Raw genomic sequence first — 114,345 nt, 5'->3', positions numbered from 1 at the left:
ACGACCACTAGATAATCAAAGCGGCCAAGATCTCCGATCCGTTCATGTGGGGAAATCGCGACGCCGCAGCTCGACAGGATCGGCGACATATCGGGCGATATGATACGCCATTGGCAATGGATTGGGCGGCTTCGGTCCCCATCGTCGGCAGCAAGGCGCAGCACGTCTACAAAATTCGCGAAAGCGCCAAGGGTAAACCGATGGAGAAGGAGAAACCCGACGGATAACGGGGCAGCGTCGCGCCTTGGCCTTTTAGCCCGATTTTTGGTGAAGAAATCACCGTGTCGCATATGTACTGCCATGCTGACGCAATCGTCCTTTCGTGGATTTTCCCCTTCGATCAGATGAGGGCGCGGGCGGGTTATCCCTCGTCGCTAAGAGAACAGGGCGGAGAGTCTGACTATGGTCCACCACTGGTCCCAGAGCGCCTGGGCGTCTGTTCCTGCCATCGAGCCGATTACTGTCGCGCTCTACTTGGCGCCCGGGTTCGAACTTCTCGCCGTGTCGTCGGCCTTGGACGTCTTCCGCCTGACCAACAAAGCTGCCGGGCGTGAAGCCTTTCGCTGGCGTATTGTGTCCCACCTGGGTGGAGCCGTGAGGGCAAGCTGCGGCATCGCTGTCATGGCCGACGCCGACTTGGCCCAGGAGCGCAGGCACCTGATCCAGCCTCAACGCCCGGTGCTGGCTCTGGTCTTCGGCGATGAGGATGATGAAAGACGCGAAACCAAGGTGCTGAGCGCGTGGTTGCGGGAATGTCGGCAACGCCGCATTGGGACGGGCGCGTTTGGGTGCGGTGTCGCTGCTTTGGCCAAAGCCGGCCTGCTCAATGACCGCAAGTGCTCCGTCCATTGGGAGGCCCTGCCGGGGTTCAAGGAGCGCTTCATGCGCGTTGAGGCGGCTCCCACCGTCTACGAGGTCGACAGCAACATCTGGAGTTGCGCCGGGGGCACGGCAGCCTTCGATATGATGATCGAGCTTGTGAAACATCATTGCGGCGAACCTGTTGCGGTGAGTGTTGCGGAGTTGGCCGTCGCCGGCCGTGTCCGCACGGGCGATGAGCGCCAGCGGCTGCCGCTGCTGCGTCAGCATGGCAGGCTCAACCCAACGGTCGTGAAACTCATCGAATTGATGCAGAGGAATTTGGCCGCCCCGCTTACCATGGCGGACCTCGCGGCGGCTGCAGGGCTGTCGAGGCGGCAGGTGGAACGCCTGTTCCGCAATGAACTTGGCCGCTCCCCTTGCCGCTACTTTCGGGAATTGCGGTTGGAACACGCGAAGCTCCTGCTTGCCCAATCGGCGATGCCGGTTCTGGAAATTGCCGTATCCTGCGGTTTCGTGTCCGCCTCCCACTTTTCGAGGTGTTTCCGCGAGGCGCATCAAATAGCGCCTCACGAAGCCCGGAAGCTTCCGGTTGGAAGATTTCTCGGTGCGTCAACGCCACGGCCTGGCGCCCGCGACACCCCCTGACACGGATCTGCACCAAAATAAGGGCATGATGTTATGCCGGCAGGGTCAATAACCGGCTTCCCGGTTGAACAGCGGAAACACCTCAAGCCCGCGTTCAAGACGGCGCACGTTGTTGGCTATTACAGCGACGGCGCTGGACGCAAATGTGGCTCCCGACATGTGCGGCGTAACGAAGACTTGAGGGTGGGACCAATAGCGATGCTCGACCGGAAGCGGTTCTTGGGCGAATGCGTCTAATGCGGCGCCGGCGAGATGGCCGCGGTCGAGAGCGTCCAGCAGGGACTCGTCATTTACGACCGCGCCGCGGCTGATGTTGATAAAGAAGCTGCCCGGGGGCATAGCCGAGAATATCTTGCCGTCAAGGAAGTGCCGCGTCTTCGGAGAGAGCGGCAAGGCGTTGATTACCACATCGTTGCGGCTCAGGAACTCGGAGAGCGAATCTGTTCCGGAATAGCAGTCGATCCCCTCGATCTGGCACGTGCAGCGGTCCCACCCGCTGACCGCGTATCCAAAATCGCGGATGCGGCTGGCGACTTCCGTGCCGATGCGGCCCAAACCGAAGACGCCCGCGCAAAACTCCCGCGTCGGTACGATACTCTTGCGATGCCAGACACGGTCCTTCTGTTGCGAGCGGTAATCCCCGTAGCGCCTGTGGAAGGTAAGCACCCAGTACAGCGCATGGGCAGCCATGTCGCGAGCGACGGCCGGATCAGCGAGCAGGATCACGGGAACGTCGGGCAGGCTTGTGTCTGCTACGAAATGCTCCGCCCCGGCGCCGAGCGAAAAAATCGCCTTCAGGTTGGGATAGCGTTTGAGGTCGCCTGCCGGATGGTTCCAGACCATCGCATAGACGACCTCGTCAGGGTCGATGAATTCTCCAAACACTTTGACGGGCAATTCCGGGAGCTGGCGGTTGATTTCCTTGCGCCAGCTCTCGTTGTCGTAGCCGTGGTTGTTCAAAAGAATAGTCATGGGTCGGGGTGCCCCGTTAGAAGAGAATCATCTCGCACGGAAGGGGCGGCTGGTCGTTCGACCCCCTGCAAAGGTTTCCGCAGACGAAAGGGCGCTGGAAAGGCCGGCTAGCGTGGCCCGAGGTTTCCAGCTGTTGACTTAGTAGCGGTACGAAGGATCAACACGGTCGCACTGGCGCAACAGCGCCGGCCACTCATACTTTCCGAGCGGGAAATCGTCGTACTGCCGGTGCGCCAGCCGCCATATTTCCTCGCTGCTCTTATCGAGCTTCAGGCCCGTAGAGTAGGCATCGATCAACACGCGGCAGGCGCGGACCGTGTAATAAAGATTCATAAAGGCCTCACCGGCGGTCGCACCGACCGCGAGGAACCCATGGTTCTTCATGATCAGGCACTTTTTGCCTTCGATGTTTTTGGCAAGACGGTCCCGCTCCTCAAGCGTTAGAGACAGTCCTTCCCAGTCATGATAACCGATGTCGCCCCAAAGCATCGAGCCATCCTGGGTCAGGAACTCAAGGCCATCTTGCAGAGCCGTAATAGCGAGGCCTGCCGGTGCGTGGCTGTGGAACACGACCTTCATGTCGTGATGGGTGTTGTGAATTGCTGAATGGATGACGAAGCCTGCAGTATTGACGTCCGGCGGGCCGTACAGGACCTTTCCCTGCTCGTCGACCTTGATCAGGTTGGATGCGGTCACCTCGTTGTAAAGCAGTCCGAAGCGGTTCAGAAGAAACTGGTGATCGGTGCCGGGAACCCGCATCGTGATGTGGTTCCAGATCAGATCATCGTAGCCGTACATGTTGGCGAGGCGATAGAGGGCCGCAAGGTCCACTCGCGCTTCCCATTCTTCCTTGGAGATGTTCGCGTGGCCGCCCTGGACGCTGAAGTCCTCGGCTTTCATCTCATGTGCCATTGGTGGTCCTTTCGATCGGTTGTTGTCAGGTGGAGCGTAGGAATGTGCCATTTTGCTCCTCCAGGAGCTTCACGGCCATCAGGTGGTTTTGTTCGAAACCGTATTTGTCGACGGCTTTTTTGTAGATCGCCTCAACCTGCTCGCACATGGGCAGGGTTGCGCCGACAGATCCTGCCAGTTCCAGGGTCAGGGCCATGTCTTTGTGCGCGAGCCCCAGTGCGAAGCCGGGATCATAACTGCCGTCGAGAATAGCCGGACCGTAGCGGTCCGCGACGTAACTTGCGCCGGTGCTGCCCTGGATAATGCCCAGCATGATGTGAGCAGGAACCCCACCTTTTACCCCCAGCATCAAGGCCTCGCTAAGCGCCACCGAGTTGAGATAGCAGAGCACGACTTGTGCAATCTTGGCCACATAGCCCGCCCCGTGGGGGCCAAGGTGCATGACCCGGCTGCCTATCTTCTCCAGTATCGGCTTGCAGCGGGCAAACACCTGAGCGTCTCCGCCGACCATGATCATTAGCGTTCCGGCAGCTGCTCCTTCAATCCCGCCGGTAACCGGAGCGTCCAGGAAATCGACTTCGCGTTCTGCGGCGGCGGCGCGGATGCGGCTCTCGCATTCAAGATTGTTGGTTGAAAGATCTATCCAGACCGCGCCTCTCGGCAGCGCCCCCAGCATGCCCTCATCAGATAACGCGACGGCTTCGATGATCTTGGGGTTTGGTAGCGATGTGAACGCGATATTGGCACCGGAGGCCACCTCGGCAGCGGTTGCGGCCGACGAGATCGCCTGGTTGCCGGCCGCTGCTCCAGTCGCACGCACCGCATCAACCTTGTTTGTATCCAGGTCGAACAGTGCGAGCTCAAATCCGGCGCGCGCCAGGTTGCTGGCCATTGGCCCGCCCATGTTGCCCAACCCAATGAATGCAATCCGCATATATATCTCCGTTAAGTGGCCAGTCAGGCCGTTTCGGCGCTCCAGCTGTCGCGTCGGGACCGATCCTACGCCACTCTTTCTCAGCCGGATTGACGTGGCAAACGAATATAATTAGGGAGTCATATCGAAGAATTCGATTTGAAAGCAGGTTTATTGAACATCGAGCATATCAGGGCATTTTTGGAAGTCGGCTCGACCGGCAGCTTCCAGCACGCCGCCGACCAGCTTAACGTCACCCAGTCGACGATCAGCGCCCGGATAAAGGCGCTAGAACGTCGGCTTAACCGCCAGCTGTTTCACCGCAAGCGCAACGGAGTGGCCCTGACGACGGGCGGTCATCAGTTTCATTCGAGCGCGGTGAATATCGTGCGCGCCTGGGAGCGCGGTCAGCAGGTCGCCACGCTGCCGGAAGGCCTGAATGCTTTTGTCACTCTGGGGGTCGAGGATAATCACTGGCCTCGCGTCGTGCCGGGCTGGTTGGAACGCATGGCCAAGGCTTTACCGGATGGCGTCGCAAGCGCAATCAGCGAGCGCTCGGATATTCTTATGGAAAAGCTGCGAGCCGGACTGCTCGACATTGCTGTGCTTTATGACCCAAGGCATTGCGCGGAGGCTCGGATCGAGCCGCTCATCAGCGAAGAACTCGTAATGGTTTCGACTAAGCCACGTGCGGTTCAAAGCGGGGTTGTTCCTGGCTATGTCTTCGTGGATTGGGGGGAAACGTTCCGGGCGCAGCACAGCATGCATTTTCCGGGCGTCTTCAGCCACAAACTCACGATCCGCAGCGCCGCGGTGGCCCTGGATCACATCCTGGCTAGCGGTGGTTCGGGCTATTTCCTGGCCGAGTCCGTGGCACCGCACATCAAGTCCGGCCGCCTGCATGTGGTCGAGGGGGCGCCGCGCTTTCAACGCACAGTCTTCGTAGCCGTTCGTATTGACGTCATTGCACCGGAATTTATGGAAACCGCTGTGAAGGCATTGCGCGAGGCGATCGCCTGAACCTCAACCTGCACAAAGAAATCCCATGAAAATCACCGCATTAAAGACCCGGCTGACGGACGTGCCTTTTGCCAAGCCGATTGCCACAGCCATTCACAATATGCGTTCGGTCGGCTGCCTGCTTGTCTATCTGGAGACCGATGTCGGGCTCGTGGGTCAGAGTTATATCTTCACGTTAAATGCCGTCCGGCTCAAAGCCTTCGACGAGATGGTCCGCGGCTTTTCGCATCGCATTGTGGGCCAGGACCCCCACTATGTGACGGCGATCAATTCAGCCATCTGGTCTGAAATCAATCCAACTGGCTATGCCGGCGTCACGATCTCGGCCCTTTCCGCGCTCGACACGGCCTGTTGGGATCTGGTCGGCAAAAGCGCGGACCGGCCACTGCATCATCTTTTCGGGGCTTGCCGAGATCGCATCCGCACATACGCCAGCGGCGGCCTCTGGCTTTCCCAGAGCATCGACGAACTGGTTGATGAGGCGGCGACCTTTCTTAACCAAGGGTTCCGGGCGATGAAGGTGCGCGTCGGTAATAAAGACCCGCGAAAGGATCTCGAGCGCGTCAAGGCAGTCCGAGAGGCAGTCGGACCCTCCATCGAAATCCTGACGGACGCCAACCAGGCGCTCACCCCAAAGCAGGCGATCCGTCTTGGCAGGATGCTTGAGGAGCTCGACATCGGCTGGCTCGAGGAGCCGGTATCTGTCCATGACCTCGTGGGCCAGGCCGAAGTTCGTAATGCGCTCGACATGGCGATTGCTTCGGGTGAGACGGAGTGGACACGTTTCGGCATCCGCAACACGATCGAAGCCCGCGCCGCCGATGTGCTGATGCCGGACCTCCAGAGGATTGGTGGGCTTACCGAAATGCGTCGGGTGGCGGCTTTGGCGGAAGCGTACTGCCTGCCCATTTCCACCCATATTTTCACCGAACACAGCCTGTGCATCGCCGGATCTGCCTCCAATTGCATCTCCGTGGAACACATGCCGTGGTATGCCCCGCTTTTCCGTGAAGAGATGGAGATCGTGGATGGCGACATCCTCATACCCATCCGTCCGGGCACTGGTTTTACCTTTGATGAGGCTGCTGTGACGCGCCTGGCCATCGACTAACGAACCGCCCGAACATCGAAAAAGTCGATGTCAGGGTCGAATTATATTCGTTAGTTAAATGTTCGGTATTCCTATAATTCCTAACGTGGGGAACCGTCCCGGCAGCTCCGACTGCCGGGGACATCGCCTGGAATGGAATACCAACAGGAGAAAATAATGCTCTCACACACCCTTAAACTCACCGCCGCAGCCTTTATCGCTACCATCGCCGCGACCGCGGCCGAAGCCAAATGCGGTGACGTCACCATCACTGAGATGAACTGGGCCTCGGGCTCGATCGTCACCGCCGTCTCCAAGTTCCTGATGGAACAGGGCTACGGCTGTAAGGTCACGGTTGTTCCTTCGGCTACTGCTACTGCGGTGACATCGGTTGCAGAGACCGGCCGTCCCGACATCGTCACCGAACTCTGGCTTAACGGCGCGCCAGCTTATCCAGCACTGGTGGCCGCCGGCAAAGTTAAGACGTTGGGCCATGTCCTGACCCCCGGCGGCATTGATGCATGGTGGGTCCCACAATACCTCGTTGACGAACATCCGGAACTTGCGAAGATCGACGGCATTCTGGCCCATCCCGACTGGGTCGGGGGCAAATTTCATAATTGCCCCGAAGGCTGGGGTTGTAAGGTCACGAACGACCATTTGGCTGAGGCTTTCGATCTGAAAGGCCACGGCATCGAAGTTTTCAATCACGGCTCTGGAGAGACCCTGGCAGCGGCGATCGCCGCCGCCAACGAAAACAAGCAGCCTTGGTTCGGTTACTACTGGGGTCCAACATCCGTTCTTGGCAAGTACAAGATGGCCAAGGTCGACATTGGCCCGTATGTCCCCGAGATCCACGCCTGCAACGCCGTGGAAACGTGCAAGACACCCGGAAAGTCGGCCTATCCGCCGGCAGAGGTGGTGACGGCAGCGACAACGGATTTCGAGAAGCGCGAGCCCGAGATTGCAGCGCTCATGTCTAAGGTGACCTTCACAAATGAGCAGATGAGCGAGACGCTGGCCTGGCAGGATAGCAAGAAGGCTTCGGCTGACGAATCGGCGGTCCACTTCCTGACCACCTACAAGACGGTGTGGGCGGACTGGCTCAGCCCTGAAGCCAAGGAAAAGCTCGCGGCAGTCCTGAAGTGAGATCAACCAGCGCGGTCACCGGGCCCACCACCCAAGGAATGTGTGGGCCTAGTGGTTGACTTGGCAAAATGCTTGGCGGCACCTCAGCCCATCGACAAGCACCTCTCGGTCAATTCTGGTGGCCGCGCCTTGACGGGCGTGGCTTCCGGATCGCGGCGATTTAAGGCTCGAAATGTCAGCTTACGAAAAAGCTTTTGACTCGCTGGGACTACGGTCCTGGTGCGACGCCGGCGCCATCGGCGGTCCGATGTCGATGGACGATCTACTCGCCAAGGCGGGCGCGGCGGGGACCGACCAAACCGAATCTTTCCCGTTTCCGTCCCTTGACGTCCTTCACAAGGCCTGCGGCGCCTTCCCACGCACCCGCGATATGACGGCCGGATTGGAGCGTCTGTTCCTGGACGTGAAAGACCCCGTGAAAGTCGTTCTGGACCCGGTTACGCAGCCATTGAGTTGGGCGTTGCGCAACGCCATCGACCTGATGCAGTCACTTCCGTGGTGGGCCGCGATCCTGATCCTGGTCGCCATCGCTCATTTCGCCGGACGTCGCACGGGCGTGACGGTCTTCGTGCTTGTGGCGTTCCTGGGCTTGGCGTTGATCGACCATTTTGGTTACGCCATGCAGACCCTCGCCATCATCATCGTCTGCACATTCATCTGTGTCCTGTTCGGCGTGCCGATCGGCATCGCGATGTCACGTAGCAACCGGTTGGAGCGCTGGCTGACACCTTTTCTCGACCTGCTGCAGACGCTGCCCACCTTCGTTTACCTCATCCCGCTGATTTTCCTGTTCAGCGTCACGGAGCCAAAACTCTACGGCATCGCGATCATTCTCTATGCGATCGTGCCGTCGATCAGGCTCACGAATCTCGGCATCCGACTGGTGGACAAGGACGTTCTGGAGGCGGGGGAGGCCTTCGGCATGACTTCCTGGCAAAAGCTCTATCGCGTCCAGTTGCCGCTCGCCTTGCCGAACATCATGGCTGGTATCAACCAGACCATCATGCTGTCGTTATCCATGGTTGTCATCGCTTCGCTGGTGTCCGCACCCGGCCTTGGAACCCTTGTGCTGCGGGGTATCAACAAACTTGAACTGGGCGTAGGCCTTGTCGCAGGCCTCGGCATTGTCCTCCTAGCCATTGTTCTCGACCGGGTCAGCCGGGCTGCCCTCCAGCGCGTCAATAAGATGCATCAGTCGCGGACATGAGCATGACCGAGAGCTTCGTATCTATTCGCAACCTTTACAAGATCTTCGGCAACAACGCGCAGGCCATGGTGTCCTATGCGAAGGCCGGGATGCACAAAAAGGATATGCTGCAAGCCCATGGCCATGTGCTCGGGTTGCGCGACATCAATGTTGAAATCAAGAAAGGCGAGATCACGGTGATCATGGGGCTGTCAGGCTCCGGAAAATCAACCTTGATCCGTCACCTTAACCGCCTTGTCGACCCTACGGCCGGTGAGGTGATCGTCAATGGCACAGACATCATGAAGCTCGACCGGATCCGGCTTCAGCATCTGCGCCGGACCCAGATGTCCATGGTCTTTCAAAAGTTTGCACTGCTGCCGCATGAAACAGTCCTGCGTAACGCCGGCATGCCATGTTCGGTGCGCGGGGACGGGCGGGCCAAAACCGATGAGACGGCCCGCAAATGGCTCAGCAGAGTCGGCCTCGCGGGCTCGGAGGCGCTGTATCCTCACCAACTGTCGGGAGGCATGCAGCAGCGCGTCGGCCTTGCGCGGGCGCTAACTTCGAACTCCGAGCTCATGCTCATGGATGAAGCCTATTCGGCCCTTGACCCGCTTATCCGCTCAAGCATGCAGGAGCTCCTCCTGGAATTACAGAAGGATCTCCAGAAGACCGTCGTCTTCATCACTCATGACCTTGATGAGGCTCTCAAGCTCGCCGGCCATCTGGTGATCCTGAAGGACGGAGAGATCGTGCAGCAAGGGGAGCCGCAATACATCCTCCTCAACCCAGCCGACCCTTACATCGAAGACTTCGTCAGCGATATCAACCGCACCCGGGTGCTTCGCGTCCGATCGGTAATGGAAAAGACCATCGCCGGGGATGACAGCTATGAAGTTATAGACGGGGACGAGACCCTGGAGCGGGCGATCCTGCGATCCCATGGCGCTGCTGACAAGTCCTTTGCGGTGCACTCGGACGGGACCCGGGTGGGCACGCTCAGGATGACGGACGTTCTGAAAGCGCTTGTACCCACAGCCTCGACGGGGCGGAACCACAGCAACATGTAGGTTAGGACCACGACAATGGGATTCCCATGGCGCTCGTCAACCGAATGGACCTCACTGTTGCCGCGAAAATGCCGTACGCCTTGGCTGCGCACCCTTCTGCAGAGGCTTTTCAGGCGCCGCTCCGGAAGGTAAGTTTATGAATCCTCTTGTCGCTGCTTACTGCGCCCTCGCGTTGGGCATTGTATCGGAAGTCATTGGCTCATCCTTGTTGCCGAAGACGGAACAATTCACGAAGCTTGGGCCGACTGCCGCCGCCATCACCAGCTTCATCGTCGCGCTATTCTTCCTTTCTCATGCGCTCAAGCTCATTCCCCTTGGTATAACCTACGCGATCTGGTGCGGTGTCGGCATGGTGCTGACCGCAATGGTGAGCATTCACGTCTATAGGTCGCTGCTTGACCTGCCTGCGATATTAGGGATCATTCTGATTATTTGTGGCGTCGTAGTGATCAACGTTTTTTCCAAGACTGTTGGTCACTGATCGCAACTTTCGCTGGTCGCCTTGGCGGCCGGGCGCGCGAAGTTTGGAATCGGTCCAACTCGCGCGGTCACCGTGCGGATGCGTCGAAGAACGCGCGCTGATTGACCGGCAGCAGATACGGATCGCCAAGTTCAAGCGCCAGATCCACTGCCAACGGTTCGGAGCGTTGACCGCGGTAGATCGACCGGTTGGCGCTGACGTTCGAGAAGACGACGCCCACAGAAGACGGATTGTCAGCCGAAAGGGCCGCAGTCACAACGACGATGGCGCCCGGATTTACGCACAGCACGCTACCCGTGTTTTCCGCTGCCGAACCTGAGCGGTGCGTCGTCACCATATTTGCTTCAGCTCGAGAACCCGAACGACCTACTGCAACTCTCGCGCCCGCCCGGCGCCATTCCCAGTTTCCCAGATTGATTCGAAGTTGCGTAACATCACTTCCGAGACGCTGAAGGTTTGCTTTCCTTGCCGCGAAGTCAGGCGTGCGTCGATGTCGGGATAGATAAAGAAGGGAAGGGAAATTCGGTCAGTCGGACCGTTGTGCACGACCTGATGGGGCGTGCTCTTGAATCGGTCATCGCTCAAGGCCTGAAGCATGTCGCCCAGATTGACAACGAGACTGTCGGGCAAGCTCGGTGCCGGTGTCCAGCGCCCGCCGAGCCACACCTGCAAGGAGCGCGTGGGGAGTTCCTCCTGCAGCAGCAGCGTGAAGAACCCATTGTCGGTATGCTTTCCGGCCGTGCCGCCAGTAGATGGATACCGGATCACGCGCTGCAGGACCGTCGGCGGGTTGAAATGGCGTTGGAACCAGCCTTCTTCCATTTCGAGCAGGTCAGCCAGCGCCATTCCGAGCTTCGGCACAACCGCGTTGACCACGGTAGCCTGCAATGCAAGCAGGCTTCGAGCGAAACCAGGAGCCACCGCGTCATCCGGGAGGCGTGTGCTACCTGCAAACGGACGCCGGTCGCCTTCGTTCTCTATTCCGAGGTCGAACATTTCCTTCGGATCGGGGCCGGCCTCGGGATGTAGCACCTCGCCGTGCAACGGACTGTATCCACGGGCGGTAGCAGGGTACACGTCTTGGGCGGAGTGACCGAAATGCTCCTTTGTCGACTGTGGCAACGCGAAGAACCGCCGGGAAGCCTGTATCGCTTCTGCGATCTGTTCTTTCGGGATTCCGTGCTCAAGGTAGAAGAACCCGTACTCCTCGCAGGCCAGACGTAGGCGCTCGCGTTCTTCGTGTCGCGTTGCATCGGCGGCCAGTTTTGCTAGTGAGATTTGCGGTAGCGTGATCATAGCTGCTGCTCCGCTTCTGCACAGACCCTATCGGGCACTTTGAAAACCCAGTAATGCGCGCCCTCCTCCGCGATATATTTTCCGTCTTTTAGGCACTGTGCCGTCTCAAGCACGCCCGCATCCTGCAGACGCCGCACCTGATCTTCAAAGGATGTGGTCTCCGCATAGCTCTTGCGGGTGCTTATGATGACGAATCCATTGGGGCGCGTCACGCGCGCGAGTTCGCGCAGTGCGTCCGGTCGGATGTGCCCGAGCGTGAAGACACCGCAGCAGACCGTGATGTCATAGCTCCCACTGGCGTGGTCGGGGAGCGGCCCGTTAAGGTCGACATCGCCTTGGACATGGCGGTAGACGCGGGTTTGCCGGGCCTTTTCCACCATTTCCTGGGAGAGGTCGATCCCGTCGATCAACCGGAAGCCGAGGCGTTCCAGTTCCACGCCGACGAGGCCCGTTCCGCAGCCAGCGTCCAGGACTGCGATGGCAGTTCGCTCATTGGCCAGATACGCTGTTTGCACGGCGCCCGCCAGTTCCGCCATGATCGTCGGCCCGCAGTACTTGTCGTGCCCAACATCCAACTCGTAGGAACTGGCCCATCCGCGATAGAAGTGGGTCAAGCGGCCGACGTCGCCGTCAAGGGCATGGGAATCCTTGATGCGCTTTCGTGCGGCCTGCTCCAATGCCGTCTGCTGGTCGAGGGTGGTCATGACAGTTTCCTCCGTGTAGGGCAGATGAGATGGGGCAAGGTCGTCAGCGGCGGCGCAATGGCATGGACTAGATCTACAAGCTGCTCGTTGCCGTATTGCTGAGCATGGCTATCCGACCATGCGGAAGCGCCTACGCTCCACGTGATAACGTCATGGATCAGAGCATCCTTCAGGCCCATGCCGCGTCCGAGATCAAACGCCTCGTCAAGGATCAGGCGATTGACGTGGGTGAGTTCGCCGGACAGAGACTCGAGCAACTGCATCTGGATGCCGCTAAGCGGGACGTCCTCGAGCGGAAACACATGCTCGCGCTTCGGTTTGATCCGTCCGAGGGGATCGGCCAAGAATTCTTGGTCTGGCGGATACCCAGGGTCGGCGCCATACTTGGATGGCGCGCGATAGCCAGGCACTTGCAGTCGAACTCCGAAAACCACCTCCGCCAGCTCGACGACACGCAGATGGCTATCGTATCGGTCGAACTTCCGTCCCGCCTCGCTATATCGGTTTTCGACCGCGCGCCCGATCGGCAGTCCCACGCGCAGTTCGTCGGCCAGCTGGACGGTCAAGCCCATATCCTTGACCGTGATCTCCAGCGTGCAGGATCGATCGTAGCTCCCATCCAGGAGAAACGGAGCGAACTGCTCGATTGCAACGGAGTTCGCCGCAGAACCGATAAACTTGCACCAAGCCTGCTGTGCTGGAACGCCCTCGCGCACGCTTTGGCAGAGCGCATTGCCGCTCGCTACGGCTGCAGTGTAGAAAAGTAGGTTTGTCAATAGTTTGACTGACTGGCCTTGACCGATGTCTCCGACATGGAAGGAGATGGCTCCCATGGTTCGCAACACCGCTTCGCTCCGCACATAGGCCTTGGATGGCCCGCCGACGAAGAAGCTGACATTAGCAAAATCGACCCCCATGTGGGACAGGTTGCTTACGGGCGCTTCTAGCGAATCCACGCCAATTGCTGCGGCCCGGCGGGCGATCTCGAGCGTGTTGTGATAGTCGGTGGTGGACGTATCGATCCAGACGCTCCCCGAGGGCATTCCGGCCAAAGCGCCTTGCTCGCCCGTCATGTTGTCAAAGACGTCTTGTGGCAGCGGCAGGCAGGTGATGACAATGCCGCAATCGCGGGCCGCGTCGCGCGGTGCGTCATGCCAACGGGCTCCCTTTTCGACCACATCCTTCGCAGATGCGGGATCGATGTCGTAGACGTCCACCGGATAGCCGGCTTCAAGGAGCTTGGCGATCATCGGTCGCCCCATCCTGCCGGTACCAACGAATCCGATGCGTTCGACGTCGCGGAAATAAGCTGCGCTTACAGCGGCAGACACTAGCTTTCCTTTCATAACTACAGTCGCGACTTTCTCGTAGCCGCGCGTCCAGCGGTATCTTGCCAATAAAATAAAATGCCAATTTGCGGCAAAGGCAATAAAAGATACGTAAAAACAGTATACATTCTTATTTAAGTTTGTTTCACATGTTTAATATTTTGCGGACAGCGTTCACAATTGCGAACCATATAAGGCGGAGTTAGGACACTTTTCGCACCGACGAGCCTCACCGGGACATTGACGTAAAACGGGAGGACGCCCCTGGCCAAGCGTCGGCAAAAAAGAGACCCGTCGGAACGAACCGGCGGGCGAGACGGGAGGAAGCGGTTGTAACTGGAATTAGGCGGCGAGAGCGGCTTTCGGCTCGACCAGTTCGTAGCCCGAGCGCCTTGGCGACCGCGCGGTTGGTGATCTTGCCCTTGTGGACGTTGAGGCCGTTGCGCAAATGATGGTCGTCGACGCGCCTTCAGGCCCTTGTCGGCGAATTGCAGGCCGTAATGCATGGTCGCGTTGTTCAGCGCGTGGGCCGAGGTGACCGGGCATCGCGCCCAGCAACGCCTGCACCTTACGTGCCCACGCGTACTGGTCGCGGAACGCGCCTCGCATGGCCAGCCCACGGCATACTGTGGCTTTCTCTTACAATATCATCGGCGAAGCAAATCTTCGCAGGCTCAACCCATCGGCAAGCTGCCCGCAAATCGTTTCCGTCACCGGTCGCGCGTGCCGCCCGCGCTGCAACTGTTGGAGCGTCTTTCGTGCCGCCACGGGGCGTCATCGCGCCGAGCCCTGAATGGCGGGATCATCATTAAATCACCCGTAGCTGTCTGAGAGAGAATCTGCTGTCATACGCCTCAGTCCGACAGGGTCGTCTGTGGACTAAGCCCACCCGACATGATCCTTTTTTGAAGTTTCAGAAACAGATTGACCCAGAATCGGTATCCGGAGTGTCCGGGTTGCCAGACGCTTCGAAGGCGCAATAAGGGGTCGGAACAAGAACTGTTCCCGCAGACACGCTAAGGTCGAACGAAGCGCGAACACGCGAATAGATCTGTAGATGAAGCCACCTAACCAGAGTTTTGTATGGCGCGACAGTCTGGGAGAGAAGCGCGCGACAATCAGGATGAGAATCTGGTGTCGCGGCGGGTGCGATAATCGCGGCATGGATTGTCGTGCGCAAGAGGTTTGTCGCGGCGCGTCAATCAGGAAGCGACGTTCGCGGGTGTCGCATATGACGGCGGCCTGCCTGGCCCCCGCTTTCGCTCGATGGCCTCGCGCCGCCGATAGCTCTCGACATTCAGCTCGAAGATTGTTGCATGATGGACGAGGCGATCCACCGCGGCGAGCGTCATGGCGGGATCGGGGAAGACCCTCCCCCATTCGCCGAAGGGCTGATTGGCGGTGATCAGCATGGAACGCCGCTCGTAGCGGGCGCTGATGAGTTCGAACAGCACGCTGGTTTCGGCCTGGTCCTTGGTGACATAGGCGAGGTCGTCGAGGATCAGCAGGTGAAAGCGATCGAGCCGGTTGATGGCGGCTTCGAGGCCGAGTTCGCGGCGCGCGACCTGAAGCTTCTGGACGAGATCGGTGGTGCGGGTGAACATGACCCGCCATCCGGTTTCGATAAGGGCGAGTCCGATGGCCGAGGCGAGATGGCTCTTTCCGCCGCCGGGCGGGCCGAACAGGAGCAGATTGGCGCCTTTCTCCAGCCAAGTGTCGCCGGCGGTGATGGCCATCACCTGGGCCTTGGAGATCATCGGAACGGCTTCGAACTCGAATGTCTCGAGGGTCTTGCCCGGCAGGAGGCGCGCCTCGGCGAGATGGCGTTCGATACGTCGCCGGTCGCGCTCGGCCAGTTCATGTTCAGTGATCGCAGCCAGAAAGCGAGCGGCCGGCCAACCTTCCTTGTCGGCCTGTTCGGCAAACTGCGGCCACATAACCTGGATGGCCGGTAAGCGTAGTTCGTTGAGGAGCAAGCTTAGTTTGGCTGAATCGACAGCGGGGTTCGTCTTCATGCCGCATCTCCTGTCAGGTTGGCGCCAAGCAGGGCTTCATAGTCGTTGAGCGGAGCAAGGCGCACGACGACCCTCGGCAGTCGGGCGGGATCCGGCGCGAACCGTTCCTGCAAAGCAGCCATGTCAGGCAATCGCCGTGCCTGCAGCGCGGCAGTCAGTTGATCGGCCAGTTCGCTCTCGCAGCCGCGCTCGTGCGCCATGGCGAGAAGCTCGACCATGGTGCGGCAGGCCTGCCGCTCAGGCAGTCGCTCCATGAGCTTGTCGAAGGTTCGCCGGTAGGCCTCGCGCGGGAACAGCTGGTCCCGATAGACGAGGTTGAGCAGCGCCATCGGCTTGCGGCGCAGCGAATGGATGACATGCCTATAATTGACGACCTGGTTGTGCTTGCCGGTTGAAGAGGCGCGCCCGCGCGGCAGCGTCATGAGCTGCGTGCCGCCGATGAAGATATCCAGCCGATCATCGAAGAGCCGCACTCTGAGGCGGTGGCCGATAAGGCGTGAGGGCACGGTGTAGAACACCTTGCGCAGCGTGAACCCGCCCGATGACGTGATGCGCACGGTGACCTCCTCGTAGTCGGAAGTGCGCCGGACGGGCAGTTCCTGAAGTTCGGCCCGCTCGATGTCGATGCGCTTGGAGTTGCGAGCATTCACGCGGCTGACGATCTCGTCGACAAAGCGACGGTAGGCTGCCAGGTCGTCGAAATCGCTCGATCCTCTCATCAGCAGCGCGTCATTGATCGCCCGCTTGAGATGGCCGTGCGGCCCCTCGATAGACCCGTTCTCATGCGCGATGCTGCGATTGTTGCGGGAAGGCGTCATGCCGTAGTGGCCGCACAGTTCGTCGTAGCGGCGCGTCAGGTCCTCCCGGGCGTCCTTGTCCAGGTTGCGGAATGCCGCCGAGAGGCTGTCGCTGCGATGCTCGCGGGGAGCCCCGCCAAGCGACCACAGCGCGTTCTGCAAGCCTTCCGCCAGAGCGACAAAGCTCTCGCCGCCGAGCACGACATGCGCATGCTCGAAGCCCGAATAGGCGAGCCTGAAATGGTAGAGCCGGTGATCGAGCGTCTGGCCCGCGATCGTGACGCCGGCGGCGGCCATGTCGGTGAAATCCGACAATCCCATGCGTCCGGGTTCGTGGACCTGCCGGAAGATGACCTCCTGCTCCTCGCCATGGATGGCGCGCCAGGATCGAATACGGCGCTCGATCGTGCGACGAATGCCGATGCTCAGTTCGGGATGTCGCCTGATCATCTCGTCGAAGATGGCGACCGGCCGGATGCCAGGAGCCGCCCGCAGCAGCGGCACGATCTCGGCGTCGAAAATCTCCGCGAGCGGATCGGGCCGGCGCCTTTCCCGCGGAACCTTCTTTTGTGACGGCAGTCGCGAATCCTTCTCGATGCGATAGGCCGTGGCCGTGCTGATCGACGCCTTCGCCGCCGCGACGGCCGTCGTATTGGTCTTCCGGAACTTCATGAAAAGCCTCAATTGGTGATCGGTTACGTGGCGGCCGGGCACAAAGTGATTCCTCCCCAACAGGAAAAACCACCGCATACCCGGTCGACCGTGATCACCAGACGACGCCCCGGAAAAGGAACGCGCCGCCGGCGGGTTGAAACTCCAGTCGGGCTACGCCCTCCCTGCGTTCCAACCCGCCGGCATTCTCATCCTGATTGACGCTGCGCTCTCACGTTCATTGCCGCGCCGCAGTTTTGCGATCAAGAGCCGCCTTAGGCAGACCGGGCCAGTTCATCTTGCTTTACCAACGTCATCTAAGGTGCATAGTTGTGGGAGCCGGGGTTCACGCTTGTCGTTTTACTCATTATGCGCCATCAAAGGGCACTTTGCCGAGCGATGCCTTTTCGCGAGACACGACCAAGTTCTTTGTTGCAAACTCACTCACCAGCGGCGTTGGATGCGCTGAGTATGTCTTAGGGAGAGTGAGGACGCTTGCAGATCTTCGACAGGATCGACTTGCTGATTGACGCAGAAGATTTCGGGGGCCGCAATCGAAGAGACGCGCGCCCTGCTGCTTCAGCTTGAACAAAGGTCTGACGCGCTCACACAAGCATCTCGCTGCCGCAACCTTGGTGCATTGGCAGGAGATCCCGGAAGCGGTGCGCAGCGCGATTGTCGAGACAGCGACAAGCGGTGCATTCCCCGACTTGCCGCGCACCACCTCATTGCATGAACAAATCGCGCGGCTTGTCCACTACAGCGGGGAGAACAGGGACTAATGCCCACCCCGAAGCGCCGGATGCCTAATCCAGCGCTACAGCAAATGCGCTGTTCAATATGTTAGAGAAGGCACTTTTCTGCACCAGTTGTGGCCATGCCGTGCCGGTCAGGCTGAAGAGTCACACGCTGCCAAGAAGATTGCAGGGGCAAGATTGCGATTGGTGTGCGATCTCGTTAGGCGGTACTCACCAAAAGCGCAAGAATGACGGAAAATAAGGGCATCTAAGCATCGAATTGGCGAGCAAATGGCAGGGCAATTTACCTGATCCCGAGAGACGTTTCCGACGCCCTCGCGCGCAGGGATAAACCAACCAGCAAGACGGCTGCCGAGCGCTATTTCCGAGTCGATCAAGTTGAGAGTTGTTTGAAAAATATCGCAACAACTTCATCCTCAACCTGTGGGGCGAGACCTTGTGGCAGCGTAGTGCCGTAAGATGAGATACTTTCGACCAACCCCTCCGGGATTGCGGAGCGGCAAGGAGGAGTGCCCCGCCAGCGTGGTGATTGTGGCAGCCTTGAGGTGTGGTGCTGCTCTCGGAACGTCTGGAGTACGACTGAGCTCGCCGAGCAGAATCGGCGGCAAATTCCATCGTCCGGGGTTGCGGCGATGCCGCCCACGGCAGCACACCAGACGTCAAATTGAAGATAGGATAACGATCCTATCTCTTGCGCCTGCCAACAAAATAGAATATGACTATAGGTAGTCATAAGGAGACGTCGACATGAGAGAGATTCAGTTGAAGGACGCGAAGGCCACCTTGTCCGCGGTGGTCGACCAGGCCGTTGCCGGAGAGCCTTCCGTGATCACCCGCCACGGCAAGCCGGAGGCCGTGCTTGTGTCTTTCGAAGAATGGGAGAGGGTTTCCAAGGTGCCCAGCTTTGCTGACCTCCTGCTAGCCTTCCCGGGCGACGGCGACGACATTCCGGAACGGAGGCGCAAGCCCGCCCGCGCTTTGCGTGAGGGCCTCTAGCCCGTGTATCTGCTGGACACGAATATCGTGTCGGCCGACGCGCCGATGAAAAAGGAAGTCGGCTTGCAGCCGTTCGCCGACTGGCTGCGCAAGAACAATGACCATCTGTACATGTCGACGGTCACGGTCGCGGAGATCGAGGCGGGCATTGCCCGCGCCGTCAGGATCGGCGCGACGACGAAGACAGTACGGCTGCGCCGCTGGCTCGCCGCCGTCGAGCAGCTCTATGCTGGCCGCATCCTGCCGTTCGGCATCGACGAGGCCCGCCACGCCGGCGCCATCATTGACCGGGCGCGGGCGCATGATCCCGGCTTCGAAGACATCGCGATAGCCGCCACGGCGGCAGCGCGAGGCTACATGGTCCTGACGGCAAACGAGCGGCATTTTCAGCCGCTCGGGGTGCCGTGGGCGAACCCGCTCAAGGAACTCCCGGCTTAGTCCCCGCGCTCGAAACGAGCGACCGCGAAGCCGTTGGTCTCGAACCCGTATTGATCGCGGTCGTGGATGTAATCTGCCCCACTGATCGCGGTTGTTCGCCCGAGCCGAAATTCGCACCGAGGATACCTGTTTCTTGCGGCGCGCGGGTCGTTCCTTCCTCAAGTTGAGGTAGCCGAGATCGCCCGGCGTTGTAACTTGGCTCGTTTCGAACAACCTTCAGGTAACCGTTCAATGGCCAGAAAGCCCCTATAATCCCCTGATGACCCTGCCAGCTCGATGGAAATCAATCCATATTCCTGCCAGATACGAGAACGGCCGATATCCGAACCGAGCCTGGCTGCTCTGCGATTTCACCGCGATCGTCGCATGCGGTCAAATATCGTATGTCGCCCAAAACCATCCCGAATCCAGATTAATGCGACTCAAGCAGTGGCGGAGGAGCGGTAGCAGCTGGAACTTGGTTTGAAGGATGGGCCTAAGCCCGGTCCGGAAGCGTGGCTGACCAGTGCCTGCTCTCGATCAAAGTCCTTACGACCTTGGGGATCAGCTTGCGGACCATAGACACGGCTGGAGAGCGCTCATCTTTCGGGTTGACGGCAAGCACAACGGAACGGGTGATCACTGGATCAATGATCTTAACGGTGCGGACCTGGCCTTGAGACGCCTCTTTCTGAATGGCCGACGGGGTAAGGATGGAATACGCCTTTCCTTCCATGACCATATCGATGATCGTAGAAAGGGAGTCGACTTCGAATCTGACGTCCAGCACACAACCGTGCTGGGCAACGACATCCGCCACCGACCGCCGGACATTGTTGTTGCGCATGGGAACCGCCAGCGATAAAGGACAGCCAGGTTGAAACGGCCAGTATCTGACGCTGCTAAAGGCGCAGGGCCTTGAGCACTCATGCGGCCCACCGCCTTCCACCGGATGCCCGCCAGGGGGATCCTTCTTCGGCGCCTCGGCGATCATGGCTTCGGTGGTGACCAGCAGGCTGGCGACCGAGGTCGCATCCTGAAGACCCGTGCGCACAACCTTGACCAGGTCGACGATGTCCATGGCGATCATGTCGCCATGGGCGCCGGTCTGGGCGTTGTAGCCGAAGATCGCATCCTTGTTGTCGAGGATCTTGCCGGCAACGATCGATGCTTCCGCACTGACGTTGGCCGCGATCTGGCGGGCCGGAGCCTGCAGCGCACGACGGCGGCGCAATCCGTGATACACGGCGGCCATGGAGATTGCCTCAGAAGCGGCGCCCAATCGGAAACGTTAGCACCTCCGCGTTTTGACGTGGCTGCTTGAACTCTTCGTCGGCAACGCCTCAATTAACAGGTCCAAGACTTCGCGTCCCCTCCGGCTCATCGGGTCATCGCCACGAAGGTAGTCATACGCTCGATCTAAATGCACTCGGGCGGCGGAAAAATCGCTTGTCATAGAACCCTCTCAGTAGCCGCCCGCATTTACGCATTGGCGATGTACGAGGTGAGGGTCGCGCAATCGTCAATATCCACAGACGGATTTGATTTAAATCGGGGATGACTGGGGAGTAGCCAAGACGCCCCCCCCACGGTCACTGAACCGGCCGACATCAAGGCTGAGGTCTCGGCATTCCTCGCGCGCCTGGAGGCCGGAATCCCCTGAGATGATGCCGCCGTCGAGCCCGCGACGATCACTCGCTAGCGCTCGGTCGGATCATAAATGCCGAGCAACCCGTTCCGAGACCATCTCTTACCTCCGTCATTCGATGCAGACGCGGAACCGGCCCCGATCTTGCGGCGTAGAGCCAGAATGCGGCCGCCAGGCCCCAGGTTGGTTAGCTCCAATCACGCCAGGACGATGATGGGCCACACCGGTGCCGTAGGCGACCTCATCGGCGACACGCTGGCACTTTCATGGCAGCGGAGCGAGGAAACAGGATGCCGCGAAGTCCGGCGGTGATGACCAGATCCGCAAGGTTCCAGGATGACGGAACGTTCTTATCGATGCGGACAATCTGGTCCCAGAAACAATCCCATTCCGTCCAGGCGTCTGGATCGAATCCCTGCGAGAGGTCTGCATGCGTGTTTCAGAAATTCGTGGACACCCATTCCGCTAATTCGCGGTTCCGACGAAAGCCGAACAGTGTTCGTTCCACATGCGCCTCGTCAATCTCGTCGGGAATGGATCGGCCATGCTTGCCTATGGCCAGGCCAACGAAATCGGGACCTTCTGAGTCGATGTGCGAGGCTGTGGCGTGCTTTGATCAGACCGGGTCGGGACCTTCCGATGCGAGCAGCAGTGCAACTTCGACGCGGTTTCGGCCTTTGTGCTTGGCCTTGTAAAGGGCGGTGTCGGCGGCGAGAAGCAGGCCTTCCGGCATCCTGATCGTCCCGCCCGATCGTGACAGTGCGGTCGCTGAACCGATGCTGACGGTGACGTGTCCGCCGCCTTCCGGGTTGTCGTCATGAGGCAGGTCGAGGTTTTCGATTGCGATCCTCAGCCGCTCCGCTATTTCGAGCGCTCCCTCGCTGTCGGTATCAGGCAAGATGACGGCGAGTTCTTCCCCGCCGTATCGCGATGCCAGATCCCCAGGACGATGAAGCACGTCTCTCATAGCGGCAGCGACGGCACGAAGACAATCATCGCCTACCTGATGACCGTATTTGTCATTAAAGCCTTTGAAACGATCGATATCGAGCAACAGCAAGGACATCTGTCCAGCGCCGCCAACGGTGCGCCGCCATTCCCTGTCCAGGGTCTCATCGAAGGCTCGGCGGTTGCCGAGGCCGGTCAGCCCGTCCGTCATCGCAAGCGAGCGGAGTTGTTCTTCGAGCCGTTTGCGTTCTGTAATATCTCTCATGATCAGCACGAAGTCGCCAGGAACGCCAGTTAGCGGATCACGCACGATGCGCGCCTTGGTCTCCACCCAGACGGCTTTCCCATCCTTCCGTCGAATCTCGATCGCAAGCGGCTCGCCTTCATCTGCCCCGGCAAGCAAGAGCGCGGCTGCCGCGGCGATGTTTTGAAGATGCTCGGGCGGAACGAACACCTCCGGACCATGCCCCACCATCTCCTCCGGCAGCCATCCCAGAAGTCGGGTGCATGACAGTGAAACGTAGCGTGCCTTCGTGTCCGGTCCGAGTTGCATGATGACGTCACCGCTGTTCTCAGTGAGCATCCGGAAATTCGTCTCCTCCGGGAGAATGTCCGAAGGGATAGCACGGCCGGCCGGCGATTGCCCGGACCCGGTGCGACCAAAAGCCTTGCGAATAAGCTGTGACGCGGATGGCAGGCGCATATTTATCTCCTCTTCGGACACTTTTGTGGGGGGCGCCGCAGCATTCTTTATCGGTTGTTCAAGCCACCCCAGGGAGGGTTTCTGTCAGGCGCTCCGATCGATTGGGTTCGCTTCGCCCGCCATCCAAGCCTCCTCAGCAGGCGGTCGCCCGAACCGCTTCAAAAGCCCTTTCGCGATCTGACGCGGCACCGCTTGCGAAAACAGATATCCCTGACCAAGCTGACACCCGATCTCCGCAAGTAAGACGGCCTGGGTTTCGTTCTCGATGCCTTCGGCGATGACCTGGATGTCGAGCTTGCGAGCGATGCCGACCAAGCCCTCGACGATCGCCAGGCTCGGATCTCCCTGGACAAGGCGATCAATGAAGGATTTGTCGATCTTGATGATATCGACCGGCACCGTCAGCAAATGCGTGAGCGAAGCGAAACCGGTTCCGAAATCATCGAGTGCGACACGCAGGCCATGGGCTCGCAACGCCTTGATCTCCCGAGCGACGACCGGATCGCGCTGGCCGAGATAGACCGACTCCGTGACCTCCAAAATGATGTGCTTCAACGGAACGTTCTCGCGGCCGAAGGCGGCTTGAAGACGCGCGTAAAGCGTGCCGCTATGAAAATCGGCTGAGGTAATGTTGATGCCGACATGCTGCAACGGAATACCTTGATCCAGCCACGCGCGCGCATCCGTTGCGACGATCGCCATCATGCGTTCCGTAAGATTCGAGGCGAGGCTGACATCGGATGTCGCCTGGTGAAAAGCAGCGGCGGAAACGACCTCGCCATCCGGCTTGCGAAGGCGGCACAGGGCCTCCATGCCGACGATCGCGCGGGTGTCGAGCCGCAGGATCGGCTGATAGAACGCGTCGATCCGGCCTTCGCGCAATGCCACGTCAACATCGCGGATCACCTCGATCCGGGTCTTGATTGCGCTGCCGATTCCCGGCGAGTACAGCACGAAGCCGCCTCGCGAAGTTTCCTTGGCGTGGTAGAGCGCGAAATCGGCGTTTTGGCGCACGCTTTTCGCATCGACGTCCCCCGCCGACAGCACTGCGCCGCCGATGGTAGCCCGCGCCAGGATGATGTGCCCGTTGCAGTCGGCGGGCACAGCCAGAGTGTCGAGAATACGACGCGCCGTGCTCTCAATACCGGCGGGCGCTCCGGCTCTCTGAAGGATTACGACGAACTCGTCACCGCCCATGCGGAACACACGGTCCGGCGCTACGCTTTCGGCGACACGTGAAGCCACGGCCTGCAGCAAAGCATCGCCCGCCGCATGGCCGAAGGTGTCGTTGATGGGTTTGAGGTTGTCGAGGTCGATGATCAGGACCGCCCAGGCGCCCGGTTGGACACAGGACAGCCGCTCAAGGGCTACTTCCAAGCTCGCCCGGTTCGGCAGGTTGGTGAGGGCATCGACATAGGCGCCGTGCTCTCGCTCGATGACCCGCTTGTGACGCTCAAGCGCGATGGCGCACAGGGAGGTAGACGAGGCGACGATCTTCTCCTCGCGAGGGGTGGGGCCCCGCTTCTCCGTAAAGTACAGGGCAAAGGTGCCGAGCACGGCGCCCTCGGCGTCGCAGATCGGGCTCGACCAGCAGGCCTTCAGGCCCAGCCCCAGGACCGGCTCCTTGAAGCTGACCCAGCCCGGGTCGGTCGCGATGTCCTTCGCAGCCACCGCCTTTCCGAAATAGGCCGCACTGCCGCAGGAGCCCACAAGCGGGCCAATCATCAGGCCCTCGAGAAGAGCCAGATATTCATTAGGGAAGCTGGACCCTGGGAGAGGATGCAAGAGGCCGTTACCGTCAACGCGCAGAACGGAACATCTGACGCCCGGCAACAGTTTCTCGATCCGGCGGCAAAGACGGTGCGTCGTCGCTTCGAGCGTTTCGCCCCGGGCGATCATTTCGAGAATAGTGTTCTGGAGATGCAGCACGTTAACCCGCCAATCCGCGTTCCTGAATACCCTGCTGGCATTCTTGGTGAAATGCCTTTGCGGGTGTACGAGATGATAATGTCGGGCAATTCTTTATAAGTTGGACGAACCCGTTTCCGCGGGAGGATCCGCCACAGCGACGGGCGGCGAGTGAAGGGGGTCTCAGTGTTCCCGTGCGCCCGCCACGCGCCTTGAGCGCCATACGTTAGCGATCGCTGGTGCTCCAGATATTGGAAGGTCGGCCATCACTGAAGGAGAGACCATGGTTGCAGACCGCATCTGGCTTCCCCTCCGACCAGTCGCACTAACGCCAAGCATTGAGAGCGGTGAAGCTTCCCCTAACGCGCACCTTTCCTCGTTACTCCGGCGATGCCTTCCTCAAGGCACTCAAGGCGGAACTTCGCATTGCGAAGCTCAAGTCCGACATCCAAACGTCGATGGCGTCCTTGAGGTGTGATCGCAATGAGGTCGCGCTCCAGTTCCGCAATGCGCGCCCGTACCTGACGAGCGTCGTCCTCACGCGACGCCTTCATCCATCCACGCCCCGCGCATCATTGTCGAAGCCGGAGGTCCCCATCGCGTTGCGCGAATTAGGTCCGTCGCGGACCAAATCGGGGAACCGCGCTCCTTTAGCAGCCTAGCAACAATCCCGGCGCGATTACTTTTCGTCACCCGTCGATCTTGGCCCGTGGGAACGCTCTCTTCGCGCGAAAATGATAGAGCTAAAATTTTATTATATTTGGTTGATCCAATTTTACAGAACAATCATCCATGTTGTAACCAAACTTGTTTCTTGGTGAAACCTGTGGCTCGTCTTCTCGTTGTCGGAAGTGCAGTGCTTTGAATCTGTAATTGCCGTATATAAAAGGGAGGCATCAAATGACAAGAATATTCAAATGTCTCGCTGGCAGCCTTGCCAGCGGAGCGGTTCTCGCAATTCTTTGCATGCCAGCCAATGCAGCTGGAATTAGTATAGGTGGCATTGGCGGCGTATCCGTCGGGGGGCGGAAGCGCTGGCGCCAACGTCGGCGGGTCCGGTGCACCAGCAAACGGTAGTGCTAATGCCTCAATCGGTGCCGACAGCGCCAACGCGACTGCCTCAATCGGCAGCTCCGGCGTGGCGCCTGCTGTCGGAGGAACGAAGGGTGTTGCCAATGTAACTCTGGGGACCGACAACGCCACCGCAGCGGTCGGAACCGGAACCGGGACCGGCCTCGGTGTCGGGGCCACTCCGTCGACCATCGGGACTCCCAGCAATCCCAATCCGCCTGGCATCTCTGCCAACATATCGAGCGGCCAACTGGCGCGGATGAAGAAGCGCTGCGTCGATGTCATCAACAACGAAGGCACCTATGATAACGACCTGCGTCAACTTTGCCTGCAACTCGCTCGGCGTTGAAGATCTGAAAACCTCCTGGAGCTGCTGACACTTCAGCTTCGAAGGAGGAGGTCCGCCGCGTCGAAAGGCGCGGTGGGCCATCTCGCAGAGATGGTCTTTCTCAAATAGCCGCGCGAGAGCTGGGGATCCGCAGTTATCGTCGCGGCTTAGTCCGTGAAATGAAAAACGCGCTCGCTGGAATCCTCTCGGAGATAAACATTCACTAGCAATTTTTTAGAGGCAGGACCGGAGTATTCTGCAGTAGAAGCGAGAAGGGATGATTTTCAGAAAGTCGTTGGGGAACAGGGCGCTTGACGGCGGCAGTTAGCTCCGTTTTTTGGTGCTGGAGAAGGTGGCCCAGCGCTGGCGCGGCGCCTCAGTCGGACCATCAGCATCGGCGATGCGCGGAGCCTAGAAGGCTCAAGGGCACAGTGCTACGAGGGCAGCTGCGGAAAGCTGCGGAATCCATCTCGGGCGGGCCGACTGGATCATGGCGAACGGCCGGGGTCCCTCTGCTCGGCAGGCATGATCGCGGCGTCCCCTACAAGAGCGATATGACGATCGGCGCTGGGGGAAATTCGTTTCAATTCGAAGGCCCAGGTTGGCTTGACTGCCGGAGCAGGCGGAGGCTTGATCCCGATGGCGCGCGGATGGGCCGGCGCGAAAGGTTCGGTGGGCGTTCGGGGCTTTCGAACTGTGTTGTCAAAATTTGCGGTTGAAATTTACTTTCACCGAATTGTTCGGTAGGGGATCAACACGCAGCGACTACTCTAGAGCGGGGGGTGAAAGAGTGATGCAGCGTCTGTCTGCCGCAAGGCTCGGGGACCTTCTGGCGGGCGACCTGCGGGCTTTTGGCGGGCCCTCGACGATCGAACCACTTGCCGGCCGCATTAGAGCGGAGCAGGTCAGTATCGTGCTTCGCAACACCCTTCTTGGCATGGTTGCCAATATACTCAATGCAGCCACTCTTGTTATGGCGGTTTGGGGCTCGCCCGACCAGACGAAAGCCATCGTCTGGTCGAGTGGGATCATCGTCGCCGCTGGTTTCGTGGGCTTGAGAGCGAGATCATCGTTTCGGTCAGTCAAACCAAGGTCGGTGTCTCGTCGGACTACGCAAAACCTGGTGCGGAACGCCTTCCTGTTCGGTACTTGGTGGGGCGCACTTCCCATTCTGTTCTTCGGTGGGGCAACAAGTGCCGCCCAAGTCGTCATCACCTGCCTGAGCGCGGGGATGATCGCAGGCGGTGCCGCTTCCTTTTGCACGATTCCTATTGCGGCCATCGCGTATACGCTACCGATCTTCGTCGGTTCGGCGGTTGCCATTGTGCGGGTGGGAGACGCCGTCAATCTGCCCGTCGCAATCCTGATAGTGAGCTACGCCATCACGCTGTTTCGTGCAGTGCTTGCTCACGCGTCCGAATTTACCCAACGCTTCATTCTACAAGCGGAAAGCGAAAATGCCATTCGCAGGGATGTTCTAACCAGTTTGCCAAACCGGTTCAGCTTCAACGAGCGGCTTGAGACCGCGTTGGTGGACGCAAAGCAGTTCGACCAGCACTTTGCGTTACTTTTATTCGACCTTAACAATTTCGACGAGGTGAATGATCACTTTGGTCGAGCAATGGCGGATGCCCTTTTGGTCGAAGTGGCTGCGAGACTTCGCAAATCGACGCGCGAGTGCGATGGCATTGCCAGGTTGGAGGGCGGCGAATTTGCAATAATCGCTGCACGCGATATCAGGCCAGATCAAATCAGGTCCTTGGCCAAACAGATCATAGATGTCATGCGCGCGCCGTTCTTGATCGAAGGGCGCGAAATATATTGCAGGGCCTCTATCGGCATCGCTCTGGCGCCCACTGACGGTTTGGATGCCAACCAGCTCCTGCGGTGCGTCGATACCGCGCTATACAGGGCCAAGACGCGGGGGGCGAGCTCCATCCAGTTTTTCAGCGCAAATGACGATGAGGCTGCTGCAAGGCGCCATGCCCTTGAACGCGATCTGGCATCCGCGCTCGCCAACGACCAGCTCTGGCTCGCATTTCAACCCTTTCTCAACCTCGGGAGCGATCGCATCTGTGGTTTTGAAGCGCTTCTGCGGTGGCAGCATCCGACCCTTGGCGCGATCCCTCCAGCGGAGTTCATTCCTATCGCTGAAGAAACCGGATTGATTCACGGCATCGGACATTGGGCCGCCAAGACGGCTTGCTTGGCCGCGGCACAATGGCCGCGCGACTTGCGGGTCTCCGTCAATTTGTCGGCAGTGCAGCTTAAGGACAAGGCCTTGCTGGATGGAATTGCAATGGCCTTGGCTGAAGCCGGTTTGGAGCCCCGAAGACTGGAGGTCGAGATTACGGAGTCGGTGCTGATTTCGGATTTTGAAGGCGCCATTTCATTGTTACAATCGTTGAGTTTTCTATCCATCACAGTTGCCCTTGACGATTTTGGCACTGGCTTTTCATCACTCACGTATCTTCGTAAATTGCCTCTTTCGCGGCTCAAGATCGACCGATCTTTTGTCCAGGATATGCTCACCGATGCGGACTGCGCCGCGATTGTGAGATCACTGATTGAATTGGCGCACGAGCTTCGAATTAAGGTAACGGCCGAAGGCGTCGAAACTCCCGAACAGCTCGACTATCTTCGCCGCGTCAGATGTGACGAAGCTCAAGGCTATTTAATCGGGAAACCTATCCGGATTGACGACATTCATGGCACTGCTGCGGAGTCGTTTGGTCAGCAGCTAAATACATGAATGGCACGACCCGCACTTTACCGGTGATGGTCTGGTTTTATCTCGTATGCCAACGGTGACGAGGCGAGGCGGACGCCATCCGGCAACATTTTTCTTGAGGCAATGGGTCTGCTTTCATCTTGATGGCAGACGATGCCACTCCGCGAACTCATCGGAATTTCCGACAGTTTTCTTGGCCATGGCAGGCGTCGGTTCCCGGGCAGCATCGTCGGATCTGTCCTTCAGGAAGTCCCAAGGCACAGAACTGTTTTCGATCTCCTCGATAACAGATTCAGTGGCGAATGATGCAGTAAGGTCGACAGCTTTGCGGCGCCGTGCGATCCGAATTGCCGACGAAAGAGCTTGGGCGGTTGTCCCGTAGCGGACCGGGCTCTTGCCGGAAATTGGGCGGATGGGGAGCAGGACGTTGAGAACCTGTCTGATCGGATTCATGGAAGCTCTCTTCTGACTGTCGGCGGCAACCATATAACCAAGCAGCAACGAATGACAACTGCACGACGTGATTCCATCCTTCGTGCGCGACCACAGGTGAGGCCACGTGACGACACTGACAAAACATCTCGGCACCGTGATCGTGACGACGGACGGCACCGGCCTGTCGGCTCCCGGGCGTATCAGGACTTTTCCGACGACGCTGATGGCGACGGTGGACCCCGGCGGCATAGAGCGCAACGAGGACGGGTGTCGCGCACGCCCTGGGATGTGTTCAGTACCACTGGAGTGAAAGCTGACCATCCGATCACGATGATCTTCAAGCCTTCGTCAATGCCGACGATGAGAATGACGATCGGCATCCAGCAGAGGGTTGGGACCTGGCTGAGGGCTAGGAACAGCGGGTCAAGGTGACGAAGCAGAACAAGGCTCAGGCCGAGGCGCAGATCCTCGATCTGGCTGAGCAGACCGGCACCGAGCGGATTGTGCTCGCCGCTACATGCAGGTCCTCTCCGACGAGATGTGCAACAAGATGTCCGGCCGCATCATCAACATCCACCATTCTTTCCTGCCAAGTTTCAAGGGCGCCAATCCCTACAAGCAGGCCCATGAGCGCGGCGTCAAGCTGATCGGGGCAACAGCACACTACGTCACCGCCGATCTCGACGAATGCCCGATTATCGAGCAGGACACGGTGCGCGTCACCCATGCGCAGTCAGCCGAGGACTACGTCTCGATGGGCCGCGACGTCGAAAGCCAGGTGCTGGCACGCGCCATACATGCGCATATACACCACCGCACTTTCATCAACGGCAGACGAACCGTCGTCTCCCCGGCAAGCCCGGGAAGCTACGCTTCTGAGCGCATGGGCTAAGCGATGACAAATACCATCGACGGCAAGCAGGTTGCGGCAACTGTTATTGAGGTGCTGAAGCAGGCGAGAGTATGAAAACAAGGCTTGCGATGTCGGTCCAGCCTACCAATGTCGGTCCGGAGCATTCCCCGGTGAGGCAATACGAATCTCATTCTGATCGATCGCCGCGCCGCAACCGACGTTTTGGAAGCTGGCGCACAACACCAAGTCCCCGATCGCCGAAGCCGCCGTGCGCCAGATCGCCACGCTCTACGCCCGTCGAGGCGACGGTCCGCGGCATGACGCCATAAGCTCGGCTCACCGCCTGACAGCAGGTAATGCCCCCCGATCATCGCCGCCTTTCCGTGGTTTGAAGCAATTGTCGATGATCTCCTCGGGCTCAAAGCTGGCCGAAGACATCGGCTATGGTCTTGCCCATTGGGAGGGCTAACTCGCTTCCTCGGCGACGGCCGGCTCGAGCTCGACAACAACCCAGTCGAAAACGCCACATTTAACGATGCGCGCCGGATTCAGTTCGGCTGGAACGCCGTGGCTGCGCATGCCGGCTCGGCAAAACCAGGAGCGATCTTGACGCGCTGCTATAAAAACCACGGTTTGCCGACGATGTCCTGCCGCACACCGGTCGCAACCTGTTTGCGGCCAACTGTCGTTCGGCACATCCCACCTACACAGCTTCTCCGCGCCAGCGTTTCACAGCCGAAAAGCCCGCTACTCTTGAGGGCAAGAGTGGCGGGCTTTTATTGCAGAGCTACACGAACTGGATACGCGCTCCCAATCACATTAGCTGCAGATAATTAAGGCTGCATAAAAATGCAAAATTTGGGCATCTAAATCGATCCGATCGCAATATGACGCGCGCCCGAACGTTCCGGACCTAAATTGCCGCTGCGGTCAAACCATAGAGCGCGTCAGTTATCAGAAAATCTCTGCTTGACGTAACGTAAGGTCCCGTGTTTTTCGCGGTGCAGGGAGTGACTTCCAGTCTCGGTCCAGGGCGACGAAAATGAGGGGCAGCGATGGTGGCTGGCGAACCTAATGACGTGCGCGTCAAACGCGCCGGTGGGGGATGGGTCGTTCATATTGTTGAGGACGGCAAACTGACAGTTCTTCGGTTCAAGACACAGTCTCCGGCCGAAAATTCCGCCGATGACCAACGAGCCAGGCTCGGCCTTGCTAGCAAGCCACCAATCGACGAACGCTGATGTCTGCACCGGATTTGGGGGAGACGTTGGATGGCTAGCTGGCGCCGGCGGAAAAAACACATCGCCGAAAGGCCATTTACAGTGCTGCTTGCGGCTGATGACACGGCGGCCGAGATCATGAAATGCCAGGTAGTCAAGGACCTGGTCCACGGCGCTCGAAAAAGCAGCTTGAATTTGCAAGCCGCCACCGCAACCGACTTCAGACAGAGGTTGAGCCGCGTGGCTGTTGGCTCAACCGTGGAGATGCGGATATTGCCCGATCTCACGAAAGCCCGCTGTTGCGAAAGGCGGGGCGGGCCTCTCTCGAAGCTGGAGTGTAATTGATCCGTGAGACTTATGTCCTCTCTTAAGAGCTGGGCGAGTTGCAACGGGGAGAGGCTCGCATATATCTAGTGGGCAAGTCACGCCCCCCGAGACTGTTCGAACGAATGGACGAAATGCTGATGGCAATGGGGCGCTAGATTGCGAGACTTGAAGGACTATCGGGAGAGCGAACGCTGGGGCCGCCGATGTTTTGAACGGAGCCCTAATCGCAGCCGGGATTCATACCGGATTCCGGACAAGGGCCTACGTCGATGACTATGGCTATGATGACCGGAACGTCAGCTTCAACATCTCGGAACCGCTTCTCGAGGGTCTGGACTGCGAAGGTTCGCCCGAATGGGCCTTACGCTCAAGATCGCCGTCGCCAACGTCGGGGGTAGGCACCAAGCCAATCATCGGCGTTTGCAAAGTTGTCGAAGTTGACAAAGTTGCTCTCCTGCACCATCTTCGATGTAGGAGATCGATATGGCACACAACACGCAACCCAAACCCCCGTTGGCGAAGAGGTCACGTAGGAAGACGCCTGGAAGGACCGTCGCAATGATGACCGTAGAAGGCGATCCTGTAGCATTCTTGCAGGGTTTTGAACTTCCCGCCGGAACGGAGATCGCAATCGTGTCGAAAAATAGTGAGTTGGTTCGAAAAATCCAACGCGCTAGCTCAACGCGATTTGGCACCGTTCGCGAGGTCGTCGCTCGTCATGTCCGCAAAGTCAGAACTCCAGTTGTCAACAGCGATGCATTCAAGCCGGATGCGCGATCTCAGGCCCTTCTGGACGGGGTTCGCATCGCTCAGGAAGATTTGCATCAGGCGGGTGGCGCCTATGATCTGGAGCAGGTCAGGACGTTAATGCAAGGCGTATCACGCCAGGCGATAGACAAACGGGTGCAGGAAGGCAGTCTGCTTGCCGTCCCCGGTCCCAGCAATCGAAGAAGTTACCCCACGCTCCAGTTCACCCGGGATGGCGCTGTTGTCGCGGGCCTGAAGACAGTGCGTGACGCTTTGCCGACGAGCAATCCCTGGACGGTGCTGAACTTCCTCGCCCAACCAGATGACAGGCTGAGCGGACGTAGACCCATCGACGTCCTTAAGGCAGGCGACATCGACATGGTCGTCAACGCCGCGCGGAGAATGGGCACACAGGGAGCGTGAGCGGGCCGCTACCGCCCCCAGATTTGGTTAGGCGAACTCCTGAGTTGGTGGTGTTGCCGGCGGGGACGAATGTCTATCGCTTCTACACCGCCAGATACGAGCCGATATATTTCGACAGGTCTCGCGATGGTAGATTAAACGCGCCGGATGCGACATACGGAGTTTTGTATGTCGCCAAGAGATCGGAAGGAGCATTTGCCGAAACCTTCCTAAGAAGCCCGGGACGTTCGCTAATTGATACCGACCTCCTTGCAAGGAAGGCCTACGTTCGGCTCCAACTGAGGTCGGATCTGTCATTGATCAAGCTTGCTGGTCCGGGACTCGCCGTGCTCGGCGCTACCGCAGAGATCGTCCATTCGGGTTTGCCATACGACACATCTCAGATTTGGTCGCAGGCGCTATCACGACACCCGGTCAATGGCGACGGTATTGCCTATAATGCGCGGCATGACGACGAAGAGCTTTGCTACGCGTTATTCGATCGATGCGCCGATGCACTGGTCGAGGCAGAAAGGGTCTCAGAGCTAGACCAGGATTGGTTTTGGCGTTTGGCCAGCCGATACAACGTCGGACTCGCTCCGCACTAGTGGAACCAACGCCGAGCGTGCCGCTTAGCTCAAACACATCCCCATCACACATTCCCATGCCTTAAATGGTTACATGCCGTTGATGACCATGTCTCGGATGTTTTTGCACTCTTGAATGGTTCTCTCAGGGTCTGTTCTGACACGAAGTTCAAGCCGCCTGCCGTCGCGCTCGGAAATGACGGGGGCCGTTTGGTCCTTCCTTCCATGTGATCTTGGGGTCCACGATAAACCGGCAAGGAAACACCTATATGGCGACTTGAACGGTAAAGTGGTTCAACGCGACCAAGGGTTTTAGCTTCATCCAGCCCGACGGTGGTGGACAGGAGTTTTTGTCCATATTTCTGCTGTCGAGCGCGCGGGCTTGTTGACACTCGTTGACGGCCAGAAGGTCCACTATGAGATAGAAAAGGATCGGCGGACCGGCAAATCGTCGGCCGGCAACCTGAGCAAGGCTGGCTAAACCAGCCATGTGATTTCGGCAAGCGCATCAAGCACACAAACTTCAGTGCACCAAGATGATCAAGTCTGGTGGCCTATCGGCATGTCGTTGAAGTGTCACATTTGCTGACCTATATGCGCGCTGCGTCGGATGTTTCCTCCCATTCGTCCGACGCGTTCCCCTCTGGAGGTTTTAACCTTCATACTTGGCCGGACCTTTGGTCCGGTCTTTTTCTTGCGCGCGAGAAACGGGTAAACTGAGACAACGTCCGGCCGCTGGTTGCGCGATCTCGATGCCCAGAATCGTGCAATATCGCTTTGCCACTTCACCGGGTGAAATGAGAACCTTGGTGAGAGCTGTCAAGTCGATGGCTTATCTTCGCCAGCCCGGCAGGCGGAAGACTGATGCCGTCTTCTCGACCTGTCATTCTTGCCGGTCATTCGAAGGGCAATGGCAAGTCGCCGCCTCAATCTCAAGACAAGTTGCCTGTCCAATTTCAGCAGGCCGCTACCTGAATTCGGATGGGCACCGGTCTTGTTGCGCAAGAAAGCACAGCGAATTCTGACGCGTCCGGAGGGTGAAGCGGCGCTTGGTCCCAGGCTCGGGCTTTCCTGAAGCCCTAGCCTTCCTTTCTGGGTGCCAGCCTTGAGGCGGCCGCTGCCGCAATGGCGACGCTGCTAGTGGTGCGCGGGTGCCGGGAGAGGAAGAGGGCGGGCGGGGTGCGGTGGCGGGTAAAGGTCCGGGAGAGAGTCTCCCGGCGTCCGCCAAGGAGCAACGCCCATGACTCAGATGAAAATTCTTGCGCCCAAGCGCAACGAGCGTGCCGGTTACAAGGTCGACGTCAGCCGCGGCCAGCGTATTGGCCGCGTGTCGTCGGAATGGTTCAACCGGCCGGCGGACGAGCGATACCTGTCGCTCAACGACCTTGGAAATGCGGTGAAGAGCCGGTCGGAGCGCAGTAAAACCCGCATCGTCGAAAGTGAGCTGATCCGCGTCGAGGCCAGCCGCGACGATCCGGAGCGCCTGAGGCTAATGCTGCCCGATGCGCCTGCCCCTGTTGCCCCCACGCATTGGAGTTTTGGCCAACTCGCCAGCCTGGTCGGCGCACCGGCCACCTATCTGCGGCAGCTTCCAGCCCCGCTCGCGGCGATCAACCTTCAGCACGGTCTCCTCAACCACCGCGCCGAGCAGGTGAAGACGTTGGAAATCGAGAACGGGCGCCTCGAGTTGCGGGCGGTGACAGGCCCGGATTACGGCAGAATATTTGACTCAGAACTCGTCGACGCCGTGCAGAAGATCGCCGGCAACGGTACCGGCGACACGCGCTGGAAGGTGCCCGGTGTGCTCGACTGGTCGACCGGTATCTACAATCCGCACGTCGACATCTCCCGCGATACCACGACGCTCTACGCGTCAGACCGCGATGTCTTTGTGTTCCTCGTCGACGATCTGAATCCGATCGAGGCCGGGCGGCTGCCAAATGGGGAACCCGATCTCTATTTCCGCGGCTTCTACTGCTGGAATTCCGAAGTCGGAGCCCGCACCCTCGGGATCGCCAGCTTCTATCTGCGCGCAGTGTGCCAGAACCGTTGCCTGTGGGGCGTGGAAGATTTCGAGGAAATCACCATCCGCCACTCAAAATACGCGGCCTCCCGTTTCGCCCTGGAAGCCGAGCCCGCCCTGATCCAGTTTGCCGATTCCTCCCCCATGCCGTTCGTCAACGGCATCAAGACGGCGCGGCAACGGATCGTTGCCAGAGACGACGAAGATCGCCAAAACTTCCTGCGCAAGCGCGGCTTCTCCAAGTCCGAGACCACGAAGATCATCGATACTGTTCTCATGGAGGAAGGCAGACCACCGGAATCGATCTTTGATTTCGTGCAGGGCATCACGCGGGTCGCGCGCGACAAGCCGCATCAGGATGTCCGCCTGGACATGGAGGGCAAAGCCAAGAAGCTTCTCGACTTCGCTGCCTGATCCTGAGGAGGCCGGCACGAAAACTCTCGTCGCCGGCCTCGCCTCCGGGCCGTCTTCATCAATCCAAGCGCGGTCCTCCGAAGCAAGTGGACGGCGCTTTTTTCGTGGGAGAACCTTGTGACCAACATGCTGGAGGCCCCTCCGGCGGCTTGGTCGCGTCGAGATCCGCGAGCCGGGGCCGGGTCGGCGTGAGGCCTGGAGGCAGAGGGGGGAGGGGAGGGTTTTTGACGGGCTTGGAGGTTCGGGGAGAGGCCCCGGGCCGCCCGTCATGGAGAACCTGACCATGGCAAAGAACGCCATTCAGAAGATCGCGATGAACGCCGCGGAGAATATTCCCTATGACAAACTAATGCTGTCGCAGAAGAATGTCAGGCGCATCAAGGACGGAGTGTCGATCGAGCAGCTGGCCGAAGACATCGGACGGCGAAAGTTGATCCAGAGCCTGAACGTCCGTCCCGTGCTCGACGGCGAGGGCGAGGAGACCGACACGTTCGAAGTGCCCGCCGGCGGCCGCCGTTATCTGGCGCTCGGCATCCTCATCAAGCAGAAGCGCCTGGCCAAGGATGAGCTGATCCCCTGCATCGTCAATCGCGGGCAGGAAACCTCGGCCGAGGAGGATTCGCTTGCGGAAAACCTGCGGCGCGCCGACCTCCACCCGCTCGACCAGTTTCGGGCCTTCAAGACGCTCAGCGATCAGGGCCTCGATCCCGACGAGATCGGTGCCCGCTTCTTCGTATCGCCGGCGACCGTGAGACAGCGCCTGCGGCTCGCATCGGTGTCGCCAAAGCTGCTTGAGCTCTACGAGAAGGACGAAATCCGTCTCGAGCAAATCATGGCGTTTTCGATCTCGGACGATCACGCGCGCCAGGAACAGGTCTGGGAGCGGATTGCCAGCTCGCATACGCAGGAACCGTACTATATCAGGCGCCTGCTGACGGAGACGACGGTGCGAGCCGACGATCGTCGGGCCGTCTATGTCGGCGCCGATGCCTATGAAGCGGCTGGAGGCGTCATCCTTCGCGACCTGTTCGAGCAGGATTCCGGCGGCTGGTTCCAGGATGCGGCACTCCTCGAGCAGCTTGTCTTCGACAGGCTGAAGGGGGATGCCGAGGCGATCCGCGCCGAAGGATGGAAATGGGTGGAAGCGGCGATCAGCTTTCCGTATGGCCACACCTCCGGCATGAGGCGCATCTACGCCGAGGCGCGGGAGCTCAGCGCCGAGGAGATCGAACGCTACGACGCGCTGAAGGCCGACTACGACAAGCTGGATGCGGACTATGCCAAGGCCGAGGATGCCGACGAAGCAATCGAGGCGAAGCTCGACCAGCTGGGTGCCGAGCTCGATGCGATCGATGATCGTCCTCAAAGCTACGATCCCGCCCAGAAGGCGATTGCCGGTGCGTTCGTTACGCTTGCGGCGAACGGCAAACTCCAGGTCGACGCCGGTTTCGTGCGGTCCGAGGACGAGCCGCGGACCGAGACCGGCGACGTCGCTGAGGGCGAGGAAGGGAGCGCCGACGGCGGAACCCAATCCAATGGCGACGACGGTGGCGATGGTGTTGTCGTCAACGGCCAGCCGATGAACGACGCCTCTGGCGACGACGGCGAGGACGATGGCATCAAGCCACTGCCTGATCGGCTCGTCTTCGACCTGACCGCTCAGCGCACGCTAGCGCTACGCAACGCGCTCGCCGGCGACGTCGATATCGCCATCATCGCCGCACTCCATGCCTTCGTCCTGCAGGTCTTCTATCGCTTCGCGCCGAACACGTGCCTGGAGATCAGCCTGAAGAGCGGCAGCTTCAGCCAGGTCGACGGTCTTGCCGAGACATGCTGGGCCAAGGAAATCGCCGAGCGGCACGAAGCCTGGGACCGCGATTTGCCCGATGAGGCGGAAGGCCTGTGGGACTTCCTTCTCGGCCTCGATGAAGCAAGCCGCAAGGCGCTGTTCGCGCACTGCGTCTCGCTGACCCTCAATGCGGTGGTCGAACCCTGGAACAGGCGAGCTAAGGCGCTCGAGCATGCAGACGTGCTTGGCCGCTCGCTCCAGTTCGACATGGTCGACGCCGGCTGGACGCCCACGGTCGAGTTCCTCGGGAGGCTCACCAAGGCGCGGATTCTACAGGCTGTCCGTGAAGCGCGTGGCGCAGACTCCGCGCAGCTGATCGACCACATGAAGAAGGACATCATGGCCCGTGAAGCCGCCCGTCTTCTCGAAGGCTCGAACTGGCTGCCAGAGCCGCTGCGCGCTGAGGTCGATGAAGTGTCTGCCGATGCTGGCGACGCGGCCGCCAGCGAGATGTCGGACGAAGCGGCTCTCGACGGCGATGCCGCCGAGCTTCCGGCCTTCCTCGCCGACGATGCGGATCCGTCCTCCGATGCGCCGGTGACCATCGACGGCGACGAAACGGACCACCTCCAGGCCGCCGAATAGTCGGCCTCCCGGTCCCACCGGTCCGGCACCTTCGCCGGACCCTTTTCAGTTCCAACTCACTCTCAAGCCCGGGATCGCCATAGCGCGCCCGGGCGTTTTTGTTTCATGGAGATCGACATGTTCGACTGGAAAAGATCCTGCTCCTACGACGAGCAGCAGAAGAGACGTTTCCACACCACAGCCCGTTCACGGCTGAAGAAACTCGCCGCCGAACTTGCGCTGCCGCAGGGAAGCTTTGACCTGCGCTCAAACAGGGCGGGCATCGCCGTTTGCGGTGAAATTACCCTGCATCATGATCGTGCCTATATCCAGGTCGGCCAGTTCGGCCTGTCCTCTGGTCACGGCATCCTGATCAGGACCTGCAAGGGCCGTAAGGACTATACCGGCGGGGTCAACCACTTCGTCGCACTCGGCATGCTGGACGACATTCCGGCGCTAGCCGCCGCCGTCCGTGCCATCACCAAGCATCGGCCCTCACCAAAACTTGGGTTCAGTGCCTGCCACGCGGGAGGTATCCGGCATTGCGTAAAGCGCCGATGAACAGGCTGGTCGGGCCGGCGATACTCGTCCTGGCCTGCGTTGCGAGCGGCAGCGTGTTCCAGTCCTCCAACGGAGCGATAAAGCTGGAGAAAGTGCCATTGACCATGCAATTGCTGGTCGCCAAGCCCTGCTTATCCAGCACCAGAACCCCTGTCTGATTGCTTGGATACCGAATGGCGGCGACGCGCTGAAGTTCCATGTCGCCATCGACGCGCAAATTGAAAAGCACGACGCCCTGGCTTCTGTGGGCGATTTCCGCGACTTTTTCCGCGAAAGGAATAGAAAGCGCACGAACGCTGTCGACCGCCATCCCGAAAACAAGCGCGTCCAACTCATCCGCCGCCATGAGAAGATTAGTTCCCAAGAATATAAGGATTGCAATCGCTCCAGCCGGATTGTGCACAGTCATCGCACCCCGCCGGCTCGACGCCTGAGCATCGCGTGTATGAGGCAGCTCTCTCTCGGTAGGCACGTTTGCCCCCGTTGATTGAGCCGATTGCCCTAGGCTCATGACACACCGCTTGCTCGTTGCGGGGCTTCTCCGGTAAATCACGGCGAAAGCGATATGATACGTCTGGCACTCGCTAACCCAAACTGCGACTTGGCTAGCAAGTCATGCTCACATCAAGGAACGGACTATGAAGCGCCAGATCCGGCCATTCATCGTGGAACTGAAACAGAGGCGCGGTAAGCAGAAGCCAAGCCATTCGATCTGGGGCGATCTCGACCTGTCCAAGATTGCCACGGAGATGACGCAGCCGGGCTATGCTGCTCCGCTCCCAAATGCCCAGGTCATTGACTTCAGTATAAGACCCCTTGATGCTGAAGAAGGGGATAAACCACAAGCGGAGTATATGATGGCCGAGTTTCAGGACGCTCAGACTGTTCAGACGACAGTAGCCCCAGCCAAAGTGGAAGTGCCTGAATCCAAGAAGAAAGTTCCGCGAGCAAAGAAAGCGAAGGCGGAGCTCGTAAAGCCGGTCCGCAAGAACGGAGCGAAACCTGCGCCCCAGGCCGCCGAAGCTCCCGTGGTAGCGAAGACCGTCCGCAAGACATATTCCGAGAAGGAACGCTCCCAGAAGCTTGCCCAGATCGAAAAATCGATCGCTGCCGGCGCGACCAGCAAGATTGCGGTCGGCCAGGCCGGCATATCCGAGCAGACCTACTATTATTGGAAGAGAGCTGTCGCACCTTCTTCAGACAGCGGCGATCTCCGTGATCTTGTCGCGCTCGAAGAAGAAAACAAGCGCCTGAAGAACCTGCTTGCCGACCGTCTGCGCAAGGAAAATGCCGAGCTCAAGAAGAAGCTGGGCCTGGCCTAAGGCATCGTGAGTATCGCTGGAAATTCCGTCGACACTCAAGGCGGTAGCGGCGGCATATCGCCTTCGCCGACCCGCCAGACCCAGGCGCCGATCTCCGGTCGCGCAGCGATCATTTCGTCGAGCGACACTTCGAAGTTCTGGTCCGCTCCGGCCGGAACGACAAACAGCGCGATCGGCTCGTCCCTGTTCTGAAGCAACGCATTGGCGATCGGCTGGTCGGGTTGCAGGTCAAAGCGCAATCCCTTCACGCTCTTCTCGCGAAGGCGGGCGAGCCCATCGACGAGCCTTTTCTCCGGTACCGTCTCGTAGGGAATCCAGTTCTCGGACACCACCATCAACGCGATCTCCTCGACAATGGCGAGGCCGGCCGGGTTCAGTCCGAACGTCGCGATCGTCATCAGATGCGAGCTGGAATCCGCTGCCCACAGAGACAATTCTTTCTCAAAACGCGCCTGCAAGCGGCGATGCAATGCATCGTCGATGATGAAGGGAAAACCGGGCAGGTGCTTGATGACGAGTTTCTGACCGGAGCGGGCGGGCACGATCTCCTTCACCTCGCCGACTAGGACGAGCAACTTTCGGGGGCCGGATTTCGGCGGGAGCGTTGTGCCGAGAACCGCGTTGCGACGCTGCTCGATGGCTTGCCTGTTCTCGGCCCGAAACGGCTCGGGCACGAATAGGATATCGGCAAGCGGTCCGCCCCTCACTGACATTTGCCCGGCAGCCTCGAGCAGATGCCAGCGGACATTCCACCAATGCCGTTTGCCGGCCCACCTCGATGTCCAGACCGTCAGTTCGGCCTCGTGCCAGAGATAGTGAAGCAGGCCACGCAGCGACATTCTCCTGGGATCGGCGGTTACGCTGGCGGAACTTTGCCCCGCAGGCACCGATGCCGCGCGGCTCCCTGTCTTCGACAGGCTGAAGTCCAACTTGAGGGCCGCCAAGCCGTTTTGCGGATCGAGCTGTATCGCGCTGCCCATCAAGGCGCCCAGGCCGGACAGTTCGTAAGGCGATTCATAGGAATCACAGGATGGATCATGCCCGCCGCCGCTCAGCGGCATGCGCTTGATCAGGTGAAGGTCGCCGATGCGGGCGATGTACATCGGGCAGCCTGGCTCGCGGCATAGACATAGCGGACGCTCGGTGCGGGCATAGGCGTTCGCCAGCGCCGCCTGCAGGTCAGGCGCTGCCTCCTCGTAGACCGCACCGCCAATTCTAAACCGTCGCATCACCTCCACAGCTCCAGGTCGCCGCCGCATCCCTGTGCGTGCATTCAAGTCATGGGTTTGCAAAGAGCGCAACCCCTTTGGTGCATCGGCGCCGGAGGCAGAGGGGAGCCGGGAGGAGTGTGGCCCGGCTGGCGCGCAGAGAGTGTTGGCGCGGGCGCCACTCCCCTCTCGCGAAGGACATTTCCATGAACATTGTTTCGACCACACCGGCCGTTGCCCGGACTGCCGCTCCCCTCGACGCGCCGACGCCGGCCTCCATCAACAACGCCCAGGCAATCTATCAAGCGGCAACGCTGCTGCTGCCTTTCCTCGAGCTGGGCGAGCCTGTCACCACCGCCGCACTGCGCACCGCCATGACGACCAGTTTTGGCGGGAGCGATGCGCAAGGGTTCTGGGTCTGGAAGGACGCCTATGAGGCGCTCGAAGTCGCCCAGGTGCTGTTTTTGCGCCGGTTCGGCCAGGCGATCCTGTCGCGGTCCACGACGCCGCAGGCAACGCTGGCGATGATGAAGCGCATCGCCGACCTTCTTCCCACCCATACGCGAAGGTCGCACGAGAGCCAGGCCATGCAGCAGCTGTCGACGCCCTTGCCGCTGGCCTTCGTGACAGCGCACGCGGCGGCGATAGCATCTTGCGACCTCGTTCTCGAACCCTCGGCCGGCACCGGTCTGCTCGCCTTCCATGCCGAGATGGCGCGCGCCTCGATCGCCCTCAATGAGCTTGCCGCGAGGCGGGCCGATCTCCTCGGCCTGCTGTTTCCACGGTTTTCCGTCTCGCGGCACGACGCCGCCCATATCGACGATCATCTCGACGCGGCCATCGAGCCGTCCGTCGTGCTGATGAATCCACCCTTCAGCGTCGGCGCCTATGTCGACGGCCATGTCACTGACGCGGCATGGCGGCATCTCTCCTCCGCATTCGCCCGCCTGCGCGCAGGCGGGCGCCTGGTCGCCATCACCGGCACCGGGCTGTCTCCGGAAAACGCCAAATGGCGGCCGGCCTTCGAACGCCTGCAGCAGCAGGGCATCGTCGTCTTCACCGCGGCGATCGACGGCCGTGACTACGCCCGCCATGGCACCACCACTGAAACGCGACTGACAATTATCGACAAGGTACCGGCCGCCGACCCGAAAAATTTCGTCCGCTCGCCCGGCAAGGCAACTGATGTCGAAACGCTGCTCGCCTGGATTACGGATCTGCCGCCCCGGACACCGGGCGGCTTTCCGGATTCGATCGGCGCGTTGTCCAGCGGCATCCTGGCAAATGCCGCCATGCACATGGGCGGCCGATCAGGGGCGAGAGCCGCACCCCTCACTGTCTCAACTTCTGCGCCGAAGGCCATCCAACCGGTCCGTCCGATTGCGCGGGCGAATGCCCGCCAGGTCAAGGCAAGCAGCACGCCGGCGGTCCCCCTGGCCTATGAGCTACGCGACTGGATGCCGGAAGAGGGCGGCCGCCTCACCGACACGATCTACGAACCCTACGCGCTTCAGTCGATCGACATTCCCCGCGCAAAGCCGCATCCGACACCCCTCGTGCAGTCGGCAGCAATGGCCGCCGTCGCCCCGCCAAAGCCTTCCTATCGGCCGCTTCTTCCTGATGCGATCATCGACGAGGGCCTGCTGTCGGACGCCCAGCTCGAAAGCGTGATTTATGCCGGGGAGGCGCATTGCGGCCATCTCGCCGGCACCTGGACGGTTGGCGAGACCTGCGATGTCGTCTCGGCCGCCCCGGAAGGTGCTTCGAATGCTGTCCGCTTCCGCCGTGGTTGGTTTTTGGGCGATGGAACCGGCTGCGGCAAGGGACGGCAAGTCGCGGGCATCATCCTTGACAACTGGCTGCAGGGCCGCCGCCGTGCGATCTGGATTTCGAAGTCGGACAAGCTACTGGAAGATGCCCAGCGCGATTGGGCGGCACTTGGCCAGGAAAAACTTCTCGTGCAGCCACTGTCGCGCTATCGGCAGGGCACGCCGATCCGCCTTGCCGAGGGCATCCTGTTCACAACCTACGCGACGCTGCGCTCGCAGGAACGGGAAGGCAAGAAATCCCGGATTGCCCAGATCCTCGACTGGGTTGGACAAGAGCCGAGGAGGGCCGACGGCCCGACAGGGGATGCAGAAAAGTCGGCGGGGAGGACCGAAAGCCCGACGAGAGAAAACCCGTCGGGGGCGAAAAAATCTTTCGATGGCGTCATCGTCTTCGACGAGGCCCACGCCATGGCCAACGCCGCTGGCGGCAAAAGCGAGCGTGGCGACGTCGCCCCCTCGCAGCAGGGCAGGGCGGGACTGCGGCTCCAGCACGCACTGCCTGACGCCCGTGTCGTCTACGTCTCCGCGACCGGTGCGACCGCGGTCGAGAACCTCGCCTATGCGCAGCGTCTCGGCATCTGGGGCAGCGAGGATTTTCCCTTCGCCAACCGCGCCGAATTCGTCGCCGCGATCGAGGACGGCGGTGTCGCGGCGATGGAAGTGCTCGCCCGCGATCTCAAATCGCTCGGCCTCTATGCGGCGCGTTCGCTCTCTTATGACGGTGTCGAATATGACCTGCTCGAGCACGCGCTGAGCGACGAACAGATCCGCATCTACAACGCCTATGCCGACGCGTTCCAGGTCATCCACAACAACCTGACCGCCGCACTCGACGCGACCAACATCACCGGCGAGGCCGGCACGCTGAACCGCGACGCAAAATCGGCGGCGCGTTCAGCCTTCGAGAGCACCAAGCAACGCTTCTTCAGCCATCTCATTACCTCGATGATGACGCCGACGCTGATCGGCGCGATCGAAAAGGACCGGGTCGAAGGTCATTCGGCGGTCGTTCAGATCGTCTCGACCGGCGAAGCGCTGATGGAACGACGGCTTGCCGAAATCCCCACCGAGGAATGGTCGGATCTGCATGTCGATGTGACGCCGCGCGAGTATGTCGGCGGGTACTTAATGCACTCCTTCCCCACCCAGTTGTTCGAGGAATATTCGGACGCGGAGGGCAACGTCTGCTCGCGGCCTGCCCACGATGAAGATGGCAACCCGGTTCAATGCCGCGAGGCGGTTCGCCGGCGCGACGAGATGGTCGAGCGGCTTGGGTCGTTGCCGCCGGTCGGCAGTGCCCTTGACCAGATCATCCATCACTTCGGCACCGACATCGTCGCCGAGGTGACCGGCCGCGCGCGGCGTATCGTGAAAAAGACCGGCCGCGACGGCATAGACCGGCTGGCCGTGGAAAACCGCCCTGGCTCGGCCAATCTCGCCGAGACCCAGAGTTTCATGGATGACGACAAGCGCGTACTGATCTTTTCGGATGCCGGCGGCACAGGCCGGTCCTACCACGCCGATCTCGGGGTCAGGAACCAGAGGCTTCGCAAGCATTATCTGCTCGAGGCCGGCTGGCGCGCCGACAACGCCATCCAGGGTCTCGGGCGCACCCACCGCACAAATCAGAAGCAACCGCCGCTGTTCCGGCCCATGGCCGCGAACGTGAAAGCCGGCAAGCGCTTCCTGTCGACGATCGCACGGCGGCTCGACACGCTGGGTGCGATCACGCGCGGCCAGCGCCAGACCGGCGGGGCAGGGCTGTTCCGTGCCGAGGACAATCTCGAAAGCCCCTATGCGCGGGCCGCACTTCGCCAATTCTACATGCTGCTGCATCAGGGCAAGATCGAGGGTTGCTCGCTCACGACCTTTGAGACTGTGACCGGACTGTCGCTGACGACTGACGAGGGCGGGCTGCGCGACGAACTGCCGCCGATCACGACCTGGCTCAACCGCCTGCTGGCGCTGCGCATCGAAACCCAGAATCTGCTGTTCGAGGTGTTCGAGCAACTGATGACGGCGAAGGTCGAGGGCGCGATCGCTGCCGGCTCCTATGACAAAGGTCTGGAGACGATCACGGCGGAAAGCATCGTCGTCACCGATCGCCGCACCGTCTACGCGCACCCGATCTCGGGCGCGCAGTCGCATGTGCTGACCGTCGCACGCAAGGACCGGATTCGGCCGCTCAGCCTGGTCGACGCGGTGGCCATCGCCCGGGCGGAACCGCAATCGGTTCTGTTGGTGAACACGCGGTCGAACCGCGCGGCGATCCGGCTGCCGACGGCAAGTCTGATGCTCGACGATGGCGCGATAGAGCAGCGCGTGCGCCTGCTGCGGCCGACGGACGAACTGCGCTTCGGTCTCGATGCCCTTGCCGAGACCCACTGGCAGCCCGCCGACCGAGATCTGTTCTGCGACCTGTGGCAGGCTGAAGTCGCCGCTGTCCCGGAGTTCGCCACCAGCACCTTTCACATCGTGACGGGTCTGCTGTTGCCGATCTGGCGGCGCTTGCCGGATCATGATTGTCAGGTCTATCGGATCCAGACCGATGCCGGCGAACGCATCATCGGGCGTCACATCGCGCCGACGCTTGTTGCGACCATGTTGCGCAATCTGGGGCTCGATCATGTGCCGACGCTCGCGCCGCAAGATGCCTGGACCGGGCTTGTGGAAGGCAGGATCGGACTGCAACTCGCCGATGGCCTGATCCTGCGCCGCAGTCGGGTCATGAACGACTACCGTGTCGAGCTGATCGGCTTCACCGACGCTTTTGTTCCGCGGCTGAAGGCGCTGGGGCTGATCTCCGAGATCATCTCGTGGAAACTCCGGCTGTTCATCCCGACGAGTGAGCAAGGGCCGTCAATCCTCGCCGCGCTCCTCGACCTCCACACACTGGTCGGCGTCACCGACCGCGCGTCAGTGGCGTGAGGGGAGACGATCATGACCGTCTCGGCCTCCGAGCTTGCACAACGCCTTGGCGAACATGCCGAGGCGGTGTGCCGCGAATATCTCTCCAACGGCCATCGCTCCGGCAACTACTGGATGGTCGGCGATGTCCGCAACACGCGCGGCCGCTCCATGCATGTGCGGCTCAAAGCGGTGGGCGGCAAGGCAGCCGGAAAGTGGGTCGAATATGTTGCGGCGAGGGTTATGTTGCGCCGCCGCGATTGGGCGCCGTCCTACAGACGGTCGACGGCTTCTACGCAACATAACGTCAGCGCGCGGGAGGTGTCGTGATGCCCCGCGACGCTTCCGAACTGTCTCGCCGCCTGGCACGCCACGCAGAGGCGGTCTGCCGGCACTACCTGTCCAATGGTCGACGCCGAGGCCGCTACTGGACGGTGGGCGATGTGCGCAACACGCCCGGCCGATCGATGTTTGTCCGGCTCAGCGGGCCGGAATCCGGTCCCGGCGCCGCCGGGCATTGGACTGATGCCGCCTCAGCCGAATATGGCGATCTCCTCGACGTCATCCGCGAGAGCTGCGGTCTCGTCGATTTCCACGATGTCGCCGATGAGGCGCGGCGCTTTCTGAGCCTGCCGCGCGTCGAACCGTACGGCGCCCCAAAGCCCGTTCGCACACCCGTTCCCGCCGGATCGCCGGAAGCGGCGCAGCGGCTGTTCGCCATGTCGCAGCCGATCCGCCGGACGCTCGTCGAGACCTATTTGCGCAATCGCAGCATCATGAACTTGCGCGACGCAGGCAGCCTGCGATTCCATCCGCGCTGCTACTATCGACCTGAGGGCGACGGCCCGACCGAGACCTGGCCGGCGATGGTCGCTGCCGTCACCGATCTCGAAGGGAGGATCACCGGCGCGCATCGTACCTGGCTTGCCCGGGACGGTTCCGGCAAGGCTCCGATCGACACCCAAAGGAAGGCGATGGGCGGTCTCCTCGGCCATGCCGTCCGCTTTGGCGCTGCGGACGACGTCCTTGCGGTCGGCGAAGGCATCGAGACGATGCTGTCGCTGCGCTGTGCGCTGCCGGCCATGCCGATGGCTGCCGCGCTTTCGGCCAACCACCTTGCCGCCATTCTGCTCCCGCTGACGCTGCGTCGGCTTTACATCGTCCGCGACGCCGACGCCGCGGGCGACACGGCCCTCGCGACATTGACCGAACGTGCCGAAGCTGCCGGCATTGAGGCGCTTGCTCTATCTCCGCGGATGGGCGACTTCAACGAGGACCTGCGTGCATTCGGCCTCCGCGCGCTCCGGCGGACATTGCGCATCCAACTCATGCCGCAGGATTGCTGCTTTACTTACAGATGATTGAGCACCCTCTACGCAGCAGGGCTTTCATCACGGTGCTCGGTGCGAAAGCTTGAGCCTCCATCAACATGGAGGCACAAGTATGTTTGAAGCAATCTTCTTCCCTCGAACTGCAGAGAAATATCGAGCAGCACCGCTGTCTGAACCGCGCGCGCAGTACCTTCGACACCTGAATGAACTGGGCGCTTGCCGAACAACCTTACGCAAAAATGCGAACGATCAACTCAGTCTCGTCCGATTACTGGATTTGCGAGAAGGCGTCCGGGTCAGCATTCCCCAAATAGCAGCCGCAGCAGCAATCTGGGCGCTGCCAAAAGGCCACAGATATGCTCGGGCAGCTTCGCCCAAGGCGAGAACTCGCTTTGCCAGTCGCGGAATCCAATGGCTGCGATTCTTGGGGTGGCTCGACGAGCCTGAGCGTAAGCATCACCCACATCATGCAGAGATCGTGCCGCGCCGGGCTGGCTGCGGGGATCATCGCGCCCCGCTTTATGGCCGATGAGACCGTACCGAAAGGACTCGGGCGCGAGGATGTCCTGCGCCTGCTGGCTTCTGTCGTGGGGGATCGAGCGGTCGACAAGCGCGACAGGGCGATCCTGACGCTTCTCATCGCCTATGGACTGCGGGCTGGAGAAGTCCGCGGCCTGCAATTGGACGATCTGGACTGGGAGAACGAGATGCTCCGCGTCCGCTGCCCGAAGCCCGGTCGGACCCATCTCTGGCCGCTGTCGCATGAGGTCGGACATGCCATCCTGCGCTACATACGGGAGGCACGGCCATCTGGCTTCGGGCGCAGCCTCTTCTTCACAGTTCACGCGCCGATCCGACCGCTTGGCAGAGCAGCTTTGGGCAAGATGGTCCGTGATCGGCTGGCCGGCATTGGCATCGTCTCCGGCCGAAGAGGTACGCATGTCTTGCGGCATGCCGCAGCCCAGCATTTTCTGGATCAGGGCATGTCGATGAAGGTGATCGGGGACTTTCTCGGGCACCGCGACCCATCCTCCACCGCGATTTACGCAAAGGTCAATCTCGCGGCACTTCGCGAGGTGGCGGCCCTCGATCTGGAGGGCCTGGCATGACGTTGCGCGAGGCTATCGAGCAATACATCCTCTGGCGACAGGCCCACGGCGCCAAGTTCACGACCGGGGCGAACCTCCTACGTCACTTCCTCAAATATGCGAACGGAGATGACACCTGCGACGCGGTGACCACGACCAAGATTCTGGCCTTTCTGGCAGGCAAAGGGCCACTGGCGCCATGCTATCAGCCGTGGCCATGCGACTTGCTCGCCGTTGCCGAACAGCGAACCGAAATCGCCGCCCCGAAAGCCACCTTACATCTACTCGCACGAGGAGCTGCGGCGGCTCCTTGACCCGGCGACCCTGGAAAGCGTCCGGCGCGGTGCGGTTCAGTTCGACGCAGTGACATTCCGGACTCTGCTTCTTCTGCTTTACGGAGCCGGATTGCGCTTTAGTGAAGCGACAGGTCTCACATTCGCGGACGTCGATCTGGCGGAACACGTCCTGACCATACGCGCCACGAAGTTCTACAAGAGCCGTCTGGTTCCGATCGGACCGCAGCTTGCAACGGTGCTGACCAACTACATGCCGCTACGGCAGCGCGGCGAGCTCGCCCAAAGGCGCGACTTCCTTCCTCCTGGCGAATAGGGACGGCACACGACTCGCCAGCAGCACCGTTCAGGCCGCATTCGACGCGTTGCGGCGTATCGCTGAGGTCCATCGCACGGCAAGCGGGCGACAGATCCCGCGCCTGCACGATCTCCGGCATAACTCCGAGTGCCGGATTATTCCGAGTGACTCCATAGCTGCGGCGTAATTTTCTAATGATTGCAAGTAATTGGATCAGCGTCAGCCGTTGATTGCTCGGCATTATTCGGCTTCTCTTTCTAAGCGTGGACTTTCCCACGCTACAGGGAGACAGACGAATGCTTGATCTGAATGAGGCGCTACACAAAGATCGCTGGATAGGCGGATTGGAGGGATGTGTTGCAACGTTTTTGTTACTCGCGAGTGGCAAGGGATCCTTCAACCATTTCGGAGGATTGCGATGTTCAAAGGCCGCCAGTTCGACCAATCTGTGATCCTGCTTTGCGTGCGCTGGTACCTTGCCTACAATCTGAGCCTGCGTGATCTTGAGGAGATGATGGCCGAGCGCGGCATTACGGTCGATCACACGACCATCCACCGATTGACGGTCCGTTTCGCGCCCTTGTTGCTGGAGCGCTTCAACCGGCGCAAGCGTAGCGTGACCGGCAAATGGCATGTCGACGAGACCTACATCAAGGTCCGTGGCCAGTGGATGCAGGCCGTTGTCATCCGAAAGACGGCAAACACGGGCGCGGCTCCGCCTTTCTCCTTGAGCTCGTCAGCTTCTCGAAAGCCAACCTTCCTAGCATTCGCACCCGGTCTCTAGATGCCAATGCCGCCTATGCTGAACTAGGGTACCCGCTGGGCGGATCTGCAGGAGACTTTGTTATCATAATCGAAAGGAGAGCTTTATGGATTCCAATCGGATAAACGGTGGCGGCGCGCAAGGGTTCCCACCGGGGTACGTCCGGACACAGGAGGATCATGATCTATTTAGGCAGGCCGCGAATGAAGCCGGGTCATTATCATCTGCCGCGCTTGTATCGGCGCAGGCTCCGATTTGGAGTTCGAGCGCTCCGTACGGAAGCTTTTCACGCGATGGCTACTCTTGGAACAACGACGTATGGGGCCCGTGCCCTGGGCCTCAGACGATTTCGGTGAGTGGCGTCAACCGGTGGAGCGTATGGTCGAACCAGCCTAATACGCCGGGCATCAAAAGCTATCCGCACGAGGCTTTTAGTATCGGGAAACCGCTCAGTTCAATCAACACTCTGAGCTCGAGCTTCAATCAGGAGGTTCCTACTGGCGGCGCCTGGGATGTCGCCTACGATATCTGGGACAGCTCAAACCAGCATGAGGTAATGCTCTGGACAAACTACACCGGAAACTCGGACGGGAGCGGCAACGTTAAGCCCATTTCATATCATTATGCCCCTTCCGGTGCGGCGATTCCGGTCTACAGCAATGTCAATGTAGGCGGAGCGACTTGGAACGTGTTTGAAGGTGAAGGCCCCGACGGTCACAAGGTCATCTCATTGCTGCGCACTTCGAAGACCAACAGCGGGACAGTGGACATCAAGAGTATCCTGCAGTGGATCAAGTCGAAGGGGTACTTTGGCGACATAAACGTCGGTAGCGTCCAATACGGCGTCGAGATTACCTCGTCCCCGGGGGGAAAGAACTTCAATTTCAACAACTGGTCTGTGACCTCGAAGTGAAGATCCGTGTGCGGGCGGCAAGGTGAGCTGCGCTTATGCCAATGAGCCACGCTGGCTGACGGCCTAGCTTGCGCTTACCGGCTCGCTCGGCCAAAGCGATGGTTGTTTCCCGGCCGCGACGACGAGCGTCCGCTCGTCCCCAACGTGCTGCACGCCGCCTGCCGTTCAGCTTGTGCGGCGGCCGGCTTGAGCAAGTCGGTGACAGTGCACACGTTGCGGCACACATTCGCGACCCATCTCCCGGAGAACGGGGCCGACGTGCGCATCATCCAGGTGCTGCTTGGCCATGCCAGTCTGGCCAGCACGGCGCGCTATACCCAAGTCGCCACAAAGACCATCAGCAATACGCCAAGTCCGCTGGACCGGCTCCGCCTGGAGGTCGTGCCGCCCGGCTGAGCGGACCTGATGGCTCCGGTTCTGGAAGTGGCGGATATCTTCCGCCGCCACGGCGAAGCGTTTCGGCAAGCCCGTGCCGAGCATCTGGACCGCGTCGAGCGGCGCGTCATGGGCGCGATCACGGCATGCCGGACGGCTGTGCTCGGCGGCCACGTCGAGCAGTGCGATGACTGCGGCGCCACACGCATCGCCTACAACTCCTGCCTTATGGGCAAAGCCGGTAATGGGGAGCTGGCAATCGCGATCACCGTATTTTCCTGTGTATTGCCGCTCTCGAGCTCTCCATTAGAAGTCGCCCGTGCGGCCCCGTTGGGTCGGCCACTGATGGCCGGTCACATACGGAGACGGACATGTTGGAGACGTACTTCTCGGCAGCGAAGATGCTGGGGCATCTGCGCAGTGGGCCGAGCGGGCCTTACATTGACGGGTTTGCAGCGGCGCTGGAGCAGCAGGGCTATGGCCCCGAGACAGCGGTACGCTATTTGCGAGCGGCAGCTCACATCGGCCATGTCATGGCCGAGCAAGGCGCAGGCCTGACGGACGTTGATCTCGCCGCGTTCGGCGAGCACCTGCGCACTTGCCGGTGTTCACGCGCCAAAGGCGGCCGGCGCAACCACCACACCATCTACGGTGCCAGGCTCTTTCGTCGGCACCTCGTCGAGCTCGGCCTTTGCCGGTCCGAGGCCGTGGGGGCAGCGCCCGCCGAGCCGCAGCCGCTGGTCGCCGACTTCAAGACGTGGCTGCGCAAGCATCGCGGCGCATCCGATGCCACCGTCAGGCTCTACGCCCGCGACGCCGCGGGCCTGAGGATGGAGCTTCGATCTGACCCGGTCGGCTGGAGGCCGAACGATGTCCGCAGCTACTTCCTGGAGCGGGCGAGCAATAGCGGGAGTGGCACGATCAAGAAGATTACGACGAGCCTGCGGGCTTTCCTGCGGTATCTCGCAGTCACAGGCCGTTGTCAGGCAGGTCTCGACGGCGCCGTTCCGGCCTACGCTCATTGGCAGCTTGCCGACATGCCCCGGTATCTATCGACCGAGCAGGTCGACCGGCTGATCGCTGCCTGTGACGGCGATGCCGGTGCGCCGGCGTGATCGTGCGATCGTACTTTTGTTGGTGCGCCTCGGCCTGCGGGCCGGTGACGGGGCGCAACTGCGTCTCACCGATATCGAGTGGCAAACGGGATCGCTGCGGGTCTGCGGCAAGTCGCGCTACGAGGTCCGGCTGCCGCTACCGCAAGACGTCGGGGATGCGATCGCCGCCTACCTCGAATGCCGGCTGTCTACCCGCCGGAACGATGTCTTGTTCCTGCGCACGATCGCGCCGTGCCGGCCATTCCGACGAGGCGACGGCATCTCGTCGGTGGTGAAGCGTATCATGAAGCGGGCTGACATCGTGCCGCCGGTCAAAGGGGCCCACGCTCTGCGGCACACCGCGGCGACCGAGATGCTGCGCCACGGCGTGCCGCTCGACAAGATCGGCCTCGTCCTTCGGCATCGCGGCATCGATACGACAGCCTATTACGCAAAGGCCGACGTCGCGCTGCTGAAGCAGGTTGCTCAGCCCTGGCCGGAGGCGCTCTGATGCTCGACGCCATCGAGACCTATCTCGCGCTCCGCCGGCTACGGGCTTCGCGATGTCGACCGCGGAGTACCTGCTGAAGAGCTTTGCCGCCTTCGCGACCGCACGCGGACAAACGTACGTCCAGACAAAAACAGCGATCGACTGGGCCGCGCTGGGACCATCTGTCGCGCAACGGGATGCACGGCTAAGAGCCGTCTGTCACTTCGTACACCATGTCCGGGTGGAGGACGTCGGGCACGAGCTGCCGCCTGCAAATCACCTCGGCGCCCGTAAGAAGCGTCGCACGCCGCACATCTACACGACAGACAAGATCAGTCGGCTGGTCGAAGCTGCGCTGCGGCTTCGGCCAATGCGCGACTTACGCCCGCACACGCAAGCGACCTTGATCGCGCTGCTCTCATCCACAGGGCTCAGGATCTCCGAAGCCCTAAAGCTGACGATCGCGGACGTGACCCGCGACGGTCTGCTGACCCGCGAGACCAAGTTCCGCAAGACGCGATTGGTGCCGCTGCACGATACGGCGGCGGCCGGCTTGCAGCGATACCTGGCACGTCGCGGGCCCGGCTCAGACGATGATCCGGTGTTCATCGACAAGCGCAACCGGCCGCTACGCTACATTGCCGTCAAGGAGACCTTCGACAGGCTGGTCGACAAGGCTGGCATCAGATCGACGTCGGCTCGCCGTCCTCGCCTGCACGATCTGCGCCATAACTCCGAGTGCCGGATTATTCCGAGTGGCGACCGGGAGGCCAAAGAATGCGGGCGATTTGTGGCTTTTGTGTCTGCATTATCAGAGGCTCTTCAGGAATGTGAGGAGATGGTCGTCGGGCTTGTAGCGGCCCAACCGGATGTCGGCCGTGTCGGTCCTTGCCAGAGCTTGCTCCTTGAGCTTCATGTCGGCCTGAAGATAGATGGCGGTGGTTTCGACCGACTCGTGGCCCAGCCACAGAGCGATGACCGAGCGGTCGACGCCGTGCTGCCGGCCTGACCTTCCCGCCTGGCTGCCGTCGCCTCTACATCGCAGCTGATGCCGACACCGCCGGCCGTCAGGGCATCGAGCGCCTCAGCCAGCGCGCGGGCGAGTCAGGGATCCTTGCCCTGGTGTTGCGGCCGCAGCTCGGCGACTTCAACGACGATCTGCGTCATCTCGGCCCGGCCCATCTCGCCGCATCGCTCAGCGGTCAACTCGTCCCGGAGGATGCCCGTCTCTTCCTGCCGCCCGGATGAATGGGTCGGGCCGGCACGCGGGCCGGCGCTGCCTCGCCTGATAGCCTGCAAACATGGCGGCGCTCCACCGGAGAGGCCGCGCCCGCGGCCTGCCTGAGAGGCGACCCCTGCCACCCCCCGGTCACGGCCGCAACGGCTGCGCCGTCCTTCGCTCGCGCTCCGGCCTTCGGTGCGGCCGCGCCCGGGGCGCGGCCGGGATGCGCTGTCAGGCCGCGATAGGCGCGGCCACAACCGACGGAGACACGCCATGACCTACGATCTTCCTCTCGACGCCTACGAGCCGTACCACGCCTCCTCGCCGACCGACCGCGTCATCCTCGAACTTCAGATGTACGGCCACCGCCCGCATCAGGACGAACCTGATCCTCGGCCACTTCCCGACGACGAAGTGATCCGGGCTGGCCTGGCCGGGATCGTGGAAACCTTCGCCGGCATGCTCGGCGACACCAGGCTCGAACCCGATCTCGACGACCTGCTCTGGTCCTTCGCAAACGTCTTCCACCGTGCCGCCGAGCGCGTCGCCCGCAGCCTCGACCGCAACGAGGAAGCCCAGCGCTCAAGCCAGCATGAGCAGGACGGCTCGGAGGTGAAGTCCGTCGAGCTGGAGCGGCTGACCGCGGAAGGCATCAGCTATATCGAGCGCCGCAACGTGCTCGAAATCATGCGCGATCAGGCCGCCGATCTCTACGAGGCACAAACCGGATCGGCATGGCGACCGCGCACCGGCTCCAAGGTAAGCCACCAGGCGATGACCGCTGCGGTAATCGACTCCCGCGACTTCCTCGCCGCCCGTCGCCACGCCGAAACCGAGGTGCTCGTTCCAGCCGGGACCAAGATCGCCTTCGCCGGCGGCCTCGACTGCAACGATCACGACCGGATCTGGGACGCGCTCGACAAGGCCCGCGAAAAACATCCCGACATGGTTCTGCTCCACGGCGGCAGCCCGCGCGGCGCTGAGCGTATCGCCGCCTGCTGGGCCGAGAACCGCAAGGTCACCCAGATCGCCTTCAAGCCTGACTGGACCCGGCACGCCAAGGCGGCTCCGTTCCGCCGCAACGACCAGCTTCTCTCCGTGGTGCCCTACGGCCTGATCGTCTTTCCCGGCTCCGGCATCACCGATAACCTTGCCGACAAGGCGCGTCGGCTGGGCATTCCCGTCTGGCGGTTCGTGGAGGGCGGCGCGTGAGCGCCGTTTTCTTGCAAATCCAGAAAATCCAGATAATATGGAGATGATCAAGGAGTCCAGCCATGCGCCAGTTCACGACGGGGGATCTCAACAAGCAGGTTGGCGACGTCACCGACGTTGCCAGCCGCGAACCCGTTATTCTCACCAAGCACCGGAAACCCCGGTTCGTGCTGATGAGCTACGAGCACTACGAACGGATGCGCGTCGGCGGCGATCCCCGCCGCGCATACCATGTCTCCGAGATGCCGGAGGAACACACGGAACTCTTCGCCGCCGAGATTGACCGATTGGCGCGCGGGGAAGGATACGATGATGAGCGGTAGATTTCTGCCTGGTCAGGTGATCTCCTACCCATATCTTTGGGCATGGCAACACGAGCGCGGCGAAACGGAAGGCCGCAAGAGCCGACCGACCTGCGTGGTCATCGCTGTCCGCGGCGCAAGAGATGGCCTGACTCATCTCGCGCTCCTGGCGATAACCACCCAGCCACCGACCAGCGATCGGGTCGGTTTGGAAGTTTCCGCTATCGAGTGTCGCCGCGCCGGTCTGGCCGATCTCAAACGCTGCTGGATCGTGGTTGACGAATACAACTACGATATTGCCGAACGCTCCTGGTACATCGAATCCGACGGTAAGCCCCTCGGTCGTTTCAGCAAGGCATTCATGATGAAGATCGCAGGCGCCTTTATCGAAGCGCGCAGCGAGGGCCGCCGCGTCAGCCGTCTGGATTGACGTTCTCTTTTCGCGGCAGGGAGCATACCTCGGATCGGATCAGTCCGCGGTTTCCGCATGCCTGTACGCCGGTCCCAGGAACAGGAATGGCGTCACACAAATCCAGTGTCATGCTGCATCGCATCGACGTATGTCCATTCCAGCACAGGAACACACCATGGCCGCCGCCGCAGAAAGGAAGATATCCGTCTCGATGCGGTTTCGCGAGGATGATCTCACCATCATCGACCGCGGCGCCGAGCTGCTCGGCCTGTCGCGCACGGAGTTCATGCGGCGCGCAGCACTCCACGAGGCCCAGGCTGCCATCCTCAACGAAACCGTCATCCGCGTGTCCCCGCAAGCCTATGACGCCTTCATGCAGGCGATCTCATCCCCCGCCGCTGCGTCGCCGCCGAAGGCGGCCGAGCGGCTGCGCCGATCCCCGCCCTGGGACCGCTAGGTGGCGCTTTCAGGCATCGAACACCTTGACGAGGCGCACCGCCTCGACAGCTTCTATTGCGGCTGGCCGGCTTCGCGCGAACGAACCAGGTCCGCGGGTTCACCCGCGTCCTGATCGTTCACGACGAGGGAACAGTCGTCGGCTATTACGACCTCGCTCCGGGCGTAATCCAGCCAAACAGCGCACCGCGCGCCATCCGCACCGACCGACGGCCCGATCCGACACTGTTGATCGGATAACTCGCCGTCCACCACCATGCTGGGTAAGGCGTCGGCAGCGGCCTGGTCCAGGACGCTCTGCGTCGCCGGCGCCGCTTCGTCGGCGGCCGCGCGTTGGTGGTGCGGGCGATCGACGCCGAGGCCGACCGCTACTGGCAGAGCTGGGGCTTGATTCCCGCGCGAGACAATCCGTGGGTGCTCATGCGCTCGATCCAGGACGTGAGCCTCTGGCTGGCCGACAAAGGCCGCTAACTGCACGCGCGTAACGCCTCCGGCGGCGGCGGGGTCCGGGCGCGCCGGCCTGCGGCCGGCCGGGCTGTCGTCGCGGCGTCCCGCCGCTCCCCGAGCCGGCTTCGCCGTCTCGGCCTTCGGGCGACGATCCCTCGCGCAGGATCAGGGGGAGAGGGCGGCCGGCGCGGGGCGGGGGACGCTGGAGAGAAGGGAAAGTCACGATGTCGATGATATTCATAGGTGGATCACGCGAGATATTCGAGCTGCCGGAACCTGCCATCGCTCGCATCGGCGCAATCGTTGCTGCCGAGCACGGCGTGCTGGTTGGCGACGCGTCGGGAGCCGATGCCGAGGCGCAGGGCCTGCTCGCCGGCTACAAGTACGAGCATGTCGGGGTCTTCCATGCCGGCAAGGAACCCCACAACAATCTGGGCGACTGGGCCGCCTACCATGTTCCTTCTCCTGAGGGCGCCACAGGATACTGGGTCGACGCCGCCAAGGACCGGGAGATGGCGCGGCGCGCCGACTTTGGCATGATGGTCTGGGACGGCGCATCACCCGGTACGGCCGTCAACGTGCTTCGGCTCGCCATCGCGAACAAGCCCTGCGTCATTTACGATCTGGCCAGGGGCCGGATGGCGACGACGTACAATGTGGAGGACTGGTGCGCCATGCTCCGCCATGCCGGTCCGGACATTCGACGCCAAGCCGAAGCCCGCATGACGCCGGACGAGCGTCTGGCGTTGCCAGGATGATGGATGCGGTCCCGCCGACAGCCCGGCGGGTTCAATCCGATATGTTGATCCGGCTCCTCGCCGCCTAATCCACTTGTGTGTGCGGACGGAGCCGGCCCCTTTCGAAACCGGTCCACGCGCAGAGCCGCAGGGCTTTGTGCGGATGATCATCTTTTCTCGCCTCTGAAGCGGGTGCAAGCGTGCCGAACACATCTTGGCTTGCCGGGTCATCCAGCCTGACTGCGCGGTACCATCCCCGAGGGGCGTGAAGGCCGCTGCCAGCTGGCCCCGATCTCGAAATCGCTATGCCGCCATACCGAACACGCAAGGCGGTCACGCGCCGGGCTGCTGTTCGATGTGTTGGCAATGCCGACGATTTGACCCGAGAGGCTGCAGCATGTTCCTGCGATCCGGCAGCGTTGCGTCGGCGGTCTGGCGATGGCGGCCTGAGTTCTTTTCCTTCGGTCGCATCCGGGGCCATTCCCGTTTCATGTCGCCTTTGTAGACGACCGCCTGCTTTGTGCGGTCAACCCCCGTTGGGGGTACACTCGGCGAATATTCAGGAAAATTCGATTTCTGTTTTTGTCTGCGGGCAGGCGAAGGGCCTGCCCGCTATTTTTCGGCAAATAGAATTTTCCAGAATTTTCGCCGAGATGACCGCAGCAGGACGGCCCTCTCCTTTGGCGCCATCGGGAATGGTCCCGATGCAACCGAAGGAGAACTACCATGGCCACCACGATCGCAAACCTCACCACCAAGGCCGACGGCTCGATGGAAGGCGTCTTTGCCACTCTCCGGGTCAACGCCCCGATCACCCTCATCCCGAACACCAACAAGTCGCGCGAGGACGCCCCTGACTACCGGATCGTCAACAAGCGCACGGGCTTCGAGATCGGAGCCGGCTGGCACCGCATCTCGCAGCGTTCGGGCGAGGAGTACCTCTCGGTCAAGCTGGAGGCCCCCGAGATCGGCGTCATCTTCGGCAATCTCGCTCCCGCCCCAGGCGGCGAGGAAAACAAGAAGGTCATCCTCTGGAACAACCCCCAGTGAGGCATCGGTGGCCGGCCCCGCAAGGGGCCGGCTCCCCACCGGCAAAAGGAGGTTGCAATGAGCCGCTACACCATCACTGTCACTGGCACCGTCACCGGACAGGACCGCTCGGACCCAGACGCTGTCATCGGCTACGATCCGCCACTTCGAACCTACTTCCTGCAAGCGTTCCCGCACGAAGAAACCGACGAGCCCGGTCTTTGGCTCGGCACCCACGATCGCGCGTTCGAAACGCTTGAGGATCTTCACCGCGCAGCCATCTCACACGGCTACGACTTCATGCCGCTGTCGCCCAGACTGGCCGCAAAGCTGGCCGACGACAAAGCGGCAGCCAGCGGGCGTCCAATGCGAGACACAATCTTCGGCCAGGTGCTGAAAAACCTCAACCAACCCAAGTAGGCAACACGTCTCAGGGCCCGCGACGGAACACACCGTCGCGGGCCCTTTTTTTGCGCGTCGCAAAGAGCCGCGAACATCAACCGCTACAGCAAGTGACAGCGACTCCAAACCGCCGACTATTCCTTTGGCAGTTTGTGCTTATGAATGCGGATATAGTCCTGGACAGCCTTTCGCAGCAGTTCGGTCATGCTGTGCCCATTGCTGATCGCCAGCAACTTGAACTGCCGCTGCTCCGCAGCCGTCAAATAGTAGCCACAGCGGATCATCTCCTCCTCGCGAATCTTCTTTCCGGCGATGGGGTCCTTTTTCTGACCCTGCCGCAGCAGCTTGCGGAAATCAGGCCCGACTGCCGGGGACGGCTTTGTCGGCTCCTGCATCGGTGGCGCAGCTTGCTCCTTGATCCCTGACGGCCCGGCCTTCGGTGGGATGAACATGCTGGGCAGCGCCGGCGGCTGCGTGGAGATCGCCTTCATCATGCGGGCTTTCTTGTCGTCACCGGGTTTCGGTGCGGTTTCTTCACTCATGCCGCGTTCCTTGTGGCTTCGATGAAGGTTTGCAGAAGGTCGTCAAAGACCCCTTCGCTCTCGGCAACCGCCTTCGCGTCAGGCACCTCGGGGCTGTAAAGGGTCTGCCCGGTCTGAAGGTCGCGGTAGGCAACGCGATTGTGCAGGACGTGTTCAGCAATCGGCGTGCCGTTGGCCTGGATGATGGCGCGCAGTTCGGTCAGGGCTCGCGCCCTGCCATCGATGATGGTCTGCTTGGTCAGCACGAATATCGCAGGCAGCGGTCTACCCCGGCTCTCGACCGCCAGCGGAATGTAGTGGTCGGTGATCTGGATAGCGGCGGTCACATCGTCGAGGGCAAAATAGACCGGCACGACGACAATGTCGGCGGCGAAGAGCCCGGCCATGAGGTTATCGTTTGTGGTGCCTTCCGTATCGATCAAGACGACCGAGCGTTCCCCGTTGTGAGTGGCTGCCGCGCGAAGGATTTCCTGCGGCGTCATCGCGCTCACCATCGTGAGCCTGTCAGGACGATTGCCAGCTTCGCCCAGCATCTGGAACCAGCGGTTCATGTTCTGCCGCCGGTCGCCATCGATAAGAGTGACCGAATAGCCCCGATGCAGCGCGACGGATGCGAGGGCGCGCAGCATCGTCGATTTGCCAGTGCCGCCCTTTGGGATCGCAGCGGAGATGATCATGGGGCCTCCTTCCGGCGTTGTCTCCTTGTTTCGATGTCAACATGGAAACAAGTCATCATGGACGCATGAAACGAAATCACGGTCGCAACATGGTGACATTGTCGACGGGGAAGACTGGTTTGGCAACCCAGGCGCGCATCGATAAGGGCTCGCTAAAGAGGCAGTTTTTGCGCAGCTTCTATCTTCAGCAAAAAGGGGGTCCGGTGGCCCATCGACTGCGCATTTTTCGACTACGGTTTTCCGGCTGCCCATCAGAGGGCCGATGTTTCCATGTTAACATGGAAACAAGTCGCCAACGCATCATAGACACATCGCATCAAATCACGATGGGAACATTTCGCCCGCGCTGCTGCCGCACTGGGCTGTGAGAAGACGCGCACCCATAGTTTTCGTTCCTCCTCTTGTATTGGCAGGATAGCCTATTTTGTGATACACACAAAATAGGCGGCACGGCCCTGGCGGGCCTTTAGCGCCCGCAAGCGGGCTTGAGAGATGGATGCAGACGCCCAGAGAGCAGCGGTGAAGAGCGCGTCGCGACGCTACGGCGAGGTGACGCACATCCGGTTTTCGGCTGACGAGCTGGCCAACCTCAAAGCCATTGCGGAGCGGGAGGGCGTCACCGTCAGCGAGGTCGTCCGGCGTCTCGTGCGGGCAGAGGTCGGGCATCTGCCTGTCGCATCAGAGGCGTTGCGGCCGGCGATCGTGGACATGACCGATCAGCTGCGGCGCGTCGGCATCAATTTCAATCAGGCCGTGCGCGCCATGAACGACGGCCGTGTTTCCCATGATGAGGACCTTGAGCAGGCGCTGCTCGCGGTGGGCGACCTCGTGCGGCGGTTTCGCGATGAACTGAAAACGATGACCGTCGGGTCTCGCAAGGCGAGGGAGGCCAGGCCATGAGCGGTCGTCTTGCTGGCTACGCGGCCGAAATCGAACGCTACCTGCGGGGTGGGGCCGGCATAAACCGTGAGGAGCTGGACGACGACAACTCGGCGACGAGCGCCCGACGCGGGGCTGGCGAACTCCAGGCGATGAAAAGTCATGAGGTGACTGGTGGCGGCGGGCGCCTCGGGCAAGGACAGGCCGGCGCGACCCCAGGTGGGGGCAGGAACGCCCCTCGTTCGTCGCCGGGAGGGAGAGGAGTGGCGGGGAGCTCCGTCTCCAGCGGGGCGCCGAAGTCCACTGCTGCTGCGAGCTCGCACAAGGCCACTAGCGCGCCGATCCTGGTCTATGGCGCCACGCTCGCCGGTTTCCGGCCGGAAGAGGAGGAGGAAGACTGGAAGCGGCGCGGCGGCGGCGGCCGTGGCCCTGACCGCTCTGGCGCTACGCGACGAGCGGCGCGGGCGGGCTATCAGGCGCGGGCCGTCGCGGCACGGGCAGGCTATGCGGCGGGCGCGCAGCCTGCCGTGTTCAAGGTCATGCCCAATCCTCCGTCGACCAGGGATGCCGCTGCTCGGCTGCTCAATTACATCGGCAAGCGCGAGGACGAAAAAGGCGAGAAACACGACATCGAGATTTTTGACGAGGACGGGCAGGTCCTTGCGACAGGTGGCGCACGAAAGGCGTTCCTGGAAACGTTTTGCGAGACGTTCGAACCACCCCTGGAAAACACCAATTTTCTGGAGGTTCGTTTCGAGCTCGCCGGCGAGATTACCGATGCCGCCTTGAGCGAGGCGCTGAACAACGCCTTCGGTGCAAAACCGTTCATCTATGCACAGGATGCACAGACGGTGCAGGTATACGCGCACACCGATGAGCGGGCCGGACCGCTTGCCAAGGTGCTTGCCGGTGGTCGAGATAGCTCGCGCAGCAAGGCGCTCGACAAGATCGAGGCTCGCTTGTCTGAGGCGATGGGTGCGGCTGGGGTGGCCGCTAAGGCAGAGGTAACGGCGGCCGTCAGCCGTGAACCCAAAGCGAAATACTTTTTGCAAAAGTTCATCCGTACAAACAAAGTCGTCCGCACTGCGAACGGCGAGCCAATTCGGGGCGCGAGGAACCCCTCCAAGGCGGCGGCTTCGGTCTACGAACAATGGCGCCCGCAGTTTTCGGGGCGTGAACGCCGCAATGCCTATCACCTGCTTTTCTCTGCAAGGGCCGGGACCGATGCCAAGGCCGTCATGGCCGCGGCACGCGCCGTGCTCGAGGAACGAGCGCCGGGATACAAGTTCGTCCTGGCGCATCACAACGACACCAAGCACGTCCATATTCACGCGATGGTGCAGGCACGGTCAGCCGACGGTGAGCGCCTGAAATTCTACAAGCCGGATCTCGCAGCCTGGCGCGAGGCATTTGCGGAAAAAGCACGCGAGAACGGCATTGCGATGGTGGCGACGCGGCGCATGGATCATGCGATGACGCGGCCATTCACGAAGGAGCATGCTGGAGCCTATAGCCGCGCCCAGAGCGATCCGCGCTACCAGGTCAGCGCCAGGACGATCGAGCGAGTGGAGGCCAAGCGGCAACGTCGTTTAGATGTGCAATCCCTCGTCGTGAACGGCGATGCAATCGCTGGCGCTTGGCATAAGACTGTGACGACGATGCGGACCGCGGGCATAGTCGGTCAGGCTCTCACGGCAGCGGAGTCGATCGGCAACAATTTGCTGCGGTTCCGTCGCGATCGGACAGGGGAGGGGCAGCCAGGTACCGCGGATCGCGGAGCTGATCAATCGGGGCAGAAGTCTTTCCTGTCCCATCCCGGTATGAGAGAATTGAATGCACTGATAGGAGATTTGAACATGGCGCAAACCCCCTTGGAAATGCGGCGTCAGATGGCCCGCGTCAATCAGGCTCTGGACAACATGCGCGAGACGCTGCCGCCGGCGCATCAGGGACAGTTCGAACAGTATCGTGAAGAGATGAACGACAAGATGCACGACCGTCTAGCGCGGCTGCAGGTCGAGCGGCAGCAGCAGCGTCGTGGTGGTGGCGGTGAGGAGCCAATCCCCGAGCGCGAGGCGCGAGAGCGAGACCTCCCAACGCGGGACGATCCCCGCCAGCCGGTTGAGCCGCGCACAGGCACCGATCAGGAGAAGGTGAGTGCCAAGCAGAAGGACGCCAACAAACAGAAGGCGCGGCAGTCGGAAGAGCAGGACCGTAAGACCCAGCGCTCAAACGATAACGATTACGAGCGCTGAGCAAGGGCCACCCCAGCGTCCTCGTGCGGCGGTCTATCGAAACGGCGCATTCGTCACAGAATGATCAGTCTAGATGGCAGCAATGCGCCTTTCGACGGTCGGTCACCGCACGCCGGTCCGCCATGGGTTGGCTCGACGCTCAAGATCAGAAGGACAGGCGTGCTATGATCTTCGCAGGCCTCGCTGCTCGGACCGCCGGTGCGACGGTTTCTGGTATTTGGAAGGTCCTCAGATTTTGAGCTTTGGATGTCGTGCCCGGTATCGCCGCCTCTGCTGAAGCAATATCTTTCGCGCTGACCTGTAACGACTTACAGGCTCCTTTCTCGTCCCAAAGGTTCTTGGCGATTGCGCTTCCCACGGCTGCAGTGATGGCGCTGGGTGCAACATCGTTTGGCGCGACCTGGCGCGTCGCGATCAACGCCTTGATTGCCTCGCCGAGGATCGCTGCGGAGTCGTCGAACTCGACGCCACGGACTTGGTCGAACCTCTTCTCGGTGCTGCCGTCGACGATGCAGTGATGCGCGATGAAGATCCAGTCGTGGATCATGTAGGCCGGAGCGTAGCCCCAAGGTGAGAGCCCCTTAAAGACCTGCGCGATTTTCGGGATTGAGCCGCCGTCCGTGTACATGAGGCCCGGCTTGATCTTACTACCTGGAGCCGTCGGATCGGCCCGATGGAAGATTAAGGGGTCGTGAGGGTCGGGTACGAACAGGAAATTCCCGTCGCCGGAACTGTTGCCTTCGCCGACCCACATGACGAACAAGCTGCCGGATATCTCACCGGTGGTGAGCTTCTGGTAGTCTATGGAGCTGCACCCAGCTGCCGTTGCAACTGCGAGCGCGATCACGCTCGTAATGAAGCGACATGCAAATCGCCGAGACAGGCGGATCTGATCGCTGAACGCATTGTGTCGCATCGTTCCACCTCGGTCGAATAGGGTGCTGATGGTACGAGACGCTGCCAAACGAACGGACGAAGTCAGAGAAAACCGACCCAATGGCTCTCGGCGACAATCGAGATTGGCAACCCCTCGTCGCGCCAGGCGGTCGCTTTGAAAATCTTGTCGCCAAACGATGAGTGCTTCCAAGACTCAGTGGCGTAGGCACCGATCACGAGCACGTCGGTCTTTTGCGTCAAACTGCCGGCGCGGCCGCCACGATCCGCTATGGCCAGCTCGCAGTATTTTCGCTGGCCATAATTGAACGTCCCGGTGAAACAGTACGATCGACCTTCAAAGGTCAAATGCGGAGGCGGATTGCACAGGGGCAGGGTGGTCGGCTTCAACACTTCCCCGAGTTCGAAATCTCGGTTCGAGAAGCTGTTCAATGTATCTAGAAGTTCGGTGTGTTCATCGGCATCGAGCACGCCGTCCGCAAGGATTTCATTGACCCGTCGGTACAAGGTCCGGACGATCGGCTGATCGCTAATCTCGACATTGGCGGCCAGCCACTTTTGCAGGAACTCGACTTCCGCCTTGTTGATACTTCCGTCTGCAGCGAGGCCGCGCGCTAACCCAATCAACTCATCGATCTGCCGCGAAGAAATACGATCGCCGCCGACGCGGTTGTAAAACTTGTCATCCATGGACCCCTCCCTAGCAAAGCGTTTCGCACGCTACCCCGTCACCATCCCTATCCAGCTTGCGGCCCCACGCACAGTTGTGCAGGTACCATTGAGCGTCTTCGCAGGAGCTGATTTGCGAGCAGTACCGCCGGGGCTCGCACGAAAGGCCGCTTTGGGCGACCAGCTTGCGACTGATGATGCCGAGCGGCTGGCTCGACGGCGGAGCCCCGTCTCCATGCGATGTGCGCCAGTCCCAAGGCGCTTCGAACTTGCCAACCCATAGACCAAGCCTCGCCGCCTTGGCCTTGGCCTGCTGCGGCGCGTAGGCGCCGTTGCTGTAGCGCGGCCAATCGAGCGCCTGGCCATGCTCTACCATCCACGCCGCCACGCTGGCGCCGTCGGCTCGCCGGCAGTCGCCGACGAAGCGGTGATAGCGATCCCAAGTCACAAAGATGCATGCCACCGGTCTAGAGGCCGCGAGGAAGCTATCCAGCGCTTCGGCGGATCGCCGACCGCATGGATACTCGAAGCCCTTGGCGTCGTCGCAATATTGCTTGCTCTCTGGCGCATCGACCCCGTTGAACCGAATGCGCTGGCCGTAGATCTCAATCGTGTCACCGTCAATGACGGACGCCACGCCGGTCATGGGGGCGGGCTTTGGCTCGATCCAGTTCGAAGGGGTCAGGTCGAGCAAGCGGTCACTATGCATCATGACCGTCTGAGCGGCTAAGGCACCGACTGCAGCAGCGGTGACGAAGATCAACCGTCGCGGGACACTTGCCCAACGCGCAGCGCGCGAGCGCCGGGCGCCAGTGCGTTTGCGCCACTGAGTCCGATTGTCGTAACGAGACCTATCCACACCCTCTCCCCCAGCGGGAGAATGCTCCTAAATGGAGCAGAGGTCTAGTGAAGCCTATTTGCTGAGGATTACCTTAGAAGATCACGGCTTCACTTGCCCTAGCGCAACAGGTGCTAGTGCCGAGCCGAGGCTCGTTCCGAAGCCAATATGCTCCAGCTTAGGAACTGCCGCAGCATTGTGGGTAGTCGAAGGCTATTAGCTATTGTCTTCGACCGGCGCACTTGGGCCATTTTTCTTAATCGAATCGATGGCGTTCTGAGCGCTGGATTTGCTTGAGTAGCCCTCGGTCGAGAATATCACCTCGCTGTTGTACTTGAAGCGAACGCGATATTCGCCAGCTTTGTCCTTATAGATTTCGAACTTATGTGCCATGGGTGTGCCCTCCGTTGACAGTGAGAAGCTCGCAGGAATCGAGATGGCCTTCAAGATCGCCTTGGCTCCTGCCAACAGGTGTTTTGCGTCTCGTTGGGCTACGGAAGCGGCGTGAGCATCCCTGAGGATGCGAGCGAGCTGCGATCGTGGCGAGCCGTTTGATCAGCCACAATGTTTAGTCTGGACAACCCCACCGGACAATGGATCGCGGCGTACGCGGGTCCGATTTCGACGGCAGCTTTGCGCCTCATCTCGGTCGTTAGGGCTGATACCGCGAGCGCCGGAAAGCTGCCAATCATCGAGACTATTGCCTATTGCTACTTCCGGCTATGATTGTGGGCGGTGGGACTCTGCTGATCGATTTCCAAATGCGGAGTTGCTGGTGCTGGAAAGCAGGTATTTTCCGGCTCCTCAGTGATATATGTCGCTTGGATCAGTGGTATTTAGGTTACTTATGGGCGAACGAGTTCTAACATTAGCAAATTGGCTGGGTGGCTTGTTCACTAGTTTTGGTGCCTTCTTGGAAGGTATTGGCCGACCCTCCGTCACAAAAGCGAAATTTGTAAATCTTGCACCGACCGACCAAGCTGACAAGGACGGTGTATATTCCGAAGCTTTGCTCTTCGCGACGACAGACCCGAAGGTGAACAATATAGCACTGACTGGACCTTATGGTTCAGGAAAAAGCAGCATCATCCAATCGTTCCTGAAAAGATACCGAAGACCTGCACTTCACATATCTCTCGCGGCGTTCGTGAAAGAAGCCAGCCCACAAGGCGACAAAGAAGCTAGCACCCAAAATCTCAAAGTGAGCCGGCAGGAGATTGAAAGAAGCATACTGCAGCAAATGCTGTATGGTGCAGATGCAAACAAACTTCCACTGTCGCGCTTTAAGCGAATTCAATCCCCTGGCGTCCTGTCGATCTTCAAATCGCTATACATCATGTTAGGCTTACTTTCGATTTGGTACGTATTCACAAAGCGGGAAGCGATAATCAGCGGCACTTTTTTCGATCCACTCGAATTCAGCAATTGGCCTAATTTCACAATATTCGGATTCTCGTCGCTTTTTTTGTGGGTTGCGCTGCACAACTTTTATGTCGCCAGCTTTGGGCTGTCACTCAAAAGCATCTCTCTAAAAGACATAGAAATAAGACCGGCATCAGACAATCTCGATTCAATACTTAACCGCCATTTGGACGAAATTATCTACTTCTTTCAGTCAACGGAATATGATCTTGTAATAATTGAGGATTTGGACCGATTCGAAGATGCAGAAATATTCGTGACGTTGCGTGAAATCAACGGCTTGGTGAATGCGAACGCGGGAGTCAGACGAACTATTAGATTTCTTTATGCTTTGCGGGACGACGTATTTGTTAATACAGACCGGACCAAGTTCTTCGAATTCGTCATTCCTGTTATTCCAATCATAAACGCTTCGAACTCGATTGATATGGTGCTGGAGCAGGGAAAGAGGCTTGAACTCGACGGTCGTCTTAATCGACAGTTCCTTCGAGAAGTCTCACGGTATCTAGACGACCTGAGACTCATCCAGAATATCTTTAATGAATACGCCATCTACGTCGCCAATTTGGAGACCGACGACGAAAATACTCTCAACGCCAACAAGCTTCTTGCGATCCTGATATATAAGAACGTCTACCCCAGGGATTTCGAACGACTGCACCGGGGGGAAGGCAATCTCGCTGACATTCTGGGCCGCCACGATGAACTCGTTGCGCACGAGGAGGTGGCCTGTAAGGCAGAGATAGCGGAAATCGAACGAAAGATTGATGTTGCCGAAAGGCAGACACCTTCTGACCTGAAAGAATTGCGCCAAATCTACGCAATGACGCTCGTTCAGATGCTTCCTGCGAACGTCAATAGCATCAGCCTTGACGGGCAGTCTTGGATCGCACTTCCCTCGCTTGTTGGGCACGACGCGTTTGAACAGTTAATCGCAGCTCCGCATATTACCTACCGCGATGTCTATAATAGACAGCCGATGAATATCTCTGCCTTGCAGAACGAAGTGGATAGCGAGAAAACCTACTTTCAGCGCAAAACGGAAATTGAAAGCAAATCTGAGGCCAATAAGAGCGAGAGCTTACAACGGATTCGCGATCTTAGAGCGAAGATCGCGACCCTTCGAACAGCCAAGTTCAATGAACTCGTGCGTTCAAGCGCCGACCGTGTGACTGATCTTTTCGACGGCTTCGGCGAGAAAGGCGAGCTGGCTCGCTTCTTGATTCTAGAAGGCCATCTCGACGATACGTATTATCAATATACGTCACTGTTCCATTCTGGTCGGCTGTCGCCCAATGACAACAAGTTTCTGATCCAGATACGGGCGTTCTTTACTCCGGACCCCGACTTTCAGATTGACAACCCGAATGAGGTCATCGCAGCGATGCGCGAAACGGACTTCGGGCAAAGCTATGTTCTTAACGTCAAATTGGTTGACTGCCTTCTAAACGAGGCGACCCGCTACAGCGATCAGACTCGTAAGTTTTTCGAGTTCATCGCGTCCCAGTTCGAAAACTGCGAAGATTTCTTAGAGGCCTACTACGCCACGGGACGCGCCGTCCCCAAGTTGCTTTCCCGCCTGGCTGACGAATGGAGGCAGTTCGTTCCGACGGCAATCGCCAGCAAGCGCAATCTTTCCCATATCACACAGTTGGTAACCAACCTGCCGGAAAGGGCGCTAGAAACACTAGCACGCGATGGCGACGAGTTCCCTGATTTCGTCGCGGCGAAACTCCCTGAAATTCTGGCACTTGCACCTGACTTGGCACCCGAACGCCTCGAGCGCATTGGCTTCGAGGTTCGAGACCTTCCGGCAATAGGGAAGTTCACCGGCATCGTCCGCTTCATGGTAAGACGGGGGCTTTTTGAACTCTCGATTGCCAATGTGGAACACATCTATCGCGAGGTCATTGGCGAGACCAATCTCATGGCGTTTCGCGAGCGCAATTACACTACGTTGCGTTCGCTCACAGATCCTGCCTTGATCACCAGGGTCGAACGCGATCTTGATATCTATCTTAGCGACGTGCTCCTTGAGCTTCACGACAATTCTGAAGAAGATGCGGCAGCCATAACCGATCTCCTAGGTCGTCAGGGACTTGACGAAGACAATCTTCGTGAATTTCTCGGTCGACAGACGGCTCTCCTGCCAGCGCTGGAGGGTGTTCCGGAGAAATTGCACGCCACGGTATTTGAGCTGCGACGTATCGCACCGACATGGGACAATTGTATCTCGTTCATGGGAGGCAGTGGCTTCGCGGCGGAAATCCTGGTGGCCTATCTTGATCGGAAAGATGTGCGCGCGGTAATTCTGAAGCACAGTCTGCGTAACGGTCCCGAGACACTGCCGCTACGCCAATTCCTTGTTAACGCGAATGCACTGAGCGATGACAGTTACCGGGAATATGTCCGAGCGCTGCCCAATACGTTCAAGAATTTTCCCAAAAGCCTCGATTCTTCGAAGCTTACTATTCTCATAGAGGAGCGCAAGATCACCTTTTCAAAGGAGACCCTCGAAAGCCTAGACGTCAATACAGATTTGCCGGTCCTTTTCGTGGCAGAAAACATCGAAGCTTATCTCACCGATCCCGGAATGTTCGGTCTCGACGACGTCTTCCGAGAAGGGCTCCTTCAAACCGACATAACAGATCACGATAAGCGCGCGATAATCGACCTGATCGATTTGAATACGCTAACGGAACTGCCCAACCGAGCGGCACTCATAGGCCCGATTCTTGACCGCACCAACGTTCGTATATCCGGCATTGATGCGGCTAAAGCGCGGTCACTCATCCTGAATTCAAAACCCGTTGAGACGCAGATTTCTCTGTTCAACAAGATTCACTCGACTATGACGGTCGACGAAACGCGCGAAGTGCTTGCGGCGCTTCCAGATCCGTTCTCTGAGATCACGACAGGATATCACACTCCAAGATTGCCAAGATCAGATGAAAATCGTGCATTGGTCCAATGGCTTGAGACTCGCGGAATCATCTCTTCGTGGAGCGAGGGAGGTGGTTGGTTCCTGGGTGATGAGATACGCGTAAATCTCAAGAGGCGATGAAAAACTGTATTTATGCAGTCTTCCAATAGACGGCAGGGTTCAATGAGATGCGATTAGATTGGTGGTTTCTTACAGGTGGCTAAACAGGTTGTTGGTTCTCCCAAAATTCAGTTCACCAGACCCCAATTCGCTAAACCTGACGGTCTGCTTGCGGCCCAAACACGACATTTGGCGATCGGCACAGCGAAGGCCGCCCTGCCAGCACGCGATGACCATCGCAGGCAACAAAAGCTCGGGCCCCCGTTCGTCTGATTTTCGGGGCGTATTGCTTTAGCAAGTGATCCAGGCTTTCCACGCTGGATAGAAATAATTGGACGTCGTGATCGGCCGCCATCGGTTCAAGCGCCGCAACCGTCATGCTTTCTTCCAGGGGCCGGCGTCTGATGGCCTTGCGCTACCGTTCGTTAGGTTCAGGAGGCATATCGAGCCCGGTAAAGAATGCTGCGAACGCTTCCGGGCTGGCTGCAATGATAGCCTGGTCGAGCCGGGCCTCTTCTGCTGCTATAAGCGCGGCATCAAGGACGAAATCCGTTCGGTTCTTCCCTCGCGCCTTGGCACGGTTAATCAGGCTCCGTTCCTCGACCTTGACACGTGTAGCCTATCCGTCGACTACATCAGGCAAAGTATCTTCGACGACGCTCAAATTTCGATCGAAAGCCTCGGTGTCGGATGCGTGGGCTCGGAGAGATCGCACCTTGTTTAGCATCGCCGCAACCGCAACTTCTTTTTCGGGCGCTATGCGTGTTGTCACCGCTTTGGCCGCCAAAGCGGAAAAATCTATGGCGGCATAAGCTGATACGGCTGCGGCGTCTGTTGCTTTCAGCCGTTCTTTTACGATTGCGCGCCGGCCCGGTGGCGGAGCTTTACGGGCTGCTTTTGCGGCAAATGTCGCGCCGCGCCGCAGGCGGGTCTGCAAAAGGCCTGATCGGTACGCGGGTGCTGTCGGCACAATCGTCGGGAGCGCTGAAAACGGCACCGCCGCGAAAGCGTCCACGGCAGGGCTTTTCGTGCGCGAAACCTCGATAGAGGCGAGCAGGGGCATGAACGCGCGTTTGGCGAGCTGGGCGTCGGCGAAATAGAAATTGCGCGTGCCGAGGACCGGCAGTTCGCCGCGCGGCAATATGATGACCTTGTTCTTGTCGAGCGTACGGATTTCATCGGGCCGCATGAGGGGCCGCCGTACTTCCTTGCGGTGCTCCGAGCGCGTGTAATAGGTGTCGAACAACGTTGCCTTGGTGCGCGTCACGTCCTTTTGCACGTCCGAGGTTTCGCCGAGCTGCTCGGAAACGTAGCGCAGATCGTCAACGTCCTGTGCACCGAAAAAGATCTGCACGCGAGCAGCGTTGATGAGCGTCTTGCGACCTTCCTGGCGATAAATCTCGTCCACAGCCTTCAGCGACTGCACGAAAAACCACATCGAAACGCCGTTGCCGCCGAGCACACTCGCCATTTCGGTCACGTTCTCCAGCTTGCCGAGGTTCTGGAATTCGTCGAGCAGCACAAGCACCGGATGCTCGTCCGGGCGCGGCATGGTTTCCGACATGAAGTTCATCATTTGCGTGATGAGGACGTTGAACAACGGTCCAAGCGACGTAATCTGCTCGCGCCGCACGTCGAGATAGAGAGAAATCCGGTCACGCTTGAGTTTGCGAATATCGAACGTGCTGCGCGCCGTAGCTCGCATCAGGCGCTCGTTGAGAAAGGGGGCCATGCCGGTCCGGACGCCGGCGTAGATTCCGGAAAACTGCCGCTCGGACATCTCAAAATAGGGCAACAGGGTTTGCAGCGTAAAATGCGAACATTCGCGGCGGCGTTCCTCGCGCAGCGAGCTGATGAACTCCAGGAGCGGGTGCTCAGTACCGTTCATGATCTCGAGGATTGTGGCGAAGGTCTTCTTCTCGTTTGGGATCGCCGGCGATTCCATGACGAAGGACGCAATGCCGGTAAAAAGGAGGCGGGCATCATTGACCCAATACGGGTCTGCGTTGGACGGGGGGCGCGGAAACAGCGCCGCAGCGATGTTGCGAAGGTCGATGTCGCGCTGGGCCGAATCCAGTGAGATGAAGTCCATGGGGTTGTAGCATGCGGTATAGCCGTCCGGATCAGCCGGCGCAAAACGCACCACGCGGCTCATGGTCGAGCGGTAGCCTGCGGTCGCCGCATAGGTCTCGCCCCGCAGATCGAGAACCACGAGCGAATGCGGCCAGGTCAAGGCGTTCGGTATGATGAGAGAGGTACCTTTACCGGAACGCGGCGGCCCTATGACGAAGCCGCCGACATCATCGCCATCGATCCACAATTTCTTGCCGCCGACCAACTTGCGCTGCGTCAAGCGGATCTTGCCTGAGCGCTGATCGCGGCCCGGCGACAAAATTTCGGCAAGCTTGCCGCCGGCTCGACCGACGAAGACGCCGCCAACTTTCGTCAGGCCGGCTTTTGATACATCGCTCATGGTCATGAAGCGAGAGTCATTGCGCTTTCTCGGGCGCATGAGAAACAGGCTAACCAGGGGCGCAAGAAACCCTAATGCTCCCGCCGCAATGGCGTATTGCACCCGGCCAAAATCCCTCGCCATCGTGTCCGCCCACGCCTGACGAACGACTGGCACCGGGTTGGCGTTCAGCTGGTCGAACAGAACGTGGGAGCCGGTCCGGTACCAATCAGTCGCGGTATAGGCGACCGTGAAGAGCAGGACACCCAGGGCCATCGCCATGAGCATCATGAAAATTGCTGTTGCGACTTTCTGCATCGATAGATCCCGCTAGATCGTCTCGGCCTTGGTGAACTTGATCTCGCTGATGCCGCGGCGGCCGCCTTCGGTGCGGATCATCTGGACGACCACCGGAATGACCTCGCGCAGATAGTCGAGGATTTCACTCCGTGAGAGCCCCGTGCTGCCCTGCATGACCATGAGCGCCAGCCGCTCATAGGCGGACCGGGCCGAATTGGCATGAACGGTCGTGAGCGAACCGGGATGGCCGGTGTTGATAGCCTGGAGGAACGCGAAGGTTTCAGCGCCGCGCAATTCGCCCAACAGCAGACGGTCGGGCCGCATGCGAAGCGAGGCCTCGAGCAGCTGTTGCGCGGAAACCTTGGCCAGCCCCTGGTCGCCCTTCGAGGCAATCAAGGTGACGTTGTTGGGAGCCGGCAACCTCAGTTCGCGGGTATCTTCGATCGTGATGATCCGTTCGTGAGCCGGAATCTCCTTCAGGAGCGCATTCAAAAATGTCGTCTTGCCGGTCGACGTGCCCCCTGAAACGACGATAGAGACGCGGTTGCGCACCGCATATTGCAGGAAGTCCATCGGCGACGTGTCGTGCAGCATTTCGACAAGTTGCTTTTCTTCGGCCGACAGTGCCAGGCCGCTGCCCATCGCCGTGTTCTCGAAGGCGCCGAGATCCTTGTAGGCATCAAGGCTCATATCCATGATGACCTGCTTGCGGATCGAGATCGCCCCGCCTTCGGGAGCCGTCGGCGGCAAGATGCATTGGATACGCTCACCCGAGGGTAGCGCAGCCGACAGCACCGGCTTTTCTTCATTGATGACCTGGTTGGTCGCCGAGGCGACGCCTGTCGAGATATTGCGAATCCATCCGGGTGTCAGCTCGCGCTTGACGACGTGCTCCATTTCCTTCGCGCCGAGGCGTTCGATGAACAATTCACCGGGCCTGTTGATTGCAATCTCGGACACCGCATCTTCGTTCAAATAGGACCATATCGGCTCCAGATGAGCGCGCAGGACCGGGGCTCTCGCCCAAGGGTCGGGGAGGGGATGGACGGCATTCATTTCACCGGGCTCCCATAGCCGGGATAGAAATTATCCTTTGGTGTCGTGTAGAGAGGCGTCGGATCGATCGCCGTTTTCGGTCGCCCACCTGCCTTCAGGCGGGCCACTTCTTCCTGGACGGGATCAGCATACAAACCCGAGAAATCGAGATCTCGCCGCACCAGCACGACGACCGAGGTGCCCTGGTCGACATAGACTGTCGGGCCAATGTTCTGCGTGTCGCGAAACGCCTCCTGCGCGAGTTGCTGCAAGGCGGTCGATGACTTGTCGAAGGCGATGCCGCGGGCGTCGCGCTGCGAGCCGTTGCCACCATAAGTTACGGTAGTGGTCTCACCGGTCACGGGATCGATCGTCGACACCTGGCGCTGTTGGCCATTTTGTCCGCTATCGCCGAGCGAGGACAGATATTCAGAGACGCCGCCAACCACGGAAAGCATGATAGCGTTACCGTACCGTTCAACCCAGTGCGTATCGACACGGCCGCCCATGCCGCCGCGGCCGAGCGCGTCTGCGCCAGGCGATTTGATATCGACGGAAATGCCGTCCGAGCGGATGACCCTGCTCCAGACAATGAAAACACGCTTCTGACCGCGCGCAAGCCCTGAGCGGTATTCCCCGGTCAGGCGCGAGCCCTTCGGAATGAGGATCCGCCTGCCGTCGAGCGAGAAGACATCCTCGCGCACGACCGCGCGCACGGCACCGGGAAGATCAGTGTTGATCGCGGTTTCCAAATAGCCGCGAATGATCGTTCCTTCAGGGATCAAGGCATCGGTGCGTCGGAAGGCCCTGGCCTTGACGATGCCGGAAGAACTTGCCTCAGACTGCGCCAGGAAGGCCTTGTTGGGATCGCTGTCGGCGCCGGGGAGCGGGACGATCTGACCGTCAGGCGCGATTTCGACCTGCGCCGCTTGGGCGCCGGCATCTGTCGAGCCGGTTTGATCATTCGTCACCATCTGGTTCGACCGCAGGCGTTCCCACACCGCTTTTTCATGCTCGGCGGCCTCCGCCTTGCGGCGAGCTTCTTCGTCAGCCGCAGCCTTGCGGCGGGCTTCTTCCGCGTCAGCCTTGCGGCGAGCCTCCTCGGCCGCCATTTGCGCCTCCAGCGCGCGTCGCTGCGCATCGAGATCCGCGCCCTCCTGCACGGTTTGATCGACATTCTCGGCCTGTTGCGTGCCATTCTTGTCGTCAGCCGGTGGCGGCACCACGATCTGGTCGATCGCGCCGTCGGCAGGTTGCGGCGGTTCGTTCAACGCCGGCGGGCGGAACTCTGGCGGATTGAAGTTTTCCTCGCCATCGCTGCGAACATCTCGCGATACTGGCTCCCAGGGCCAGTTGAGCCATATCAGCGCGCCTACCAGCACCACGCCGAGGCCGACCAGGGCGATCCTGGTACCCACGCCCGCACCGCGGCGCGCGACCGTCGGGCTGCCGTCCAGTTGGTTATAATCGATCTGGGACATCAGTGCCCTCCGCTGGATCCGAACAGGGCGGAACCGCGTGTCAGTTTCGTTGGACCGTAGACTTGCTCGACGGGATCGATGGTGTTGGGTCGCGCCCGGTTGTAAAGGCAGAGCGTCTTGCCATCGGCCCGCAAGGTGAATTGCCGTGCGACCTTGTCGATGACGGTGTATTTGCCCTGCGTGCGAACGTTGACCAGCGACTCCTGACGCTTGTCGTCGACAATGAAAATCGCCGGAATGTCGCCTTTGAACTCCAGAAACACCCTGGTGCCGTCGTCGAATACGGTGCGCGGCTTCAGGCGGTCGTCGCCCTTGTAGGCGTAGTCGTAATTGAGATCGGCATAATTCAGGTCCTTCAAATCCGGATCGGCGGCGCTCTCCTTGGCCTGTGAGAGCAGACGCGCGTTGATATCCTCGTCCGGGTATTTGAACCGGACCTGGAAGGATGCCCGCTCACGGCTATTGTCAGTCGCCTGCAGCAGCAAGGAATAGACGCGCCGGTCGGTGACCACGTTGACGTTGGTCCACGCGTCGCGCTCCAGCGGCTTGACGAACAGAAACCGCGATCCGCGTTTGGGGATGATCGACCAGCCTTTCGTGTCCCCAGCCGACACGGTTTCGATGACTTCGGTCGGACTGAGCTCGATCATCGTGGAGATGCCAAGAGCGGCGCGCACCGACGTCACGTCGTCGTTGTTGAAGGTGACATATCGGATCCGGCCGTCGCGTGCGGCCGCGCCGTGCATCGTGCCGAGCAGAAGGGTGGCCGAGAGGGCGAGGCTCACGCGCCATCTCATTGCAGGCTCCCCGCAGCCGGCGCCGATTCCTGGTCGCGGCGATAATCCGTAACCTGAAATCCCAGTGGATTGTCGAAACGCCATTCGTTCTTGAGCGGCGTGGAGGTGTAGCGGAATTTTATCACCGCCACCCAATTGTCGGCCGTGGACGAATTGTCCCGCCGCGTCGTCGTGGCAAAGCGCACCGAGGCTGTGTTGCGATTGAGCAGGGAAACCGATTTGATCTCGACCGAGACAGTGACATTGCGGCCATAAATCTTGTCAAGCGATTGCGGGTTTGCAGGCGTGAAAAGCCATGTCAAATCCTTGGACGCGGCGTCCGTGGAGTAGAGCTGCGCCAGATCGTAATTCTGTTTCAGTTCCCGCGAATCGTAGGTTTCGCGGGCCCTGATGTAGCGCACCAGATTGGCCGCCGTGACCGCCTCGTTCTGCGATAAATCTCCAGGCTTGAGCGCGCGCATGATCTCGAGGTAGCCCGTCGATTTGTCGACCTCTACAACGTACGGTTCGAACTGGCGGAGTGGCAGGATCAGCACGAGCGCCAGCAGCGACAGCACCGCGACCAGTCCCGAAATGCCGCTGACGATCCAGGCCAATGTACGCGATCGACGCATTGACCTGTGCGTGTCGTCTTCCCAGGTCGCGCCCGCCCTATAATAGCGCTTGTCGACGAGTTCGCTGCTGCGGTCAGCAGCTGTTTCAACAGGCATTATCACGTTACTATTGCCTCGTTTGCGCGACGATCCCGATCCGATCCAGGGCCGCGATCCGTGATCGTTCTTGTTTTCTAGGCCAGAGGCCTGGAGTTATTGCGCGCACCTTGCTGGATGGCGGTCCGGGTTGCGGCGTCCGCCCTGGCTGCTCGCGAAGATCGAAAATTGTTTGTCGCGAGCTGCCGGGCGCCCCGAGCAGCGCGGCCCGCGGCCCATCGCGCGCCGGAATAGCGCACAGCGTTTCTGCCGAAGTTTCTATAAGGGTTGTATGCGCCCACGGTGCTGAGGTACCCGCCGCCGTTCAGGATCGAAGCAATCGACGGTATCTGCATGAGAACGTAGATGCCGATGATCGTAACCAGCACCAAGGGCAGCACCAGCGACATTTTGCTGTCCATGGTCGCGCCGCCGGACGTGGCGGTGTTCAGCGCCGCATTGACGAGCGAGAAGTAGAAACCGAGAAAGCCGTAGATCAGGATTTGCTGGATCATCAGGAAGGTGGTCAGCGAAAGAAAGCCTTCGCTCATGCGCGAGGACCATCGGTAAAGCCAAAGGATGATCCATATCGGCGCCAAGGCCAGCGTGATGAACAACATCACTTTGGCGGCGATGATCGCGGCAATGGCAAGCGCTGCGAAGATGATGGCCGACAGCAGGACGAGCAGCGACAAGAGCGCACCAAAAATGTCATAGAAGGATCCGCTGTAGACCTGATTGGCGACATCCTGGGCCCCTTGGTAGAGATTGTCGATAAGCGCTGGAATTGCCGCCTGGTCGCTGAGCTGATTGCCGGTGGCCCGCGACACGGCGCCGACGATCACCTTACCGACCTCGTCTGGAATGCTTTGCACGAGCTGATAGATCGTTGACGAAAATGTGCCCCATCCGGTGAGCAGCAGATAGATGATGACGGCGCGGCCGAGGCGATAGGCCGCTTCGATTGGCGAAATCGACTCACGCCCACTCAGGATCGAATAGCCCCACCACGCGATGTAGAGGGTCAGCATCAGGGTGAAGACGTTGCCCATCGCATTGCCCACTTGCATATAGACAGTGCGAACGAAGTCCTCGCCGATGTTGTCAATGCCACCGAGGATGCTTGCGGCGAGACCGTTCATGGATCCTCTTCAATGATGCTGGCGAACGGCGTTGAATTGACCGGCTTCAGTGCGCCGCATTCGTCGGCGTGCGCATACGCCAAAGGCCCGCACGGCGCTTTCAGTTCGCGATTTGCGCATCCAAAAAGCCCTGCGCCGAGCCCAATCACTACGCATATGCGCAGGGCTCGCCTCGGCAAGTGCTCAGCCTCCGCTCTTGCCGAAGTCCGCGAACGGATTGACGGTGCTCGGTGTCATCATCTTCTGCACCTGGCTCTGGCGAAGAAGATCTCCCTTCAGCTTCTCATTCAGGGCCGCGACCGCGCCGTTCTGCACGCCGATCAGTTCGTTGACGGCGCGCGCGTTTTCCAGCTGCATTCGTGTGTTCTGGTCCACCGAACCCTTGACGTCCTGCGACTGGCCGATCTGCCCGCTCGCTGATTGCAAAGACTGTTGGCGCTGGGTGACGCCCTGCGAAGCCTGCGAGGTCAATGCGCTTAGCAGCGAAGCCACATTGACGCTGTCGCCGTAGGCGGTGTTGACCGCGCTGGTCTCCTTGCCGGCAATCTGCTGGAGCTGCTTGACCAGCTGCAGCCCGTTGATGACGGCGCCGGCGATTTTCTGGATTTCGGGCGAAAGGCCGCCAAACGAAAGAGCACCGCCGTTCAGGATCGATCCGAACGACGGCGCCTGGGCAATCGACATGTTGCCGCCAAGACCCATCTGTCCGATCCCGAGCGAACCGTCACGACTGCCGCTGAGAGCCTGCAGGATCTCTTCGCTCTTTTTCAGAATGTCATTGTTCGAATCCATGATGGAGTTGGTGTTGTCCGCATTCTTGCGGGCGACATCGAGATTGGCGCCATCAATGACGGCAATCTGTGCGTGGGTCGTGCTTGCCCAAAGCGCCAGACTGGCGGCAATCGCGAATTTCTTCATGTCAGCCTCCTATTGCTGTAGAGAATTGATCACGCTGGCAGCGCCGGCAGGATCACTGGTGATGATCATCGAGCGACTGTCGGCCGAGCTTGCCCCCGCGTTCTCAAGTGCGCATGGTAGCCACCGGCCGCGATCGATCCTCAACCGCTCCAATTCCGCGGGATCACAAGAGAACGGGTTTGGAGAGCCGCTCTTCGGCTGTTGCACCAGCTTGGCCGACTGCGATGCCTGAACATTCTGCAACGATAGAAGTTGGGCCAGCAACGTCGTAAAATCCCCCGCCTGGGCGAGGTACTGGTTGGTGACATCGGCGTTGATCCCACGGGCCGACGAGTTCAGCTCCCACGCATCCTTGTATTCGGTCACCTGGCCAACGTTGCCCGCCAGCGCGTCGATTGCAGCATTGTTGGCGCCGATCTGCGATGAGCTTGCATCGAGGCCGCCAGCTGCCTTCCTCACCGTGCCCATGGCCGCGCCCTGGGCCGAGCCGCCTGCGCCGTCGGCCGTTACGATCGAGAACGGTGGCGGCGCGGCGGCCGGAGCCTTGCCGCTCGACACATAGTCGTTGAAGTAGCTGTTCCAGCGGCCGACGCCGCCGGCCCATTGGTTCTGCTCGCCTGCATCCGATCCGTTGTAAAAGGAGGCGAGACAGCTGTAATTCGTCGCCCCGCATTGCTTCACGCCCATTCCGAGGTATTTGACGCCGCCTTCGACATTCTGCTCGTTCACGTCGCGGTCCAGTCCCATGGACTTGCCGGTGCCCTTGGTCAGCTGCATGACGCCTTTGACGCCGGTGTGGCTCCCGGCGCATGTGTCGAAGCGCGATTCCTGATACGCAACGGACAGCGCCAGGCCTTCGGGAACGCCGTACTTTTGCGCATAGTAGCGGATCATCTTCACGTTGCCGGCGTCGCGCTGCAACGCTTCGGCCGGCGATCGGCGAAACATCTGTGAGCGGTATTTGTTCGAATAGGTGCAGACGACGCTTTTCTTCCTGTCGGTTTCGTCCTTCTTGGCCTCATCTGACTTCGTGCTGTGCTGCTCGTCCTCTTGCCGCTTGTCGAGGTTCGGCCCGTCGATCACCGCGATCTGAGCGACAGCCACGGTCATGCTTTCCGCCGTCGCGAGAGCCACGGCCAGACAAGCGCTGCTAAGCCGCTTCGTCATGCTCGTCCTCCCATCCGCAGAAGTATGGCAGCCACATTTCCGGCTCGTCGCCGAAAGTCTCCCGGAGCCGTGTGCATTCCTTGCTGTTGGCTTCGTTCGAGGACAAGACCTTGATAAGATCGGGCATCGCCGACAAATCGAGCTTGGCGACGATCGAGTCGCTGTCGTGCTTGACGAGGAAGGTGCGTGTTTCCTTCGCGGTGCGGCGCACGAACTCGAATTCCTTTGCTGTCAGCGAGAAGCGCTCCATGTAGGACTCCTTGCTCGCCTTCGGGTTGGGGAAGAAAATGTTGGTCTTCGTTTGCTCGATCAGTGACGACGAGATGGAGGAATTGACGACGTCTTCCGCCGTCTGCGTGCCAAAGCCGACCACGCCGTTGCGACGACGAATGGTCTTCAGTGTCTCGTTGATGAAAGCAGCGAAAACCTCGTCGTCCAGCAGCTTCCAACCTTCATCGAGGAAGAGCATGATCGGCGACCCGTTGATGACGTCTTCCAGACGATGGAAAATGTAGAGCAACGCCGCCGAGCGCAGCTTTCTGTCGCCCAGGATCCTGGTCATGTCGAAGCCGACAACGGGCTTCGAGAAATCGATGAGATCGACGGGATTGTTGAAAAGCCAGCCTTTGTCCTTCGGGTCGAGCCAGGGTTGTATCCGCGCGGCCAGATCGTTCATGCCAGGCATGAGCGAACCCCGAAGCACTTCGGGCAGCAGGTCGAAGGTCCGCTGTTCGCGCGGGATCTTGTAGACCATGTCGACGGCGGCATTGATGACGCGCATCTCCGCCACATCAAGTGCGCCGCCTTCCGGCGTCAGTATGTAGATGAGCAGATCTTCCAGGAAAGAACGGTTTTCTGCCGTATCCTCCTGCTGCAATGGCGCGAACCCGGTCGGCTGGGAAGGCTCCATCACCTCGTAGCGCCCGCCCAGCGCTCGAACGAAAATTTCAGCGCCGCGCATATAGTCGAAATACACACATCGCGGCCTCGGCATGATCCGCATCGCCTGGGCCATCAGGAACGACAGCACGACGGTCTTGCCCGAGCCGGTCGGGCCGAACACCGTGAAGTGCCCGACATCGTGAACGTGGAAATTGAAATAGTAGGCCGTCTGGCTGGTCGTTTCGAGCAAAGCAATGGGCCGCTGCCAATGAAGCCGCTCACGTTGGCCGGACGGGAAATTGTGTCCGGAGAAAAGACCGGCGAAGTTAAGCGACGAGATCAACCCACGTCGCGCGATGTAGCTGAAATTTCCCGGCAATTGCGCCCAGAAGGCCAGTTCCGTGTTTAGCGTCTCGCGAACCGGTACGATCGACATGCGCGAAAGCTCCGCCGTGATATCGGCTAGCGCACGGCTGAGCCCAGTCATGTCCGGCGCCAAGGCCATGACGCTCATGTGATGTTGTCCGAAGACGACTTCGCCGCCGGCCAGTTTGTCGGCGCCGTCGTGGACGGACTCCTCGACCGTCGTGCCCGCCTCGTCGGAACCCTCGACCTGGTTAGCGATCGTGTTGATCCTGCGCATCGCGGTTACACGGTCTTCGATCGCGAAACTCTGCGTCAGGACAAACTCATGTGGCAGGCGCAAAAGACCGTCCAATGAACCCGGAGCGGTGAACGGTGGGTATTCCTTGATCGACACCATGGCGCCGAGTTTGGCGGCGTCCGGCCCGCGAAGTTCCAGCGCGGATTTGCCGAAAAACAGCTGTCGTGTCGCCAGCACATCACCAAGGCTCATCCGCGGCAAAGGCATTTCCACGTCGAGGCCGCCGGCCAGGATCTTCGCCAGAAACTCCGCGGGCTCGGAAAAGAAGCTGTCGCGGCGCTTCACGACGCCGAGAAGACGCGCCCCATAAGCCGTGAAATCCTTGACGACGCCGTCGAGAACGTCACGCAATTCGGCCATCGCCTCTTCGCGGGTTTCCTCGCCCGCGGTACTTATGCGAAACGCATTGAGCGTCTTGTCCACCCAGCCGACGCGGCCGACCATCGGTCGCCGTATGACCGCCAGATACGCCTCGTTGACGAAAAGGTTTTTCGCCCCAAGCTCATCCATGTAGCGGGCGTCGAGCTCGGCCACGAAAGGATTGTCGAAGTCGCCTTCGATCTCCGGCGTCACGTGGCGGCGGATGATGGTCGTGTAGACCGCAAAGCGAGAGGTCGAGAGATTGCGGAACGTCGTGTTGCGGTTGAACATGCGGCTGTTCAACTCGGCCTGGTCCATCGTCTGGAACGGCAGGCCACTAAGCTGGATGACGCCCACAAGAAAGCGGCTCTTCATCACGATCAGATTGTCATCGGCATGGCGAAGGTAAGGGATGTGCATCGCCGCGGGCTTTTCGCGCCGGCGCTCACGGCCAAATTTCAGGTCGGCATCGAGGCTCATGGCGAATAGCTCCTCGCCCCCCAAAAAGTAAGATTCGCCACGGCGCCGCGTTTGGAGACACGCCGCTCGAAAATATGGAACATGTAGGGGTCCCGCTGGCACAGATATGCGCTGACCAGATGCACCACGCCGAATACGCCAAGGCCGAGCATGAAGCTGCTCGTGGCGATAAAACCGATCACCGCCAGGATGCCGTTCAGTGCGAAAACCTCATAGCGCACCCCCCATTTCATCGGGGGACGTGTCAGTGGCAGGCTGACCGGCTCGACATAGACTTCCTCGTCATCCATGTCTCAGCTACCTCCGGCGGTTGCGCGAACCGCATCCACCAGCTGGGCAGCGCCGAAGATCAGAGCGATGCCGATGATGATGGAGAAAGCCATCATCCACGCCAGCCGGCCCGTCATGGCGAGGAAGCCGAGAAAGCAGACCGCGATGATGGCGAATGAACGCGCTATGTTGCCCTGCAGAACTCCGACGAACCACTCCAGCACATTTTCGACTGGAGCCGCCGACTGGGCGTACGCAGTGGCTGGCGCGAGAGCTATTCCGACCGCCGAGGCCAAGGCCAGTTTCAGGGCAAATTTGCCCGCTTTCCTGTATTCCACCCTTGGCTCCTTTCAGTTGCCGAGATCCATGACATGACCATCCTGCCAGGCGTCCTCGCCAGCTGGCGGAGCGGCCGCGAGCGTCTCGGATTTGGTCAGGGCGGACTTCTTCACCACACCGCCGAACTTCCAGCGGTTCAGTATTTTCACGATGTATTCCGCCGTCTCCGGATTCACCGGAATGCCCTGCGCCTTGTAGACGCTGTTAGGCCCAGCGTTGTAGGCCGCAAGCATCAGCAGCGGGTCCCCGAATTCGTCATAGAGTGATTTCAGATAGCGAAGGCCAGCCCGGACATTTGCCCCTGTATCGCAACGGTCGCTCACGCCGAGATCGGCCGCCGTGCCCGGCATCAGCTGCATGATCCCAAGGGATCCCGCCTTCGAAGGACCCTGACTGGCGCCGAGATCGCTTTCAGCCCATGCAACCGCCTCGGCCAGATCGGCGTCGAACCCTTCCTCTTGCGCGATTGAACGCACAAGTTGGTAGACCTCGGTCCGATTTACGGTCTTACACTCCGCCGGCCTTTGCGCCCCGACCGCGGCAAGGGCTTGCGCGGGCGTTGCAAAGGCGACTGCCACGCGGTCTGATGCGATGTCCTGGCCGAGCGCATTGACCGGGATCGTGGCGCCACACAGGGTTAGCAGGAGAGCGAATCGAGTGTTCATACTGTCGCCAAAATTTAACACTTTACTATGGCTACACGCAGCCCTAGTAAAGTGTCAACACGATATCGATCGCGAGGACGGATTTCGATGAAACAGACGGCCCTTTGCACGCTCTTGCTGCTCCAGGGCACCGTGGCTTATGCGGCCGGCGCCGACGCCCCGAGTGCCTTCTCGCAGCCGTCAGAGCACTACCTGCTCCAGTTTGCGAAGCCGGGCGAAAAGGTGTTCGTCTATGAACGCTACGATGCCAAAGGCGCGCTCTTTCAGCGCGATGCGGTCGCTCTCATCGGGCGCGTTAAAGTGCCGTCGGCGACCGAGCGCGTCGTCAACGGCGTGACGTATCGACTGCGCGGCCTTGCCGCCTGCCCAAAACCGAAGATTACATACAAGACGCAGCAGTGGGACTGCACGAAAGCCGCGCAGGACTATGAAGAGGCAATCTACAACAACCGTGCATCTGTCGTGCTTTGCAAAACACTTGTGCTGCAAAGCAGGAAGGGTGAGCCCGACGCTGTGTCTTGTTTCTCTCTCGTGGGTGCGGGAAATGCAAACGACCCGTACAACGTCGCCTACGACGATGACGAAATGGTTTTTTTAGACATGGCCGCAATCGGACGCAACAAGGACGGCAAGTCGCTGCGGCCCGATCTCGAGCATTCCGCCGACCTCGGTGGACAGTTCCAGGAATGAAGCAGGCGAGTTTCGCAGTGCTGGCCGCATTTGGTTTGTGCGCATCGGCACAGGCGCAGGATACATCCGACTCCGCCGTGCCAACGCCCTTCGCGGTATCGAAGTCGGCTCAACTGCTGACCGGAGATACCTGGCGTGACGGAGATCACCTTTTCCGCCTCTATGGCGTCCAGTCATGTCTTCGAGGCACATCAGCCGAAGAGTCAAATGGGAACAAAATCGATTGCGGAAACACCTCGCTGGCGCACCTTGCTGCGCTATTCGATAGCGCGGCGGTTACATGCCAGCCGATCGGCTACGCCCTCGACAAGGCGGTTTTCGTCGTGTGCGGTGCGCAGCTGAATGGCGAAACAATCGACGTGGGCACAGCGCTCATAGCCACCGGATACGCGTTTGCCGCAACGACAGCAAAGGGCAAAGCCGTCAATGAGAACTACCTCGTCGCGGAAATCAACGCTAAGATGAACCGCGCGGGTTTGTGGGGCACGACGTTTCAGCATCCTACGCAGCTGCTGCTAAACAAGCGTTCCGAGAGACAACAATGAAGCACCACGATGATGCGCACAAATATTACTATCCCGTGGAAGGACGCGGTGACGGTGCTATTGGTGGAGCCGCTGCATTCATCGCGATCATCTTGGTGCCGGCAGCACTCTATGCGGCCTGGAATACCGTGGCCTCATGGATTTCAGCGCTCTTCTCCTAGGACTGCAGTTTCGCGAAAGAACCGAGCAACGCGCGAAAATCGTCGACATCAACCTCGCACCAGTCATGAGCCGTCAGCCGTTGAAAGTAAGCAGCCTTCATTTTGATCTCCGCGATAGTGGCTACTGGAGCAATGGCAGCACGCCTTCGTACAGCGGCCTCCTCCGCCATGACCGCGTCCAGTCTCGCACCCAGCAAGATCGCGTCCGGCCCTTCGGCACCCATCCAACGCTTGCCGATACGTTCAAGCGCAGCGACGCTCTGACGATGTTCCGCAATCAGTTTGGCGACGTCTTCAGCCGCTTCCATCTTTCCATTGCTGCAGACCTGAAGAGGCATCGTCATCGCCCTAGTGTTCATCGGTCACATACTGGTACCTCTCGAGGGCAGGAAAAAAAGGGGTGACACCATCCCTTTTTTGAAGCGACCAATTCTGCGAGATAGGGGCGGGGGGCGCCTGCGTAGAGGAACTGGCTTCCGATGTTTCGTGCCCTGGTGGTCGAAGACCAGACACTAATGCGTCTGGCACTTATGAACGAAGTGCAAGCGAGCTTCGAAAAATGCGTCGTCCTGGGTGCTGAGACGCTGACGATCGCCACTGCCGAGCTTCAAAACAATCATTTTGATCTGGTCGTCATCGATCCTGGCTTGCCCGGCTTTGATCCCACCTCACAGGGCGATCGCGTCGCAGTCGTTGACAAGATCATCGAGGCTTCACCCAGCGCAATTCATATTGTCGTCACCGGTTCCGACAACCGCTGCGAGGCAGATGGCTTTCGGCAAATTGGCGCTGCCGCCTATCTCGGCAAGACCGGTCTTGCGCCCGGCGTGTTCAGCGACGTGCTGGACGATATTTCCACCAAGGGTTTCTCCTTGCGCCTTTCGCGGGTTGTCATGACCAAACCCGATTACCGATTTTCAGTTCTTACGCCGCGCGAGCAGGAGGCCATCGACATGATGGCGCACCGCGCACCCGGTGTGAAACGCAAGGAGATCTTTTCGCTCATGGCCGATCGGCTCGCCATTGATGCCAACTCGGCCGAGAAATACTACAAGCAGGCTCGCGCCAAGCTCATGAGGCAAGGTCATCCGCTACCACATGGGCTATGACGCGATGGCCTCTCTAACTGTTCATGGAATCAAGGTTCCCGTCGAACCGCAGGATGTTTCGCCGGTTATCTGGCGAGCGCTTCAGAGCCAGAGCTATGAGGCGAAGGAAGCGAAGTCGATCTTCAGGGCGGTCAAGGCGCGCGATCGCGTACTGGAGCTCGGCTCCGGCATAGGCATCATCACCGCACTGATCGCGAAAATTCCCGGCGTTCAGGTTTGGGCTTTTGAAGCAAATCCCGCAACAGCGGAACTAGCCAAGCGCGTGATAGCGGCCAACGATCTCCACAATGTCACATATTCCCAGGGTATCCTCACAGCGGGCCCGCCGCGGTCCTTCACCTTCTACGTTCGCCGCGACCTTTGGATGTCTTCCACAGACAAAGACCAAGGACCCTACGAGCGCGAACTTTCGATCGTCTCGGCTAACGTCGATCGTTTCATCACCGATCATCGAATAAACGCCCTCGTCATGGACATTGAAGGGGCTGAGAAAGAACTTCTGCGAGATGCCGAGCTGCCCGGCGTCGAGCGCATCTTTCTTGAGCTTCACGACCATCTCTATGGGCTTGACGGCATCCGCAACATCACGCTTGCCCTGGCAGAAAAGGGATTTGCCTACGATCCGCGGGGCTCCCGAGGACCTTGCGTGCTCTTCGCCAAGAACGATGGACCCCGCGAATACGAGGATGTGGAAGATGTTGCGTAGTGCTCTCGCCGTCATATTTGCCATGGCCCTTCCGCTCGCTAGTGCGGCCGAGGAAATCCCGCTCGATCCCAACGAGCTGTCGGTTCAAGACGCCAGCGGCAAGAACATCGCGGTCTTTTCGGTGAAGCAGCTGCAGGCAGAGTTTCCGCAACAGACCTATGACACGCGTACACCCTGGACGAGCGACGGCGAGAAAATCGAATATCGTGGGCCGCTGCTTATAAACGTGCTTGCCAAGGCTGGAATCACCGCCGCGCAGGAGGTCAAAGTTGTCGCCTATGACAATTTCGTCTCCGATATTCGCATGGACGAAATCCGGTCTTATAATCCGATCCTGGCTGTCGAGCGTCGTTGCAACGCGAAGGACAAGGCCGGCTCGCTTTGCCCGCCGGGCCAGGATTTCCGCCCGATCAGCATGGTTGAGAAAGGCCCCATATTCATTGTTTGGCCTTTCGACCAGTTGCCCGCCTCTTATGTTCCTGGAAGAAACTCGATCTGGGTGTTTTTCCCAGTCATCCTGCGCGCCGCGCGATGAAGGTTTTCAACGGCCGTTTGCTTTCTGTTCTGCCGTATCTCGGTATGGCGGCAGCGCTTGGTCTGAGTGCGTGGACATTCATCCAATCGAATCGCTACCGTCAGGAGACGGATGCCATCCTCAACCAGACCTTCGAGATTCAGTGGCGCGCGGCACAGATTCGCGAGCGCCTTATACGAGTCTATGGCTATCTTCGCATTGCCGAACAGACGGGCAAGCTTGATGCCGACATCGATCGGCAAATGGCGCTGGTAAGCGTCAACGTCGCGCAGTTGGAAAACCTGCCCTATCTGAACCGCTTTTTTCCCGATCATGACGCCGCACTCCTGGGCGGGATTCGCCAGACCCTCGAAGAGAAAATCGCCCCGCTTGTGTCGGCCCGCAAAAACTACACTCAAGCCATTGCCGACATGGCCAAGCTGGAACAGTCAATCTACGAAGTCTCAAGCTCCACCGTTGATCACAGCGCCACTTTGCAGCAGACCGCCAGCATCGACATTGCGGCCTCGCGCAACTGGTTCATCTTCGCCATCGCGCTTGGCCTCGGTGCCACCTTCTATCTCGTTATCCATCAGCGCTATTCCTCGGCCAACCGCCGTGACCAGCACATGCGCTCGTTCGCGTCGCTCTTTGCGCATACGACTCGATCGCGTGTTACAGCCCTCAGACTGTTCCTTGAGCATTCACAGCCAGATACGCAGCCAAGCAGCGAAATGCTTGAGGCTGCGCGCAATGCCGCGAGCGAACTGGAATCGATCACCAACAGCGTGCTCCAGATCGCCTATGCGCCACAAGATTCCAGCACTGTGCCGCTCGGCCGACTGCTAGAAGATATAACGGCAGAGCGTAGCGGTTTGGTGCAAGTCTGTATCGACTCCAAAGCGCGCTTGCACCCCATCCCCTCGGCGCCATTCCGGTTGGTCGTGAACGAGCTGATCGAAAACGCTCTTGCCGCTTCGTCGGACGTCAATAACGCCCAAGTTGTTGTCTCCGCGACAGTCAAGCGACAGCCATTCCTCCCCCGCACCCATCTAGTGCTTGAGGTGGCCGACAAGGGCTCAGGCATGCCGCCTACGATCGCTGCAAAAGCGACCACCCCTTTCTTTTCAACGCGAGCCGGGAATCATACTGGCCTTGGCTTGACGGCATGTTCTCAGATGGTTTCGACGCTGAACGGAAAGCTCATTATCAAAAGCGCTCCTGGTATCGGCACAACCGTCCAGGTTAGAATTCCCCTGGCCTCCGCCGCAGCCAGTTTTTGGCAATCGTTTCGCAAGTATGGGCGAACGAAGGAGCACTCGTTGGGCGCCTAGCTAGGTGTCACTTCTGGCGGGATCTGTTCGGAAAACAGGAAGGTCGCTGGATCAAGTTTCAACGCCTTGGCGATCGCGGCAATCGTGTCCACGCTGACGTTGCCGCTCGCCCGTTCCAGTTTCGTGAAGGTCGCCTCCGCCACGCCGATGAGTTCAGCCATCTCATAGCGGTGCAAAGTACGTCTTTGCCGCTCAAAATCGATGATGTGCGCCAGCCGCTTGCGGATCGCATTGTCGTCCAACCGATGCGCCCATTCCGGAACTTTCTTATCGCCGGAGAGCAGTCCTGCAAAAGACAATTGCAAGCCGTTCGCCATGACCTGCAGCGTCGTCAATGTGACATTATTTTTCTGACGCACAGTCTGAATATAGGTTCGATAGGCGAGTTTTTCGCCGTCGGGGGTCCGAAACAGTTCGGCCATGTGCATATGGGAGAGGCCGCGTTTGGCTCTCTCCCGCTCAAGCGTCAGTGCAATGTTGACGCGCAACGGGTTGTTGACCACGCCCCCGTCGTCTCGTTTCATGAATCGGTGTAGTCGCACAAACCTGCCTTTTTGACCTGTCCTTTTCCGCGCGGATCATCCATAGTAAACTGTCAAATCCGCAGCGAGGAAAAGGCTATGACTATACTCAAATTCCTACTGGGGGGTGCCGTCGCCATCGCGGGCGCCGCAGCTCTTCCATCCCAATCAAAAGCGTCGGAATGGGGCTGTCAGGTCCTCCTGTGTCTTTCCGGCGACTGGCAAGGCACCCCCTCGTGCCACCCGCCAATTTACAAGTTGATTGCGGCGATGGAAGCCCCGGGTTTTAATTGGCCGAACTGTCCGCAAGCCAACTCCAGCGCGGCGAGATTTGAGAAGTATGAGGATTGTCCGTCTGGCTGGCAAGCCGTTGGCAGCTCTGAATCCGATCGGCCGGGCTTAGGTCAAGAACGGAACATCTGCCGCATCGCGTCCGATAGGCTCTCGTTACCCGTCGTTTTCAAAAACAACGCCCTCGGCGGGCATCATGGAGACGGATCACGTCAGGTCCAAATCGAAATCTACGGTAAGTTGGTTGCGGCAAAAATCCAGACCACGGGGAACGATCGAGGGCATTCCCTCGGTAATGGCCCCACCTACTACACCATCCCTCGACCGATGCACGGAAAGCCCTGGTTCATCGAGTATGATGACGCGAACGGCATACGCCAGAAAAGCTGGTTCAATCTCAGCGTGCCATAAAGTGAAGCGATCACGCAGGACGAGTCGCCATGAGGATCACAAAACCTGCCTGTCCGGTTCATTCACGCCGACGACAGCGATGGCTTCAAAAGATCAACGTGGGTACGTTGAGTTCACCCGCGCCACCCGGACTGTCTGACGAAACTAGAAACGGAAGACGGTTACGCCGGACTTTTCAGAAACGTCGGTGGCTGGCGCTCGAGGTCAGACCAAAATCCCGATCAGTTTTCGCTCGCCTTCCTTCTCGGCTCACTCACTTGTGCGGCATGCAATAGACGCCCTCGGATTCCATGAGTACCGCACCGCCCTTTAACTCGCTCATCGCGCCGACCCAGGCTTCCGAATAAGTGCGGCTGGCATCAACGGCCGTCAGCCAAAGAACGCGATTGTCAGCCAGTTCAACCTTAACTTCCTGCTGCAAAGGGCTTGCCTGCACGGTCTGCTGATAGTGCCGTTTGATCCTGACAGTGCCGGCCGAGAACTCAGCTTCGTTGCTGCCGTAGTTCAGCACAAACTTAGTATGGTCCTCGCCCGCTATGCAACTCCCGTCACGCCCACACACGATTTTGGCGGCGGTCTTGCAATCCCATTTTAGTGAAGCGGGCCACATCGGATTGTCCGCGCTCAATCGCGGCTTGTCGCTCTGGCCAGCCGCCGTTAAGACTGCCCATGTGCTCATTATCGCAGTCGACAGGAGAAGCGCCTTCAACACTCTGTCCTTTCCGTCCCCGGCGTAGGCACCAGCAAAATCAAATAGCGTTGAGGTGGATCTAACAAAGCAGCGTCGTCTAGGGAACTCCCGTCGCGAGAGCCGCCAAGGCCGAGCGGCAGTCACCTTGGCTATATTCATCAACGACGTCAAATACGCTCTGGTCGACCGATCCCCCTGCTAGCGATTTGATACTATACTAGGGATCGCAGCGAAGCAACGTCAGCAAGGCGAATGTCGAAAAGCCACCGGGTTCGCAAGAAGGAAACGTCGGCAGGGCTACCTCTATATGCCCCTACGTTACCGCAGTTTCTATCCAGTTTGAGTTCGCGCCGAACCAGTTCGCACAGACCTTCAATCCGCGATAATATTTTCTGGCGGTGGGGCCTCTCTGGTAGTCCGTCATGGCTATTTCTATCGCCGATTTTCGAGCGACCGAAGTGCGAGGTCGAGATCATGCCGCGGCGACTCGGAAATCGCGAACGGGCACAGCGCGTGCTGGCCGCGCTGATACAAAGTGGCGTGAGACACGCAGGGGCGGATAGTTGTCTAGAGCGAGTGTGTCCACAACAGGTCCATCGAAGCCAGCAGGTGCCTTACCCTTGGTTCAGGTTCAATTGTTGGAAGTACCAAGACGGGTCATCATCGGACGAATCCGTCTCGATACTGGCTTCACTCGAATACCCCTCAACACTTGTGGCACTCCCGCTATCATCGCTCACGGCTTTAGAGAGATATAGCCCAGGTTTGTCGGCCCGCTGCCATTCACCGTCACTATTTTCCGTCCACTTGTCGGGACGCTGCGTCGGGTCAAGCACCCACCGATTTTCACCCACGTCAACAAACCCCATCTGCGCCAGCCGGGCTTCCATCCCTTGCGAAGCGGGGCGTGACATGATCAACGGCCGTTCGCCGTCGAGTCGAAGTTGATGCTCGAGCAGAATATCACCTGCGTTCTCGACAAGCGGATGAGTAACCCGAAGATCTACAACCGAGGTGATCTCTTTCCGCCCAGGAAACTGTTCCCGCCACCGCTCGTTATTGATGCCAAATCCGCCCTCTGTTCTTAAAAGCCCAACGCTTTTTTCGCCCAGATCATAACTGAAATATCGCGCCTTGGGCGTATCAGCGTCAGTGCCACCGTAGAGCCGAGCGATTGTTGCCGTGCGCCCGGCTTTTGAGGACACGAAAGGCGAGTACTCTTGTGGATTTTCGGCGATGTGCTTGATTTCATCGCCGTAAAAGTCCTTCACTTTTCTGGCGAATGAAGACCTTTCGAGCTCGACGACAGGAGGTTGGGAAGCAAGCGAGTACGGGTGTGTCGGCGCAGAAGACGAACTCGCATGGGAATCCGGCGCCGACCGGGACGGCATTCCCGCAAGTGTTTCCGTAAAGCTATCGCTCTCAACCGACTGACCCGGTTCGTCAGCTTGGCTAGCGCGTGTGGATGAGCCACTGATTGGATTATACATGACGCTTCCCTTCGGCTTAAGTCTTTTCGCAGTTGGAGGCTGTCTAAGCCTTGCTGCGAACCATACTCGGTCAAACTGACGATGACCTGACGTCAGGTTCGAGAGCATGAGAAGGCATCGAGTTCCACCACCGGCCCTGTGCAGTTCCAGCCAATCCAACTGCTTTGCACACTAGCGCCAAGCAGTTGTTCCCTCTCGCTTTCAGCCTTGACGTAAGCGCTGTTCCGGCGGCACCTTTCGCGCGTGGATGTAAGGGACGATGTTCGACGCCTTTGAGGGCTTCGACATATGACGGTTTCAGAGTTTACGCTTAAGTCCAGGGACGGAGAGCCGGTCCGTCGGCTGGAGATCTTCACTGGTTCGGGTCGGCGGCGTGAGTGGCCGCCGGAGGAGAAGGCCCGGATAGTGGCGGAGAGCTACGAGGCGGGCGAGACGGTTTGTGCTGTGGCACGCCGGTATGGACTTTCCCCGCAGCAATTGTTCACCTGGCGTCGGGCTGCTCGCCGGCCGATGGGGAGGCAGCGATATCGGAATCCATGTTCGTGCCGGCGGTGGTGACGGCAGCGCCTCCGAAGCCTGCGGCGAAGCATCGGCCACAGCCAAAGAAGCGGGAGCCGGCTCGAGACGCTGGTGTGATCGAGCTCGAGATCGACGGCATCGCAATGCGGGTGGGTCGTGGGGCGGATTCGAAGACGGTTGCAGCGGTGATCCGTGCGCTGAGGGCAACGTCGTGATCGGGCCAACGGGAGCGGTCAAGGTCATGGTGGCGACGAAGCCGGTCGACTTCCGCAAGGGAGCGGAAGGTCTGGCAGCGCTCGTGCGCGAGGCTATGGGCGCGGATCCGTTCTCGGGCGCGGTCTACGTGTTCCGGGCCAAGCGGGCCGACCGCATCAAGCTCGTCTACTTCGACGGCACGGGCGTATGCTTGTTCGCCAAGCGGCTGGAGGATGGCAAGTTCTGCTGGCCGGGCATTACCGATGGTGTCGTGCGACTGACGGCGGCACAGTTGCAGGCACTCCTGGAAGGCCTCGACTGGCGGCGGGTGCACGAGACGCGCGAGATGCGTGTTCCAACGACGGCGAGCTGACCATCGCATTATTGCCAAATCACTGGAATCCATGCTTGAATCCGCTTCGTGACTGACGCGGCCGCTGCCCTACCCGACGATCCTCAAGCGCTTCAGGCGATGCTTCTGGCCGCGCGCGCGGAGAATGAGAGGCTCCGCCAAATCATCAAGGAGTTGCAGCGCTATCGCTTCGGGCGAAGGGCGGAGAGCCTGCCTGAGGACCAGCTGCTTTTGGGGCTGGAGGAAGCCGAGCAGGTAGAGGCGGAGGGCTTCGCCAGCGCGGAAGCCGCGGACCCCTCAAAGCGTGATGCCAGGGCTCGTAAGCGTCGCGCCAACCGCGGCTCGTTGCCCACCCATCTGTCGCGCGTCGAGCAGGTAATCGACATCGCCGACAAGATCTGCCCGTGCTGCCAAGGCCAGCTGCATGTTATGGGCGAGGACGTCTCCGAGCGTCTCGACATCGTGCCCGCCCAGTTCCGTGTGATTGTCACCCGTCGACCGAAGTATGCGTGTCGGGCCTGCGAAGAGGTGGTCGTGCAGGCGCCAGCGCCGGCACGTCTCGTCGAAGGCGGCATTCCTACAGAGGCCACGGTGGCTCATGTTCTGGTGTCGAAGTATGCCGACCACCTTCCCCTATATCGTCAGGCCCAGATCTACGCCCGCCAGGGCGTCAATCTCGACCGTTCGACACTCGCCGACTGGGTGGGCAAGGCAGCTTTCCTGCTTCGCCCTGTGCATGAGCGGCTGTTCGAGCGGCTGAAGGCTTCAGACAAGCTCTTCGCGGACGAGACCACTGCGCCTGTGCTTGATCCGGGCCGGGGGCGGACCAAAACGGGGCAGTTGTTCGCCTATGCCCGAGACGACCGACCTTGGGGCGGAATGGACCTACCCGGCGTCGCCTATCTCTACGCTCCGGACCGCAAGGCCGAACAGCCGATCCGGCATCTTCAGGGCTTTGTCGGAACCCTGCAGGTCGACGGATACGCGGGCTACAAGGCACTGGCCGAACGCAACGCCGTGAGCTTGGCCTTTTGCTGGTCGCACGTGCGTCGCTTCTATGAGCTCGCGCAGTCCGGCCCCGCGCCGATCGCGACGGAGGCGCTCGCCCGCATCGCCCAACTCTACCACGTTGAGAGCGATATCCGCGGTCGTTCCGCCGACGAACGCCGCGCCGTCCGGCAGGAGAAAAGCCGTCCCGTCATCAATGCCCTTGAGCCGTGGCTTGGACAGCAACTCACCCTTATCAGCCAGAAGACCAAGCTGGCGGAAGCTATCCGCTACGCGCTCTCGCGCTGGCAAGGTCTGACACGATTCCTCGACAACGGTACGATCGAGATCGACTCCAACGTCGTCGAGCGCGCCATCCGTCCCATTGCGCTGAACCGCAAGAATGCGCTCTTCGCCGGCTCCGACGGCGGCGCCGAGCATTGGGCAACGATCGCTTCGCTGATCGAGACATGCAAGCTCAACGGCGTCGAGCCTCACACCTACCTCGCTGACGTGATCGCCCGGATCGTCGCCGGCCATCCACAAAGCCAGATCGACGATCTGCTGCCTTGGGCCTACAGACCTATGCCGCTCAAGGCCGTGGCCTGAGAACAGCGGTTACGCCTTGACAGGGAGCCGGAGAGACTAGCGACAGCTTTTTTGAGACCTTTGCCAAAAGTTTGCGATAAAATCCGGTCTTTTCTCAACGGAAGCGGCTCCCCTCCAAGAGCACGGATTTTGGATCGGATTTACGACTCCATTTCTCGGAACGGCTCGCAGGTGTGATACCATGCGCGGTCGCTTCCTCCGGCCATATCCATGGGCAGAAACCGACGTCAGCCCCTGAGTCGGTTCTGGAGTGCCTGCCGGTCGGCGACGAGATTGTCGAGGTGCAGCACGGCTGGCTGGTATCCTTGCGCCAATCGTCTAACCAGAGCCCGCGTGCCGTCGACCATAAAGACGCCGCAATCATAGCTGTTCGGCTGCTGGGCCATGCGGGCTGGCTCGAGGCGAGCACCCAGCCTTGCTGCGAACTCTGCTGCGGGCTGGTCATTGTACCCGCGGGCGGAGTCGTAGTGATAGGCGACAGGGCTTTCCCGCACACGGCGGTCGACGAGCAACAGCGACCAGTGGTCGCCGGGGCGATCAGGTTGGGCATTGCTTACTGGCATAAACAGGAAGTCAGCTGTATCGTTACCCCTCTGATCATGGACTATGCGCTGGAATGCGCGTAGCGCGAGGATTTCGGCGCCCAAGCGCAGATGATAAAGGGCTACGAGGGGATCCACGAGCCGCGTCCGCGCGGCGAGATCAGGATTGTCCCTCTGCAGATCCTGTGCCAGGAGCGCGTAATCCGCCAAGATATGCTTGTCGGCCAGCCACTCACTGGCGCCGAGCTCCAGCCAGCCGCCATCATGGAGCGAGGCTGCCGGATGCAAAGCTCCGACCTGAGCGTCGGACGGTGGGCGCGGGAGCTCCGGCGCATAGTGAGCATCATCCCGCAGCTCCTGCGGAGTGACCGGCAAATGAACCAGCGAGTCAAGGCCGCCGTAGATGTCCGACGGAGCCCTCGGCGTTGCCGCTGACGCAGCTTCACTCATCGGCCCATGGACGAGCTGAACGTCGGATGGGGGGCGCGGGAGCCCCGGCGCATAGTGAGCATCATCCCGCAGCTCCTGCGGAGTGACCGGCAAATGAACCAGAGAGTCAAGGCCGCCGTAGATGTCCGACGGAGCCCTCGGCGTTGCCGCGGACGCAGCTTCACTCATCGGCCCATGGACGAGCTGAACGTCGGATGGTAGGCGCGGGAGCCCCGGCGCATAGTGGGCATCATCCCGCAGCTCCTGCGGAGTGACCGGCAAATGAACCAGAGAGTCAAGGCCGCCGTAGATGTCCGACGGAGCCCTCGGCGTTGCCGCTGACGCAGCTTCACTCATCGGCCCATGGACGAGCTGAACGTCGGATGGTAGGCGCGGGAACCCCGGCGCATAGTGGGCATCATCCCGCAGCTCCTGCGGAGTGACCGGCAAATGAACCAGAGAGTCCAGGCCGCCGTAGATGTCCGACGGAGCCCTCGGCGTGGCCGCTGACGCAGCTTCACTCATCGGCCCAACTTCGGCGTGATGGACGAGCTGAACGTCATTCAGTCCTGCCGCCCCCTCAGCCCTTGCGGAAACCGCCCTGGGTGGTTCCATCGTCCGGTCGAACAGCTGTGGCCAGGTGGGATTCCCCGGCCGCGAGTTGGGCAGCGGAGCGGCTTCCGGTCGATATCTGAGGCGAATGGCAACGCCTCGCGGATTGAGTGGGGTTCTCGGCCTACCCCCTAGCGGCAACCAACCCGCCGTGTAGCGCTCGCCATCAATCAAAAAGCTGGTCAGTTGAACCTCCTGGTTCGGCATGAGGTTGCTCCTGTCCAGCGCAGCGATCAACTCGTCTGGCGCGCGCTGGTGGGCGTGGCGCCAGTTCAAGTGACGAACGGCCTCTCCGAAATCCGGGGCCTGGGAATGGCGCGCGGTTGGCGCGAGGGAAGACGGTGGGCCAGCTTCTTCCAGCATCTCCCAAAGTTGATCCTGATCGTAACCTTCCCCGGGGAGGGCCACTGGAGATCCGGCAGCGCGCGGCACGGGGGCAATCTGGCGCTCAGGTTCCAACGCTTCGCTGCGCGGCAGTGACTTGCGAAGGTGAGCCAGAGCGAATACGACCCGTTTGTAACTACCGGGATAGCGATTGACATCTTCATCCAGCGACTTGTCATGAAGCCGAGCAGCAATGCCCGGCATGTTGTTTTGACGCAGGTAGTGACCGAAACTGCCAAGGGCACTTGCATAGTTACTGGCGCTATCTGGACTGAGCCCGCTCGCAGGCGCTGCTGATTTGTACTCTTTGATGAGGGCCGCGTCGTCGGGATAAGGATTCAGGACAGTACGTCCTATCGTTGGCGCGGGTGCGCCCGCCTGGTATGTCTTCAGATACTTGAGAGCCGGAACGATGGACGACGACCCCCCGTTTCTTTCGAGCTCCTTGACGTCGTCGTCCAGCGACTTGTCGTGAAGCCGAGGAGCAATGCCCTGCTTGTCGTTTTCAACGAGCCAACGACTGAAGTTGAGAAGACAATTCACATGGCGCGTGGCGGTGCCGTCCTTGGCCCCACGGGCGATGAGTGCCGCCCTGAGACCCTCCATGAGGGACGCATCTTCGGAATAAAGAGGACGCTTGTCGCCACCTACGCAAACCGTTGTTGAACGATCCGGCTGCAGCGCCGAGGCGCCTAAGATCGCCCCACCACCTCCGGTGTGCGGCGCTGGTATGTAATCTTGCCCGCTCCCCTGCATTATGGGCTGCGCTTCCCTTGACGACGAAGCCAGTTGATGGATAGGGGCCTGCAGCACGCGACCGCCTGAATTGCCGATCGCGCTCAGTTGCCGCTCAATGGCATCCCCTTGGGGATTGCTCAGCGTCCTCTGCCTCTTCGCTGGTCTCAACTGCTCCGGCTGATCCGCCCCTCGCAGAACCTCCTCTGGATTGACAGCCAGCCCCGGCGAGGGGAGGGCTGGGCTTGGCTGATCAACAGCGCCTGCCGGCGAATAGGGAGGTGAGGGCACACCTTGCCAAAAGTTCACCGTGCCCCAACTGTCGGCTGGCAGCTGACCAGCTTGATCCGCCCCCTCCCAAAGCTCCGCCGAATTGAAATTTGACGGCGACTGGGCGGATTGATCGTCCAACAGTCGCCGAAGCTCCTCTGGATTGACAGACAGCACTGGCGACTGGACGGCCTGTTCCTCCGCCTGCCGAGAGCCGTCCGCCCCGAAAGGGCCCTCCCAGATGCTGCTGCGGCAATCACGAATGATATTCAACCCGGTGGCGGGTGTCGTCTCGGGGTGTCCGCCGACACGAGCCACATCATCGATGAGGCGCTCGCCTTCCATGGAGGGAGGCCTGCGATCAGCTAAAGTACCGCGCCCACGATATTCTTGAAGCACCGTCAGCGCTCCCATTGCCAGCTTATCCCGATCCCCGAATGACGTGACATGTGCGACCAAGGAATCGGGATCGAGTGTAGTAATCGTTTGGCCAGGGCCGAGAGATTTCGCCAATCTGCGAAGGGTCCTATCATACTCCTCGGCGGTGCTCGGTAGCCATCCCCGTCGGGCAGCCGCCGCCTGGACAGCCTGCTCGATGAGGTTCTTGTCTTCCACAGGGGGTTCATTGCGTGGACGTCCGTCAGCAGGAGCACTGGGGTCGCGATGCTTACGAAGCAACATCAACGCCGCCACAATTGATCCGTCACGGGAAAAGAAACTTTTAGCGTAAGCAACCAAGGATTCGTGATCGAGTGTAGAAAGCGACTTGCCTTGCGACCCGAGATCATTCCCTAATCTGCGAAGAGCCGCCGTATAACCCCTGGGCGTTTGCCCTTTCAGATCCCGGCGCGCAACCTCGGCCTTGATCGCCGCGTCGATGAGGCTCCGGTCTTCATCAGACAGATGAGGATAAAAGCGGTCTCGAGGCGCATGGACCCCTGCGACGGGGTCGGCACCAGAGGAACCATGATGTGGAGGCCTGCGATCCGCTAAAATACCTGGCTCACGATATTCACGAAGCACCGTCAGCGCGGCTCCCATTGCCTCCTTATCCCGACCCCCGAATGACTTGACATGTGCGACCAAGGAATTGTGATCGAGTGCAGTAATCGTTTGGCCAGGGCCGAGAGATGTCGCCAATCTGCGAAGAGTCCTATCATACTGCTCGGCGGTGCTCGGTAGCCATCCCCGGTCCGCAGCCGCCGCCTGGACAACCCGCTCGATGAGGTTCTTGTCTTCCACAGGGGGGTCATTACGCTGACGTCCGTCAGCAGGAGCGCCGGGGTCGCGGTGCTTACGAAGCACTGTCAACGCGGCCACCATCGACCCGTCATGGGAAAAGAAACTTTTAGCGTAAGCAATCAAGGATTGGTGATCGAGCGCAGAAAGCGTCTTACCTTGCGATCCGAGATCATCCGCTAATCTGCGAAGAGCGGCTGCATAACCCCTGGACGTCTGTCCTTTCAGATCCCGGCGCGCAACCTCGGCCTTGATCGCCGCGTCGATGAGGCTCCGGTCTTTGTCAGACAGACGAGGATAAAAGCGGTCTCGAGGCGCATGGATCCGTGCGACCGGCGCGGCATCGGCTTGGCGCGCCTCGCGCAGCAAGTGCTGCTCAAAGCCATTGTGCCCGGCGTGCGCCGCCTGCTGCCGTTGCATGGCGTCGAACGTCTCCCGCCAAGCCGGATCCGTTGGATTGAAGTTAGGTAGGTCCACGCTTGTCTCACGCTTATAGGTCACCTGAGGCTCAAAACTACTCGGGCAAGCTGTCGAGAAGCTGACGATCCCCGCCGTCTGTAAAGCGAACGCTCGAAGAGAACAGTCTGCGGTCCGGTGCCTCTACGTCTATCGCGGATGGGCAAACGAGGATTTCCATGCTCGCAGTATGGTCCTTAAAGGTCGCGTCGATCTCGGCCGACGGATATTGGCGGAGATGCCGCGCCTTGCGACCGTTTATGATTTGTACCTTCTCGAGCTCGGTCAATTTTCGTTGAGCAAACGAGCTCGCGGGTTAGCCGAAATTGCCCCACCCCCAGAGCGCGGGCCTCCGATTTGAAAGTCCCGTTTTTGGCGGGCCGGTTTGGGCGCGCAGTTGCGCCAGCCGCTGAAGAGGTGAAGTCTGCCACCGCGGCCGGGGGCCATTGCTACTTGTCGCAGATACCCGACTTCATATCCAACAGCTCGAGTTTGACGAGTTTGCCGGAAAGAGAGAAGTTGCTATAGTTCATCACTAGGTCACGCGCGATCCCATTTTCATGTAACTTTAAGTTGATTATAGTTTGCGGAAGTTCGTCGCCGCCCTCCGTGCTGTCGTCGAAATAGGCAACTTCGATCGGCCAAGCGCGATCCTTTTCCAGTTTGGCGAGAGCTGGCGCCTCAGGGTCGTTCTTCTCGGCCTCGGCCTTCTTCCCGATTAGGACGCTCGTGGTCATAGCCTTGTCGGCATCGCCGACGCCGTCGAACAGTCTAGTCTCATAAAGGGTCTCACCGGCATCGGCACGGTTCATGATGTCGAGCATATGCTGCGTCGGAAACTGTGTTGAGCCAATGTCGAAATCCTTGTGCTCCGGCTTCTCCAGCCTGACCATGACGTTCTGGCCCTCGCGTGTCGCCGTGCCGCGCACCTCCTTCTGAAGTGCCTGGTCGACATAGGTCTTGGTCATGAATGAGAAAGTGTTGCCGTCGGCAGCCTCGAAGGTCGTCATTTGCTGGTCGGTCAGCCCACTCGTGGTGACCGAGTCGATGCGCGTCACAATGCGGGTATTGGTTGTATAATCTAGGCAGGCAGAGCCATGGAACTCGTAAATCATACGACCCGTTACGTCAGCAATCCCTGATCTGTCGGAAGCCTTGATCAGCGTCATGTCGTAAACGGCACGATGAGGTAGCAGAAAGCGCGCGGCGGCCGTGTCCGAAAGCACAAAGACACAGAGGGCGATGATAGGAAGGACGAGCCGTCTCGGGATACGCATTCGCAACTCCAGTTGGCGCAACCTGCTGTCGCGCAACGAGAGCATCAAGAGTCGTGCCAACCGCGCAGAAAGAACCTCAGAAACTGTGCTACATATTATTCAATGGCGTAACTGAGCGTGTGTGGGCACGCCGACCGAACATCACCGTGTCGCGAAAGCGACAAACCCTCTCAACATGGGCAGCGGCCCTAATAGGTTCCTAGTCGTCAATCCTGAAGCGTGCTCCCACCGCCAACGCATCCGCAATGGTGGCCGAACCACTGCCGCGTGGCGTGGCGCAGTCGGTGCGATCGGTCACCGAAATCGTGAGGGGGAACTCGCGAAACGTAGTGAAGCAGCAATGGCACAAAGTGTCGGACCGTCGGACCGCTTTGTGCGGATGTATCAGGATCTTCATACGGCCGCGAACGCCATGAAGATCGATTCAATCGTCGAAGCGTCCGACCGTCATCCGTGCCGTGCTCGATCGACTCGCAGCGAACTCCGAAGTCATCGACGCAGTGCGCGGCAACCCCTCCTTGTTCGCCTCGAAGGCTGAGAAGCAGGAATGGCAGCCGGCTATTGAAGGGCGCGCCACGCTCAAGGGCCAACATCGAGTGCCACATCCGCCTTCGGTCGATCTTTGCAACACGACCGTCCGGTGCGCGGCAGCTTACTGAAACCACGGTGCCAGCACTCCTAGCTATTGCGTAGCGTAAAGCGCACGCGCATGCTGTCGAGCGCATGGATCGCATTGTTGGGGCGCCAGACAGGTTCGCTAACGAGCTCGATTAATCCGACCTTGCTTGCGATCGCGGTCAGGACTGCCTCTGCTTCCGCTCGGGCAATGTTCTGGCCAACACAGCCATGGATCCCCACACCAAATGCGAGATGACCGACAGGTCGTCTGTCGACCTTGTAGTGCCTGGCTTCCGGCCACTGATCTTCATCAAGATTGGCCGCGCCGAGAACACAGAGGATTTTGGTATCTTGGGGTATTTCGACGCCGCCCACGGTGGTGTCGACACTGGCCGTCCTGCAAAACGAATGGACCGGCGACGTATACCTCAGCGCCTCCTCGAAGGCTGGTCGGGCAAGCTTGGGATCCCTCTTGAGCTTTTCGAACTCGCCCGGATTCGATGCAAGGCACCATACCGCGTTGCCAATGCCGGTCACGGTCGTGTCGACGCCCGCCGACAGCAGCGACCGCACGAGCATTGCAGCTTCGTCCTCGGTCAGCTCGCCGGCATCGGCTGCCGCGTAGATGGTTTCGCCGAAGCCCCCCGGAGCCAACGCTTCGCGTTTGCAGTGCTTCATGATCCAGGGCATGATTTGGGGTCCCCGTTCCAGCGCAGCGCGGCGCAAGGCGTTATCAGGACCCAAAGCGTTGAAGCCGAACGCACCGAAATCAACCAGCGCGCGCGTGTCGATTTCTTGAAGCCCGACGGCCGCAGGAAACACACTTACGGGAAATGCCTCAGCCAGATCCGGAACCAAATCGAACTCGCCGCGCTCGACCAGTTCGTCGACCAGCGCGTTTGCCCTCTCGGCGAAAGCATCCTTGAGCACACTCACCGCACGGGGAGACAGGGCGCGTGAAATGACTGTTCGCGTCCTTGTGTGATAGGGCGGTTCCACCTCCAATACGATGGATGGCTTGCGCCAGGACGGAGCGACTTGGAAATCCGTGAGGCCAACTCCTCGGGAGGAAACGAAGCGCTGCCAGTCGGAGAAAACTTCCCTAGTCTCATTGAAGCGACCGCAAGCGAGAATGGCATACCGGGGAATGTGGACGAACGGACCACGCTTTCTCAGTTCGACATAATAGGATGCCGGGTTACGGAGAATCTCCGCATCGTACGGATCGATGTCCCACACAGGAATATCGGCCGAGATCTTCGTGGGGATATGATCCGCTACCAGTTGCATACCACGGCTCCCGATTGGTCGTGTCAGTGATGCGGAGCTGCGATGCCGACGTGGCGATCAAGAAACTCCTTGTTGGACTTGAGCTCCGACGCGGCGCCCTCGAACACGATGCCCCCCTGTTCGATGATGATCACGCGCTCGGCGAAATCGAGCGCGATGGCTGTATGCTGCTCGACGAGCACAATGGTATGCCCACGCCTCGAAAGCTCCTGAAACACTGCGACCAGCCTCTCACATATGACCGGAGCCAAGCCCTCCAGCGGTTCGTCGAGCAGGATGATGTCCGGCTTCCCCATCAGCGTTCTGGCGACGGCCAGCATTTGCTGTTCGCCGCCGGAAAGTTGGCGACCGCCGTTTCGCCGGCGCTCCTTGAGCCGAGGGAAGAGGTCATAGGCCTCCTCGATGCTTGCGCCGTTGCGCACGCCGGCCTGCAGGTTCTCTTCCACGGTAAGAGAAGGGAAGATGTCCCGCGTCTGCGGAACGAGGCCGAGGCCGAGGCGGGATCGCTTATGAGGCGGGAGCCGGTCAATTGGCTGTCCCTTGAGTCGGATCGCTCCCGAATGCTGCCGCGTCAGACCCATCACCGTGTTGAGCGTCGTGGTCTTTCCGACGCCATTTCGCCCGATGATCGCGAGTCGCTCCCCTTGCACAACCTTCAGAGAGAGATTTCGCAGGATATGGGTCTCGCTATAGCCCGCGACGACATTCTCGAGTTCCAAAAGTGTTTCAGCCATGGCCCGCTCCGAGGTACAACTCGCGCACGCGCAAGTCGCGGCTGATCTCTTCAGGCGTGCCCTCAACGAGAACCGCGCCGTTAACGAGGACGATGATCCTGCTTGCAACTTCGAACACCAGTTTCATGTCGTGTTCGATGATCAAGACCGAGAGATCGGTCGGCAACCGCTTGATTGCATCGACGATCAGATGACTGTCGGATGACGGAACCCCTGCGGCGGGTTCGTCGAGTATCAGGATCCTGGGCTTTAGCGAAAGAGTCAAAGCAAGTTCGACCAACCTCTGCTGTCCGTAGGCGAGGCTGCGAACGAGGCGGTTGGCCAGAGGGAGCAACCGGAAGTCAGCCAGAAGCTCTTCGACCTCGGCCTCGATGGCCGCATCGCCATCGTGGCGTTCCAGAAAGCGAAACGTCCTGTGCTCTCGCTCGAGGATGGGCAGGCGGATGTTGTCCCGAACGGACAGGTCCTTGAACAGGTTGGTGATCTGGAAGGTCTTTGCGATGCCTGCTCTTACGCGGGCAGCCTCGGCAAGCTGACTGATATCCTTGCCGTCAAGATGAATGGAGCCTGATGAAGGCTGAAGGGCTCCAATGATCAGGTTTGCAAAGGTTGTCTTTCCAGCCCCGTTGGGGCCAATCAGTGCAGCGCGAGCTCCTGTGGGAATGTCGAGCGTGATGTTCCTCGCGACCTGCAGTCCGCCGAAATTCTTCGAGAGGTTTCTGATCCTGAGGCCCGATGTCATTTGCGCGCCCCGATCATGCCCGCCACCCGCCTAGGCAGCGAGATAAGACCATCAGGCAGGAAGAAGACGACTGCCAGAAGCATGAAGCCGATGACGAACAGCCAGTTGAAAGGGTCGATGCTGGCTGCGACATGACGAACCGTCATGAACACAAGCGTCCCGATCAACGCACCATAGAGGCGACCGGCACCTCCAAGAATCAGCATCACCATGACATCCGCGGATAGCGCGAAATTGAACGCTTCCACGCTGACCAGGCTGGTGATTTGGGCAGACAGGGCGCCGGCGATCCCTGCGATCGTTCCCCCAATCACATAGGCCGTCACCTTGCGCCAATAGACCGGTGTGCCGATTGCACGCATTCGGCTAGGACTGTCCTTGATGCCTCGCAGGGCGAGACCGAAGGGAGATGCAACAAGGACACGCAGGACCACCAAGATGATAAACAGGACACTGAACGCGTACCAGAACGCTGTCTTCCCGATGAAATCAAACTCGAAGACCCCCAGGATCGGCGTCATGGATATGCCGGATAGTCCGTCAGCGCCGCCGGTGACATCACGCGCCTTCGAGGCGATCTCCTGCAACACCATTGTGATCGCGATCGACAGCATCAACAGCGACAGCCCATGCGCGCGCATCAATAGCAGGCCGGAAAAGAACGCGATCAGGGCTCCGATCACCGCGCCGACGGCAAGTCCAAGCAGTGGATCGGGTGACGCGTGGATCGCAAAGAGCCCGGCAGCATAAGCCCCACACCCGTACATTGCCGCATGACCCAGCGTCGCGACACCCGCATAACCGAGGATCAGGTCGAAAGAGACCACGAAAACCATCATGATCAGCATCTGGGTCAAGAACCCCAGATCGTACGGAAACAGCCAAAAGGCGGCGAAAGCACAGATGATCAGGATGGCAACGGGCAGGAGCTTGCCGGTGCCACCCAGCGACGTGCGCACGATATCGATTGTAGAAATCAGGATCATGATGGTCTGACCAGAAGACCGTTCGGGCGCAGGGCCAGAAGCGCTATGATCGCAAGGAAGAAGAAAATTGTCCCAACATCGGGAAGCAGGTATCTGCCGGCTGTATCGAGGATGCCGAGGCCCAAAGCCGCGATGAACGATCCGACAATGCTCCCCATACCGCCGACTGTCACGACGATGAGAAAGAGGACCATGTATCGCAGAGGATAGTATGCCTCGATAGGTAGCAACTCGGCGCCGAGAATTCCGCCGACTGCCGCCAGCCCCGCACCAAGAGCGAAGGCGGCCAGATACACTTTGGGGGTATCGATCCCGAGTGATGCCGCAGTGTTCTGGTTGTCGACTGCCGCGCGCAGAAAGATGCCGAACCGGGTGCGTTCCACGAGCAGGTATAACCCCGTCACCATCAGAAGCCCGACGACGATGACGATGAGTCTATGTAGCGGGAGCACCTTGAAGCCGAGATTAATCGGAATGCTTACTTCCGGCGGCATCCGGATCGGTAGAAGGGTGGAGCCGAGGAAGAGATTGACGGTGGCGATCATCACGAAGACGATCCCGATCGTTGCAAGAACCTGTTCGAGTTCGCTGAAGCGATAGATGTGACGGTAGACCAGCCGCTCGAGGGGGATCGCAATCACGATCACGGCAATCACAGAGGCGGCGAGGGCCGGGACGAACGGCACCCCATATCGCATGGTCAGCACGTGCGCGCACGCGCCGCCAAGCATGGCAAAGCCGCCATGGGCGAGATTGACGATCCGCATCAAGCCCATCGTCACTGACAAGCCGACGGAAATCATGAACAGGATCATGCCATAGGCGATGCCGTCGACAACTATGCTGAGGGCGACCGTCATCAGCTAACACCGATCTAGAAACAGAGGTTTTCAGCAATGCGGCATGGTGGGCTCGGACACCCACTATGCCAGGATGTATCAGCGATCGAACCCGAGGTCGGGAACGCTTTTCACGAGATCGAATTCGCGGTTCACCAGGCGTCCTCCATCGCGCTCCACACGGCGGATATAGACATTCTGGACGACATGGCGCGATGTTGGATCTATGCTCACCGGGCCGCGTGGGCTTTCCCACGACAAGCCCTTCGCGGCTTCGATAGCCTTGTCGCCATCCGTTCCGGCTAGCTCAATCATCTTATAGATCAAGTGCGCACCGTCATAAGCGCCCATCGAAGCCATATTGGCCCTAGACTTTGGAAAAAGCTCGGCGAGCTTGGCCGTAAACGCCCGGTTCAGGTCCGAGGTGTGGGCATCCGAATAGTGATAGGCCGTAGTCAGTCCGACTGCCTGTTCGCCGAGGGAGTCGATGGTCGTCTCGTCAGTCTCACCGGTCCCAATAAAGCCAATGCCAGCTTCCTTCAGTCCATTCTCACTATAGGCCTTCGTGAAGGCGAACGTGGCGGGTCCGGCAGGGAGGAAGGCGAAAACCGTATCAGCCCCGGAATTCTTGATGCGCTGCATGAAAGGAGCGAAATCGTTCGTCTGCAAAGGCATACGGATTTTCTCAACGATCGTCCCGCCCTGCTGTTCGAAAGCGCTGCCAAAGGCGGTCTCGGCGTCGATGCCTGGATTGTAGTCCGAAACGGCGGTGACTACCTTCTTGGCGCCGTTCTTGGCGGCCCACTGCGCAGCCGGTACTGCCACCTGCCATAAGGTAAAGCTGGTGCGAACGAAGTATTTCGACTGCTTGTTGATCGCAGAGGTTGCCGCATTGAATATGATCGCCGGAACCTTGGCCTGATTGATCAGCGGAGCGACGGCGAGCGCGTTCGGGGTAAAATCGAAACCGGCCAGATACTTCACCCCGTCGCGTATGAGCAGTTCCTGAGCGGCTGCTTTGCTCGCATCCGGGTTCGGACCGCCGACGTCCTTGTAGATGAACTCGATCGTATTGCCGTTCACCTCGTTGCCATGCTGCGCGACATAGACTTGAATAGCTTCCTTGAACTGCTTGCCCCAGATGGCGTTCGGGCCTGAGAATGTTGCGATCACACCCACCTTGATGGTTTCCGCGAGCGCCGCGCCTCCAAGCGCGAACGTTGCGATCGCGGTTGCAAGCAGGCCCGCACAAAGTCTCTTCATCGTATTCCCTCCCTTGGATTGCCGGCGTCTCACAGTGCTAAGCCCGGCCGGTTTACCTTGTGAAACCTGATGTCTCTCCCTCATATTTTAGTAAGGATTCTTGACTAAATTGTCAAGCAGCGAAGCCTCGCCGATTGGCCGTCGCCGTAGGTGAAATCCGATTGGAGCGACACGGCGCGCAAGATTTTCTGCTACCGAGAACCGAGTGCTATGACCGCTGCCATTTGGATGGCCCGCTAAAGATTGCGATTGTAGCCTTATTTCGTCATGTAAACTGACGAAATGCTTCAGCCAGATGCACCGGCTATGCGGCGCCGGTGAAAGATTGTTCGACAGATGCTCCGAGTGGTCGGCGGCAGACGAACCCAGCAGCTTTGCGCGAAAGGTCAAAAAGGTAGCTGGGTTGAGAGTCCACTCGGATCCCTTCTTGGCAGAGCCAGTAAGTTGGGCGACCGCCCCGGCTAAGAGGGGATGGTCTACGAGACGGGTCGCGCGAGGTGACGCGAAACCTAGCCAATGGCTGCTCGCTTCAGCTTTTGCACGGACTGCGCGTAGGGGGCCGGGGCGACGGTCGCGCGAACCTTGAGCTGCTCATGGCGCTCGACATGCGGCTTGCGAGAGCCTCCGCCTGGTTCGCCCCATGTCAGGACAATCTGGGTGCCCGGCGTCGCGCAAGCCGTATCGAGCATCGCGAGTGACAGCATCTCGCCTTCGTTCGCACTGTAACCGCAATGACAGGAATGCCCAACCAAGGAGCCGTCCGGCGCCCTGACCTCGTCGAATTGCGGCCAACCGTAGTAGGCAACTGGAAAGTCGAGTGCCTTGAACCGCGGCCCGTCACCGAACTGCGACCCGAAGATCTTCGCCACATCCTCCCTGTTCCAGACCAAAGTGACCTTCTTGCGTCGCTTTCCTTCCGGCAGAGCTTCGAGCGCTGCGCGTCCAATGAAATCATGATCGAACTTGATTATGTGACCGTATCCGAGGTCCCATGGTGTGACGTAGTAGTCTTCAATGTTGTCTGACAGGAAACTGCCGCCGAGCTGCGCGTTGGCTTCCCAGCCATTGCCGGAAAGCCATTCACGGTAATCCCTCAGTTCGGCGCCGGTATATATGCCTGGAAGGGGATAGGGCATCCAACCGAACTCGAAGATGGTGCTGAAGTAGGTCTTGGTACCCCCCTGCTTCAGCCCGTGCTTCTCGCCAGCGGCAACGAGTGCCGAGCGCACCTTGTCCATCTCTTCATAAGGCCCGGACAACTCCGCGCCGAGGTGTCCGGCCATGCCATGCCGCAGCACAAGGACTTTGCAGCCGCCAATTTTCACTTTCGCCGTGCGGAAGAACGGAATCTCGGGTGCATCGCCCTCAACGGCGTCGTTGAATATCTTGCCTGCATTCGGACCTTCCAGCTGGAAACGATAGAACCAGCGCTTTCCCGCTGGATTGTATGGGGTCGGGTCGTCACGCTCGATAGTGACGTCGTAGCCGCCCTTTTCGGCATTGAACTGAACCCAATTCAGCAACGGCATGCTGCTGATGAGTTCGAAGGTTTCCTCTTCAAGTCGATACACGACGCAGTCGCCAATCACGTGGCCTCGAGGCGTGCAGCCGACCAGCTGTTTTGCCCTGTCCGTCGAGAAATTCGCGAGGCTGTTGATGCCGATCTTCTCGAGAAGCCGAAGAGCGTCGGGACCTTTCAGAAGCATTTCCGGCATATGATGCGACTGATCGAAGAGGATCGCCGATTTCCGCCATGCACGCTGTTCGTCGCGCCAATTCGTGAACTCAGGAGGGATGTACGCCGCCGTAAGACCCGTCCTGGCTCGATAGTGCGGGGCAAGGGTATCATTGTAGAAATACTCGACGAGATCCCGCTTCTCGTCGATAAGTGTTTGCAGCGACTTCTCGCCGTTTGCCTTTACCATCGTGATTGATCCTGCTCGATGTAAAATATCGCCTTGCCAACCCCTAGTGAGGAGGGAACCGCTAACCTCACGAGCCAACCCTATTTTGCAAATCGGGAGACAATCGACGAAGCCAAGCTGAAGCGATGCCATGCCGCAAGAAATCAAGCGGCGTCGCTGGACGGCTGCTGAGCGCAGGGCTCCAGTTCGCTACGCGAACTTCTTGATGACGCATCTCTCCTCCCTTGGCGGCCGTCAACCGCCTTCCTATATTGTTCGGATACCTGACGATATATTCGCCGGAGCCGATGTGTCAATCCACTGGCCGCAGAGATTGAAAAAGCCGAAAGCACGGCGTAGCGCGCGGTAGAAGGATGTATAAGCTGACCGAGTGGGAGGAGAGACGATTGGCATGAGACTTAGAAATTCCTGGCGGCGCAACAACATTGGCCGTCGTATGAACGAGGCAGTGAGATTGTTCGAGGCGCAGATCGTGGAGAATCTGCGATCGAATGGGCACGACGAGCTCAGCGTCGCCCATATCAATCTTACGCGAAATCTCGATGAGGACGGGACGCGACTCACCGAACTGGCGCGCAGGGCGTCGATGACGAAGCAGTCCATGAGCGAACTGGTCGATCAGGTCGAGCGGACGGGACTGATCGAGAAGCGGCCTGATCCGACGGATGGCCGCGCGAAGCTCGTGTGCTTCACCGACAAGGGGATAGCCTGGCTCGATGCATTTCATCGCAGCCTGGAGGTTGCCGAAAGTGAAATGCGCGCCGAGCTCGGTCCTGCCATGGTCGACCTGATGGTTGAAGTGCTCGCAAAGTATGTCGAGGCGCGCGAGGGCGGCGTCGAGCGAGAATAGTGCCTTGACAAATCGTCTGGTTTCCTTACCAAATGCTGTGATCTTCAGAGCATTTGGGGAGGACGTGGGTGGACGGTGCCGTGGTCGATGTTGCAATTTCGGGTGGCGGGCCGTTTGGCCTGATGCTTGCGAACGAGCTCGGCCGGCGAGGAATCTCGGTCATCCTGCTTGATGAGAAGCCTTCGACCGCATTCAATCCCCAGGCAAACGCGACCCAGGCCCGCACGATGGAGCACTATCGGCGTCTAGGGTTCGCCGAGGAGGTCCGTGCTCTTGGCCTGCCGGACGATTTTCCGACCGACGTCGCTTATTTCACGCGCTACGCTGGACACGAGCTTGGACGCTTCCGCCTTCCGTCCGCCCGGGAGGCGCGCGAGAGGGTGTCTTCTCTTTCGGGCTCCTGGAGTGCGGCCGAGTTGCCGCATCGCGTGTCGCAGAAGTATGTCGAGCAGGTGTTACGAAAGCATGCCGAAGCCCAGCCCGGCGTCTCGATCAACTATGGCTGGCGCGTAAGCGAGTTCATCGACTCTCAGGACGGCGTGTCGGTCACGGCGCAGGAAGTCCAGACCGCCTCTCGCCGTACCGTGCGGGCCAAGTATCTTGTCGGCGGCGATGGCGCCCGCAGCTTCGTGCGCAGACAACTCGGTATCGCCTACAAGGGCGATGCGGGGGCGGTGCGAGATTTCTTCGGCGGACGCATGTTCGCGATCTATCTGCGCTGTCGGCAATTCTACGAGGTCGTGCCCTTCGCGCCGGCTTGGATGAACGTGACTTTCAACAACCAGCGGCGCGCCTTCATGGCCGCGGTGGACGGCCGAGGCGAATTCGCGTTTCACACGCAGCTTCGCGAAGGCGAGAAGGAAGAAGACATCACGGACGAGCAGGCGCTCGAAATGTTCCGGACCGCCGTCGGCCATCCCGTGCAAGCCGAGGTGCTTTCCCGCGGCACCTGGACCGCCGGCTACGCGCTCGTCGCCGAGAGCTTTTCGCGGGGACGGGTGTTCCTCGGCGGAGACGCCGTCCATCTGTTCACGCCAGCGGGCGGACTGGGCTACAACACCGCCGTCGACGATGCGGTCAATCTGGGATGGAAACTGGCAGCGGCGATCAAGGGCGTGGCCTCGCCGGCTATACTCGACAGCTATGAGATCGAGCGGCGTCCCAATGCGGTTCGCAACACGGGCTTTGCCAAGCAATTCGCCGATTCGATCGGCCTCTATACGCCGAAGTCCGGCCTTGAAGACGACACGGCGCAAGGTGAGGCTCTCCGAAGAGAAGCCGGCGATTATCTTGCTGGGCACGGAAAGGCGGAGTTCAACATTCCGGGGATCACCTTCGGCGCCCGGTACGACGGGTCTCCGATCATATTGTCGGAGAACAGGCTGCCGGTCGAGGATCGTCCGGACGTCTATGCACCCACAGCCGCGCCTGGCGGACGCGCTCCCCACATATGGATCGATGCGTCGACCTCGCTTTACGATCTGCTCGGCTTCGAATGGACGCTGCTGCGCTTGGGCAGGACGCCCCCGGCGGTGGACGCCATTACATCTGCGGCTGCCCAAGCTGGCATGGACCTGACCGTAGTCGACATTGCCTCGGCTGAGGTGGAAAGCTTGTATGAAGCGCCGTTGGTGCTTATCCGCCCGGATCAGGTCGTGGCGTGGCGTGGGACACGCGACGCGGATGCGCAATGCACGATCGACACCGTGCTCGGGCGCAGGATGTCCGGCCTTCAGAAAATCGCCAATGACGGCGCACAGGATACGGCAGCGACGAATAGTATGCACGCATAGCTGGCCCGCGCTGCCAGTTCTGGGATTCACCGCCACCATGATCGAAGCCTTTGCCCTTACGCTCAATCCGGCACGCGTGGTCTTCGGACGGGGCGCGGTGTCACAGGTTCCCGCCGAGGTCGCGCGCCTGCGCTGCAAGCGGGCGCTCGTTCTGTCGACCCCGTCCCAGAAGACGGACGCTGAGAGGCTCGCCAGACAATTGGGCGAGGCGGCGGTCGGGGTTTTCGCCGACGCGGCGATGCACACGCCGGTTTCCGTCACCGAGCAGGCCCTGGAGGTGTTCGAAGGCGAACGCGCTGACTGCGTGGTTTCGTTCGGCGGCGGATCGACGATCGGGCTCGGCAAAGCCATCGCCTGGCGCAACGATACGCCTCAGATCGTGATCGCGACCACGTATGCGGGCTCGGAGGTCACCCCCATTCTCGGAGAGACCGAGGAAGGCCTCAAGACAACCAGGCGCGATCCCCGCATCCTGCCGGAAACTGTGATCTACGACCCCGACCTGACCCTCGGCCTGCCTGTCGCCATGAGTGTTTCGAGCGGGCTGAACGCCATGGCCCATGCGGTAGAGGGTCTTTATGCGCAGGACCGCAATCCGATCTCTTCATGGCAGGCCGTCGAAGGCATCCGCGCGTTGAAAAAGGCGTTGCCGTGCATCGTGGAAAAGCCAGTCGATGGCGAGGCGCGTTCGCTCGCGCTCTATGGATCCTGGCTCTGCGGCACCGTTCTCGGCACCGTCGGAATGGCATTGCACCACAAGCTCTGCCACACGCTGGGAGGCAGCTTCGACCTGCCGCATGCGGAAACGCACGCGATCTTGCTGCCGCACTCCGTGGCACACAACGCATCCGCTGCAGCCGAGGCGCTGAAACCGATTGCCAACCTCTTCGGCGGATCAGTCAGCGGCGGCCTCCACGACTTCGCCGCCTCGCTGGGCGCACCGCTCGCCCTGCGCGATCTCGGGCTTGCCGAGAGTGATCTCGACCGCGCCGCCGACCTGGCCGTGCGCAACCCCTACTGGAATCCGCGGCCAATCGAACGCGACGCCATCCGCGCATTGCTGCAACGCGCATGGGAAGGAAAGCCCCCGCAATAGGCGGGCGGTGTCACGACATCTGCACAGACAACAGCTCGACGGCACGCGCGAAAGCCGCCCCGAAATACCGACAGCGATATGACGAGGGAGAAACGAAATGCAGCGCCTTTTCTCCGAAGACGGTTCGGTCGAGGCCGTCAACGAGCGTATGGTCAGGAGCGTCAACCCTCGGCTCGCCGAGATCATGGCCTGCCTGGTCGGCCATCTCCACGCCTTCGCCAAGGAAACCCAGCTTACCCAAGGCGAGTGGGAGACCGCCATCGACTTCCTGACCAGGACCGGGCAGATGTGTAGCGGCGAGCGCCAGGAGTTCATTCTGCTCAGCGACACGTTGGGCTTCTCCATGCTGGTGGATGCCATCAACAATCGCCGGCCCGCGGGCGCGACGGAGAGCACCGTCTTCGGACCGTTCCACGTCGCCGGCGCGCCCGTACGGAAGATGGGAGACACGATCAGCCTCGACGGAAAGGGCGAGAGCTGTCTCTATGAGGGCAGGGTGCTCGACCTCGACGGCAATCCCGTCGCGGGGGCTCACGTCGATGTGTGGTCTGACAACGCTGAGGGTTTCTACGACGTCCAACAGCCGGGCATCCAGCCCAGATGGAACAATCGCGGCATCTTCGTCACCGGCCATGACGGTGCATACAGGTTCGTCGGCATCAAGCCGGTTTCCTATCCGATCCCCAACGACGGGCCGGTCGGCCAGATGCTCGGCCAACTCGGCCGGCATCCATGCCGCCCCGCCCACATGCATTTCCTCGTGACCGCGCACAGCTACCAGAGGCTCGTGACCCACACCTTTGTCGGTGACGACCCTTACCTGGACTCCGACACGGTGTTCGGCGTGAAGGAGACGCTCGTAGCGCCTTTTGAACGTGTGGAGGGTGGCCCGACGCTCTGGCGCTCGAACTTCGATTTCGTGCTCGTTGATCGACAGCCGACGCCGATCCACCGCTACGCCAACGCGGCGTCGCGCTAAGCAGGCCTATCATTTCTGGCACAAAGGGAGTCAGCCCATGCCCAACCTCAAGATATTTGTGGCGGAAGCCGTTTGGACAAAGGAAGTCGACAGTCTTGAGGCGTTGCTGCCGGCGCTGCGAGATATCCTCTGCCGTGAGCTTGAGGTCGACGCATCCATTTGTCAGTTCGCAATCATTCCTTTCCGAGGGCTGAACGACCAAGCGCAGATCTCAGTCGAAATCCAGCTGTTGCAGAAGGTGGAACGGACCCGAGATGTGATTCTATCCGTTTGCAATATGCTGCGTGCCGCAATCACCGGCATTTCACAACACAGGGTGGCGATACGTGTCCTGAATCTTGACCCTGTTGCGAGCATTTCCCTGCGTTAGATTTCCGGGTTTTCGCTTATCAGCGCAGTGGAATGTTCAAACTGGGTGTTCCTAAGCTATTGATTTTGCGACATTAAAGTCAGTTCCATAATACATGTTATGCGACTACCTGATGTAGCAGGGTGCGTTCTATCTTGATGTCGGTGCGACGAGTTTCGCGAACCGGCGCAGAGTTTCGTGTACCGGGGAGAAGTTTCGCGGACTCGATTCACGAACCGGGAGCCAGGTCATGAGTAGGCTTGGCGCGTGGTCCCCTT

The 114,345-nt window shown here is 60.0% G+C and carries 101 protein-coding genes and 11 pseudogenes (1 of these 112 only partly in view); 62 read left to right on the top strand and 50 right to left on the bottom strand.

Annotated features, from left to right (window positions below):
• On the bottom strand, positions 1–302 hold the start of the coding sequence (locus OHD62_RS32315; RefSeq protein ID WP_263791384.1) for a GlxA family transcriptional regulator. The gene continues 727 nt to the left of window position 1, outside the view; 302 of the gene's 1,029 nt are visible here — the first part of the coding sequence; it begins with the start codon at positions 300–302; the stop codon falls past the left edge of the window.
• Between the two features lie 100 nt (positions 303–402).
• Here OHD62_RS32315 and OHD62_RS32310 point away from each other — a divergent pair, with 100 nt between their 5' ends.
• Positions 403–1,467: a GlxA family transcriptional regulator gene (locus tag OHD62_RS32310; protein WP_263791382.1), complete on the top strand. Its 1,065-nt coding sequence runs from the start codon at positions 403–405 to the stop codon at positions 1,465–1,467.
• Between the two features lie 45 nt (positions 1,468–1,512).
• Here OHD62_RS32310 and OHD62_RS32305 read toward each other — a convergent pair whose 3' ends face one another.
• The 3 genes from OHD62_RS32305 to OHD62_RS32295 form a co-directional block, all read right to left on the bottom strand.
• Positions 1,513–2,439, bottom strand: a complete 927-nt coding sequence (locus tag OHD62_RS32305) for a 2-hydroxyacid dehydrogenase (RefSeq protein ID WP_263791380.1) — start codon at positions 2,437–2,439, stop codon at positions 1,513–1,515.
• Between the two features lie 138 nt (positions 2,440–2,577).
• Positions 2,578–3,351 (bottom strand): class II aldolase/adducin family protein, encoded by a 774-nt coding sequence (locus OHD62_RS32300; RefSeq protein ID WP_263791377.1) that lies wholly within the window; start codon positions 3,349–3,351, stop codon positions 2,578–2,580.
• A gap of 25 nt (positions 3,352–3,376) precedes the next feature.
• Complete coding sequence (locus OHD62_RS32295) at positions 3,377–4,285, bottom strand: NAD(P)-dependent oxidoreductase (RefSeq protein ID WP_263791375.1); 909 nt, start codon at positions 4,283–4,285, stop codon at positions 3,377–3,379.
• A gap of 138 nt (positions 4,286–4,423) precedes the next feature.
• Between OHD62_RS32295 and OHD62_RS32290 the strand changes: the two genes are divergently transcribed.
• The 6 genes from OHD62_RS32290 (at position 4,424) to OHD62_RS32265 (ending at position 10,263) form a co-directional block, all read left to right on the top strand.
• Complete coding sequence (locus tag OHD62_RS32290) at positions 4,424–5,284, top strand: LysR family transcriptional regulator (protein ID WP_263791373.1); 861 nt, start codon at positions 4,424–4,426, stop codon at positions 5,282–5,284.
• Between the two features lie 25 nt (positions 5,285–5,309).
• The gene (locus OHD62_RS32285; RefSeq protein ID WP_263791372.1) at positions 5,310–6,395 is read left to right on the top strand and encodes a mandelate racemase/muconate lactonizing enzyme family protein; all 1,086 of its coding nucleotides are present in this window, start codon (positions 5,310–5,312) and stop codon (positions 6,393–6,395) included.
• A gap of 156 nt (positions 6,396–6,551) precedes the next feature.
• On the top strand, positions 6,552–7,523 hold the full coding sequence (locus OHD62_RS32280) for an ABC transporter substrate-binding protein (RefSeq protein WP_263791369.1): 972 nt from the start codon (positions 6,552–6,554) through the stop codon (positions 7,521–7,523).
• A gap of 247 nt (positions 7,524–7,770) precedes the next feature.
• Positions 7,771–8,730, top strand: a complete 960-nt coding sequence (locus OHD62_RS32275; RefSeq protein WP_263791367.1) for an ABC transporter permease — start codon at positions 7,771–7,773, stop codon at positions 8,728–8,730.
• A complete protein-coding gene (locus tag OHD62_RS32270; protein WP_263791365.1) occupies positions 8,727–9,782 on the top strand; it encodes a quaternary amine ABC transporter ATP-binding protein in 1,056 nt (351 codons plus the stop codon). The genes OHD62_RS32275 and OHD62_RS32270 overlap by 4 nt, the downstream gene beginning before the upstream one ends.
• Positions 9,783–9,918: 136 nt before the next feature.
• On the top strand, positions 9,919–10,263 hold the full coding sequence (locus tag OHD62_RS32265; RefSeq protein WP_263791363.1) for a DMT family transporter: 345 nt from the start codon (positions 9,919–9,921) through the stop codon (positions 10,261–10,263).
• Between the two features lie 67 nt (positions 10,264–10,330).
• Here OHD62_RS32265 and OHD62_RS32260 read toward each other — a convergent pair whose 3' ends face one another.
• From OHD62_RS32260 to istA, 7 genes and pseudogenes are all read right to left on the bottom strand, one after another.
• Positions 10,331–10,600 (bottom strand): hypothetical protein, encoded by a 270-nt coding sequence (locus OHD62_RS32260; protein ID WP_263791361.1) that lies wholly within the window; start codon positions 10,598–10,600, stop codon positions 10,331–10,333.
• A 29-nt stretch (positions 10,601–10,629) separates the two neighbouring features.
• A complete protein-coding gene (locus tag OHD62_RS32255; protein WP_263791359.1) occupies positions 10,630–11,559 on the bottom strand; it encodes a 2-oxoglutarate and iron-dependent oxygenase domain-containing protein in 930 nt (309 codons plus the stop codon).
• The gene (locus OHD62_RS32250) at positions 11,556–12,263 is read right to left on the bottom strand and encodes a class I SAM-dependent DNA methyltransferase (RefSeq protein WP_263791357.1); all 708 of its coding nucleotides are present in this window, start codon (positions 12,261–12,263) and stop codon (positions 11,556–11,558) included. Before OHD62_RS32250 ends, OHD62_RS32255 begins: the two co-directional genes overlap by 4 nt.
• The gene (locus tag OHD62_RS32245) at positions 12,260–13,609 is read right to left on the bottom strand and encodes an NAD(P)-dependent oxidoreductase (RefSeq protein ID WP_263791355.1); all 1,350 of its coding nucleotides are present in this window, start codon (positions 13,607–13,609) and stop codon (positions 12,260–12,262) included. The genes OHD62_RS32250 and OHD62_RS32245 overlap by 4 nt, the downstream gene beginning before the upstream one ends.
• Positions 13,610–13,949: 340 nt before the next feature.
• Positions 13,950–14,133 (bottom strand): annotated as a pseudogene (locus tag OHD62_RS32240) (alanine dehydrogenase); the annotation flags it as partial.
• A 660-nt stretch (positions 14,134–14,793) separates the two neighbouring features.
• The gene (istB, locus tag OHD62_RS32235) at positions 14,794–15,606 is read right to left on the bottom strand and encodes an IS21-like element helper ATPase IstB (protein WP_263791353.1); all 813 of its coding nucleotides are present in this window, start codon (positions 15,604–15,606) and stop codon (positions 14,794–14,796) included.
• A complete protein-coding gene (istA, locus tag OHD62_RS32230) occupies positions 15,603–17,075 on the bottom strand; it encodes an IS21 family transposase (protein ID WP_263791352.1) in 1,473 nt (490 codons plus the stop codon). The genes istB and istA overlap by 4 nt, the downstream gene beginning before the upstream one ends.
• Positions 17,076–18,559: 1,484 nt before the next feature.
• Here istA and OHD62_RS32225 point away from each other — a divergent pair.
• Both OHD62_RS32225 and OHD62_RS32220 read left to right on the top strand, forming a co-directional pair.
• Positions 18,560–18,808, top strand: coding sequence for a type II toxin-antitoxin system Phd/YefM family antitoxin (locus OHD62_RS32225; RefSeq protein WP_263791350.1), 249 nt, complete (start codon positions 18,560–18,562; stop codon positions 18,806–18,808).
• A 3-nt stretch (positions 18,809–18,811) separates the two neighbouring features.
• Positions 18,812–19,246: a PIN domain-containing protein gene (locus OHD62_RS32220; RefSeq protein ID WP_263791347.1), complete on the top strand. Its 435-nt coding sequence runs from the start codon at positions 18,812–18,814 to the stop codon at positions 19,244–19,246.
• A 475-nt stretch (positions 19,247–19,721) separates the two neighbouring features.
• On the opposite strand, the gene OHD62_RS35815 is transcribed toward OHD62_RS32220, so the two are convergent.
• From OHD62_RS35815 to OHD62_RS32200, 3 genes are all read right to left on the bottom strand, one after another.
• The gene (locus OHD62_RS35815; protein ID WP_412177446.1) at positions 19,722–20,480 is read right to left on the bottom strand and encodes a LysR substrate-binding domain-containing protein; all 759 of its coding nucleotides are present in this window, start codon (positions 20,478–20,480) and stop codon (positions 19,722–19,724) included.
• Positions 20,481–21,489: 1,009 nt separating this feature from the next.
• Positions 21,490–22,524: a diguanylate cyclase gene (locus tag OHD62_RS32205; RefSeq protein WP_263791346.1), complete on the bottom strand. Its 1,035-nt coding sequence runs from the start codon at positions 22,522–22,524 to the stop codon at positions 21,490–21,492.
• Between the two features lie 84 nt (positions 22,525–22,608).
• On the bottom strand, positions 22,609–24,423 hold the full coding sequence (locus OHD62_RS32200; RefSeq protein ID WP_263791394.1) for an EAL domain-containing protein: 1,815 nt from the start codon (positions 24,421–24,423) through the stop codon (positions 22,609–22,611).
• Here OHD62_RS32200 and OHD62_RS32195 point away from each other — a divergent pair.
• From OHD62_RS32195 to OHD62_RS32185, 3 genes are all read left to right on the top strand, one after another.
• Positions 24,304–24,552 (top strand): hypothetical protein, encoded by a 249-nt coding sequence (locus tag OHD62_RS32195; protein WP_263791402.1) that lies wholly within the window; start codon positions 24,304–24,306, stop codon positions 24,550–24,552. The two genes, OHD62_RS32200 and OHD62_RS32195, sit on opposite strands and share 120 nt — an antisense overlap.
• A gap of 1,018 nt (positions 24,553–25,570) precedes the next feature.
• Complete coding sequence (locus OHD62_RS32190; protein WP_263791344.1) at positions 25,571–25,852, top strand: hypothetical protein; 282 nt, start codon at positions 25,571–25,573, stop codon at positions 25,850–25,852.
• 772 nt (positions 25,853–26,624) lie between these two features.
• Positions 26,625–28,583 (top strand): putative bifunctional diguanylate cyclase/phosphodiesterase, encoded by a 1,959-nt coding sequence (locus OHD62_RS32185; RefSeq protein ID WP_263791343.1) that lies wholly within the window; start codon positions 26,625–26,627, stop codon positions 28,581–28,583.
• A 114-nt stretch (positions 28,584–28,697) separates the two neighbouring features.
• Here OHD62_RS32185 and OHD62_RS32180 read toward each other — a convergent pair whose 3' ends face one another.
• Positions 28,698–29,015, bottom strand: a complete 318-nt coding sequence (locus tag OHD62_RS32180) for a hypothetical protein (protein ID WP_263791341.1) — start codon at positions 29,013–29,015, stop codon at positions 28,698–28,700.
• A gap of 404 nt (positions 29,016–29,419) precedes the next feature.
• Between OHD62_RS32180 and OHD62_RS32175 the strand changes: the two are divergent.
• The 8 genes and pseudogenes from OHD62_RS32175 to OHD62_RS32140 form a co-directional block, all read left to right on the top strand.
• Positions 29,420–29,889, top strand: a pseudogene (locus tag OHD62_RS32175) (formyltetrahydrofolate deformylase); the annotation flags it as partial.
• Between the two features lie 1,232 nt (positions 29,890–31,121).
• Positions 31,122–31,415 carry a hypothetical protein gene (locus OHD62_RS32170; RefSeq protein WP_263791339.1) on the top strand — a complete coding sequence of 98 codons (294 nt, stop codon included), beginning with the start codon at positions 31,122–31,124 and terminating at the stop codon, positions 31,413–31,415.
• A gap of 540 nt (positions 31,416–31,955) precedes the next feature.
• On the top strand, positions 31,956–32,567 hold the full coding sequence (locus OHD62_RS32165; protein ID WP_006199596.1) for a hypothetical protein: 612 nt from the start codon (positions 31,956–31,958) through the stop codon (positions 32,565–32,567).
• A complete protein-coding gene (locus OHD62_RS32160; protein WP_040581798.1) occupies positions 32,564–33,154 on the top strand; it encodes an RES family NAD+ phosphorylase in 591 nt (196 codons plus the stop codon). Before OHD62_RS32165 ends, OHD62_RS32160 begins: the two co-directional genes overlap by 4 nt.
• Before the next feature lie 299 nt (positions 33,155–33,453).
• Positions 33,454–33,614, top strand: a pseudogene (locus OHD62_RS32155) (cold-shock protein).
• A gap of 759 nt (positions 33,615–34,373) precedes the next feature.
• The gene (locus OHD62_RS32150; RefSeq protein WP_263791335.1) at positions 34,374–35,570 is read left to right on the top strand and encodes a DUF932 domain-containing protein; all 1,197 of its coding nucleotides are present in this window, start codon (positions 34,374–34,376) and stop codon (positions 35,568–35,570) included.
• Positions 35,571–35,853: 283 nt separating this feature from the next.
• Positions 35,854–38,004 carry a ParB/RepB/Spo0J family partition protein gene (locus OHD62_RS32145; RefSeq protein ID WP_263791333.1) on the top strand — a complete coding sequence of 717 codons (2,151 nt, stop codon included), beginning with the start codon at positions 35,854–35,856 and terminating at the stop codon, positions 38,002–38,004.
• A gap of 117 nt (positions 38,005–38,121) precedes the next feature.
• Positions 38,122–38,544 carry a hypothetical protein gene (locus OHD62_RS32140; RefSeq protein WP_263791332.1) on the top strand — a complete coding sequence of 141 codons (423 nt, stop codon included), beginning with the start codon at positions 38,122–38,124 and terminating at the stop codon, positions 38,542–38,544.
• On the opposite strand, the gene OHD62_RS32135 is transcribed toward OHD62_RS32140, so the two are convergent.
• On the bottom strand, positions 38,495–38,953 hold the full coding sequence (locus OHD62_RS32135) for a hypothetical protein (RefSeq protein WP_263791330.1): 459 nt from the start codon (positions 38,951–38,953) through the stop codon (positions 38,495–38,497). The two genes, OHD62_RS32140 and OHD62_RS32135, sit on opposite strands and share 50 nt — an antisense overlap.
• 229 nt (positions 38,954–39,182) lie before the next feature.
• On the opposite strand from OHD62_RS32135, the gene OHD62_RS32130 reads away from it, so the two are divergent.
• Positions 39,183–39,866: a transposase gene (locus OHD62_RS32130; RefSeq protein WP_263791327.1), complete on the top strand. Its 684-nt coding sequence runs from the start codon at positions 39,183–39,185 to the stop codon at positions 39,864–39,866.
• Positions 39,867–39,901: 35 nt separating this feature from the next.
• Here the strand turns inward: OHD62_RS32130 and OHD62_RS32125 are convergent, their stop codons facing one another.
• The gene (locus OHD62_RS32125) at positions 39,902–41,095 is read right to left on the bottom strand and encodes a DUF1173 domain-containing protein (protein WP_263791325.1); all 1,194 of its coding nucleotides are present in this window, start codon (positions 41,093–41,095) and stop codon (positions 39,902–39,904) included.
• A gap of 185 nt (positions 41,096–41,280) precedes the next feature.
• Here OHD62_RS32125 and OHD62_RS32120 point away from each other — a divergent pair, with 185 nt between their 5' ends.
• The 13 genes and pseudogenes from OHD62_RS32120 to OHD62_RS35805 all read left to right on the top strand — a co-directional run.
• Entirely contained in the window at positions 41,281–45,831 is a 4,551-nt protein-coding gene (locus OHD62_RS32120) for a strawberry notch-like NTP hydrolase domain-containing protein (protein ID WP_263791323.1), read from the top strand.
• 12 nt (positions 45,832–45,843) lie between these two features.
• A pseudogene (locus OHD62_RS35810) lies at positions 45,844–46,035 on the top strand (hypothetical protein); the annotation flags it as partial.
• A 104-nt stretch (positions 46,036–46,139) separates the two neighbouring features.
• Positions 46,140–47,171 (top strand): toprim domain-containing protein, encoded by a 1,032-nt coding sequence (locus OHD62_RS32110; RefSeq protein ID WP_263791322.1) that lies wholly within the window; start codon positions 46,140–46,142, stop codon positions 47,169–47,171.
• A 437-nt stretch (positions 47,172–47,608) separates the two neighbouring features.
• Complete coding sequence (locus tag OHD62_RS32105) at positions 47,609–48,250, top strand: tyrosine-type recombinase/integrase (protein ID WP_263791320.1); 642 nt, start codon at positions 47,609–47,611, stop codon at positions 48,248–48,250.
• The gene (locus tag OHD62_RS32100) at positions 48,247–48,543 is read left to right on the top strand and encodes a hypothetical protein (protein WP_263791319.1); all 297 of its coding nucleotides are present in this window, start codon (positions 48,247–48,249) and stop codon (positions 48,541–48,543) included. The genes OHD62_RS32105 and OHD62_RS32100 overlap by 4 nt, the downstream gene beginning before the upstream one ends.
• A gap of 49 nt (positions 48,544–48,592) precedes the next feature.
• A complete protein-coding gene (locus OHD62_RS32095) occupies positions 48,593–48,838 on the top strand; it encodes a tyrosine-type recombinase/integrase (RefSeq protein ID WP_412177445.1) in 246 nt (81 codons plus the stop codon).
• A 400-nt stretch (positions 48,839–49,238) separates the two neighbouring features.
• A pseudogene (locus OHD62_RS32090) lies at positions 49,239–49,490 on the top strand (IS6 family transposase); the annotation flags it as partial.
• 199 nt (positions 49,491–49,689) lie between these two features.
• Positions 49,690–50,496, top strand: a complete 807-nt coding sequence (locus OHD62_RS32085) for a glycoside hydrolase family 12 protein (RefSeq protein ID WP_263791315.1) — start codon at positions 49,690–49,692, stop codon at positions 50,494–50,496.
• A gap of 75 nt (positions 50,497–50,571) precedes the next feature.
• Positions 50,572–50,892, top strand: a pseudogene (locus OHD62_RS32080) (tyrosine-type recombinase/integrase); the annotation flags it as partial.
• Between the two features lie 9 nt (positions 50,893–50,901).
• Positions 50,902–51,096 (top strand): annotated as a pseudogene (locus tag OHD62_RS32075) (transposase zinc-binding domain-containing protein); the annotation flags it as partial.
• A 146-nt stretch (positions 51,097–51,242) separates the two neighbouring features.
• Positions 51,243–51,986: a hypothetical protein gene (locus OHD62_RS32070; RefSeq protein ID WP_263791399.1), complete on the top strand. Its 744-nt coding sequence runs from the start codon at positions 51,243–51,245 to the stop codon at positions 51,984–51,986.
• Complete coding sequence (locus OHD62_RS32065; protein WP_263791313.1) at positions 51,967–52,476, top strand: tyrosine-type recombinase/integrase; 510 nt, start codon at positions 51,967–51,969, stop codon at positions 52,474–52,476. Before OHD62_RS32070 ends, OHD62_RS32065 begins: the two co-directional genes overlap by 20 nt.
• A 52-nt stretch (positions 52,477–52,528) precedes the next feature.
• Positions 52,529–53,131, top strand: a pseudogene (locus OHD62_RS35805) (tyrosine-type recombinase/integrase); the annotation flags it as partial.
• A 135-nt stretch (positions 53,132–53,266) separates the two neighbouring features.
• On the opposite strand, the pseudogene OHD62_RS35800 reads toward OHD62_RS35805, so the two are convergent.
• Positions 53,267–53,455, bottom strand: a pseudogene (locus OHD62_RS35800) (integrase); the annotation flags it as partial.
• Here OHD62_RS35800 and OHD62_RS32055 point away from each other — a divergent pair.
• The 9 genes and pseudogenes from OHD62_RS32055 to OHD62_RS32015 form a co-directional block, all read left to right on the top strand.
• Positions 53,455–53,703 (top strand): annotated as a pseudogene (locus OHD62_RS32055) (toprim domain-containing protein); the annotation flags it as partial. The pseudogenes OHD62_RS35800 and OHD62_RS32055 sit on opposite strands and share 1 nt — an antisense overlap.
• 247 nt (positions 53,704–53,950) lie before the next feature.
• Entirely contained in the window at positions 53,951–54,889 is a 939-nt protein-coding gene (locus OHD62_RS32050; RefSeq protein ID WP_263791308.1) for a DUF2493 domain-containing protein, read from the top strand.
• A 62-nt stretch (positions 54,890–54,951) separates the two neighbouring features.
• Entirely contained in the window at positions 54,952–55,212 is a 261-nt protein-coding gene (locus OHD62_RS32045) for a type II toxin-antitoxin system prevent-host-death family antitoxin (protein WP_263791306.1), read from the top strand.
• Positions 55,202–55,621 carry a hypothetical protein gene (locus OHD62_RS32040; protein WP_263791391.1) on the top strand — a complete coding sequence of 140 codons (420 nt, stop codon included), beginning with the start codon at positions 55,202–55,204 and terminating at the stop codon, positions 55,619–55,621. The genes OHD62_RS32045 and OHD62_RS32040 overlap by 11 nt, the downstream gene beginning before the upstream one ends.
• Before the next feature lie 157 nt (positions 55,622–55,778).
• A complete protein-coding gene (locus tag OHD62_RS32035; RefSeq protein WP_263791304.1) occupies positions 55,779–56,060 on the top strand; it encodes a DUF1778 domain-containing protein in 282 nt (93 codons plus the stop codon).
• 332 nt (positions 56,061–56,392) lie between these two features.
• Complete coding sequence (locus OHD62_RS32030) at positions 56,393–56,530, top strand: GCN5 family acetyltransferase (protein ID WP_263791303.1); 138 nt, start codon at positions 56,393–56,395, stop codon at positions 56,528–56,530.
• 200 nt (positions 56,531–56,730) lie between these two features.
• The gene (locus OHD62_RS32025) at positions 56,731–57,264 is read left to right on the top strand and encodes a hypothetical protein (RefSeq protein WP_263791302.1); all 534 of its coding nucleotides are present in this window, start codon (positions 56,731–56,733) and stop codon (positions 57,262–57,264) included.
• Between the two features lie 705 nt (positions 57,265–57,969).
• Positions 57,970–58,293, top strand: a complete 324-nt coding sequence (locus OHD62_RS32020; protein ID WP_006205585.1) for a DUF736 domain-containing protein — start codon at positions 57,970–57,972, stop codon at positions 58,291–58,293.
• Positions 58,294–58,350: 57 nt separating this feature from the next.
• Positions 58,351–58,692 (top strand): hypothetical protein, encoded by a 342-nt coding sequence (locus OHD62_RS32015; RefSeq protein WP_263791283.1) that lies wholly within the window; start codon positions 58,351–58,353, stop codon positions 58,690–58,692.
• 116 nt (positions 58,693–58,808) lie between these two features.
• On the opposite strand, the gene OHD62_RS32010 is transcribed toward OHD62_RS32015, so the two are convergent.
• Together OHD62_RS32010 and OHD62_RS32005 are read right to left on the bottom strand one after the other, a co-directional pair.
• Positions 58,809–59,216, bottom strand: a complete 408-nt coding sequence (locus OHD62_RS32010; RefSeq protein WP_263791282.1) for a hypothetical protein — start codon at positions 59,214–59,216, stop codon at positions 58,809–58,811.
• Positions 59,213–59,893 (bottom strand): ParA family protein, encoded by a 681-nt coding sequence (locus OHD62_RS32005; protein WP_263791281.1) that lies wholly within the window; start codon positions 59,891–59,893, stop codon positions 59,213–59,215. Before OHD62_RS32005 ends, OHD62_RS32010 begins: the two co-directional genes overlap by 4 nt.
• 519 nt (positions 59,894–60,412) lie before the next feature.
• Between OHD62_RS32005 and OHD62_RS32000 the strand changes: the two genes are divergently transcribed.
• Complete coding sequence (locus OHD62_RS32000; protein WP_263791279.1) at positions 60,413–60,793, top strand: MobC family plasmid mobilization relaxosome protein; 381 nt, start codon at positions 60,413–60,415, stop codon at positions 60,791–60,793.
• Positions 60,790–63,027 (top strand): relaxase/mobilization nuclease domain-containing protein, encoded by a 2,238-nt coding sequence (locus OHD62_RS31995; protein ID WP_263791277.1) that lies wholly within the window; start codon positions 60,790–60,792, stop codon positions 63,025–63,027. The genes OHD62_RS32000 and OHD62_RS31995 overlap by 4 nt, the downstream gene beginning before the upstream one ends.
• A 145-nt stretch (positions 63,028–63,172) precedes the next feature.
• Here the strand turns inward: OHD62_RS31995 and OHD62_RS31990 are convergent, their stop codons facing one another.
• The 4 genes from OHD62_RS31990 to OHD62_RS31975 all read right to left on the bottom strand — a co-directional run bounded on the left by OHD62_RS31990 (position 63,173) and on the right by OHD62_RS31975 (position 65,821).
• A complete protein-coding gene (locus OHD62_RS31990; RefSeq protein WP_263791276.1) occupies positions 63,173–63,943 on the bottom strand; it encodes a DUF1353 domain-containing protein in 771 nt (256 codons plus the stop codon).
• A 62-nt stretch (positions 63,944–64,005) separates the two neighbouring features.
• A complete protein-coding gene (locus OHD62_RS31985; protein WP_263791275.1) occupies positions 64,006–64,611 on the bottom strand; it encodes a BRCT domain-containing protein in 606 nt (201 codons plus the stop codon).
• 10 nt (positions 64,612–64,621) lie between these two features.
• Entirely contained in the window at positions 64,622–65,284 is a 663-nt protein-coding gene (locus OHD62_RS31980; RefSeq protein WP_263791273.1) for a thermonuclease family protein, read from the bottom strand.
• A 360-nt stretch (positions 65,285–65,644) separates the two neighbouring features.
• The gene (locus OHD62_RS31975; RefSeq protein WP_127426917.1) at positions 65,645–65,821 is read right to left on the bottom strand and encodes a YegP family protein; all 177 of its coding nucleotides are present in this window, start codon (positions 65,819–65,821) and stop codon (positions 65,645–65,647) included.
• 454 nt (positions 65,822–66,275) lie between these two features.
• On the opposite strand from OHD62_RS31975, the gene OHD62_RS31970 reads away from it, so the two are divergent.
• Positions 66,276–69,914: an ATP-binding protein gene (locus OHD62_RS31970; protein ID WP_263791267.1), complete on the top strand. Its 3,639-nt coding sequence runs from the start codon at positions 66,276–66,278 to the stop codon at positions 69,912–69,914.
• A 394-nt stretch (positions 69,915–70,308) separates the two neighbouring features.
• On the opposite strand, the pseudogene OHD62_RS31965 reads toward OHD62_RS31970, so the two are convergent.
• From OHD62_RS31965 to OHD62_RS31905, 13 genes and pseudogenes are all read right to left on the bottom strand, one after another.
• A pseudogene (locus tag OHD62_RS31965) lies at positions 70,309–70,497 on the bottom strand (DUF1778 domain-containing protein); the annotation flags it as partial.
• Positions 70,498–70,512: 15 nt separating this feature from the next.
• Positions 70,513–72,663 carry a type IV secretory system conjugative DNA transfer family protein gene (locus OHD62_RS31960; protein ID WP_263791265.1) on the bottom strand — a complete coding sequence of 717 codons (2,151 nt, stop codon included), beginning with the start codon at positions 72,661–72,663 and terminating at the stop codon, positions 70,513–70,515.
• Positions 72,664–72,675: 12 nt separating this feature from the next.
• The gene (gene virB11, locus OHD62_RS31955) at positions 72,676–73,701 is read right to left on the bottom strand and encodes a P-type DNA transfer ATPase VirB11 (protein WP_263791263.1); all 1,026 of its coding nucleotides are present in this window, start codon (positions 73,699–73,701) and stop codon (positions 72,676–72,678) included.
• Positions 73,698–75,161, bottom strand: a complete 1,464-nt coding sequence (gene virB10 / locus OHD62_RS31950; protein WP_263791262.1) for a type IV secretion system protein VirB10 — start codon at positions 75,159–75,161, stop codon at positions 73,698–73,700. The genes virB11 and virB10 overlap by 4 nt, the downstream gene beginning before the upstream one ends.
• On the bottom strand, positions 75,161–75,946 hold the full coding sequence (locus OHD62_RS31945; protein WP_263791260.1) for a TrbG/VirB9 family P-type conjugative transfer protein: 786 nt from the start codon (positions 75,944–75,946) through the stop codon (positions 75,161–75,163). The genes virB10 and OHD62_RS31945 overlap by 1 nt, the downstream gene beginning before the upstream one ends.
• An 8-nt stretch (positions 75,947–75,954) precedes the next feature.
• Entirely contained in the window at positions 75,955–76,668 is a 714-nt protein-coding gene (locus OHD62_RS31940) for a virB8 family protein (protein ID WP_263791258.1), read from the bottom strand.
• A 77-nt stretch (positions 76,669–76,745) separates the two neighbouring features.
• The gene (locus OHD62_RS31935) at positions 76,746–77,789 is read right to left on the bottom strand and encodes a type IV secretion system protein (RefSeq protein WP_263791256.1); all 1,044 of its coding nucleotides are present in this window, start codon (positions 77,787–77,789) and stop codon (positions 76,746–76,748) included.
• A 183-nt stretch (positions 77,790–77,972) separates the two neighbouring features.
• Positions 77,973–78,707, bottom strand: a complete 735-nt coding sequence (locus OHD62_RS31930) for a type IV secretion system protein (protein WP_263791254.1) — start codon at positions 78,705–78,707, stop codon at positions 77,973–77,975.
• Positions 78,708–78,716: 9 nt separating this feature from the next.
• Positions 78,717–79,790: a lytic transglycosylase domain-containing protein gene (locus OHD62_RS31925; protein WP_263791253.1), complete on the bottom strand. Its 1,074-nt coding sequence runs from the start codon at positions 79,788–79,790 to the stop codon at positions 78,717–78,719.
• Between the two features lie 67 nt (positions 79,791–79,857).
• Positions 79,858–82,260 carry a VirB4 family type IV secretion system protein gene (locus OHD62_RS31920; protein ID WP_263791251.1) on the bottom strand — a complete coding sequence of 801 codons (2,403 nt, stop codon included), beginning with the start codon at positions 82,258–82,260 and terminating at the stop codon, positions 79,858–79,860.
• Entirely contained in the window at positions 82,257–82,550 is a 294-nt protein-coding gene (locus OHD62_RS31915) for a type IV secretion system protein VirB3 (RefSeq protein ID WP_023720449.1), read from the bottom strand. The genes OHD62_RS31920 and OHD62_RS31915 overlap by 4 nt, the downstream gene beginning before the upstream one ends.
• A gap of 3 nt (positions 82,551–82,553) precedes the next feature.
• Entirely contained in the window at positions 82,554–82,868 is a 315-nt protein-coding gene (locus tag OHD62_RS31910) for a TrbC/VirB2 family protein (RefSeq protein ID WP_023720448.1), read from the bottom strand.
• A 12-nt stretch (positions 82,869–82,880) separates the two neighbouring features.
• Positions 82,881–83,534, bottom strand: coding sequence for a lytic transglycosylase domain-containing protein (locus OHD62_RS31905; RefSeq protein ID WP_263791231.1), 654 nt, complete (start codon positions 83,532–83,534; stop codon positions 82,881–82,883).
• 87 nt (positions 83,535–83,621) lie between these two features.
• On the opposite strand from OHD62_RS31905, the gene OHD62_RS31900 reads away from it, so the two are divergent.
• From OHD62_RS31900 to OHD62_RS31890, 3 genes are read left to right on the top strand one after another with little or no spacing between them, the layout of a single operon-like run.
• Positions 83,622–84,224 (top strand): hypothetical protein, encoded by a 603-nt coding sequence (locus OHD62_RS31900; protein ID WP_263791229.1) that lies wholly within the window; start codon positions 83,622–83,624, stop codon positions 84,222–84,224.
• Positions 84,221–84,769, top strand: coding sequence for a thermonuclease family protein (locus OHD62_RS31895; RefSeq protein WP_263791227.1), 549 nt, complete (start codon positions 84,221–84,223; stop codon positions 84,767–84,769). Before OHD62_RS31900 ends, OHD62_RS31895 begins: the two co-directional genes overlap by 4 nt.
• Positions 84,766–84,930, top strand: coding sequence for a hypothetical protein (locus OHD62_RS31890; RefSeq protein ID WP_263791225.1), 165 nt, complete (start codon positions 84,766–84,768; stop codon positions 84,928–84,930). The genes OHD62_RS31895 and OHD62_RS31890 overlap by 4 nt, the downstream gene beginning before the upstream one ends.
• Here the strand turns inward: OHD62_RS31890 and OHD62_RS31885 are convergent.
• Positions 84,927–85,274, bottom strand: coding sequence for a hypothetical protein (locus tag OHD62_RS31885; protein WP_263791223.1), 348 nt, complete (start codon positions 85,272–85,274; stop codon positions 84,927–84,929). The genes OHD62_RS31890 and OHD62_RS31885 overlap by 4 nt on opposite strands.
• 135 nt (positions 85,275–85,409) lie before the next feature.
• On the opposite strand from OHD62_RS31885, the gene OHD62_RS31880 reads away from it, so the two are divergent.
• From OHD62_RS31880 to OHD62_RS31865, 4 genes are read left to right on the top strand one after another with little or no spacing between them, the layout of a single operon-like run.
• Positions 85,410–86,039 (top strand): response regulator, encoded by a 630-nt coding sequence (locus OHD62_RS31880; protein ID WP_263791222.1) that lies wholly within the window; start codon positions 85,410–85,412, stop codon positions 86,037–86,039.
• Between the two features lie 4 nt (positions 86,040–86,043).
• The gene (locus OHD62_RS31875; RefSeq protein ID WP_263791390.1) at positions 86,044–86,745 is read left to right on the top strand and encodes an FkbM family methyltransferase; all 702 of its coding nucleotides are present in this window, start codon (positions 86,044–86,046) and stop codon (positions 86,743–86,745) included.
• Positions 86,726–87,280, top strand: a complete 555-nt coding sequence (locus OHD62_RS31870) for a hypothetical protein (protein WP_263791221.1) — start codon at positions 86,726–86,728, stop codon at positions 87,278–87,280. The genes OHD62_RS31875 and OHD62_RS31870 overlap by 20 nt, the downstream gene beginning before the upstream one ends.
• A complete protein-coding gene (locus OHD62_RS31865) occupies positions 87,277–88,593 on the top strand; it encodes a sensor histidine kinase (protein WP_263791219.1) in 1,317 nt (438 codons plus the stop codon). The genes OHD62_RS31870 and OHD62_RS31865 overlap by 4 nt, the downstream gene beginning before the upstream one ends.
• Here the strand turns inward: OHD62_RS31865 and OHD62_RS31860 are convergent.
• On the bottom strand, positions 88,590–89,117 hold the full coding sequence (locus OHD62_RS31860) for a helix-turn-helix domain-containing protein (RefSeq protein WP_263791217.1): 528 nt from the start codon (positions 89,115–89,117) through the stop codon (positions 88,590–88,592). The two genes, OHD62_RS31865 and OHD62_RS31860, sit on opposite strands and share 4 nt — an antisense overlap.
• 96 nt (positions 89,118–89,213) lie before the next feature.
• Here OHD62_RS31860 and OHD62_RS31855 point away from each other — a divergent pair, with 96 nt between their 5' ends.
• Positions 89,214–89,816, top strand: a complete 603-nt coding sequence (locus OHD62_RS31855; protein ID WP_263791215.1) for a hypothetical protein — start codon at positions 89,214–89,216, stop codon at positions 89,814–89,816.
• 253 nt (positions 89,817–90,069) lie between these two features.
• Here the strand turns inward: OHD62_RS31855 and OHD62_RS31850 are convergent, their stop codons facing one another.
• Both OHD62_RS31850 and OHD62_RS31845 read right to left on the bottom strand, forming a co-directional pair.
• Complete coding sequence (locus OHD62_RS31850) at positions 90,070–90,528, bottom strand: hypothetical protein (protein WP_263791213.1); 459 nt, start codon at positions 90,526–90,528, stop codon at positions 90,070–90,072.
• Positions 90,529–91,121: 593 nt separating this feature from the next.
• Positions 91,122–91,898 (bottom strand): host specificity protein, encoded by a 777-nt coding sequence (locus tag OHD62_RS31845; RefSeq protein WP_412177448.1) that lies wholly within the window; start codon positions 91,896–91,898, stop codon positions 91,122–91,124.
• 387 nt (positions 91,899–92,285) lie between these two features.
• On the opposite strand from OHD62_RS31845, the gene OHD62_RS31840 reads away from it, so the two are divergent.
• From OHD62_RS31840 to tnpC, 3 genes are all read left to right on the top strand, one after another.
• Positions 92,286–92,555: a transposase gene (locus OHD62_RS31840; RefSeq protein ID WP_263791209.1), complete on the top strand. Its 270-nt coding sequence runs from the start codon at positions 92,286–92,288 to the stop codon at positions 92,553–92,555.
• Positions 92,556–92,727: 172 nt separating this feature from the next.
• Entirely contained in the window at positions 92,728–93,084 is a 357-nt protein-coding gene (gene tnpB, locus OHD62_RS31835) for an IS66 family insertion sequence element accessory protein TnpB (protein WP_263791208.1), read from the top strand.
• A 48-nt stretch (positions 93,085–93,132) separates the two neighbouring features.
• Positions 93,133–94,659, top strand: coding sequence for an IS66 family transposase (tnpC, locus tag OHD62_RS31830; RefSeq protein WP_412177444.1), 1,527 nt, complete (start codon positions 93,133–93,135; stop codon positions 94,657–94,659).
• A 227-nt stretch (positions 94,660–94,886) separates the two neighbouring features.
• Here tnpC and OHD62_RS31825 read toward each other — a convergent pair whose 3' ends face one another.
• The 9 genes from OHD62_RS31825 to OHD62_RS31785 form a co-directional block, all read right to left on the bottom strand.
• Positions 94,887–99,290 (bottom strand): Ulp1 family isopeptidase, encoded by a 4,404-nt coding sequence (locus tag OHD62_RS31825; RefSeq protein ID WP_263791205.1) that lies wholly within the window; start codon positions 99,288–99,290, stop codon positions 94,887–94,889.
• A 485-nt stretch (positions 99,291–99,775) separates the two neighbouring features.
• Entirely contained in the window at positions 99,776–100,603 is an 828-nt protein-coding gene (locus OHD62_RS31820) for a cell envelope integrity EipB family protein (RefSeq protein WP_263791204.1), read from the bottom strand.
• Positions 100,604–101,281: 678 nt separating this feature from the next.
• Positions 101,282–102,511, bottom strand: a complete 1,230-nt coding sequence (locus OHD62_RS31815; RefSeq protein ID WP_263791202.1) for a cytochrome P450 — start codon at positions 102,509–102,511, stop codon at positions 101,282–101,284.
• A 23-nt stretch (positions 102,512–102,534) separates the two neighbouring features.
• Positions 102,535–103,245 carry an ABC transporter ATP-binding protein gene (locus tag OHD62_RS31810; RefSeq protein ID WP_263791201.1) on the bottom strand — a complete coding sequence of 237 codons (711 nt, stop codon included), beginning with the start codon at positions 103,243–103,245 and terminating at the stop codon, positions 102,535–102,537.
• A complete protein-coding gene (locus OHD62_RS31805) occupies positions 103,238–103,987 on the bottom strand; it encodes an ABC transporter ATP-binding protein (RefSeq protein ID WP_263791199.1) in 750 nt (249 codons plus the stop codon). Before OHD62_RS31805 ends, OHD62_RS31810 begins: the two co-directional genes overlap by 8 nt.
• The gene (locus OHD62_RS31800; RefSeq protein ID WP_263791198.1) at positions 103,984–104,973 is read right to left on the bottom strand and encodes a branched-chain amino acid ABC transporter permease; all 990 of its coding nucleotides are present in this window, start codon (positions 104,971–104,973) and stop codon (positions 103,984–103,986) included. The genes OHD62_RS31805 and OHD62_RS31800 overlap by 4 nt, the downstream gene beginning before the upstream one ends.
• A complete protein-coding gene (locus tag OHD62_RS31795; RefSeq protein WP_263791195.1) occupies positions 104,970–105,833 on the bottom strand; it encodes a branched-chain amino acid ABC transporter permease in 864 nt (287 codons plus the stop codon). Before OHD62_RS31795 ends, OHD62_RS31800 begins: the two co-directional genes overlap by 4 nt.
• Positions 105,834–105,911: 78 nt before the next feature.
• Positions 105,912–107,075, bottom strand: coding sequence for an ABC transporter substrate-binding protein (locus tag OHD62_RS31790; RefSeq protein ID WP_263791191.1), 1,164 nt, complete (start codon positions 107,073–107,075; stop codon positions 105,912–105,914).
• A 509-nt stretch (positions 107,076–107,584) separates the two neighbouring features.
• Positions 107,585–109,000, bottom strand: coding sequence for an aminomethyl transferase family protein (locus OHD62_RS31785; protein ID WP_263791189.1), 1,416 nt, complete (start codon positions 108,998–109,000; stop codon positions 107,585–107,587).
• Positions 109,001–109,436: 436 nt separating this feature from the next.
• On the opposite strand from OHD62_RS31785, the gene OHD62_RS31780 reads away from it, so the two are divergent.
• From OHD62_RS31780 to OHD62_RS31760, 5 genes are all read left to right on the top strand, one after another.
• The gene (locus OHD62_RS31780; RefSeq protein WP_412177447.1) at positions 109,437–109,850 is read left to right on the top strand and encodes a MarR family winged helix-turn-helix transcriptional regulator; all 414 of its coding nucleotides are present in this window, start codon (positions 109,437–109,439) and stop codon (positions 109,848–109,850) included.
• A 68-nt stretch (positions 109,851–109,918) separates the two neighbouring features.
• Positions 109,919–111,643: an FAD-dependent oxidoreductase gene (locus OHD62_RS31775; RefSeq protein ID WP_263791186.1), complete on the top strand. Its 1,725-nt coding sequence runs from the start codon at positions 109,919–109,921 to the stop codon at positions 111,641–111,643.
• A gap of 37 nt (positions 111,644–111,680) precedes the next feature.
• Positions 111,681–112,739: a maleylacetate reductase gene (locus OHD62_RS31770; protein WP_263791184.1), complete on the top strand. Its 1,059-nt coding sequence runs from the start codon at positions 111,681–111,683 to the stop codon at positions 112,737–112,739.
• 97 nt (positions 112,740–112,836) lie between these two features.
• Positions 112,837–113,718 carry a dioxygenase gene (locus tag OHD62_RS31765; RefSeq protein ID WP_263791182.1) on the top strand — a complete coding sequence of 294 codons (882 nt, stop codon included), beginning with the start codon at positions 112,837–112,839 and terminating at the stop codon, positions 113,716–113,718.
• Positions 113,719–113,755: 37 nt separating this feature from the next.
• A complete protein-coding gene (locus tag OHD62_RS31760) occupies positions 113,756–114,088 on the top strand; it encodes a hypothetical protein (RefSeq protein WP_263791180.1) in 333 nt (110 codons plus the stop codon).
• Positions 114,089–114,345 lie beyond the last annotated feature (257 nt).

The sequence above is a fragment of the Mesorhizobium sp. YC-39 genome (assembly GCF_025753795.1).
Classification (GTDB): Bacteria; Pseudomonadota; Alphaproteobacteria; order Rhizobiales; family Rhizobiaceae; genus Mesorhizobium.
This window is presented reverse-complemented; position numbering and strand designations above follow the sequence as displayed.

Excerpts from the sequence above, each read along its gene's own strand:
- OHD62_RS32310 (WP_263791382.1), top strand. The coding sequence starts at position 403 with ATGGTCCACCACTGGTCCCAGAGCGCCTGGGCGTCTGTTCCTGCCATC.
- OHD62_RS32305 (WP_263791380.1), bottom strand. The coding sequence starts at position 2,439 with ATGACTATTCTTTTGAACAACCACGGCTACGACAACGAGAGCTGGCGC.
- OHD62_RS32300 (WP_263791377.1), bottom strand. The coding sequence starts at position 3,351 with ATGGCACATGAGATGAAAGCCGAGGACTTCAGCGTCCAGGGCGGCCAC.
- OHD62_RS32295 (WP_263791375.1), bottom strand. The coding sequence starts at position 4,285 with ATGCGGATTGCATTCATTGGGTTGGGCAACATGGGCGGGCCAATGGCC.
- OHD62_RS32285 (WP_263791372.1), top strand. The coding sequence starts at position 5,310 with ATGAAAATCACCGCATTAAAGACCCGGCTGACGGACGTGCCTTTTGCC.
- OHD62_RS32280 (WP_263791369.1), top strand. The coding sequence starts at position 6,552 with ATGCTCTCACACACCCTTAAACTCACCGCCGCAGCCTTTATCGCTACC.
- OHD62_RS32275 (WP_263791367.1), top strand. The coding sequence starts at position 7,771 with ATGTCGATGGACGATCTACTCGCCAAGGCGGGCGCGGCGGGGACCGAC.
- OHD62_RS32270 (WP_263791365.1), top strand. The coding sequence starts at position 8,727 with ATGAGCATGACCGAGAGCTTCGTATCTATTCGCAACCTTTACAAGATC.
- OHD62_RS32265 (WP_263791363.1), top strand. The coding sequence starts at position 9,919 with ATGAATCCTCTTGTCGCTGCTTACTGCGCCCTCGCGTTGGGCATTGTA.
- OHD62_RS32260 (WP_263791361.1), bottom strand. The coding sequence starts at position 10,600 with ATGGTGACGACGCACCGCTCAGGTTCGGCAGCGGAAAACACGGGTAGC.
- OHD62_RS32255 (WP_263791359.1), bottom strand. The coding sequence starts at position 11,559 with ATGATCACGCTACCGCAAATCTCACTAGCAAAACTGGCCGCCGATGCA.
- OHD62_RS32250 (WP_263791357.1), bottom strand. The coding sequence starts at position 12,263 with ATGACCACCCTCGACCAGCAGACGGCATTGGAGCAGGCCGCACGAAAG.
- OHD62_RS32245 (WP_263791355.1), bottom strand. The coding sequence starts at position 13,609 with ATGAAAGGAAAGCTAGTGTCTGCCGCTGTAAGCGCAGCTTATTTCCGC.
- istB (WP_263791353.1), bottom strand. The coding sequence starts at position 15,606 with ATGAAGACGAACCCCGCTGTCGATTCAGCCAAACTAAGCTTGCTCCTC.
- istA (WP_263791352.1), bottom strand. The coding sequence starts at position 17,075 with ATGAAGTTCCGGAAGACCAATACGACGGCCGTCGCGGCGGCGAAGGCG.
- OHD62_RS32225 (WP_263791350.1), top strand. The coding sequence starts at position 18,560 with ATGAGAGAGATTCAGTTGAAGGACGCGAAGGCCACCTTGTCCGCGGTG.
- OHD62_RS35815 (WP_412177446.1), bottom strand. The coding sequence starts at position 20,480 with ATGGCCGCCGTGTATCACGGATTGCGCCGCCGTCGTGCGCTGCAGGCT.
- OHD62_RS32205 (WP_263791346.1), bottom strand. The coding sequence starts at position 22,524 with ATGCGCCTGCCATCCGCGTCACAGCTTATTCGCAAGGCTTTTGGTCGC.
- OHD62_RS32195 (WP_263791402.1), top strand. The coding sequence starts at position 24,304 with ATGCAAGAGGCCGTTACCGTCAACGCGCAGAACGGAACATCTGACGCC.
- OHD62_RS32200 (WP_263791394.1), bottom strand. The coding sequence starts at position 24,423 with ATGATCGCCCGGGGCGAAACGCTCGAAGCGACGACGCACCGTCTTTGC.
- OHD62_RS32185 (WP_263791343.1), top strand. The coding sequence starts at position 26,625 with ATGCAGCGTCTGTCTGCCGCAAGGCTCGGGGACCTTCTGGCGGGCGAC.
- OHD62_RS32180 (WP_263791341.1), bottom strand. The coding sequence starts at position 29,015 with ATGAATCCGATCAGACAGGTTCTCAACGTCCTGCTCCCCATCCGCCCA.
- OHD62_RS32170 (WP_263791339.1), top strand. The coding sequence starts at position 31,122 with ATGGCTAGCTGGCGCCGGCGGAAAAAACACATCGCCGAAAGGCCATTT.
- OHD62_RS32165 (WP_006199596.1), top strand. The coding sequence starts at position 31,956 with ATGATGACCGTAGAAGGCGATCCTGTAGCATTCTTGCAGGGTTTTGAA.
- OHD62_RS32150 (WP_263791335.1), top strand. The coding sequence starts at position 34,374 with ATGACTCAGATGAAAATTCTTGCGCCCAAGCGCAACGAGCGTGCCGGT.
- OHD62_RS32145 (WP_263791333.1), top strand. The coding sequence starts at position 35,854 with ATGGCAAAGAACGCCATTCAGAAGATCGCGATGAACGCCGCGGAGAAT.
- OHD62_RS32140 (WP_263791332.1), top strand. The coding sequence starts at position 38,122 with ATGTTCGACTGGAAAAGATCCTGCTCCTACGACGAGCAGCAGAAGAGA.
- OHD62_RS32135 (WP_263791330.1), bottom strand. The coding sequence starts at position 38,953 with ATGACTGTGCACAATCCGGCTGGAGCGATTGCAATCCTTATATTCTTG.
- OHD62_RS32130 (WP_263791327.1), top strand. The coding sequence starts at position 39,183 with ATGAAGCGCCAGATCCGGCCATTCATCGTGGAACTGAAACAGAGGCGC.
- OHD62_RS32125 (WP_263791325.1), bottom strand. The coding sequence starts at position 41,095 with ATGCGACGGTTTAGAATTGGCGGTGCGGTCTACGAGGAGGCAGCGCCT.
- OHD62_RS32120 (WP_263791323.1), top strand. The coding sequence starts at position 41,281 with ATGAACATTGTTTCGACCACACCGGCCGTTGCCCGGACTGCCGCTCCC.
- OHD62_RS32110 (WP_263791322.1), top strand. The coding sequence starts at position 46,140 with ATGCCCCGCGACGCTTCCGAACTGTCTCGCCGCCTGGCACGCCACGCA.
- OHD62_RS32105 (WP_263791320.1), top strand. The coding sequence starts at position 47,609 with ATGCAGAGATCGTGCCGCGCCGGGCTGGCTGCGGGGATCATCGCGCCC.
- OHD62_RS32100 (WP_263791319.1), top strand. The coding sequence starts at position 48,247 with ATGACGTTGCGCGAGGCTATCGAGCAATACATCCTCTGGCGACAGGCC.
- OHD62_RS32085 (WP_263791315.1), top strand. The coding sequence starts at position 49,690 with ATGGATTCCAATCGGATAAACGGTGGCGGCGCGCAAGGGTTCCCACCG.
- OHD62_RS32070 (WP_263791399.1), top strand. The coding sequence starts at position 51,243 with ATGTTGGAGACGTACTTCTCGGCAGCGAAGATGCTGGGGCATCTGCGC.
- OHD62_RS32065 (WP_263791313.1), top strand. The coding sequence starts at position 51,967 with ATGCCGGTGCGCCGGCGTGATCGTGCGATCGTACTTTTGTTGGTGCGC.
- OHD62_RS32050 (WP_263791308.1), top strand. The coding sequence starts at position 53,951 with ATGACCTACGATCTTCCTCTCGACGCCTACGAGCCGTACCACGCCTCC.
- OHD62_RS32045 (WP_263791306.1), top strand. The coding sequence starts at position 54,952 with ATGCGCCAGTTCACGACGGGGGATCTCAACAAGCAGGTTGGCGACGTC.
- OHD62_RS32040 (WP_263791391.1), top strand. The coding sequence starts at position 55,202 with ATGAGCGGTAGATTTCTGCCTGGTCAGGTGATCTCCTACCCATATCTT.
- OHD62_RS32035 (WP_263791304.1), top strand. The coding sequence starts at position 55,779 with ATGGCCGCCGCCGCAGAAAGGAAGATATCCGTCTCGATGCGGTTTCGC.
- OHD62_RS32025 (WP_263791302.1), top strand. The coding sequence starts at position 56,731 with ATGTCGATGATATTCATAGGTGGATCACGCGAGATATTCGAGCTGCCG.
- OHD62_RS32020 (WP_006205585.1), top strand. The coding sequence starts at position 57,970 with ATGGCCACCACGATCGCAAACCTCACCACCAAGGCCGACGGCTCGATG.
- OHD62_RS32015 (WP_263791283.1), top strand. The coding sequence starts at position 58,351 with ATGAGCCGCTACACCATCACTGTCACTGGCACCGTCACCGGACAGGAC.
- OHD62_RS32010 (WP_263791282.1), bottom strand. The coding sequence starts at position 59,216 with ATGAGTGAAGAAACCGCACCGAAACCCGGTGACGACAAGAAAGCCCGC.
- OHD62_RS32005 (WP_263791281.1), bottom strand. The coding sequence starts at position 59,893 with ATGATCATCTCCGCTGCGATCCCAAAGGGCGGCACTGGCAAATCGACG.
- OHD62_RS31995 (WP_263791277.1), top strand. The coding sequence starts at position 60,790 with ATGAGCGGTCGTCTTGCTGGCTACGCGGCCGAAATCGAACGCTACCTG.
- OHD62_RS31990 (WP_263791276.1), bottom strand. The coding sequence starts at position 63,943 with ATGCGACACAATGCGTTCAGCGATCAGATCCGCCTGTCTCGGCGATTT.
- OHD62_RS31985 (WP_263791275.1), bottom strand. The coding sequence starts at position 64,611 with ATGGATGACAAGTTTTACAACCGCGTCGGCGGCGATCGTATTTCTTCG.
- OHD62_RS31975 (WP_127426917.1), bottom strand. The coding sequence starts at position 65,821 with ATGGCACATAAGTTCGAAATCTATAAGGACAAAGCTGGCGAATATCGC.
- OHD62_RS31970 (WP_263791267.1), top strand. The coding sequence starts at position 66,276 with ATGGGCGAACGAGTTCTAACATTAGCAAATTGGCTGGGTGGCTTGTTC.
- OHD62_RS31960 (WP_263791265.1), bottom strand. The coding sequence starts at position 72,663 with ATGCAGAAAGTCGCAACAGCAATTTTCATGATGCTCATGGCGATGGCC.
- virB11 (WP_263791263.1), bottom strand. The coding sequence starts at position 73,701 with ATGAATGCCGTCCATCCCCTCCCCGACCCTTGGGCGAGAGCCCCGGTC.
- virB10 (WP_263791262.1), bottom strand. The coding sequence starts at position 75,161 with ATGTCCCAGATCGATTATAACCAACTGGACGGCAGCCCGACGGTCGCG.
- OHD62_RS31940 (WP_263791258.1), bottom strand. The coding sequence starts at position 76,668 with ATGCCTGTTGAAACAGCTGCTGACCGCAGCAGCGAACTCGTCGACAAG.
- OHD62_RS31935 (WP_263791256.1), bottom strand. The coding sequence starts at position 77,789 with ATGAACGGTCTCGCCGCAAGCATCCTCGGTGGCATTGACAACATCGGC.
- OHD62_RS31930 (WP_263791254.1), bottom strand. The coding sequence starts at position 78,707 with ATGAAGAAATTCGCGATTGCCGCCAGTCTGGCGCTTTGGGCAAGCACG.
- OHD62_RS31920 (WP_263791251.1), bottom strand. The coding sequence starts at position 82,260 with ATGAGCCTCGATGCCGACCTGAAATTTGGCCGTGAGCGCCGGCGCGAA.
- OHD62_RS31915 (WP_023720449.1), bottom strand. The coding sequence starts at position 82,550 with ATGGATGACGAGGAAGTCTATGTCGAGCCGGTCAGCCTGCCACTGACA.
- OHD62_RS31905 (WP_263791231.1), bottom strand. The coding sequence starts at position 83,534 with ATGAACACTCGATTCGCTCTCCTGCTAACCCTGTGTGGCGCCACGATC.
- OHD62_RS31900 (WP_263791229.1), top strand. The coding sequence starts at position 83,622 with ATGAAACAGACGGCCCTTTGCACGCTCTTGCTGCTCCAGGGCACCGTG.
- OHD62_RS31895 (WP_263791227.1), top strand. The coding sequence starts at position 84,221 with ATGAAGCAGGCGAGTTTCGCAGTGCTGGCCGCATTTGGTTTGTGCGCA.
- OHD62_RS31890 (WP_263791225.1), top strand. The coding sequence starts at position 84,766 with ATGAAGCACCACGATGATGCGCACAAATATTACTATCCCGTGGAAGGA.
- OHD62_RS31885 (WP_263791223.1), bottom strand. The coding sequence starts at position 85,274 with ATGACGATGCCTCTTCAGGTCTGCAGCAATGGAAAGATGGAAGCGGCT.
- OHD62_RS31880 (WP_263791222.1), top strand. The coding sequence starts at position 85,410 with ATGTTTCGTGCCCTGGTGGTCGAAGACCAGACACTAATGCGTCTGGCA.
- OHD62_RS31875 (WP_263791390.1), top strand. The coding sequence starts at position 86,044 with ATGGCCTCTCTAACTGTTCATGGAATCAAGGTTCCCGTCGAACCGCAG.
- OHD62_RS31870 (WP_263791221.1), top strand. The coding sequence starts at position 86,726 with ATGTGGAAGATGTTGCGTAGTGCTCTCGCCGTCATATTTGCCATGGCC.
- OHD62_RS31865 (WP_263791219.1), top strand. The coding sequence starts at position 87,277 with ATGAAGGTTTTCAACGGCCGTTTGCTTTCTGTTCTGCCGTATCTCGGT.
- OHD62_RS31860 (WP_263791217.1), bottom strand. The coding sequence starts at position 89,117 with ATGAAACGAGACGACGGGGGCGTGGTCAACAACCCGTTGCGCGTCAAC.
- OHD62_RS31855 (WP_263791215.1), top strand. The coding sequence starts at position 89,214 with ATGACTATACTCAAATTCCTACTGGGGGGTGCCGTCGCCATCGCGGGC.
- OHD62_RS31845 (WP_412177448.1), bottom strand. The coding sequence starts at position 91,898 with ATGCCGTCCCGGTCGGCGCCGGATTCCCATGCGAGTTCGTCTTCTGCG.
- OHD62_RS31840 (WP_263791209.1), top strand. The coding sequence starts at position 92,286 with ATGACGGTTTCAGAGTTTACGCTTAAGTCCAGGGACGGAGAGCCGGTC.
- OHD62_RS31825 (WP_263791205.1), bottom strand. The coding sequence starts at position 99,290 with ATGCAACGGCAGCAGGCGGCGCACGCCGGGCACAATGGCTTTGAGCAG.
- OHD62_RS31820 (WP_263791204.1), bottom strand. The coding sequence starts at position 100,603 with ATGCGTATCCCGAGACGGCTCGTCCTTCCTATCATCGCCCTCTGTGTC.
- OHD62_RS31815 (WP_263791202.1), bottom strand. The coding sequence starts at position 102,511 with ATGCAACTGGTAGCGGATCATATCCCCACGAAGATCTCGGCCGATATT.
- OHD62_RS31810 (WP_263791201.1), bottom strand. The coding sequence starts at position 103,245 with ATGGCTGAAACACTTTTGGAACTCGAGAATGTCGTCGCGGGCTATAGC.
- OHD62_RS31805 (WP_263791199.1), bottom strand. The coding sequence starts at position 103,987 with ATGACATCGGGCCTCAGGATCAGAAACCTCTCGAAGAATTTCGGCGGA.
- OHD62_RS31800 (WP_263791198.1), bottom strand. The coding sequence starts at position 104,973 with ATGATCCTGATTTCTACAATCGATATCGTGCGCACGTCGCTGGGTGGC.
- OHD62_RS31795 (WP_263791195.1), bottom strand. The coding sequence starts at position 105,833 with ATGACGGTCGCCCTCAGCATAGTTGTCGACGGCATCGCCTATGGCATG.
- OHD62_RS31790 (WP_263791191.1), bottom strand. The coding sequence starts at position 107,075 with ATGAAGAGACTTTGTGCGGGCCTGCTTGCAACCGCGATCGCAACGTTC.
- OHD62_RS31785 (WP_263791189.1), bottom strand. The coding sequence starts at position 109,000 with ATGGTAAAGGCAAACGGCGAGAAGTCGCTGCAAACACTTATCGACGAG.
- OHD62_RS31780 (WP_412177447.1), top strand. The coding sequence starts at position 109,437 with ATGAACGAGGCAGTGAGATTGTTCGAGGCGCAGATCGTGGAGAATCTG.
- OHD62_RS31770 (WP_263791184.1), top strand. The coding sequence starts at position 111,681 with ATGATCGAAGCCTTTGCCCTTACGCTCAATCCGGCACGCGTGGTCTTC.
- OHD62_RS31765 (WP_263791182.1), top strand. The coding sequence starts at position 112,837 with ATGCAGCGCCTTTTCTCCGAAGACGGTTCGGTCGAGGCCGTCAACGAG.
- OHD62_RS31760 (WP_263791180.1), top strand. The coding sequence starts at position 113,756 with ATGCCCAACCTCAAGATATTTGTGGCGGAAGCCGTTTGGACAAAGGAA.